Here is a 113,499-nt window from a genome sequence, read left to right on the forward strand (position 1 = left end):
GGTTTCCCCATGTGAGAGTAGGTCATCGTCAAGATTAAATTCCGAAACCCCAATTGCGAAAGCAATTGGGGTTTTGTTTTTGCGCGACAGAAAAGCTGCAGCGGTTTCTCTTCCGCTCTTTGCTCGGTCCGGCTGCCACCGTCCCGTGACAGTGCTAAGGTTCCGGCCTAGCTTTTTGTATTCTCCAAGGAAGCCCTTATGCCGGACGCCTCGTCCCTCACCCCAGGTTTTATGGTGGTTCACGGTAACCGCCTGGACGAGTTGCGCAGCCTGGTGGTCAGCTGGATGCGGCGCTACCCGCTGGCCCCTCTGGAAAATGAAATCGCCCTGGTGCAGAGCAATGGCATCGCGCAATGGCTGAAGTTGGCCCTGGCTGAAGATCCTGAAGAGGACGACTCCGGCGGTTGCGGCATTGCCGCCGCCATCGATGTGCAATTGCCTGGCAGCTTCATGTGGCAGCTTTATCGTCTGGTATTGGGACGCGATGAAATCCCGCCTAAATCCCTTTTGGACAAAGCCCCGCTGACCTGGCGTCTGATGCGCCTGCTGCCAGAACTGATCGATGAGCCCCACTTCGAACCCCTGCAGCGCTTCCTGACCCACGACAGTGATTTGCGTAAACGCTACCAACTGGCAGAGCGCCTTGCCGACCTGTTCGACCAGTACCAGGTCTATCGGGCCGATTGGCTGGAGGACTGGGCCGCTGGACGCCATTCACTGCGTAACGTTCGTGGCGAAGCCAAAGCCCTGACCCCGGCCAACTGCTGGCAAGCCGAACTGTGGCGAGCACTGCTTCTGGATGTGGGTACCGAGGGCATGGCCCAGAGCCGAGCCGGAGTCCACCAACGCTTTATCGAGCGGATCAATAACCTGGATCAAGCTCCCGCTGGCCTGCCGTCACGGGTGATCGTTTTCGGTATTTCTTCCTTGCCGGCCCAGGCCTTGGAGGCTTTGGCCGGATTGGCCCGTTTCAGCCAAGTCCTTCTCTGTGTGCACAACCCCTGTCGCCATCACTGGGCGGACATCGTTGCCGACAAGGATCTGCTGCGCCATCAGTACAAACGCCAGGCGCGCAAAGCCGGTATGCCACTGGCCCTGGACCCGCAAACCCTGCACCAGCATGCCCATCCGTTGCTGGCCGCCTGGGGCAAGCAGGGCCGTGACTACATCAACCTGCTGGACAGCTACGACGACCCCAACAGTTATCGCGCGGCTTTCCGCGATGGCCGCATCGACCTGTTCAGCGACAGCCAGCCACGCACCATGCTTCAGCAGCTGCAGGACGATATCCTCGAGCTGCGTCCCCTCAACGAGACTCGCGAACTGTGGCCCGAAGTCGATCTCCAGCAGGACCAGTCGATCCGTTTTCACATTGCCCATAGTGCCCAGCGCGAGGTGGAAATCCTCCACGACCAGCTCCTGGCACGCTTCAGCGCCGAGCCCGACCTGCGGCCTCGCGACGTCATCGTCATGGTCCCCGACATCGACAGCTACGCCCCGCATATCCGTGCGGTATTCGGCCAGTTGGAGCGTGATGACCGACGTTTCATTCCCTTTACCCTCACCGACCAGGGACAGCGCGGTCGCGACCCGTTGCTGATCGCCGTCGAACACCTGCTCAAACTCCCGGACAGCCGCTTCCCGGTCAGTGAGATTCTCGACCTGCTGGACGTCCCGGCATTGCGTGCGCGTTTTGGTGTCGATGAAGCCGACCTGCCTACCTTGCACCGCTGGATCGAAGGTGCCGGCATCCGTTGGGGCATGAACGCCGAACAACGTGCCGAATTGGGACTGCCCCAGGAGCTTGAGCAAAACAGCTGGCGTTTCGGCCTGCGCCGAATGCTCCTGGGATATGCGGTCGGCCGCTCCGATGCCTGCGACGGCATTGAGCCTTATGACGAAATCGGCGGCCTGGATGCCGCGCTGATCGGCCCCTTGGTCGCACTGCTGGATGCCCTGCAGATTGCCTACCAGCAACTCACTCAGCCTGCTGTGCCAGCCCAATGGGGCGAGCGCCTGCAGCACTTGCTGGAACAGTTCTTCCTGGCTAGCACCGAGCATGACGATTACCTGTTGGGCCAGCTCGAGGACCTTCGGGAAAACTGGCTGGAAACCTGCGACTCCGTCGGTCTGCAAGATCAATTGCCCCTGACCGTGGTGCGTGAAGCCTGGCTGGCGGGCCTTGATCAGGGCCGCTTGTCCCAGCGCTTCCTCGCCGGCGCCGTGAATTTCTGCACCCTGATGCCGATGCGTGCAATCCCCTTCAAGCTGGTGTGCCTGCTGGGCATGAATGACGGTGACTACCCACGGGCGCAACCGCCCCTGGACTTCGACCTGATGGGCAGCGACTACCGCCCCGGCGACCGTTCCCGACGCGAAGATGACCGCTATCTGCTGCTCGAAGCGTTGCTCTCAGCCCGGTACCAACTCTATGTCAGTTGGGTTGGCCGCAGCATTCGCGATAACAGCGAACGGCCTGCCTCGGTGCTGATCGGCCAGTTGCGCGATCATCTGGCCGGTGGCTGGCGATTGGCCGATGCGCAGCAGTCCCTGCTTGAGGCCCTGACCCAGGAGCACCCGCTGCAGCCCTTCAGTGCCCGCTACTTTCATGACAATGACGTCCTGTTCAGTTACGCCCGGGAGTGGCAGGTATTGCATCAGGCCCCGGCAAAAACCGGCACCACCGAACGCCTCGAGCCTTATGTACAGGATGAGCCCTTGAGCCTGGCCCAGTTGCAGGATTTTCTGCGCAACCCGGTACGGCACTTTTTCAGCCAACGGCTCAAGGTGTTTTTTGAAGCCATGGAAGCACCACTGGCTGACGAGGAGCCCTTTGTCCTCGACGCCCTGCAACGATACAGCCTGAGCGACAGCTTGCTGGAGGCCGCATTGAGTGATGCCGCACACCCGGATCAGGCCTTGCAGGCCCAGGCGCAAAGGCTGCAAGCCAGCGGCCTGTTGCCTATGGCCGGTTTCGGCGAGTGCCTGCAGCGCGAACTGATGGAGCCCCTGCCGGATTTGTTGCAGCGCTACCGGCAACTGCTGGATCTGTGGCCAACCCCGGTCACCAGTGCATTGCCTGTCAGCCTGGAATTGCAGGGTGTGCGCCTGGAAGGCTGGTTGAGCCACCTGCATCAACGGGCGGATGGCGGACTATTGGCCGTGACCACCATTCCCAACGGCATAGGTTCGCTCAAAACCCGCAAATGGCACCGCTTGATCAAGCCCTGGATCAACCATCTGCTGGCCTGCGCCAGCGGTTACTCCCTGACCACCGCGTTGGTGGCCAGCGATGACAGCCTGCTGTTGCCGCCGTTGGAACAGGATCAGGCTCGGGCGGTCCTCGGCAATCTGCTGCTGGCCTGGCAATCGGGCATGCGTCAGCCACTGCCGGTGGCTGTCAAGACTGCCTTCGCCTGGCTGGGCCAGACCGATCCTGACAAAGCCGCTGCCGCGGCCCGCAAGACCTACGATGGCGATGGTCAGAACAGTGAAGGCGAGCGTCGAGAAAGCCCGGCATTGGCTCGGCAATTCGCCGACTACAACGCCCTGATCGCTGATGAAACCTTCAGCGGCTGGGCCGAGACACTCTATCGCCCCCTGCTGGACGCCCCCTGGCGTTCAGCCCTCGGCGAGGAGGCCGGCGCATGACTCAACAAGTCCCTCTGGCCCTGGCCTTCCCCCTACGGGGCAGCCAACTGATTGAGGCCAGTGCCGGCACCGGCAAGACCTTCACCATCTCCGCGCTCTATCTGCGTCTGGTGCTGGGCCACGGTGGCGAGTCCGCAGGCTTTGGTCGCGAATTGCTGCCACCGCAGATCCTGGTGGTGACCTTCACCGATGCGGCCACCAAGGAATTGCGCGAACGCATCCGCACCCGTTTAGCGGAGGCCGCACGTTTCTTCCGTGACGAAACCAGCGCCCCCGACAGCCTGATCGTCGAGCTGCGGGAGCAGTACCCCGCCGAACAATGGGCCGCCTGCGCCAACCGCCTGGACATCGCCGCGCAGTGGATGGATGAGGCCGCCGTCTCCACCATTCACAGCTGGTGCCAACGCATGCTCCGCGAGCACGCTTTCGACAGCGGCAGCCTGTTTACCCAGACCCTGGAAACCGACCACAGCGATCTGCTGGGTCAGGTGCTGCGCGATTACTGGCGCTTGTTCTGCTATCCGATGCAGGGCGATGCGCTCAACTGGGTGCGCTCCAACTGGGTCGGCCCGGCCCAATTGCTGCCCCGGGTGCGGGCAATGTTCGGCAGCGAGCGTCGTGAGCCGTCGGAACAGACCCCCAGTGAATTGATCGAAGCCTGTTTGCAGGAGCGTCGGGAAGCGCTGGTGCAACTCAAGGCGCCCTGGCGGCAATGGGCGGTGGAGTTGCGGGAGATCTGTCTGCAAGGCGTTGCCAGCAAGAGTGTCGACGGCCGCAAGATGCAGGCCCGCTTCTTCGAGCCCTGGTTTGAAAAGATCATTGCCTGGGCCGAGGACGAATCCGTTGAGCAGTTGGATATTGGCACCGGCTTCACCCGCCTGACCCCAGACGGAATGAGCGAGGCCTGGAAAGGTGAAGCTCCGCAGCACCCGGGGCTCGATGCGATGGCTGGACTCAAGGCCAGCCTCGACGCCTTGCCCAGCCCGGACGCCGCAGTCTTGCAGCATGCAGCGCAGTGGGTCGGTGCGCGTTTTGAAGAAGAGAAGCGTCGCCGCGCCGAAATGGGCTTTGACGATATGTTGCTGCGTCTGGACAGCGCCCTGCAAAGCGACGGCGGCGAGCGCCTGGCGACTCTGATCCGCGAGCAGTTCCCGGTGGCCCTGATCGACGAGTTCCAGGACACCGATCCGGTGCAGTACCGGATCTTCGAAAGTATCTACCGCATCGAGGCCAACGATCCCGAAACCGGGCTGTTCCTGATTGGCGACCCCAAGCAAGCGATCTACGCCTTCCGTGGCGCCGACATCTACACCTACCTGCGGGCCCGCCAGGCCACAGCGGGACGCTTGCATACCCTGGGCACCAACTTTCGTTCCAGCCAGGCCATGGTCAGTGCGGTCAACCATGTGTTCCTGCAAGCCGAACAGCGCCAGCAAGGGCAGGGGGCCTTCCTGTTTCGCGAAGAGGATGGCGAGAACCCGGTGCCCTTCCTGGCGGTAGCCGCTCAGGGCCGCAAGGAACGCCTGCAGGTGGATGGCCAAGCGGTACCGGCGCTGAACTTCTGGCAACTGCCCTCGGAGCAGCCGCTGTCCGGGGCCCAGTATCGCCAGCAGCAGGCCGCGGCCTGTGCCAGTGCCATTGTCGATCTGCTCAATGGCGGTCAGCAGGGGCGCAGTGGTTTTGCCCGCGACCAGCAGGAACTCAAGGGCCTGTTGCCGGCGGATATCGCCATCCTGGTCCGCGACGGCAAGGAGGCCCAGGCGGTGCGCGGTGAACTGGCCGCCCGCGGGGTGCGCAGCGTGTACCTCTCGGACAAGGACTCGGTGTTCGCCGCCCAGGAAGCCCGGGACCTGCTGGTGTGGCTCAAGGCTTGCGCCGAACCGGATGTGGAGCGTCCGCTGCGGGCCGCCCTGGCCTCCCTGACCCTGAACCTGTCCCTGGTGGAACTGGAGCGGCTGAACCAGGACGAACTGGCCTGGGAAGCCCGAGTCATGCAGTTCCGCGGATACCGCACGATCTGGCGCAGCCAGGGCGTGCTGCCGATGCTCCGACGCTTGCTCCATGATTTCCAACTGCCCCAGGCGCTGATGGCCCGCAGCGACGGCGAGCGGGTGCTGACCAATCTCCTGCACCTGTCTGAGTTGTTGCAGCAAAACGCTGCGGAACTGGACGGTGAACAGGCGCTGATCCGCCATCTGGCCGAGCATCTGGCGTTGTCCGGGCAGGCCGGTGAAGAGCAGATCCTGCGCCTGGAAAGCGACGAGCAACTGGTCAAGGTGGTGACCATCCACAAGTCCAAGGGCCTGGAGTACCCCTTGGTGTTCCTGCCCTTCATCTGCTCCACCAAACCGGTGGATGGCAGTCGCCTGCCGCTGCATTACCACGATGCTGCCGGCAAGGCCCAGGTCAGTTTGCGACCGACGCCGGAGCTGATCGCCCAAGCCGATGAGGAGCGTCTGGCGGAAGATCTGCGTCTGCTCTACGTGGCCCTGACCCGGGCCCAGCATGCCTGCTGGCTGGGAGTGGCCGACCTCAAGCGCGGCAACCACAGCAGCTCGGTGTTGCACTTGTCGGCCCTGGGCTACCTGCTTGGCGGCGGTGCCCTGTTGGGCGAGTCCAAGGGATTGCTGCGCTGGCTCCTGGACTTGCAGCAAGGCTGTGAGGCCATCGGTGTCAGCGAGCTGCCTGCGGCCGATGACCAGCGCTTTTACCCACCGCGCAATGACGCCAGGCTGCTGGCCCCGTTGCAGCCGATTCGACGGGCGGCGGAGAACTGGTGGATCGCCTCCTACAGTGCCTTGCGCATCAGCGATACCTTGGGCAGCGGCAGCACCGAAGCACCGGAAAATCCCCAGGCACAGAAGCTCTTCGACGATGAGCGGCTGGACCCCGAGGCCCCTCGGGAAGTCGTCGCCAGTGGTGGCGATATTCACCGGTTTCCCCGGGGCCCGAACCCCGGCACTTTCCTCCACGGTCTGCTGGAATGGGCCGGGGAGGAGGGTTTTGCCGCCGCCCCCGCGGTGATCGAGGATGCCATCGCCCGCCGTTGCAATCGTCGCGGCTGGCAAGGCTGGATTTTGACCCTCAGCGATTGGCTGCAGCACTTGTTGCAGGCGTCCCTGCCTGTGGGGGATGGGCAACCGCCAGTGGTACTGGGGAGACTGACCCAGTACCGGGTCGAAATGGAGTTCTGGTTTGCCAGCCACAAGGTCGACGTGCTCAAGCTCGACGAGCTGGTGCGCCAGCAGACCCACCAGGGCGCGCCTCGGGTCACCGCCGAGCCGGTGCTGCTCAATGGCATGTTCAAGGGCTTCATCGACCTGACATTCGAACATCAGGGCCGCTATTACGTGGCCGACTACAAATCCAACTGGCTGGGCGTGGACGACGCGGCCTACACCGAGCAGGCCATGGAACAATCGATTCTCGACAACCGCTACGACCTGCAATACGTGCTCTACCTGCTGGCGCTGCACCGGCAGTTGAAGGCCCGGCTGGCGGACTACGATTACGATCGGCACATCGGCGGCGCCTTGTACCTGTTTTTGCGCGGTAGCCGCTCCGCGAGCCAGGGCGCGTACTTTGCCCGGCCGCCACGGCAGTTGATCGAACGCCTCGACCGCATGTTCCAGGGCCAGCCCGAGCCGCCCAAGGCCGAGCCCGCCTGGGAACAGGGAGTGCTGTTATGACCCAGGATCTGTTTGCCCAGTTGGCCGAGCCGCCAGCGCCCCAGTTAGAGCTGGCGCCCCTGGCTCGCGCCGAAGACCTGCTGTTGTTGTTAGAGCGCTGGGTCGAGCGCGGCTGGCTGCGGGCCCTGGACAAGGCTTTTGTCAGTTTCCTCCATGAGCTGGACCCCGGCTGCGATCCGTTGGTGCTCATGGCCGCGGCCCTGACCAGTCACCAGTTGGGTCATGGGCATGTCTGCCTGGACCTGTTCGAAACCCTCAAGGAGCCGGATTTCGCTCTGTCGCTGCCGCCTGAAGGGGATTCGCAAGGCGGTGCCACGGTGCTGCCTTCCCAGGTGTTGGCGAATCTGGAGGGGGCTCACTGGTGCAAGGTCCTGGCCGGCAGTCGGCTGGTGGCCCTGTCGGCTGATCACGGCGAGGCGTCCCAGCAGCGGCCGTTGGTGCTGTCCGGAAAGCGCCTGTACCTGCGGCGCTACTGGGCCTATGAACGGCGGATCGACAATGCCCTGCGCCAGCGCCTGGCGTCGACGGAAGCAACTCCGGAGAATCTGGCCCAGCGCCTGGACGGGCTGTTTGGCCCGGCCAAGGCTGCCGGGCCCATCGATTGGCAGAAACTCGCCTGCGCCCTGGCGACCCGAGGCGCCTTCAGCATCATCACCGGTGGCCCCGGCACGGGCAAAACCACCACCGTGGTGCGTCTGCTGGCATTGCTCCAGGCCCCGGCGGTGGAGGCGCGCAAACCCTTGCGCATTCGTCTGGCGGCGCCCACTGGCAAGGCCGCGGCCCGCCTTACCGAGTCCATCAGCCTGCAAGTGCGGTCCCTGGCAGTCGCCGACGAGGTACGGGAAAAGATCCCCAGCGAGGTGACCACGGTGCACCGCTTGCTGGGCAATCGCCCGGGCACCCGGCATTTCCGCCACCACGCTGGCAACCGTCTGCCCCTGGATGTGCTGGTGGTGGACGAAGCTTCGATGATCGACCTGGAAATGATGGCCAATCTGCTGGACGCCTTGCCCATTCATGCCCGCCTGGTGCTGCTGGGAGACAAGGATCAACTGGCGTCGGTGGAGGCGGGGGCGGTGCTCGGTGACCTGTGTCGCGATGCCGAGGCCGGCTGGTACAACCCGCAGACTCGCGCCTGGCTGGAAGCGGTCAGCGCTGAGAACCTGGGCGCCAGCGGCTTGCAGGAAGACACCGGGCACCAGCATCCCCTGGCGCAGCAGGTGGTGATGCTGCGCCACTCCCGGCGCTTCGGCGAAGGCAGTGGCATTGGCCAGCTGGCGCGCTGGGTCAATCAACAACAGGCCGAGGAGGCCCGGCGCCTGCTGGCGGCTCGCAGCCATGCGGACTTGTACAGCTTGAGTCTCAAGGGCGAGCAGGACCGAGCCCTTGAGCGCCTGTTGCTGGAAGGCCACGGCGAGGGGCCACAAGGCTATCGGCATTACCTGAATGTGCTGCGCAGTCAGCGTCCACCCGCGGACACCGCCCTGGAAGACCGCCGCTGGACTGATTGGGCGCGCAACGTCCTGCAGGCCTTCGATCGCTTCCAGTTGCTCTGTGCCGTGCGCAAGGGGCCGTGGGGCGTCGAAGGATTGAACCTGCGGATCACCCAGGCATTGTTCAAGGCTCGGCTGATCGACAGCGACCAGCAATGGTACGAAGGTCGCCCCGTGCTGATGACCCGTAACGACTATGGTCTGGGCCTGATGAACGGCGATATTGGCATCGCCCTCAAGCTGCCGGAACATGAGGGGCCGCAAGCCGGGCGTCAGGTGCTGCGGGTAGCTTTCCCGCGCAACGATGGCCAGGGCGGGGTACGCCTGGTACTGCCGAGCCGGCTCAATGATGTGGAAACGGTCTACGCCATGACCGTGCACAAGTCCCAGGGTTCAGAGTTCGCCCATACTGCGCTGATCCTGCCCGACGCCCTGAACCCGGTGCTGACCAAGGAATTGATCTATACAGGAATCACCCGGGCCAAGGATTGGTTCAGCCTGATCGAGCCTCGGGCCGGGGTGTTTGAAGAGGCGGTGCGGCGCAAGGTCAAGCGCCTTAGCGGGTTGATGCTGGAACTGGACTGAGCACTGCGTTGCTGTCCAGTGCCCAGCACCGTTTTGGGGCGCTGGGCTCGCTGCATTTTCCCGGGCTGTGCTATCGTTGCGGCATCATTTCCGTGAAATTCAAAGAGAATCCCTGCATGGACGTGGCTGTCTTCAGGACAGAGCGCATTTTGGGGTGGAGGCAGTGTGTACTGTCGACCATTCTTTGCCTGTTCAGTCTGCTTGCCATTGCGCAGCCAGAGCCGTCAGCCTCTACCAGCCTGGCGGAACAGCGGGCCAAGGCAGTGACGCAAGTGGTGCTGGGTATCCTCAGCTACGCTCGCTGGCCCGTGGAACCTGCAGAACTGCGCCTGTGCGTGGTAGGCCCGACCGAATACACCGACGATCTGCTCAAGGGCACTACTCAGGCTACCGGCCGTCCGGTGCTGGTGCGTCGCTTGTTGGCCAGCAGCCCGGCAATCGTCAGTGAGTGCGACTCGGTCTATGTCGGCAAACTGAGCAACGATGAACGGAGCCGCCTGTTCAATTCGCTGATCGGCCAACCCGTGCTGAGCATCAGCGAGGGGGGCGATCAGTGCACCGTTGGTAGCCTGTTCTGCCTGCGGGTCAGCGACAACCAAGTGTCGTTCGAGGTCAACCTGGATTCAGTGGCCCGCAGCGGGGTGAAGATCCATCCCAGCGTGCTGCAACTGTCGCGTCGTCGCCCGGCGGCGCCATGAAGCTGTTCAAGCCCAACGCCCGCCCGACCCTGCGGTCGTTATAGGTCGCGGTCACCTGATCGTCGCCCTGTTGGCGATCTCCATGGCCAGCCTGTCCCTGACCTTCCTCGGGGTCCTGGCATTGCGCGTCTATGCCGATCACAACCTGCACCTGATTGCCCGGTCCATCAGCTACACCGTGGAAGCGGCGGTGGTGTTCAACGACAGTGTGGTGGCCACCGAGGCCCTGGCCCTGATTGCCTCAACCGAAGAGGTGGCCGATGCCAAGGTCTATGACAACCAGGGCCGTCTGCTGGCCAGTTGGCAACGTCCAGAAAGCGGTCTGCTGACCCGTCTGGAAATGCACGTTGCCAGTGCGATCCTGGAAAAGCCCATCAGCTTGCCGATTCTTCATCAGAACCGAGAAGTGGGCAGCGTCAATGTCACCGGCCATGGCGGCAGTCTGCTGCGCTTTCTGCTCAGTGGTCTGGTGGGTATTGTGCTTTGTACCGCCTTGAGTGCCTGGGTGTCGCTGTACCTGGCACGCCGGCAACTGCGGGGGATCACCGGGCCCTTGCGCAGCCTGGCGGAAGTGGCCCACGCGGCGCGGCGCGAGCGGGCCTTTGATCAGCGGGTGCCGCCGGCGGAAATCGCTGAACTGGACAACCTCGGCAACGACTTCAATGCCCTGCTCGATGAGCTGGAAGCCTGGCAGACTCACCTGCAAAGCGAGAATGAGACCCTGGCTCACCAGGCCAGTCACGACAGCCTGACCGGCCTGCCCAACCGGGCGTTTTTCGAGGGCCGGCTGATTCGTGCACTGCGCAGCGCCAACAAGCTCAACGAGCGCATGGCGGTGCTGTTTCTCGACAGTGACCGGTTCAAGGAAATCAACGACAACTTCGGCCACGCCGCGGGTGATGCGGTGCTGGTGGCGGTTGCCACGCGAATTCGCGCGCAACTGCGTGAAGAGGATCTGGTGGCCCGGCTGGGCGGCGACGAATTCGCCGTGCTGCTCAGCCCGCTGCACCGGGTTGAAGATGCCCAGCGCATCGCAGACAAAATCATCCACAGCATGGACATGCCGATTCAATTGCCTGGCAACCTGTCGATCATGACGTCGCTGAGCATCGGCATTGCCGTGTACCCGGATCATGGCGTGACTCCCGGCAGCCTGTTGAACGCTGCCGATGAGGCCATGTACCACGCCAAGCGCGGCTCGCGAGGCGGGCAACACACAGTGGGGGCGGAGCTCCCTATCGTTCAGGTTCAAAACAGGAGCTAATTCCCTTGTTCTCAATGACGCAACGTACGGTTCGACTGTTCAGCACCCTGGTATTGATGGCCCTCTTGGCCCTGACCGGCTGCCAGAGCGTGCCGCCCAAAGGTCTGACTCCACAGCAGATCGCGGTACTGAAACAGGAGGGCTTCGAACTGACGGATGAAGGCTGGGCCTTCGGCCTGTCGGGCAAGGTGCTGTTTGGCAGCGATGTGGAGACCCTGAACCAGGCCAGCACCGAGATCGTCCAGCGTATCGGCAAGGCCCTGCTCAGTGTGGATATCCAGAAGGTCCGGGTCGATGGCCACACCGACGCTTCGGGCAAGGAGGCCTACAACGTGCAGCTTTCCGTGCGCCGGGCCAAGAGCGTGGTCAAGGTGCTGACCCAGGTCGGCATGCGTGAAGAGAACATCCAGCTGCGCGGTCTGGGCAGCAGCGAGCCGGTGGCTTCCAACAGCACCGCAGCCGGGCGCACCGAGAACCGCCGGGTGTCGATCGTGGTGATCGCCGACTGATCGGCGATCCACATTTTTGCGGCTTTAGCTTGGCGGTCGCTAAAGATCAGGGGGCGGCGAACAGCATGCTGCGACTGTCCCCCATGAGCAGCGGCCGATTCTGCTCGGTCACCTCGCGGATGTAATCCCACAACAGGGTAATCCGCTTCAGTTTGCGCAGGTCTTCGCGGCAGTACATCCAGAATTGCCGGGTCAGGTTGATCTCCTTGGGCAGCACCGGCAGCAGGCGCGGGTCCTGGGCCGCCAGGAAGCACGGCAGGATCGCCAGCGAGCGGCCCTGCTGCGCCGCCACGTACTGGGCAATGACGCTGGTGCTGCGCAGGTTGGCGCTGGCCCCGGGCACCACATTGGCCAGGTACAGCAGCTCGGAACTGAACGCCAGGTCGTCCACGTAGCTGATGAATTGATGCTCACTCAGGTCCCCGGGGCGGCGGATCGGCGGGTGGCGGTCGAGGTATTCCTGGGTGGCGTACAGCTGCAGGCGGTAGTCGCACAGCTTGCAGCACACGTAGGGGCCGTGCTCCGGGCGTTCCAGGGCAATGACGATGTCCGCCTCGCGCTTGGACAGGCTGATGAAGTGCGGCAGCGGCAGGATGTCCACTGAGATCGCCGGGTACTCATCGAGGAAGTGGCTCAACTGCGGGGTGATGAAGAAGCTGCCGAAGCCCTCGGTGCAGCCCATGCGTACGTGTCCGGACAGCGCCACGCCAGAACCCGAGACCTGCTCGCACGCCATGTGCAGGGTGCTTTCGATGGACTCGGCATACCCCAGCAGGCGCTGGCCCTCGGCGGTCAGAACAAAACCGTTGGTGCGGGACTTTTCGAACAACAGGGTGCCCAGGGCGGTTTCCAGCGAACCGATGCGTCGCGACACCGTGGTGTAGTCCACCGCCAGGCGCTTGGCCGCGCTGCTGGCCTTGCGGGTGCGCGCCACTTCGAGGAAAAACTTCAGGTCGTCCCAGTTCAGGGTGCTTAGCGAGGTGATGTTTTTTTGCATGATGGACCGGTTTTTATGTGCGTTCTTATTAGAAGTTTGCACATCTATACTCCAAAAACCGTCCGACACCAACTCGCGACAGCCCCTCTTTCAAGGCGCTTGCCCGCCTTGGTTCCCTGCATAAGAACTCAAGAAGTCAGGAGACCCCATGAACGCATCCCTCAAGCCCGACGGCACCACCCTGCAACAGGTCAAACTGCTGATCGACGGTGAATGGGTCCAGTCCCAGAGCCAGGAATGGCACGACATCGTCAACCCGGCGACCCAGGAAGTGCTGGCCAAGGTGCCCTTTGCCACGGCCGCTGAAGTCGATGCCGCGATCGCCGCCGCCCAGCGCGCTTTCCAGACCTGGAAACTGACTCCGATCGGCGCGCGGATGCGCATCATGCTCAAGCTCCAGGCCCTGATCCGCGAGCATTCCAAGCGCATTGCCGCAGTCCTCAGCGCCGAACAGGGCAAGACCCTCGCCGACGCTGAGGGTGACATCTTCCGCGGCCTGGAAGTGGTGGAGCATGCCTGCTCCATCGGCACTCTGCAGATGGGCGAGTTCGCCGAGAACGTCGCCGGCGGAGTGGACACCTATACCCTGCGCCAGCCGATCGGTGTGTGCGCCGGGATCACCCCGTTCAACTTCCCGGCGATGATCCCGCTGTGGATGTTCCCGATGGCCATCGCCTGCGGCAACACCTTCGTCCTCAAGCCTTCCGAGCAGGACCCGCTGTCCACCATGCTGCTGGTGGAGCTGGCGGTGGAAGCCGGGGTCCCGGCCGGCGTGCTCAACGTGGTGCACGGCGGCAAGGACGTGGTGGATGCGCTGTGCACTCACAAGGACATCAAAGCCGTGTCCTTCGTCGGTTCGACCGCGGTCGGCACTCACGTCTATGACCTGGCGGGCAAGCACGGCAAGCGCGTGCAATCGATGATGGGCGCCAAGAACCACGCCGTCGTGCTGCCCGACGCCAACCGCGAACAGACCCTCAATGCCCTGGTGGGCGCAGGCTTCGGCGCTGCTGGTCAGCGGTGCATGGCCACCTCGGTGGTGGTGCTGGTGGGCGCCGCTAAACAATGGCTGCCGGACCTCAAGGCCCTGGCACAGAAACTCAAGGTCAACGCCGGCAGCGAGCCGGGCACCGATGTTGGCCCGGTGGTGTCCAAGCGCGCCAAGGCGCGGATTCTGGAGCTGATCGAAAGCGGCGTGAAAGAAGGCGCCAAGCTGGAGCTCGATGGCCGCGGCATCCAGGTCCCGGGCTACGAGCAAGGCAACTTCATCGGCCCGACCCTGTTCTCCGGGGTGACCCCCTCTATGCAGATCTACACCCAGGAAATCTTCGGCCCGGTGCTGGTGGTGCTGGAGGTGGACACCCTGGATCAGGCCATCGCCCTGGTCAACGCCAACCCCTTCGGCAACGGCACCGGCCTGTTCACCCAGAGCGGTGCGGCGGCGCGCAAGTTCCAGAGCGAAATCGACGTCGGCCAAGTGGGTATCAACATCCCGATTCCGGTGCCGGTTCCGTTCTTCAGCTTCACCGGCTCCCGCGGCTCCAAGCTCGGTGACCTGGGCCCGTACGGCAAGCAAGTGGTGCAGTTCTACACTCAGACCAAGACCGTCACCGCCCGTTGGTTCGACGATGACAGCGTCAACGACGGTGTGAACACCACCATCAGCCTGCGTTGAGGAGCCTGACATGAACATTGCATTTATCGGCCTGGGTAACATGGGCGCACCCATGGCCCGTAACCTGATCAAGGCCGGGCATCAGCTGAACCTGTTCGACCTCAACCAGAGCGTGCTGGCGGAGTTGGCGCAACTGGGCGGGCGTGTTGCTGCCTCGCCCAAGGCGGCTGCCGAAGGCGCCGAACTGGTGATCACCATGCTCCCGGCCGCCGCCCATGTGCGCAGTGTGTGGCTGGGTGAAGACGGGGTGCTGGCGGGGATTGGTCGCGGCGTCCCTGCGGTGGACTGCAGTACCATCGACCCGCAGACCGCTCGTGAAGTGGCCGCTGTGGCTGCCAAGCAAGGTGTGGCCATGGCCGATGCGCCGGTGTCCGGCGGCACCGGTGGTGCCCAGGCCGGGACCCTGACCTTCATGGTCGGCGCCAGTACTGAGCTGTTCGCCACCTTGCAGCCAGTGCTGGCGCAGATGGGGCGCAACATCGTGCACTGCGGCGAAGTGGGCACCGGGCAGATCGCCAAGATCTGCAACAACCTGCTGCTGGGGATTTCGATGATCGGCGTCAGCGAAGCCATGGCCCTGGGGGATGCCCTGGGCATCGATACCCAGGTGCTGGCGGGGATTATCAACAGCTCCACCGGCCGTTGCTGGAGTTCCGATACCTACAACCCGTGGCCTGGAGTGATTGAAACCGCCCCTGCGTCCCGGGGCTACACCGGCGGCTTTGGTGCCGAGCTGATGCTCAAGGACCTGGGGCTGGCCACCGAGGCCGCCCGTCAGGCTCACCAGCCGGTGGTGCTCGGCGCCGTGGCCCAGCAGTTGTACCAGGCCATGAGCCAGCGTGGGGAAGGCGGCAAGGACTTCTCGGCCATCGTCAACAGCTACCGCAAACCGCAGTAAGGCAAAGATTGTGTAGCCGCCGCCGCAGGCTGCGAACGGCCCGAAGGGCCGCAGCGATTTCAAGCCTGGCGAAGATTGGTGTTGAACGCGGCCCCTTCAGCCGGGGCGTTTGCGGGAATCTGCGTCGGGCAGGTTCCCGCTTTTTTGTGGGTTCAGTTCGGGCGATTGGCAGCGGTGTGCGGGGGAGGGTTGAGACGGGTGTCGAGGCCGAAGCGTTCCTGGATCACCACCTGGTACAGCCCTTTGGCCAGCAATGGATTGATCAGAATGTTCCAGCTGTGCCGGGACACCGATGAGGGCACTAGCACGAATGGATGGTCGGCCAGCAACTGGTCGGCGAATTTCTGCTGGCCGGCACTGGGGATGCCCGGGATCAGCCAGTTGGGATTGGGCAGGCTGCGTTCATCCACGCGGTAGATGGCCGACGGGTCCTGGATCAGGGCGCCAGTGAGGACATGGGGCACGTTATCCAGTGCGGCAAAGCCCTTGTGCACCGCCACTTCCAGAATCGCCGTGGCCGGATCGGCGCTGCCATATACGGCCTTGACCCCTTTGGAGTTCCAGCGGCCGCCACACAGCTCGGCACCGATGCCACTGTCCCAGCTGTCGGCGTGCCGGGCGGCGTCCAGTCGCCAGAAATGAATCTCGCTGCTGCCCGGAATACTGATCACTGATAGACCCCGTATTCCAGGCGGGTGAGGAACTCGTCCACCAGTTCGAAGCCGATGGGGTTGGTCAGCAGATCCACCGGTTTATGGCCGTCGAGGCCCATCACCGGCTTGGCCATCCAGTCCTGTGCCTCTTCACTGCTGCCGAAGACGTCCTGGGCCTTGGCCAGCACCTGGGCGAAGCGTACCGCGCGGGCACTCTGCTCCGGGTTCAGGGGTTCGTCCGGGGTTTTCAGGCGCCGATGCAGGGTGCGTTCGGAGAGGCCGATGATCTTGGCCAGGACCTGTTCGTCCTTGAGCATGGGGACCGAGGAGACGAACTTGATGATCGCCGTCAGAGGGATGCCTTCCTCGGTCAAGCGATAGATCGAAATGCGGTCGTCAAACCGTGCCCGGCCACCCAGGAGGATGTCCGCAGACTGTTCTTTCAATACCAGTTTGCCCCGCCGCTTGGGGGCAATGCCGGTGCCTGTCAGCGCAACCATGAGTGCTACTCCTGCCTTTGCCATTTGGCAGTGATTATATAGACATTTGGCGGAGCACGTTGTGTTCAATGGCAATGCCGGAAGGGGAGCCCAGGTCGAAGGGGCCCCCCGGTGTGTTCTGACTCAGGCAAACACGAAGTATTTGCGCACGGTTTCCACCACTTCCCAGGTGCCTTTCATCCCGGGTTCCACCACGAAGATATCGCCGGCACGCAAGTGGATGGGATCGCGGCCATCCGGGGTGATCACGCAGTACCCTTCCTGGAAATGGCAGTACTCCCACTTCTCATAGGCCACTCGCCACTTGCCCGGGGTGCAGATCCAGGTGCCCATGATCTTGCTGCCGTCCTCGCTGGTGTAGGCGTTGAGGTTGACGGTGTGGGGATCGCCCTCGAGTTTTTCCCACTTGCAGGCGTCGAGGACGGGCAGTGGGTGGGTATCGCGCAGAACGGTAATAGGTTGCGACATGCTGTGCTCCTAGCGGGCAGAGAACTGAAGACGCACCCTATAGCGCCCGACGTTCAGGGGGATGTCTGTTCTCGACCTCGGGGTATCCAGAAGCGCAATGCGAGAGTTGCTGCCGGCTGGGGGGGAACGGGCGGCTGGCGCTTGAAACATTCCCTCGACAAAGGGCAGTTTTTTAGCAGGATTTGCGAAATATCTGACGATGCCCGAGTTATTTCGCAAGAATCTTTACTGGTATCGCTCGTATCATTCAGTCCGGAGTGACCGAGAGCCGCACGAATGGAAAATACACCACGCTGGTGGGATATCAGCCCGCCTTTGAGTACCGCGACCCCGACCTGGCCGGGGGACACGCCGTTCCAGGAGGAGCGCGTCTGGCAGTTCGGGCCCGAATGCCCGGTGAATGTCGGGCGCGTAACCCTGTCGCCCCACACTGGCGCCCATGTCGACGCACCCCTGCATTACCGGCCGGACGGCTTGCCCATCGGCGAAGTGTCGCTGGATGTCTACATGGGCCCGTGCCGGGTCCTGCATTGCCTGGACAGCGGCGCCCTGGTGCAGCCCGAAGCCGTGCTCGGACGCTTGGACAACTTGCCTGCGCGAGTCTTGCTACGCACTTATCCACAGGCGCCGCTGAGCACGTGGGACCCGGACTTTACCGCGGTAGCTCCAGCCACCATCGAACTGCTGGCCAGCCTCGGCGTGCGCCTGATCGGCATCGACACCCCGTCCCTCGATCCCCAGCAGTCCAAGACCATGGATGCTCATAACACCGTGGCCCGCCACGGCATGGCGATTCTTGAGGGGATAGTCCTGGATGAGGTTGCCGAAGGCGACTACGAACTGATTGCCCTGCCACTGCGCTTTGCCCACCTGGATGCCAGTCCGGTGCGGGCGATCCTGCGCCCCCTGGCCGATTGATTCCTACAATAAATACACAGCTGGCCGTCCGCGCCGTTGTGCATCCCGCCCCGGGTTGCACAGCCTGCGGGTGGTAACCGCTGCCTGAGGCGAGGAGCCCACGCCATGAGCCAATGTCCTTTTTCAAGCAACCCACCGGATGAATGGCATAACGCCGAGCTGAATTTCTCCGATTCCATGAGCTACGGCGACTACCTGGACCTGGGGCGTATTCTCAGCGCCCAGCATCCGCTGTCGCCGGACCACAACGAAATGCTCTTCATCATCCAGCACCAGACTTCGGAGCTGTGGATGAAGCTGATGCTTCATGAGCTCAAGGCCGCCCGCGAGCAGGTGCGCCAGGGCCAGTTGCCCCCGGCGTTCAAGATGCTGGCGCGGGTGTCGCGGATCTTCGACCAGCTGGTGCACGCCTGGGCCGTGCTGGCCACCATGACGCCGTCCGAGTACAAGTCGATCCGCCCGTACCTGGGCCAGTCCTCGGGCTTCCAGTCGTTCCAGTACCGGGAAATCGAATTCATCCTCGGTAACAAGAGCGCGGCCCTGCTGCGGCCTCACGCCCACCGTCCCGAGCTGCTGCAGTCCCTGGAAGAATCGATTGCCACGCCGTCCATGTATGACGAAGCGATTGCCCTGATGGCTCGCAGCGGCTTGAGCATCGACCCCGCGCGCCTGGCCCTGAACAGCACCACCACGACTCAGCATGACCCGTCGGTGGAGGCGGCCTGGCGCGAGGTATACGCCAACCCTTCGGCCTATTGGGACCTGTATCAGTTGGCGGAAAAGTTCATCGACCTGGAGGACTCCTTCCGCCAGTGGCGCTTCCGTCACGTGACCACCGTGGAGCGCATCATCGGCTTCCAGCCTGGCACCGGCGGCACCGAAGGCGTGGGCTACCTGCGCAAGATGCTCGACACCGTGCTGTTCCCCGAGTTGTGGCGAGTGCGATCCTCGCTCTGATCCGCAAAACGCTCCGCCTGCCGGGGCGTTTTCATTTGCCTGCCGGCGTCTGATTGCCTGAATCCCTAATGTCGCCGCAGCCGCAGGCTGCGATCGCCTGCGCAGCAGACGCGCTCTTGAGGTCTGGAAGGTCCTGCGGACCTTAGCGCAGCCTGCGGCAGCGGCTACAGAGGTCGTTGCAGAGCGGTAGGCATTGGCGACAGTTGCGCTCTGGAGATAAAGTGGCTGCCTTAAGTGCAGAATTTTTACTCTCCCAGGCAGACCACATGTCCCGGACCTTCGAGCTTGAAACCCTCAAGATGCGCCTCAGCGACCCTGAGTTCCGCCCTCTGGACCTGCACCAGCGCATCCAGCGTGCGTTGCGCGGGCTGATCCTCGATGGTGCCCTGGGGCCTGGGGTGAAGTTGCCGGCCAGTCGGGCCCTGGCCAAGTCGCTGGCGGTCTCCCGGGACACCGTGGAAAACGCCTATGTGCAGTTGCAGCGCGACGGTTTTATCCAGCGCCGCGAAGGTTCGGGGAGTTATGTCTGTGAAGCCATCGGTGCCCAGTTGCGCGGCTCGGTCCGCCGCCGCCAGCAGTTGCAGGGGCAGCCTGGGCACAGCCGAGAGCCTGGGGCGGGCCTGAGCCGGCGCGGCGCGCTGCTGTTGCAAAGGGGCGGCGTCAGCGATCAGCAGGCCGTCACCGCCTTTGCTACCGGGCTGCCGGAAACCCGCAGCTTCCCGCTGGATGTCTGGGAACGCCTGCAACGCCAGGCGCTGAAGGATTACCGCGCCAATGTACTGCTGCATGGTGATCCCCAGGGCGCGCTGCCCCTGCGCAAGGCCATTGCCGCCTACCTGAACCTGGAGCGCGGAGCCAAGGTGCAGCCCGAGCAGATCCTGGTGCTGAGCAGTACCCGCCAGGCGCTGTTTCTGTGCGCGCAACTGCTGGTGGACGCCGGCAAGCCGATCCTGTTGGAGAACCCGGGCTACTTCGGCGCACGCAAGGCATTCGAGGCCGCCGAGGCGCGCATCGTGCCCATCGATGTCGACAGCCAGGGCATTCGCACCGACCTGCTGCGGGCCGACCGCAGTGGCGCCCGCTGTGTCTATGTGACGCCGTCCCATCAGTACCCCACGGGCGTCACCCTGTCCCTGGAGCGCCGCCTGGAACTGACCCGCTGGGCCGCCGAGCAGGAGAAATGGATCATCGAGGACGACTACGACAGCGAGTTCCACTACGACGGTTTGCCCACCGCCTGTGTCCAGGGCCTGGACCCGTATCAGCGCACCCTTTACATCGGCACCTTCAGCAAGACCCTCTACCCGGGCCTGCGCATGGGCTACATGGCTCTGCCCAGCGAGCTGGTGAGCGCCTTCAGCGCGGCCCGCAGCATCATGGACGGGCACACGCCGCAGATCCTCCAGCTGACCCTGGCGCGGTTCATGGAGGAGGGGCACTACAACGCCCATGTGCGGGCCATGCGCAAGCTGTACGCCGAGCGTCGGCAAGCCATGCTCGATGCCATCGGGCGGCATTTGCAGGGCATTGCCGTGGCCTTGCCGCCACCGGGCGGGTTGCAGATTCCTTGCCTGCTGGAGCCCGGCTGGAGCGAAGCGTTGACCCAGCAACGAGCCGCCAGGGCCGGCATCCAGTTACCAGGGCTAGGCCGGCTGTATGCCGGGGAGCACAAGCAGCCAGGCTGGTTGCTGGGCTACGCCTCGCTGAGCGCCCATGAAATCGAAACGACCATGGCACGCCTGGCCCAGGCCCTGAAAAAGGCCTAGCCAGGCGCTGGCTTTCAGGGTTTGACGGTACGGGCGGTCAACAGAGTGGCCCGGCCATGGATCAGCAGGTGCGCGGTCAAGCCGGCCACCAGCCCCCAAAAGGCACCGCCGACCCCGAGCAGGGTGACGTTGGCCGCGGTGGCGAGGAAGGTGATCAGTGCGGTTTCCCGGGTGGCCGCGTCGGCCATGGCATTGGCCAGGCTGCCGCCGATGGCCCCCAATAGCGCCAGGCCCGCCAGGGCGCTGATAAAGGTCTTGGGCAGCACCATGAACAGGCTGGCCAGGGTCACGCCGAAGGTGCCCACCAGGATGTAGAACAGCCCGCAGGCGATACCGGCGATGTAGCGTTTTTTCGGGTCAGGATGGGCGTCCTTGCCGGTACAGATCGCCGCAGTAATCGCCGCCACGTTGAAGGCATGGGCGCCGAACGGTGCCATCAGCAGCGAACCCAGGCCGGTGACCGTGAGCACTGGGTTGGCGCTGGTGCTGTAGCCGTCATTGCGCAACACCAGCATGCCGGGCATGTACTGGCCGGTGAGGGTGATGACGAACAGCGGCAAGGCCACTCCGAGCAAGGCCTGCAGGGAGAACTGCGGCGCGGTGAATATCGGTACGGCCAGGCTCAAGTGCACTGCAGAAAAGTCGATCCGCTGCTGAGCGATGAGCAGCCCCAGGCCGATGACCAAGATGCCCACCACGGCAAAGCGCGAGGTGAAGCGCCGCAGCAGGGCGTAGGACACTAACAGCACTGTCACCAATAGCGGGTCGGCGCTGGCGCCGCCAAAGGCATTGATCCCGAACTGCAGCAGAATGCCCGCCAGCAGGCCGGCGGCGATGCCCTTGGGGATCATCCGCACCAGCCTGTCGAAGGCCCCGGAGCCGCCGAGGATGATGAACCCCAGGGCCGAGATCAGGTAGGCACCGATCACCTCGGCATAGGGCGTGAACGGCATCACCGTGGCCAGGAACGCCGCGCCGGGTGTGGACCAGGCAGTGATGATTGGCGCCTTGTAACGCAGGCTCAGCCACAGCCCGGTCAGGCCGACACCGACCGACACCGCCCAGACCCAGGACGCGGTCTGGGCCTCTGACAGCCGCGCCAGCTCGGCGGCCTGGAACACCAGGACAAAGGTTCCGCCGTAGTTCACCAGCACTGAAATCAGCGCCGCCACGGTGGGCGAGAAAACATCGGTCCAGCGCAGGCTTGTCGCCGTTCTGTTCATCAGCCGCTCTCCATCCAGAAACAGGCTCCCAGGCTCAGGTGCCGGGAGGGAGTCGATTCTAGAGAGAGGGCGGACTGTTGTTTCAGGCCACATTCACTCTAATTGGCAGACCGCTTTTACGCCGCCGACAAAAAAGCCCGGCCTTGATCCTGGCCGGGCTTTCGGGTGTTGCAATCGTGAGCTTAGTGCAGGGCGGGCTGTCCGGCCTTGCGTGCATGACTCAGGCGGTAGAAGCCCCAAATCACCAGGACCCACACCGGAATCGCATACACCGAGGCGCGGATGCCCGGGATCATCCACATCACGCCGATGATCATCACCATGAACGCCAGGCACAGGTAGTTGCTCAGTGGCGACCAGAACGCCCTGAACGACGGCACCACGCCTTGCTCGGCCATGGCCTTGCGAAAGCGCAGGTGGGTCAGGCTGATCAGCGCCCAGTTGATCATCAGTGCAGCCACCACCAGGGCGAACAACAGCTCCAGCGCTTCGTGGGGCGCCAGGTAGTTGACCAGTACGCAGAGCAGCGTGATCAGCGCGGAAATGCCCAGGGCCAGAATCGGCACGCCCTGCTTGTTGAGCTTCATCAGCGCTTTGGGCGCGTCGCCCTGTTCGGCCAGGCCATAGAGCATGCGGCTGTTGCAGTACACACCGCTGTTGTACACCGACAGTGCTGCGGTCAGGACCACGAAGTTGAGGATCTGCGCCGCCGCATCACTGCCGATCAGCGAGAAGATCTTCACGAAAGGGCTGCTGCTGTAGGCGTCGCCGCCGGCGTTGAGGCTCACCAGCAGTTCATCCCACGGATACAGCGACAGCAGCACGGCCAGGGCGCCGACGTAGAAGATCAGCACCCGGTACACCACCTGATTGATGGCCTTGGGAATCACTTTACGCGGCTCGGCGGCTTCGGCAGCGGTGATGCCCACCAGTTCCAGGCCGCCGAAAGAGAACATGATGAAGGCCATGGCCATCAGCAGGCCGGTGCCGCCGTTGGGGAAGAAACCGCCGTGGGACCAGAGGTTGCTCACCGACGCCTGGCTGCCGCCGCTGCCGCTGAACAGCATGTAGCAGCCGAGGACGATCATGCCGACGATGGCCACCACCTTGATGATGGCGAACCAGAACTCGGCCTCACCGAAGAACTTCACGTTCATCATGTTGATCAGGTTGACCAGCACGAAGAACACCGCCGCACTAACCCAGGTGGGGATTTCCGGCCACCAGAACTGCACGTACTTGCCCACCGCGGTGAGCTCGGCCATGCCCACCAGGACATACAGCACCCAGTAGTTCCAGCCGGCGAGAAAGCCGAAGTAGCCGCCCCAGTACTTGTGGGCGAAGTGGCTGAAGGAGCCGGCCACCGGCTCTTCGACGATCATTTCCCCCAACTGGCGCATGATCAGGAAGGCAATGAACCCGGCAATCGCATAGCCGAGGATCATCGAAGGTCCGGCGGACTTGAGCACCCCGGCCGAGCCGAGGAAGAGTCCGGTGCCGATCGCCCCGCCCAGGGCGATCAACTGAATATGGCGATTCTTCAAGCCACGCTTGAGTTCACCTTGTTGCAAGGTTTGATCCACTAATGTGCGCTCTCTTCTAGTTGTTATCAGGACCGATCCCGTGGTGAACGGGACCGATCGCGGCTCAATGCTGACGGGATCAGATATTACTCTCGGTAAACCGCTCGTAATACAGCTGAACGCGGTTAAGTTGCTGTTCTTGCAGCCAGGTTCGGATCGAATCGACCATCGGTGGCGGTCCGCAAACGTACAGGTCGCTGTCTTGGTCGCGCAGTTCGCTGCTGTCCAAGTGCTCGGTGATGTAGCCGCGCTTGCCCGACCAATCCGGGTCGGCGTCGCTGATCACCGGGGTGAAGCGAAACCCTTGCAGGCGCTCGCCCAGCGCCTGGATACGCTCCAGTTCGCACAGATCGGCACTCTGGCGCACGCCGTAGTACAGGTGCACCGGTTGCTGGCAGCCCTGCTCGACGATCTGTTCGAGCATCGCCAGCAGCGCCGACAGCCCGGTGCCGCCGGCCACCAGCAGCAGCGGCCGGCTGATCTGGCGCAGATAGAAAGCCCCCAGCGGCGCCTCCAGTTCGATGCTGTCACCCACCAGGCAACGCTCGCGGATGTAGTTGCTCATTACCCCGTCGGGCAGCAGGCGGATCAGGAACTGCAACTGGTTGTCCGCTCCTGGCCGGTTGGCGAAGGAGTAGGCCCGGCTGCTGTCGGTGCCGGGAACTTGCAGGCGTGCGTACTGGCCGGGGAGAAACTCCAGCGGTGCCTCGCTGCTACCCAGGTCCAGGTGCAGGATGGCGGTGCTGTCCGAGACTTGGCGCACGTCGATCACCGAGCCGGTGCGTCGCACCGGATCGGCGTTGTGGCACAGGCTGGAATCGAAGTCGAAATAGAACGCCGCATCGGACTGCACCCGGGTCTGGCAGGTGAGCATCTTGCGTTGCTCCAGGTCCTGGGGCGAGAGGGCTTCCTCGTCCACATAGTCCTGGCTGTACAGGCCCGACTCGCAACGGCCCTGGCAGGTGCCGCAGACGCCTTCGCGGCAGTCCAGGGGGATCTTGATGCCGTTGCGCAGGGCAGCGTCGAGCAGTATTTCATTGGCCTTGACCGGGAAGAACAGGGTCTTGCCGTCGGCAAAGCTGAACGCGACCTTGTGCGTCATGAAGAGATGTCCGTCGAGTCAGAGGTGGTAGAAGTCGAGCACCGAGTTGATCGTGTCGTTGAGCAGCAGCACGTGCTTGCGCTGGATCAGCCAGCTGTCGCCATGGGGCTTGAGGTCGTAGGTGGCGTGACCGTAGAAGTCCTCGGAGGTGGCCAGGCGATAGAACAGCGTGTGCCAGTTCAGGCGCACCTGCAGCAGCCCGTTGTCGCCCTCGGCGATGCGCAGGTTGCTGACCATGTGCAGGGTGCGCGGCATGGGAATGGTCGAGGCCGCCTTGCCGGTGCGCAGGCGGAACACCCGGTCTTCCAGGCCCGAACGGTTGGCGTAGTAGATCAGCGACATCTCGCGTTTCGGGTCCCGGGTGTAGACGTGTTCCGAGTCCCATTGCGGCAGGTGGAACTCGCTGTCCACGGCGAACAGCTGCAGGTAGGCGTCCCAGTCTTGGGCGTCGCACAGTTCGCACTTGCGATAGAAGAATTGCTCGATCTGGTACTGCAATTGCGCATTCATGTTCATACCTCACGCAGTTTCAGGGACTGGCGCTGCAGGCCGTCGAGGAGGAATTTCTGCCAGTTGCGGTGCTGGTTGACGTACAGCCCTTCATGGGTGATTTCGGTGCCGGTCATGGCCGGTTGGATGCCCAGGTTCTCGCTGTTGGCGGTGGGGCCGGTGGCCCAGCGGTGATGGCCGCGCGAGACATCGCTCCAGCGCTCCAGGCGCCCCTGGAAGCCGCGCTGGGCCTCGCGAAACTCCACCAGGTCGTCCGGCGTGCCCATGCCCGAGACGTTGAAGAAATCCTCGAACTGGCGGATGCGGTTTTCCCGGTCGGCGTCGCTCTCGCCCTTGACCCCGATGCACTGGCTGATGATCTCGGTCTTGTTCCAGGCGATGGGGCGGATGATCCGCAGCTGGGAGCTGATCTGGTCGAGGAAGAACAGGCTGGGGTAGATGTTCAGGTTGCGCAGGCGGTGCATCATCCACTCGGCCTTGGCCTGGCCGTGCTCCTCCACCAGGCGCGGCATGATGCTGGCGTAGCCGGAACGCACCGCCGGGTTGGGCATTTCGCTGAACAGCACGCTGTGGCCGTTGTTGAAGGCGAACCAGCCGTCGTCGGTGCTGGCGTCGCCGGCGCCGAGCTTGCTGTAGTCCAGGGTGGCGCTGCTGCCGGTGCCGTTGTCACGGTTGACCTGCTGACGGTGCTGCACCGTGGCCACGTAGTTGTAGTGCACGGTGCTGACGTGATAACCGTCCAGGCCGTTCTCGTTCTGCAGCTTCCAGTTACCGTCGTAGGTGTAGGCGGACTTGCCCGGCAGTACTTCCAGCTCACCGTTGGGGGACTGGGCGACCATCATGTCGAAGAAGATCCGCGCGTCGCCCAGGAAGTCTTCCAGGCTGTTGTCGGCGGCCACGTCCAGGCTGATGAAGACAAAGCCCTTGTAGCTGTCGATGCGAGCCTTCTTCAGGCCGCGGGTGGCCTTGTCGAAGCCTTCGTCGTATTCCCCCGGCGCCTTGACCTTCACCAGGCGCCCGTCGCTCTTGTAGCACCAGGCGTGGAATGGGCAGGTGAAGGTCGACTGGTTGCCCTTGCCGACCCGGGTCAGGGTGGTGCCGCGGTGTTGGCAGGCGTTGATCAGGGCATTGAGTCGGCCCTCGCCATCGCGGGTGATGATCATCGGCTGGCGCCCGGCGCGCATGGTGATGAAGTCGTGGTTGTTGGGCAGTTCGCTTTCGTGACAGGCGTAGATCCAGTTTTTCTCGAAGATCAGTTCCATCTCCAGATCGAACAGCTCGGGCTCGGTGAACATCTCCCGGGCGATACGGAACACTCCGTCCGCGGGGCGGAAGTCCAGGCAGCCGTGGATGAAGTCTTGCCACTGCTCGACGCTTCTTGCACCACTCATGAGTCGGTACCTTTTTTATTCAGGTCAATCGGGTGCATTCATTAGAGAGAGTGCGGGGCGCCGGTGGCTATCCGCTTAGTCGGCCAAGGCCATCCATAAAATTGCCTGGGTAGTTGTGACCCAGCTGCGACCCACCTTTGAGCGGATCGGCGATCGACAGCTGCACCACGGGGCGCCGATGGGCTACTGTGAGCCCGGCCAGAGAGGACGATGGGGGCGGGTTATCCACTTAGTGGGCGATTGCTATCCACTGGGTTGGCAGCGTTGCCGGCTGGCGCAAAACTTGCCCTGTCGCACAAGACGCGCCGTCAGAGCGCGCTGAATAATAATTGCCGTGGGTGCGCCGTGATGAATAGCAAGGCTGATGGGCTGTTTCGCGAGATTCGTATCGATCGCTATGACCTTGAAGGGGCCAGGAGCTGGATGGCGGGTATCTGTGGGCCGCACCGCCTGGAAACCGCTAACCCCGAACGCATTCGTTTCCACCACAGTGCCAACGTCCTCAGGTCCCGTGCCACGACCCTGGGCATCATCGAATACGGCACCGACGTGGTCGTCGATATCGAGGACACCGAGCGCTTCAGCAGCTACAGCCTGAGCCTGCCCCTGTGCGGCGAGCAGGAGCTGAGCAAGGACGGTCGCCTGCTGCGTTCGGACCCTGACCAGGGGGTGATCATTGCCCCCAACGAAAGCCAGGTGCTGGCCATCTCCGGCGACTGCCGCAAGTTGCAGGTGGTGATTTCCCGGCCGGCCATGAGCGAAGCCCTGGAGGCGTTGCTGCAACGCCCGGTCGAGCAGCCGCTGCGCTTCGAGCCTGCCATGGACGCACGGCAGGGCGCCGCCGCGGCCTGGTGGCGCATGGCGCATCACTTCATTGGCGAACTGGCCCAGGGCAACGAACTTTACGAGCAACTGGCCTTCACCCGGGAGATCGAGAGCTCCCTGATCAAGGGGCTGATCCTGGCCCAACCCAACAACTACTCCGCGGAGCTGCAGGCGATGCTCGGGGTCAAGCTGCCGCATTACCTGGTGCGGGCCCGCCAGTACCTGCACGAGCATGCCCGAGAGGCGGTACACCTGGAGGACCTGGAAGCCGCCGCCGGTGTTTCACGCTTCAAGCTGTTCGAGGCCTTTCGCAAGTACTTTGCCCTGTCGCCCATGGCCTACCTCAAGCGACATCGACTCAATGGCGTGCGCCAGGACATTCTCGAACACGGCGCCGCGCGCAATATTTCCGAGATTGCCCTGGCCTGGGGCTTTACCCACCTGGGGCGGTTTTCCGCGGAGTACCGCAAGCTGTTCGACGAGGCGCCGAGCGCCACAGTCCAGCGCCACCAGGCGCGGCGCCCGGTGGGGTTCTAGGACGGACTACTTGCGCAGCACCAGATCCAGCAGGCCGTCCTGTTCCTTGATCTTCTGCAGGACGATTTCCGAGCGGATGTCGGTAACCCCGGACGCGCGGTTCAGGTGATTGACGATGAAATCCGAGAAGTGCTTGAGGTTGCGCGCCCGGATGCGCAGCACGTAGTTGCTGGCGCCGGTGATCACGTAGGCGGCCACCACTTCCGGCCATTGCTGGACCTTGCTGATAAAGGTCTCGTGCCAGCCTTCCACGTCCTGGCGCAGGGACACGTGGACGATGGCTTCCAACTCGATCCCCAGACGCTCGGCGTTGAGCTGGGCGCGATAGCCGCTGATGATCCCGTCGCCTTCGAGCATGCGCAGGCGGCGCAGGCAGGCGGAGGGTGAAAGGGCGACTTTCTCTGCCAGTTCCTGATTGCTGATACGCCCATCCTGTTGCAGGAAGTGCAGGATGCGCAGGTCGGTGGAGTCGAGGGTCATGGCTGGCATAAATCCGCGTTTTTTATTGAAGGATTAGAATTTTATTCGAGATTAGTACGATAACGCGCTGCACTTTGCACGAAAATTCTAGCTGGCTTCGTCCATTATTTCCTGGGTTTGCGGGTCGCCCAGACCCCGTGCCCGGCCCGCGCCTGGCGTACATGACCTTGACCAAGACAGGACTTCCAATGATCGATAAAAACCACTGCCTGCGTCTCGATGAACAGGACCCACTGGCGCCGCTGCGCCAACAGTTCGCCTTGCCCGAGGGCGTGATCTACCTTGATGGCAACTCCCTGGGTGCTCGCCCTGTGGCCGCCCTGGAACGGGCCCGGCAAGTGATCGAGCAGGAGTGGGGCGATGGCCTGATCCGCAGCTGGAACAGCGCCGGCTGGCGTGACCTGTCCCAGCGCCTGGGGGACCGACTGGCCCCGTTGATCGGCGCCGGCAACGGCGAAGTGGTGATCACCGACACCACGACCATCAACCTGTTCAAGGTGCTCAGTGCGGCCTTGCGAGTGCAGGCCGAACGCGCCCCCGAACGGCGGGTGATCGTTTCCGAAAGCAGCAACTTCCCTTCCGACCTGTACATCGCCGAGGGCCTGACCCAGATGCTTGAGCAGGGCTATTCCCTGCGCCTGGTGGACAGCCCGGAACAACTGCCGGCGGCAATCGACCAGGACGTGGCGGTGGTGATGCTCACCCACGTCAACTACAAGACCGGCTACATGCACGACATGCAGGCCGTCACCGGACTGATCCACGAAGCCGGCGCCCTGAGCCTCTGGGACCTGGCCCACTCGGCCGGCGCAGTGCCGGTGGAGCTGAATCGCAGCGGCGCCGACTACGCCATCGGCTGCACCTACAAATACCTCAACGGCGGCCCGGGTTCGCAAGCCTTCGCCTGGGTTGCTCCTGCCCTGTGCAATCTGGTGACCCAGCCACTGTCCGGCTGGTTCGGCCATGCCCGGCAGTTCGACATGGCCACCCAGTACGAGCCCGCCAGCGGTATCGCCCGCTACCTGTGCGGCACCCAGCCGATCACTTCGCTGGCCATGGTCGAGTGCGGCCTGGAGGTCTTCGAACAGACCGACATGCAGAGCCTGCGGCGCAAGTCCCTGGCCCTGACCGACCTGTTCATCGAGCTGGTGGAACAGCGTTGCGCCGGCCATGACCTGAAGCTGGTGACTCCGCGGGATCACGCCAAGCGAGGCAGCCACGTGAGCTTCGAACACCCCGAAGGCTACGCGGTGATCCAGGCCCTGATTGCCCGTGGTGTGATCGGCGATTATCGCGAGCCACGGATCATGCGTTTCGGCTTCACCCCGCTCTACACCCGCTTCAGTGAGGTCTGGGAAGCGGTGCAGATTCTCGGTGAAATCCTCGATGAAAAAACCTGGGCCCAGGCGCAATTCCAGGTGCGTCACAGCGTGACCTGAGACGGTTTTATCCCTGGGTTGCCGCAGCCAGCGGCGACCCGGGCAAGCGGCACAAGGACGAGCTGCCCTATCGATTTATACGTGCACACAACAATAAAGAGGCACTCAAAGTGACCACCTCCAACAAGGGTTTCGAAGCGATTTCCAATCGCGAGCACGGCCTCAGGCGGCAGTTGACCGCCGGCCAGATGAGCATGATCGCCATCGGCGGGGCCATCGGCACCGGCCTGTTCATGGGCAGTGCCTATGCCATCGGCTATGCCGGCCCCAGCGTGCTGTTGAGCTATGCCATCGGCGCGCTGATCACCCTGATCCTCATGGGCTGCCTGGCGGAAATGACCGTGGCCCACTCCACCTCCGGTTCCTTCGGCGCCTATGCCGAGTTCTACATCAGTCCCCTGGCCGGGTTCCTGGTGCGCTATGCCTATTGGGCGGCCATCGTGCTGGCGGTGGGCGCCGAGGTCACGGCCATTGCGATGTACATGAAGTACTGGTTCGCCAACGTCCCGGAATGGGTGTGGATCGTCTCCTTCTCCAGCGTGCTGATTCTGCTTAACGCCATCAGCGTGAAGACCTTCGGCAACTTCGAATACTGGTTCTCCACCATCAAGATCGCCGCCATCGTCGGCTTCATCATCCTCGCGGTGTATGTGGTGTTCGGCTCCGGCAACCCCGATTACGGCGTGCACAACTACAGCGCCCACGGCGGCTTCTTTCCCAATGGCTTCGAGGGCATGTGGATCGCGGTGATCGTGTCGATCTTCAGTTACCTGAGCGTGGAAATGATCGCTGTAGCGGCGGGGGAGGCCAAGGACCCGCAACGTGCGGTGAAGCAGGCGTTTCGCGCCACCATCGTGCGCCTGGTGGTGTTCTACCTGCTGACCCTGGCCCTGATGCTGGCCATCGTGCCCTGGGTCCAGGCCGGCAAGGCCCAGAGCCCGTTCGTCACGGTGATGCAGACCATCGGCATTCCCGGGGCCACCGGGGTGATGAACTTCGTGATCCTGATCGCCGCGCTGTCGGCGATGAACAGCCAGCTCTACATCACCACGCGGATGATGTTCAGCCTGTCCCGCGCCGGTTACGCACCCAAGTCCATGGGCGCCCTGAGCAAGAGCGGGATTCCGCTCAACGCGCTGCTGCTGTCCAGCTCCGGCATCGCCCTGGCGACCCTGGTCAACGTGCTGTACCCGGAAAGCTCGTTCACCCTGATGATGGCGATCTCGATGTTTGGCGCGATCTTCACCTGGTTCATGATCTTCCTCACCCACTACTGCTTCCGCCGCTATCACCAGCGCCATGGCGAGCAGCAGCTGTCGTTCCGCATGCGCCTGTTTCCCTACAGCACCCTGTTGGGGCTGGTGCTGATGGGGGCGGTGATGATCACCACCTTCTTCACCGAGGCGTTCAAGATGACCCTGGTGTTCGGCGTGCCCTTCCTGCTGTTACTGACCCTGGTCTACTACCTGTGCTTCCGTAAGCCCAGGACGGTCGCCGGTTTGTCGGAAGTCTGAGGCAAGGCCTCCAGGGCCGCCTACGGGCTGCCCAGGGGGCACTCTTCGCGAGCCTGTTGCAGGCGGGTCTCGAAGACTTCGAGCCGGCGCTGCAACTGCTGCAAGTCATCGATCTGTTGTTGCAGCTCGCGCCTCTTTTGCGCCAGGGCGGCCTGGGCGCGGTCCCAGGGAAAGGCCTGGCCCTGGTGCGTGGCGAACACCTGCTGTAATTCCTTGAGCTTGAACCCCAACTGCTGCGCGCATTTGATGAACATCAGTTGCTCGACGCTCTGGGCGTCATAGAGGCGGTAGCGACCCTGACGCGGAGCTTCGGGCAACAGGCCGATGGCTTCGTAGTGACGGATGCTCTTGACGGTGGTCCCGGACAGTTGCGCGGCTTGGCCGATGTACATGAAAACTCCTTGTTCAGTACCGGTTTCGGGCGGTGGACAGCGTTGCGCATTATCCGGTGGATTCACTGCCTGGCAAGGTACTGCGCCTGCATCAGCCAATCCGCCTTGCGTTCTTCGCTGGCGTCCAGCACCGGGCCAAAGGTCAGGGTGCGCAACGGCTTGATGCCGCAGAAGGCCAGGGTGGTGCGGCGCATCTGCTGCAAGCCGGGCATGCGATAGAACCAGCGGAAATACCAGGGCGGTGTGTCCATGGTCACCATCAGGTGGGCGGTGCGGCCCTTGAGCAGTTGCTCGGGAAAGGCCTTGCCGGGGCGGTACTTGAAGGCGAAGCCCGGCAGCAGCACACGGTCGAGAAAGCCCTTCATCAGGGCTGGAATCCCACCCCACCAGATGGGGAAGACCCAGGTCAGGTGCTCGGCCCAGAGGATGTCGGCCTGGGCCCGTTGCAGGTCTTCCTCCAGAGGCTGGATCTGCCGGTAGCCTTCGCGCAGCACCGGATCGAAGCGCAGGTCGCCGAGCCTGAGCTGGCGCACGTCATGCCCGGCTTCCTGCGCCGCCTTCACATAGCGCTCGCTCAATGCCGCGCACAGGCTGTTGCGCGAGGGGTGGCCGAGAATCACCAGGATGCGTTTGCTCATTACCGTGGTCCTTGAGGGATAAACCCCAAGGCTAAAGTCTGCCCCTAAGGGGAGAGTCAAGGCGGCAGCAGTGCCGCGCACAAACCTTGGGCATACAGCGGCAGCGTTGCGAAGTCACGGGCGCACAACAGCAACCGGCGCCGGGCCCAGGCTTCGCTCAGAGGGCGGGACTGCAATGGCAGGTGACGGTTGCGCTCCAGGGCCGCCAGGGGCACCAGCGCCAGCCCAGCCCCACGGGCCACCATGCGCAGCAGGGCGTCGAAGCCTTCGGCGCGGATGCGCAATTGCATGCGTCGTCCCAGGTGCAGGGCCTGTTCCTCCAGATACACCGCCAGGGCGCTATGGCTGGCCAGGCCAACGTAGTCGTGGGCCAGGGTGTCGTTGAAGCTGAGGTTGGGCTGCAGGCTCAGCGGGTGATCCTGGGGCATCACCAGGACCAGCGGATCATCACGGAAAGGCCGGCTCATCAGTCCCTGAATGTCCACCGCGTCGGAGACGATACCCAGGTCTGCCGCACCCTGGCGCAGGGCGTGGGTGATGCGCTGGCTGGGCAATTCCTGCAGGTCGATATCCACCTGGGGCTGGTTGTGCAGGAAGTCCGCCAGCAACTCCGGCAGGTACTCGCTGAGGGCGGTGGTGTTGCACAGCAAGCGCACCTGGCCCTTGATTCCCTTGGCGTATTCGGCGAGGTCCTGTTGCAGGTGTTCGGCGTACAGCAACAGCGTACGGGCATGTTGGGCCAGGGCCTTGCCGGCGGGCGTCGGGCGAATGCCGCGGCGCCCGCGTTCGAGGAACTCGATGCCCAGGGAGGCTTCCATGGCACGGATTCGAGCGCTGGCGGCGGCCAGGGACAGATGGCTGCGAGCGGCCCCGGCGGTGATGTTGCCGGCGTCGAGAATGTTCAGGTACAGCCGCAGGTCGATCAGGTCGAAGTGCATGGGGCATTCCTCGGGGAACGGGGTCTCTTACGGAGGCCGTGCAGATGTTTTTGTAGGAGCCGGCTTGCCGGCGAAGAGGCCTTAGGATTTTGCATCGGGCTTGAGTGCGCCTTCGCTGGCAAGCCAGCTCCTACGGAGGTACGGGCAATAGGTTTTGGTATGTGCCTATTGCCTGACAAGAGGCTGGCTCAGTATATGGCAGATTTTCAGCTCGGCGGGTAGGGCGCAGGATAGGCCCATGAACAGCTCTCTCGCGTTTTATCAAAACCTCGGACTGGCCCTTTCTCTGCTAGTCATCGGCACCTTCGTACTGGCCGGCATGGTCAAGGGGGTGATCGGCCTCGGCCTGCCCACCATCGCCATGGGGCTGTTGGGGCTGGCTATGGCTCCGGCGCAGGCTGCAGCCTTGCTGATCATTCCGGCGACCCTGACCAATCTCTGGCAACTGGCCTTTGGCGGGCACCTGCCGGCCTTGCTCAAGCGCCTGTGGCCGATGTTGCTGGCGATCGTCGTCGGCACGGCCGCCGGTTCATTGTGGCTGGGCATCGAGGGCGGGCATTGGGTGGTGCGGGGGTTGGGCGCGGCGTTGCTGCTGTATGCCCTGAGCGGCCTGCTGTTGCCGACCCGGCGCGTGTCGCCGGCCCAGGAGCGCTGGCTGGCGCCGCTGTGCGGGCTGGTCACTGGGGTCATCACTTCGGCCACCGGTGTGTTCGTGATCCCGGCGGTGCCCTATCTGCAGGCTCTGGGCTTGAACAAGGATCAGTTGGTGCAGGCCCTGGGCCTGTCGTTCACGGTGTCGACCCTGGCCCTGGCCGCCGGCCTGCTGTGGCGCGGCGCCCTCGGTGGCGCCGAGCTGGGGGCTTCCTTGCTGACCCTGGCCCCGGCGCTGTTGGGCATGTGGCTGGGGCAATGGTTGCGCCAGCGCATCAGCACCTTGCTGTTCAAGCGGGTGTTCTTCATCGGCCTGGGGCTGTTGGGCGGGCATCTGTTGATCAGCGGCTAGACCTTTGGCTCAGCGGCCAGCCGCGGCCGGGCTGAGCATGTCGATGGCGCGGATCTCGAAGTCGCGCTCCAGGTAGTCCATGCGCGCGTCGAGAAACTGCTGCATGTGCGGCAGGCCAGAGTGGCTATCCAGCGCCTCCTGGGAAGCCCAGACCTCGTAGAAGATGAACAGGCTCGGGTCTTCCCGGTCCTGCAGCATGTGGTACTCGATGCAGCCAGCTTCAGCGCGGCTGGCGGCGACATGGCTCAGGAAGAACGCCTGGAAGGCGTCGGCGCGCTCGGGACGGGTCTTGGCGTGAAGGATAAAGGCCTGGGGCGTGGACATGCGCAAAGCACTCATTGACGGGGAAGGTGCTGAAAATCCTAAGGCAAAGATCGGCTGTCGATTCGTGCGTTTTAGTCAAATGTATTTTGAGCAACCCGGGCTTATTCTCCGCTCCCTGCCTGATTAACCTGCCGCCATCGTTTGCAACCTTCACAACCCGTCGCTGCCGATGCGCGATGGGCTGTCCCCGATGAGGCCGGATCATGAAAAAAGTACTGCTGCTCAATGGCGCCAAACAGTTCGCCCACTCCGATGGCCGTTACAACGCCACCCTGCACGACACCGCCCTGGCGGTGCTGGATCGCGGTGGCCTGGAGGTCAAGGTCACCCATATCGACGAGGGCTACGACATTCAGGAAGAAGTGGCGAAGTTTCTCTGGGCCGACGTGATCATCTACCAGATGCCCGGCTGGTGGATGGGCGCGCCGTGGATCGTCAAGAAGTACATCGACGAAGTCTTCACCGAAGGCCACGGCAGCCTCTACGCCAGCGATGGCCGGACCCGTTCCGACGCCTCGCAGAAATACGGCAGCGGCGGCCTGATCCAGGGCAAGCAGTACATGCTGTCGCTGACCTGGAACGCGCCGCAGCAGGCCTTTGACGATCCGACCGACTTCTTCGAAGCCAAGGGCGTGGACGCGGTGTACTTCCCGTTCCACAAGGCCAACCAGTTCCTCGGCATGCGCGGTTTGCCGACCTTCCTCTGTGTCGACGTGATGAAGCGCCCGAACATCGAAGCCGACGTGCAGCGCTACGCGGAGCACCTCAAGGCGGTGTTCAATCTCCAGGGCTGAATCCGGCTACTATTGAGCGCCTTGAAGCGGGCCTGCGGTTTATCCAGGGCCCACCCGCGCCGATAAAGGACTCCCGTGAAAGCCCGATCCGACGAGTTGCAAGTCTTGGTTTGCGTCATCGAGTGCGGTTCGATTTCCGCCGCCGCCGAGCAATTGGCCCAGACCCCTTCGGCGGTCAGTCGCACCTTGTCGCGGCTGGAGGCCAAGCTCGACACCACGCTGATCAATCGCACCACTCGACGCATGGACCTGACCGAAGAAGGGCGCTACTTCTTCGAGCAGGCCAAGCTGATTCTCGATCAGATGGACGAACTCGAAGAGCGCCTGTCCTCGCGCCAGCGCAATCCGTCCGGGCGTTTGCGGATCAACGCCGCGTCGCCTTTCATGCTGCACGCCATCGTTCCCCATGTGGCCGAGTTCCGTCGCCTGTACCCGGACATCCAGCTGGAACTCAACAGCAACGACCTGATCATCGACCTGCTGGAGCAGAGCACTGACATCGCCATCCGCATCGGCGTGCTGGCGGACTCGACCCTGCATGCCCGCTCCCTGGGCTGTAGCCCGCTGCATATCCTCGCCAGCCCCGATTACCTGGCCCGCCACGGCACGCCGCACAGCGTGGCCGAACTGGCCGAACACACCTTGCTCGGCTTCACCCAGACCGAAACCCTCAACCACTGGCCGTTGCGCCATGTGCACGGTGATCGCTGGCAGATCCAGCCGGACATCAGTGCCTCCAGCGGCGAGACCTTGCGCCACCTGGCGCTGGAGGGGCAGGGGATTGCCTGCCTGTCGCATTTCATGACCATCGACGACATCCGCGCCGGGCGCCTGCAACCGGTGCTGGCCTCGTTCAACAGCGGCTACCGCCAGCCGATCAACGCGGTGTACTACCGCAACTCGCAACTGGCCCTGCGCATCCAGTGCTTCCTGGATTTCATCCAGGGCAAGCTGGCCGATTACGCCCACCCCGAGTTCCAGGGCTGAAAGCCCCGTTCCCCGCCTATCACCCGTAGGTTATCCATGGCTGAGGCTTGGGACGTTCGTGCCACGATTGGCGATTGCTCAAACCCCCGTCTCGGGCCTAAGGTTCTTGCCGTTCAAAAACAAGAAAAGGAAGGACTTTATGCGCATCCTGTTGTTCAAGACCCTGGCCCTGACGGCCGCCATCGTCGCCAGCAGTTCGGCGTTCGCCGTGACCCTGGAAGGCGGCGCGGTGGCTGCGCCCAACCAGTACGGCGCCGATGTCGCGGCGCAGATCCTGAAGAAAGGCGGTAACGCGGTGGACGCCGCGGTGGCCACGGCCTTCGCCCTGGCAGTGACCTACCCCGAAGCCGGCAACATCGGCGGCGGCGGTTTCATGACGATGTTCGTCGACGGCAAACCCTACTTCCTCGACTACCGGGAAACCGCGCCCAAGGCCGCGACCCGGGACATGTACCTGAATGAAAAGGGCGAGGTGATCGAGAACCTGAGCCTGGTGGGCGCGCGCGCCGCCGGGGTGCCGGGCACCGTGATGGGCCTGTGGGAAGCTCACCAGAAGTTCGGCAAGTTGCCGTGGAGCGAGTTGATCACCCCGGCCGTGGGTTACGCGAAAAACGGTTTCAAGGTGGCGGACAAGCAGTACCAGTACCGCGAGGATGCGTTGAAGCTGTTCAACGGCAGCACCAACTTCGGCGATTACTTCGGCAGCATGAAACCCGGTGAAACCTTCCGTCAGCCGGAGCTGGCCGCGACCCTGGAACGCATCGCCGACCAGGGCGCCAAGGAGTTCTACAGCGGCAAGACCGCCGACTTGCTGGTGGCGCAGATGCAGGCCGACAAGGGCCTGATCACCAAGCAGGACCTGCAGGACTACAAGGTCCAGTGGCGCCAGCCGCTGCAGGTCAGCTTCCGTGGCAACACCCTGTACACCGCACCGCCACCCAGCTCCGGTGGGGTGGCCCTGGCGCAGCTGATCAGCATCAAGGAGGAGCGCGCCGCGGACTTCAAGGGCGTCGAGCTGAACTCGGCCAAGTACATCCACTTGCTGGCGGAAATTGAAAAGCGCGTGTTCGCCGACCGTGCCGACTACCTGGGCGACCCGGCGTTCTCCGACGTGCCGGTCAAGCAGCTGACCGACCCGGCCTATCTGAAAAAACGCGCCGCCGAGGTCAACCCGAATGCCATCTCGGCCACCGAGAAAGTGCGTCCCGGGCTTGAGCCGCACCAGACCACCCACTTCTCCATTGTCGATGCCCAGGGCAACGCGGTGAGCAACACCTACACCCTGAACTGGGATTACGGCAGTGGCGTGGTGGTCAAGGGGGCGGGCTTTTTGCTCAACGATGAGATGGATGACTTCAGCGCCAAGCCCGGCGTAGCCAACGCCTTCGGCGTGGTGGGTGGCGATGCCAACGCCATCGCCCCGGGCAAGCGCATGCTGTCGTCCATGAGCCCGAGCCTGGTGACCCGCGATGGCAAGGTCACCCTGGTGCTGGGCACCCCCGGTGGTTCGCGGATCTTCACCTCGATCTTCCAGGTGCTGAACAACCTCTACGACTACAACCTGCCCCTGGAAAAAGCCGTGGCCGCGCAGCGCGTGCATCACCAGTTGCTGCCCAAGGACACGATCTACTACGACGCCTATGCGCCGCTCACCGGCAAGGTCGCCGATGAGCTGAAAACCATGGGCTACACCCTGGAAGACCAGGGTTGGGAGATGGGCGACATCCAGGCGATCCGGGTCAACGGCACCCAGCTTGAAACCGCTTCCGACCCCCGCGGTCGTGGTGTCGGCAAGATCGTCAAATAACCACAACCCTCTGTCAGCGCCGGCTTGCCGGCGAAGGCGCGCTCAAGCCCGGCACTCGGTGTCGGGGCGCTTTCGTCGGTAAGCCGGCTCCGACCGCTCGCCTGTCTAGGCGCCGACCACGCAATTGCGTACCATTGCCCGCCTTTTTCTGCTCTCCCCCGGGCCGCGTCCGCCGGTCCGCCTATCAGGTCAACCATGAAAGCAAAACGTCTGCGCGCTGATGTCCTGGCCGGACTCACTACCTCCTTCGCCTTGCTCCCCGAATGCATCGCCTTCGCCCTGGTGGCCCATCTCAACCCGTTGATGGGCCTGTACGGCGCCTTCTTCATCTGCACCCTGACCGCGCTGTTCGGCGGTCGGCCGGGCATGGTGTCCGGCGCTGCCGGTTCCATGGCGGTGGTGATCGTCGCCCTGGTGGTGCAGCACGGCGTGCAGTACCTGCTGGCCACGGTGTTGCTGGGCGGGCTGGTCATGGTCGCCTTTGGCCTGCTGCGCCTGGGCAAGTTGGTGCGCATGGTGCCGCACCCGGTGATGCTGGGGTTCGTCAACGGCCTGGCGATCGTCATTGCCCTGGCCCAGTTGGAGCATTTCAAGAGCGGTGAGCACTGGCTCAGCGGCCAGGCGCTGTACCTGATGGCCGGGCTGGTGGCGCTGACCATGGCCATTGTCTACCTGCTGCCACGCCTGACTCGGGCGGTGCCACCGGCCCTGGTGGCGATCCTCGGCGTCGGCGCATTGGTGTACCTGCTGGGCCTGCCGACCCGCACCCTGGGGGACATGGCCCACATCGCCGGCGGCCTGCCGAGCCTGGCGCTGCCCCAGGTGCCGTGGAACCTGGACACCCTGGGCATCATCGCGCCCTACGCGTTCCTGATGGCCATGGTCGGCCTGCTGGAAACCCTGCTGACCCTGAATCTCACCGACGAAATCACCGAGAGCCGTGGCTACCCGGACCGCGAATGCGTGGCCCTGGGCGCGGCCAACATGGTCTCGGGGATGTTCGGCGGCATGGGCGGCTGCGCGATGATCGGCCAGACCGTGATCAACCTCAGTTCCGGTGGCCGCGGGCGCTTGTCCGGGGTTGTGGCCGGGGGGCTGATCCTGCTGTTCGTGCTGTTTCTGTCGCCGCTGATCGAGCGCATTCCCCTGGCGGCGCTGGTAGGGGTGATGTTCGTGGTGTCGCAGCAGACCTTTGCCTGGGCCTCGTTGCGAGTGATCAACAAGGTGCCGATGAACGATGTGCTGGTGATCATCGCGGTGACCGTGATCACAGTCTTCACCGACCTGGCCATGGCGGTGTTCTGCGGCATCGTGATCGCGGCCCTCAACTTCGCCTGGCAACAGGCCCGCGAGCTGTACGCCGACGCTCACCTGGAGGCCGACGGCAGCAAGCGCTATCAGTTGCACGGCACGTTGTTCTTTGCTTCCACCACGCCGTTTCTCAATCAGTTCGACCCGGCGGGTGACCCGCAGCACGTCACCGTCGACTGTCGCCACCTGAGCTTTGTCGACTACTCGGCCATCGCCGCCCTGAAAACCTTGCGCGAGCGCTATGCCAAGGCCGGCAAGCAACTGCGGGTGCTGCACCTGTCGGAGCGCTGCAAGAAGCTGCTGAAACGAGCCCGGGTGCAACACGACTGAAGCCCGGGGGCGAGTGGCAGTGCTCGCCCGTTTTTCAATGCGCGGGGATGAAAATAGCCACTACCGATTTTCATCGCTCGCGCTTTTGCATAGCTGTTCGCGACAAGGCCTGCCTCTTTACGAAAATTAGTTTCACTTGGTTTGAAACAAAACTCCTTAAGTGATTAAAGAGTTTCACAACCATTCGAAAGTGACGCTGTTTTCAAGGAGAACACCATGGCTCCCGCAACGGGTTATTGGCTGCTGGGCTACGCCGCAGTCGCCATCATTGCGTTGATCGTGTTGATCGCCCGCTACCGACTCAATCCCTTTATCGTCATCACCCTGGTGTCCGTCGGCCTAGCGCTGATGGCCGGCATGCCGCCGTCCGGTGTGGTGGGTGCCTATGAAGCCGGGGTCGGCAAGACCCTGGGCCATATCGCCCTGGTGGTGGCCCTGGGCACCATGCTCGGCAAGCTGATGGCCGAATCCGGCGGCGCCGAACAAGTGGCGCGGACCTTGATCGACCGCTTCGGCGAGCGCAACGCCCATTGGGCCATGGTCTGTATCGCCTTTCTGGTGGGGCTGCCGCTGTTTTTCGAAGTGGGTTTTGTACTGCTCATCCCCATTGCCTTCACCGTGGCACGGCGGGTGGGGGTGTCGCTGCTGATGGTGGGGCTGCCCATGGTCGCCGGGCTGTCGGTGGTCCACGCTCTGGTGCCGCCGCACCCGGGGGCGATGCTGGCGGTGCAGGCCTATCAGGCGTCGGTGGGGCAGACCCTGCTGTACGCGATCCTGATCGGCGTGCCCACGGCGATCATCGCCGGTCCGGTGTATGCCCGGTTTATCGTGCCGCACATCCATCTGCCGGCCGAGAACCCCCTGGAGCGTCAGTTCATTGCCCGCGAACCCCGGGCGCGCCTGCCCAGCTTTGGCCTGACCATGTTCACCATCCTGCTGCCGGTGGTGCTGATGCTGATCGGCGGTTGGGCCAACCTGCTGGCGGAGCCCGGCACCGGGCTCAATCAGTTCCTGCTGTTTATCGGCAACTCGGTGATCGCCCTGTTGGTGGCCACCCTGGTGAGTTTCTGGACCCTGGGGCTGGCCCAGGGCATCAACCGTGAATCGATCCTCAAGTTCACCAACGAGTGCCTGGCGCCCACCGCCAGCATCACCTTGCTGGTGGGGGCCGGTGGTGGCCTGAACCGGATTCTCATCGACTCCGGGGTCACCGAGCAGATCGTCGGCCTGGCCCATGAATTCCAGCTCTCGCCGCTGTGGATGGGCTGGCTGTTTGCGGTGTTGATGCGGGTCGCCACCGGTTCCGCCACCGTGGCCCTGACCACCGCTTCCGGGGTGGTGGCGCCGGTAGCCGTCGGCCTGGGGTATCCCCACCCGGAACTGCTGGTGATTGCCACCGGGGCCGGTTCGGTGATTCTGTCCCACGTCAACGACGGTGGCTTCTGGCTGGTGAAGGAATACTTCAATATGACCGTCATTCAAACCTTCAAGACCTGGACCGTGCTGGAGACGCTGATTTCGCTGATCGCCTTCGGCCTGACCCTGGGACTCGCGGAGCTGTTGTAGATGGACATTCTTTATCAGATCCGTTCGCGCCTGGATGACTTCAGCGCCGGGGAAGGGCGGATCGCCCGCTTGCTGCTCGACGACGTGGGCTTTGCCGCCTCCGCCAGCCTCGACGAACTGGCCCAGCGCGCCGAAGTCAGCGCCGCCACCCTGTCGCGCTTTGCCCGCAGCGTCGGTTGCCGCGACCTGCGCCAACTGCGCCTGCAACTGGCCCAGGCCAGCGGTGTCGGCAGCCGCTTTCTCGACCCGGCGGGGGCGCCCGAGCAGTCCGGTTTCTACCGGCAGATCCTGGGCGATATCGAGTCTGCGCTGCATCAGCACCTGGCCGGTTTCGAGGAAACGCAGTTTGCCGATGCGGTGCGCTTGCTGGGGCGCGCACGGATGATCCACGCCTTCGGCATGGGCGGCTGCTCGACGCTGTGCAGCGATGAACTGCAGGTGCGCCTGGTGCGCCTGGGCTACCCCATCGCCGCCTGCCACGACCCGGTGATGATGCGGGTGACCGCCGCCGCCCTGGGGCCGCAACACGCGGTGATCGCCTGTTCCCTGACCGGCATCACCCCCGAATTGCTGGACGCGGTGGCCCTGGCCCGCAACTACGGTGCCGGCATCCTCGCCATTACCCTGCCCGAGTCACCCCTGGCCCAACTGGCGGACGTGGTGCTGCCTCTGCACAGCGCCGAAACCTCATTCATCTACAAACCCACCGCGGCCCGCTACGGCATGCTGCTGGCCATTGATGTACTGGCCACCGAGCTGGCCCTGGCCCTGCCCGATGACAGCCAGGAACGCCTGCGGCGAATCAAGCTGGCCCTGGACCATTACCGGGGCGGCGACGACTGCCTGCCCCTGGGAGACTGACATGCGCTACGACACGCTGATCCGCAACGCCCTGATCATCGACGGCAGCGACCGCCCGGGCTATCCCGCCGACCTGGCGATCGGCGACGGTCGCATCCAGCGCATCGGCGACCTGTGCGCCGCCACCGCCGAGCACGAGATCGATGCCGGCGGCCGGGTCCTGGCCCCGGGTTTCATCGATGTGCACACCCACGACGACACCGTAGTGATCCGCCAGCCGCAGATGCTGCCCAAGCTCAGCCAGGGCGTGACCACAGTGATCGTCGGCAACTGCGGGATCAGCGCTGCGCCGGTGAGCCTCAAGGGCGATCCGCCGGACCCGATGAACTTGCTGGGCGAGCGCTCGATGTTTGTCTATCCGCACTTTCGCGACTATCGCGCGGCGGTGGATGAGGCGCGCCCGGCGGTGAACGTCGCGGCCCTGGTGGGGCACACGGCGCTGCGCAGCAACCACCTTTCGGACCTGCATCGCACCGCCAGCGCTGGCGAAATCGCGGCCATGCGCGAGCAACTGCGCGAAAGCCTGGAGGACGGCGCCCTCGGCCTGTCCAGCGGGCTGGCCTATGCCAGCGCGTTTTGCGCCGAGACCGATGAAGTGCTGCAACTGGCCCAGGAACTGACGGCGTTCGGGGCGGTGTACACCACCCACCTGCGCAGCGAGTTCGAGCCGGTGCTAGAGGCCATGGACGAAGCCTTCCTGATCGGTCGCGCGGCCCGGGCGCCGGTGATCGTCTCCCACCTCAAATGCGCCGGCGCCGGCAACTGGGGACGCAGCCCGCAACTGCTGGCGGCCCTGGAACAGGCGGCCCAGGATCATCCGGTGGGCTGCGATTGTTATCCCTACGCCGCCAGCTCCTCGACCCTGGATCTCAAGCAAGTCACCGATGCGTACCGCATCACCATCACCTGGTCCACGCCGCACCCCGAACAGGGCGGTCGTGATCTGAACGAGATTGCCGACGAGTGGGGCGTCAGCCTGTTGGCCGCCGCCGAGCGCCTGCAACCGGCGGGGGCGGTGTACTACGGCATGGATGAAAGCGACGTGCGGCGCATCCTCGCCCATCCGCTGTCGATGATCGGCTCCGATGGCCTGCCGGAAGATCCCTTCCCTCATCCACGGTTGTGGGGGGCCTTCCCTCGGGTCCTGGGCCACTTCAGCCGCGACCTGGGCCTGTTCCCGCTGCACACCGCGGTGCACAAGATGACCGGGCTTTCGGCGGCGCGTTTTGGCCTGCACCAGCGCGGCGAAATCCGCGAGGGGCATTGGGCCGACCTGGTGCTGTTCGATCCGGCGCGGGTGCGCGACGTGGCCGATTTCAAGCACCCGCAGCAAGCCGCGCAAGGGATCGACGGGGTCTGGGTCAATGGCGTGCGCAGCTACGCCGAGGGCCAGGCCAACGGTCAACGCTCGGGACGTTTCTTACCGCGAGAGGGGGATTTGCGCCGGGGCTTTACATCCGTAGTCTGATTCTTTGATCTTCATCACAGTGATGGCGCTGTGCCATTAAAGAATCCTTGCGCGGCGCCGAAGTGCTGGGAATCGCCACCTGTAGAGTCGGCCTATTTCAGTCAGGGAGTCATGCAATGAGCTTTGGCAAAACCACCCCCATCCTGCGGATTTTCGATGAAGCCAAGGCCCGGGAGTTTTACCTGGACTTCCTGGGCTTCAACCTCGATTGGCAGCACCGCTTCGAGGACAACTTCCCGCTGTACATGCAGGTGTCCCGGGGCGATTGCGTGCTGCACCTGTCCGAGCATCACGGCGATTGCACCCCGGGCGCGGCGCTGCGGATCGAGACCGATGAACTGGAAACCTTCCAGCAGCAATTGCTGGCCAAGCAGTACCGTTTTTCCCATCCGCAGATCCAGGCCATGCCCTGGGGCAGCCAGGACATGACCATCAGCGATCCGTTCGGCAATCGGCTGGTGTTCACCAACGCCATCAGCGTCTGAGCGGGCTCAGGCCTTGCCGGCGTTCAGCGCGGCCTGACGAAACTGTCCCGGGGTCAACCCGGTGCGGCTCTTGAAGCTGCGGTGAAATGAACGGGATTCGGTAAAGCCCAGGCAATCGGCGATCCCCTGGATCGACAGCTCGCTGTGGCGCAGATAGTGCTCGGCCAGCTCCTGGCGCAAGTCATCAAGAATCTGTTGGTAGGACGTGCCGGCCTGTTGCAGCTGGCGCTGCAGCGTGCGTTCGGACATCTGCAACTGTTCCGCCACCTGCTCCTTGCGCGGCAGACCGTCCTTGAGCAACTGGCGCAACACGTTTTGCACCTGCAACGCCAGGGGCGCATCGGCCAACGAGGCCATCATCGCCTGGGCGTGATCCTCCAGGGTCTTGAGCAGCCGCGCATCGGCCTGGCGCAAGGGCAACTGCAGGTAGTGCAGCGGTGCCACCAGGGCCGAGCAGGCTTGCCCGAACAGCACCGGGCAGCCGAACAGGGCCTCGTACTGCGCCACCTCGGCCGACTCCGGCAGCGAGTGCTCGAACCACACCGCAGTGGGGGAGAGCTGCGAGTCGGCGATCCAGCGCGCATACAGCAGCCAGGAGGCGAGCACGTTTTCCACCAGATGCCGGCGAATGTCCGGGCGCCGATGACGGCAGCTCCAGATCAACCGCACCTGACCGCCCGCCACCTCGGCCCGGCTGGTGCCCATGTCCCCCACCAGCTTTTCGAACGGCATGATGCGGCCCATGGCCTCGCCCAGGGTGGCGCAGTTCATGGTGATGTAGCCCAGCACATTCCAGGAATTGGGTTTGACGAAGCGCGCCGAATTGAGCCCGAACAGCGGGTCGCCGGAATGCTGGCAGAAGTAGTCGAGCAACCGCTCATGTACCTCCACTGGCAGGCGCAGACTGGTGTCGTTCAACTGCGCGGCCTCAAGCCCCGCCGCCACCAGCGCCGGCGCCGTGGCAATACCCAATTGTTCGGCATAGAGCAGATATTTGAGCAAGGGTGGGACCGAGGTAAAACCGAGGCTGGGCATCGAGATATTCCTGGTGACAGATCCTTCGGACAGCAGGACGCAGACCGGGAAAGGTAAGGGCAAACCCCAAGTGCTGTAAATGGCCGGCGACCCCGCTTCTTGTAGCCGCTGCCGCAGGCTGCGACCGGCCCCGAAGGGGACGCCGCCCTTGAGGGCCTCGGAAGGCCCTGCGGGCCTTGTCGCAGCCTGCGGCAGCGGCTACAGGGATGCGATAAAGTTTGCCTCTGATGGCGGATTTTCGCTTTGATTTGTAGGGCATTTCCGCGAGAATCCACCCGTTACATTTCAACTGTTTGCATGGCTTGTGCCTATCGAATGTCCAGGGCTAGTCTTCGGCCGTCGCTGCATTTCAGCGATCGGGTTTGGTAGCCCGCATCACTTCAGGCACAAGCGCCGCTGACTTTCGACAGGCCTTAATCTGTCGACGTGTTATGGCGGCTGTGCGCAGGGCACCTCGTGTGCGCTGGGTTTCCTGGAGTCCCGGTCTACCAACCTGCGTATGGCCGCCACCTTGATCGTTTGGTAGCGATGCGTGGCGGTTCAACTTCTCCAGGAGTTTTGCCGTGAAGAAAATCGTTCCCGATCCACCCGTTCTGCAACCCAGCCGTGAGTTGATCACTGCGCTGGAAGAATCCAACAAGACCTTGCTACAGGCGCTGCAAAACACCGCGCTTTCGCCCCCTTTGCATGAGCACTTCACTGCCACTGGCAGCACCCGCTTTGGTTGTCGGGATGGCGAGGGTCGCCCGCTGTTCGCGGTACGTGAAGGCTTTAATGCCGAAGAGGCGCTGCTGCACGTTTCATTGCTGCTCAAGTGCGCGGAAGAGACGGCCGACGAAATCACCAGTGCCAGCGGCATCGAGCGCGGGCTGATCTGGTCGATGATTCATTCGGTGGAGATGGCGCGGGCGGTGGTGGATGCGCTGTTGGATGGCGCTAGTAAACCGGCGGGGTAGGGCAGGACGTCGCCGGCAGGGACCGGGCTAACCTAAACCGGTAGTGGTACATCAAGCGTGTTTGCAATCACGCTTGTAGCCGTGTCAATTAATGGCGGTTGCGTGCTGGCGGATTTTCGGATCCACCAGGTTTGCTTCTTCCTGGCATTGCAGGCCTGCACGCAGCCGCCACCCTTGTTCAAGCTCTTGAGGGCCTAGGAAGGCCCTTCGGTCCTTGTCGCAGCCTGCGGCAGCGGTTACAGGACCGAAGGGGCGTGCCGCGAATCAGACGCGGAAGTGGCTGACCATCATCTGCAACTGGCCGCCCAGGCGCGCCAGTTCAACACTTGAGGCGGCGGTTTCGTCGCTGGCGGCGGCGGTCTGTTCGGACACGTCGCGCACGTTGATGATGCTGCGGCTGATCTCTTCGGCCACGGCGCTCTGTTGCTCGGCCGCGGCGGCGATCTGCTGGTTCATCGATTGGATGTTGGACACGGTGCGGGTGATGCTTTCCAGCGAGGCACCGGCCTTGCGGGTCAGCTCGACGCTGCTGTCGGTCAGGCTGCGGCTGTTGTTCATCACCGTGGCCACTTGCTGGGTGCCGTTCTGCAGGCCGGCCACCAGTTCTTCGATCTCTTCGGTGGACTTCTGGGTGCGCTGGGCCAGGGCCCGCACTTCGTCGGCGACCACGGCGAAACCACGACCGGCTTCACCGGCACGGGCGGCTTCGATGGCGGCGTTCAGCGCCAGCAGGTTGGTCTGTTCGGCCACGGCCTTGATCACGTCCATGACGCTGCCGATCTTGTCGCTTTCCTGTTGCAGCACGGTCATGGCATCGGTGGAGCGCACCACTTCGCTGGCCAGGCGCTCGATCTGCTCGATGGCCTGGGCCACCACTTTGTCGCCTTCGCGGGCTTCGCCGTCGGCGGCGGCTGCGGCCTGGGAAGCTTGTTCGGCATTGCGCGCGACTTCCTGCACGGTGGCGGTCATCTCGTGCATGGCGGTGGCCACCTGGTCGGTTTCGACTTTCTGGCTGTTGACCCCGGCGCTGGTTTCTTCGGTCACCGCGGACAGCTCTTCGGCGGCGCTGGCGATCTGGGTCACGCCGTCGCGGATGCCACCGATCAGTTCGCGCAGGGTCACGCCCATGCGCACGATGCCTTGTTGCAGCACGCCCAGTTCATCGCGACGGGTCACCCGCAGGTTTTCGGTGAGATCGCCCGAAGCGATGCGCTCTACCACGGCCAGGGTTTCCCGCAGCGGACGGGTAATCTGCCGGGTGATGATCACGGCAGCCAGTACGCCCACCAGCAGGGCCAGCAGGGTGCTGATCAATTGCAGGCTGCGGGCCTGGGCGCTTTCGATATCGCGGCGCTCCAGCTGGATCTGGTACAGGGCGTCGCTGCGGCTGACGATGTCGGCGCCCTGCTCGGTCATTTCCTTGCGCGCCTGCACGGCGTCGGTGAAGGCGACCTTGAAGGCCTGCAGCGAGCTGCGGTAGCCGCTCAGTGCGGTTTCCAGCTGTTGCAGGGCATCACGCTGGGTGCTGCTGAAATGGCTCTTGAGCTGATCCATTTCGGCAATGGCCGCGTTGAGCTGGGTGACGGCTTTCTGTTCGGTGTCCGGGTTGTTGGTGGTGACATAGCCGCGCACTTCATAGCGCGCCAGTTGGAAGGCTTCCTTGGCCTGGGTGATGGCCTGGAACTGCGTAAAGCGCTCGTCGCTCAGTGGCAGTTGCTTGACCCAGGTGTTGATGCCATTGATCAGGTCATTGGCGCGTTCGGCGTTCTGGTTCATCGCCAGGCGCGCAGCGTCGCCGGTGCGGTAGGCATTGCGCATCTTGTTCAGCGAGTCCTGATAAGCGCTGATGGTCGCGCCCAGGCCTTGCAGGAGCTTGATGTTTTCCGGGCTCTGGAACGTGGCCAGGAGTTTTTTCTGCTGGGCGCTGAAATCATCCAGGGTCTTCTGCACGCCCTGGGCGGCGGTTTCGTCGCCGTTGGCCAGCATGTACTGCAGACGGGTGACCCGCAGTTTGGTCAGGCCGCTGTTGAGCTGGGTGATGTCGCTCATCCAGTTACTGCGGTCGATCAGGTTGCCCAGACTGGTCCAGCCGGTCAGTGCCAGGATGCCGGTGAGGGCCAGGACCAGGCCGAAACCCAGGCCCAGCTTAAGGTTGACGCTGATGTTGGCAAACCAACTACTCATTGAATTCCTCCAGGAACATAGCTCTTCTTGATCTTGAGTTGGCTGGAAGATTGTTGTTGTTGGTGACCAGCAAGGTGTTTTGTAGGGGGTGTATCGGCGGGATGTGCCATAGCTGAAACGATTTCGTCCGCATTGTCCCAAGACAATGTTTTCGGCGATGGACGGTTATTTTGCGGGATGAACCACCCGTGCGTTGAGCTTTTTTTCACATTGATTTCACCGCTCCCCCACGGTGTGCGCCCTAGAGTCGGTCCGGTTGCTGCCAGCGTGCCCGGCAGCGCTCAATTGTCATCCGGGTTCTGTAGCCTCGCTACGCGCTGCTCAAAAAACCGGATCACCCTCAAAGGGCGGCAGGACTGTGGTTACAAGACTCGTGCTGGCGGTGGCCAATAGGCGTTCCCTGGTCCGTTACAAGAATGCACTGGCGCTGCTGGGCGTGTTGCTGCTGCTCCCCTTGAGTCTGTACCTGCTCAAGCCAGCGGCGGTGCCGGATCTGGCCCACGGCAACGTGGCCGCAATCTGGTGCTGGTGACCCACAGTGAATGCGTGGACCAACTGGAGCAGGAACTGAAACTGTCGACCCCGACCCTGGGTTACGGCGCCTCGCTGTTCGTGTCTACCGATACCCTCAACGGGGCGCCGAAGATGCTCGGGATGATCGAGGCCAGTGACTGGCGTTCGGTAAACCTCAAGCCCTGACGGCCCCCGGGGCCGGCCGTCGCGGCCGGTGATCAGGCTCAGGGGGCCAGCAGGTCCGGATCTGCGGGAGGGGTTGCCGCAGTAGCCAGCGCGCCGGGCGCAGGACCTTCATTGATCCGTTGTGGACTGATCAGATTGGTGAACTCCTCGATCAGGCGCTGGATCGCCTCCGGCGGCTCGCAGTCGCGAAACTCCATGCAGATCTGCACTTCGTCCGGGTCGCGCTCCTGGCCTTCGCGCTTGCCGCTGCCGAAGGTGACGAAAAACTTCTCGCTCTGCAGCTCGCCATTCTCCAGGTCGTGGCTGGCCTTCTGCAGTTCGGTGCCCTGCATGCGCACCGACAGGTCGACGGTCATCTTGTGCAGGGCCAGGCCCTTGGGCGAGACCAGGGCAATCAACGGGACGTTGATGATGTGCTGTTCGTTGAGGGCCACCTCGACCATCTTGGCCTTCATCGGCGTACCCAGGTCGTTGACGTTGTAGTCGAAGAACTGGTCGAACAACTTGATGTATTGCTGGGCGATCAGGTTGTGGGTCGCAGCGGCGGCCTGGTGCATGCCACGGGTGATGTGGCTCAGGTCGCTGGCGGACATGGGCTCCTTGCGACGGGAAAAAAACGCCATGGATCATGCTCCTTGTTCGATGGCTGAAGTGCCCCGCCGTGGCGGCGGGGCGGGTGGGTCAAGCGTGGTTGTCAGGGCTTGTTGCCGCTGTTTTCCGCCGGAGCATCGGGCATTTTCAGCGCGTTGGCGGTGGGCAGCTTGTCGGTGTCGGTGGCGGTGGCGCTCGGCAGCATCACCGGTTTGGTGGCGGCGTCGGTGAGGAAGTCGATCACCCGCATCAGGGCTTCCGGTGGGTCCTGGCGGACGATCTTGGTGCTGATGGCGTAGCGTGCCCGGGTGTCGGTCTTGCGGGTCTGCGTGGATTTGTGGCTCGCCGCACCCTTGACCGAAACACTGAACGGGCCCCAGCCCATCTTCGCCTCGAAACTGCCGGAGGCTTCAGTGGAACTGGTGTCCTCGGCCATCTGGCTGATGGTCAGCTCGAACTCGATGGAGCCTTCCTCGATGGTGATGTTGGGGTGACTGATGGCCGCCAGCAGCGGGATGCGCATCGACTTCTTCACCGTACCCTTGTAGACGCCCTGGTCATCCACCAGGGTTTCGTCGTAGTCGAACTGCACCGATACCGCCTGGCCGTTCTGGATACACACACCCATGAGGAAGTCCGCATAGGCTTTGCTCGCGGCGACCTGCGCCTGGATCATTGCCATCAACGGACCGGTGATCATCTTGTCCAGGGGCAGGGCGGCAATCACGCCGCCGATCAAGCCCTTGTCGATATCTGGCATGGTCAATCTCCTTATCGTTTATGCGCGAGTTGCGCCCTTGCACCTTAAGCAAGCCCGCGCCGCCGATTCAGCGGGAATCGATTACCGGTGAGTGTTGGCTTCCAGGCGGCGGATGTTGCCGATCTGCCGCAGGCTCAGGCCGTACTTGTCTGCCAGGACGCTGCGGGAGATGCCTCCCAGGCTTTCCAGCTGGATGTGCTGATTGCGGATCTGCCGGCAGAAGTGGTCGGCCTTGGGGATCTCCAGGGCCAGTCCGGCGAAGCGTTCGATCAGGGCGTTGAGAGCATCGGGAGGCAGGATCAGCGCCAGCGAAGTGCGTTCGGCGTGCTTGGGGATGTACTTAGGACGGCCGCCGTATTCACGTGTCAGGCGGTAGGCGTTTTCCAGGCCGATGCAGTCGATGAGGGCCTGGAGTGAATGGGGTAGCTGGCGAATATCGATAAGACTGAGGTCTTTCACGTCCATTTGGTACCTCCTTGGAATTATGAATACAGCTGGTTCGATCCTAAGGAGGTGTGTCGTCCTCTGTTCAGTGGGAAATTTCCCCCCTATTAAAGGGAACTATTACATTCTGATGTTGTATCGGTCGCTGGTGATGCACTGGATTTTCTTCAACTGGAGGAGGAAATATCCATGTCACGCTATGCGATTGATTTCAGTTTTATCGCCGCTCTGGAAGGCGGTGCCATGACCCGCGGTTATGTGCCTGATGCGGCCAACAGCAAGAGCGGGGTCACGGTGGGCACGGGCTTCGATCTGGGGCAGCGAGGGGTGAAGGATTTGCAGGCGCTCAATCTGCCGGCAGATCTGGTGCGGCGCTTGACGCCCTACCTGGGCCTGACGGGGCTCAAGGCCAAGGCGTTTCTCGATGGCCAGCCCTTGAGCATCGGCAGTGACGAGGCCGAGCTGATCGATGAGGCGTTCAAGGCGCCCTTTGTCGATCGCCTGGCGGCGAACTACGCCAAGGCCAGCGGGGTGGATTTCGCCCAACTGCCGGCACCGATGCAGACCGTGATCGCCTCGGTGGCCTTTCAGTACGGCGACCTGGCCAGCCGCACGCCGAAGTTTTGGGCCCAGGTGGTGGCCCGCGACTGGTCCAGTGCCCTGGCCAACCTGCGTAACTTTGGCGACAGCTACGGCACTCGTCGGCGCAAGGAGGCCGATCTGCTGAGCTCGCAGATCGCTTCATGAGCCTTGCCGCCCAGGCTAACGGCCTGGGCGGCTTGTCGGTTTCAGGGGCAGGGGATGATTTGCAGCAGGCTCGCACTGCCCATGTGGCTGGTGTCATCGGGCCGGGTGCCGGTGGGCAGCGAACGCCAATCCACCAACAGGCACAGCGCCTTGAGGGACTTGCCCTGGGCCTGGCCGATGGGCGTGGCAAACTCATGGCGGTACAGCGCCTGGGTGGTGTTTTGCGCGGTTACGCTGCTGGCATTGCTCAAGGTGGTGCGAGCCATGTCCGGCAGTTTGTCCTGGGTGATGGTGAAGCGCGGTTGTTCGCCCGCGGTATTGAAAGCGCCCTGGTCCCGGGCGCGTTTCCACAGCTGCTGCCATTGGCTGCTGCCGGCGGTGCTCCCCAGGGTGGCGGCGTAGGCCTTCAGGGTTTCGGCCGGGGTGCTGGTGGTTTCCAGGGCGTGGGCGGCGCTGGCCAACAGGCTCAGGCCGATGATCAGTGAACGCAGAATCAACATGGGGCAACTCCTTCTGCAGGCCGCTAGGGCCCGACACGAACACAGGGAGGACCCCGGCGACAGGGCATCGCCGGGGGACAAGGCTCAGCGGGCGTCGAGGTAGTCCCAGCGCAGGCCTTCCTTGTTGTTTTTCGCCGTCAGCTCCTTGGCCACGGTGTTCTCGATGGCGTTGACGTTGATGTTTTCCACTTCAAGGATGTTTTTGTCCGCCAGTTGCTTGCGGAACTCGGCCTTGTTGGTGAGGAACTGGCAGGCGTGCCCCAACTCATGCATCAGCACCAGGGCCGGGGACAGGCGCTCGACCCGGTCACTGGCGAACAGCGCGAGGAATTTCTGGAAGTTGCTCAGGTCCGGCTGTTTGTATTGTTTTTCGATGGCGTACACCTGGGACTTGAGGTTCCACACCACGCGTCCGGCGGACGTGGTGGAGTTGGCGGCCGGAGGAATCCAGCGGTCGGTCTTGTCCGCCGCCGAGGAGTTGGTGACTTCCACGGTCAGTTCCTCTTTGACGGCGATCAGCTCGTCGAGGAGGAAGTTGGCCAGATCGGATTGGCGCAGGTAGCGGCAGGCATCGTCGAAGCGCTTCTGGGCGACGGCCTGGTCCAGGGTGGAGGTGGTAACGGTGATGCTCATGACTGACTCCTTGGGTGGATTGCCCGTCGTTGGGCAGGAGTCATGGTTTCAAGGGCGGCGTGCGGGTATCAGCGGGAAAGGGTTCAAGGGGTATGGGCGGCGGGGATGGGCAAACGGCACCTGATTCAGGTGCCGTTTTTTTGCGCTTCAGCCGGCGGGCGCCAGGCTGACGAAGTAGTAGGCCTGGCGGCCGACCATGAGGGTCTGCTGGATCTGCAACGGCGGCTTGGGCGCCTCGGCGCCGCCCAGTACCGCCATGTGCTGCGGCGATTCGGCGAGAAAGGCCAGCAACTGCGCCTCGGTCTGCAGGTCCTTGAGCAGGCTCTGGGTGTAGAACACGCTGGCGCCGGCGATGCGTTCGTTGGCCTGGTACAGCGCCAGCTGGTGCCCGCTACCCTGCAACGCCATGATCCGGTCGGTCACCGGAACGAACGACAGCTTGCGGTCGGCCTTGGGCGCAGCCCATTGAGCGTTGGCCAGATAGCCGCCGATCACCAGGGCCATGAGCGTTATCAGCAAGCCCTTGCGCTGGCGCCCCACGGCACTCCAGAAACCCGTGCCCAGGGCCCGCGGGGCCAGGCGCTGGTAGAGCACCGCGGCATATTCCGCCGCCAGCACCGCCGCCGCCGGGGTCAGGGACATCAGGTACACCGTGCGTTTGCTGGAGGCCAGGCACAGCAGGGTGAATTGCGCCAGCAACCAGAGGCTGAAGAACAGCAGGTAGCGGTTCTGCACCAGGGTTTTACGAAAGTGCCACAACCCCAGGTAGACCAGGATGTTCCACGGCAGGAAGGCCTGGGGCAGCTTGGCCAGGTAGTAATAGAAGGGTTCGTAGTGCCCGGCCTCGACAAAGGAGCCGCCGAAGCGCCCGACGCTGTTGGTCCACAGCACTTCGCCCAGGGCTTGCAGGCCACCGCGCTGGTAGAGCAGGTACAGCCAGATCATCAGCGGCACCAGGCCCAGCAGGGTCAGCAACCCGGGGCGCAACCAGTGGCTGAGGGTGAAGCGTTTTTCGATCAGGCTGTCGGCCAGCAGGTAGGCGAAGATCACCACCCCCGGCATGGCCAGGCCCAGCACGCCCTTGCTCAGGGTGGCGATGGCAATGCCGACGGCGAACGCCAGCCAGGCCAGCAGCGCCGGTTGCTGCTCGGCCTGACGGCGCTGGGCCTGAAAGAACGCCAGCAGGGCCAGGGTCACCCCCAGGCTGAGCAGGGCATCTTCACCCACGCCGCGCACGTTGCTCCAGTAACTGGCCATGGTCGCCAGCATCAGCCCGGCCACCGCGGCCAGGGTGGCCGGCCGGCCGAAGCGGAGCAGCATGGCGTACAGCAGCATCACGCTGATCAGCCCGGCGAAGGCCGAGGCCAGGCGCACCGCCAGCGGCGTGCCGCCCAAGGCGCGGATGGCTCCGGCGTCGAGCCACAGGCTCAGGGGCGGTTTCTCCAGAAACGGCGTGCCGAACAGGCGCGGCGTGACCCAGTCATCATCCAGGTGCATTTCCATGGCGATCCCGGCGACCCGGGCTTCGGTGGAACCTTGCAACTGGTGGTTGCCCAGGGCGAAGAAGAACAGCAGGCAGGCCAGCAGGAACAACAGCGGAGCGGGTCGTGACATGAATTTTGCGCCGGCAGATCGAGGGGCGCAGCCGGAAGGCCGCGGGCAAGCGCAAAAGTATACGGAGGCAACTCTTAACAAATTGTGAACAAGTAGGGGGAAAAGGTGCGGTTCGGTCTTGAGGGCTCAGGCGGACCGGCTCGCGCGGTGTTGGGGAGTTGATCAGCGCAGATGACGGCCGCTGCGCCACCAGAAAACCAGCCCCAGAAAAGCCCCCGAGCAGCCGAACAATGGCGCCAGCGGCAGGTAGCGTGGCAAACCGTCGGGTAGCGGTTCATCCTCGTAGCGGTCGGTATAGAAGCTGGAGGGCACCAGGCTGGCTACCACGGGAATGGTCGGCATCGCCGCCAGTGCACCGCAGAACAGGTAGATCAGCACATTGCGCCAGGCAAACCGTTGGGCCAGCCAGAAGAACAGGGCGCAGGGCAGGGCCGTGATAATGCCGATCAGCACGCCACTGACCACCAGGGTCAGCAGGCCCACGAACAGCGTCTGGGTAATGATGTCTGCGTTCAACGAGCCGGCGCTGGCCAGCATCGCCAGCATGATCAGCAAGGCCAGGATCACGGCCATGGCCGTGACGCCGATGAAGTAGGCGGCGAACCAGTCTTCTGGCTGCACGCTGCGTTGGGGTGGAGTTGTTACGGACATGGAAAAGATCGCTATATGGGTGGCTGCTTTGGCCCTGCTCAAGGGGCGGGTTGCTTGGCGTCGGGCCGGTGGTGAATAAAGGCTCGGCTCAGCGCAAGTGACGCCCGCTGCGCCACCAGAACACTACCCCCAGAAACACCCCGCAGCCGCCGAACATCGATGCCAGCTGTAAATAGTGCAGCGCAGCGCTGACGCCGTGCGGGAGATTGAAGAGTTCGGGGAGCATCTGGGTCATCACGGGAATGGCGAACTGCGCCGCCAGGGCTCCACTCACCAGGTAGATCCACAGGCGGCGCCAGATAAAGCGCTGGGCCAGCCAGAAGAACAGGATGCACGGCAAGGCGGCGATCAGGGTAATCAGCACCAGGCTCACCATCAGCACCGCCACGCTGAACGACAGGGAGTTGAGCAGCGATTGCCACGGCGTCTGGCTGGTGCTCAGCAGGATCAGATTGACCACCAGCATCAGGGCCAAGGCCAGTCCCGCAACGCCGATGAAGTACGTGGCGATCCAGTGATAGGGGCTCAGGGTGCGAACGGAATTGGACGTTTGGGGCATGGTGGGCACGGGCTTCAGGCTGAGGATGACCGGACCCAGGCTATCGGCAAGCAGGCGGTTTGATTGTGGAGTTTGCGTGGTTTTTTCGCGGTCAATGTTCTCTGGTGGATGACGTCGGGGCAGAAAATCCCTTATACAGGCAGCGGCCCGTCGACTGTTCACGGGCCCGGCTTGCGTCACCCACCCAGAAGGAGATGGACATGTTCAAGTTCCTGACGATTACCGAGTTGCCCCGTACCCCTGCGCATCGAGATACAGGCTCCGTTAGCGGAGCGATCAATGCCTGGGAGCTGAAAAATCGGGCTCTCAATACCAAGGGGTTTGTTACATGTCCAAAGAATTACTCGGAGTTTCTGCTGTAGGGCTGATGGTGCTGGGCGAGTTTTGCGCCATCTACAGTGAAGTGGTGGTGGCGCGGCTGGCCCATTCCGGCAACACCTCCGGTGCCGAACTGGCGTTGCCGGTGCTGATCATGTGCCTGGGCGGTATCTGCCTGCTGGCGGCCTACTGGCTGGGTTACGTGGCGGTTGGCGACATCTGGATCATCACCGTGGTCTCGGTGACGTCGCTGCTGCTTCTGGAGCCGCTGGTGATCTGGGCGCTGTTCCAGCAGGCGCCCGGGCGCGGCGCCTTGATCGGCTTCTGCCTCGGTGCGCTGGGGATGTTGTCCGCCGTGTTCCTGTAGCACGGCCTCGCTCAGGCTCGGGTCCTTCAGGCCCGGGCCCGGGCAAAGTAACGACTGGGCGCCTCGCCCAGGACCTTGCGAAACACACTGCTGAAGGCACTCGGGCTGCTGTAGCCCAGGTCGCTGGCGACCCGGGTCACGGCCTCGCCCTGGCCCAGGCGCACCACGGCCGCCAACAGGCAGGCCTGCTGGCGCCATTCGACGAAACTGATGCCGGTGTGCTGGCGAAACAGTCGGGTGAAGGTACGACGGCTCATGCCGGCGCGCTCGGCTATGGCATCGATCCCCAACTCCAGCGATGGCTGTTCCAGCAGCTCGCGACAGACCCTGGCCAGCCGCGGTTCGTCCGGCAGCGGGGCGTTGAGGGTCAAGGCCGGCATGCTGGCGACTTCATGCAGCAGCAGGTTCATCAACTGCCCCGGCACACCGTCCCTGGCGTAGAGCGTGGGGAGGTGCATGGCCCGCAGCAGTAGCTGGCGCAGCAACTCGGACACTTCCCGCACCTCGCATTGCTCCGGTAAGCCCAGGCGCTTTGCTGCCCGGGGGCGCACATAGGTGTTGAGCATGGTCACCGGCCCGCTCATGTGCATGGCATGGGTCACCCCGGCCGGCACCCAAATGGCCCGCTGTGGCGGCACCACCCAGTTGCCCTGTTCGGTGTAGACGCTGATGACCCCGGTGGCGGCGTAGGCGAATTGCCCGCGTCGATGCTGGTGTTCGGCGAAGTACTGGCCGTCCGCATAGTCGATGGCCGTGACCAGCGCGTCTCGGGGGATGTTTTCGTAGGGATCGATATCGATAGGGTGCATGGCCCGAATCTACTGATAGTTGACCTGATACTGCAAGCGGGCCATGGCGTGCTCCGGCGATAGTTCGGCCCCGGCCGGGGATTTGCTCGCGGCCGCCTTTCCTGGACCGCGCGACATGCAGAAAAAACACCTGTTCCTGGCTTTGCTGGTGACGGCCTTGTGGGGCCTGAACTTCCCCATCACCAAGCTTGGGCTGGCGAGTATCGATCCATTGCTGCTCACCGCCCTGCGCTTCACCCTGGCGGCGTTGCCCTGGGTATGGCTGATACCTCGCCCGCCGGTGGCATTCGCCTGGTTGGCGGCCTACGGGCTGATTTTCGGCGTGGCCATGTGGGCGCTGATCAACCTGGGAATTGAGCAGGGCGTGGCTCCGGGCACGGCTTCGCTGTTGATCCAGTTCAGCGCCTTTTTTTCCCTGGGCTGGGGCGTGTTGCTGTTCGGCGAGCGCCTGCGCTGGCAGCAGGTTCTGGCCACGGCCATTGCTTTGTGGGGGCTGCTGCGGATCATCGGCGACAGCCCCGGGCACGCCACCAGCCTGGGTTACGCCTTGCTGCTGGTGAGCGCCTTCAGCTGGAGTGTGGGCAACGTCATCATCAAGCGTTGTGGGGTTCGCGAGGTGTTCGCCTTCGTGGTCTGGGCCAGCCTGTTTGCGCCGTTGCCGCTGCTGGCGTTGACCTGGATAAGCCATGGGAGTGCGCCGTTTCTGCAACTGGCCGGGCAGGTGTCTGTCAGTGCGGCCTTGTCCCTGATGTTCCAGGTCTATGCGGCAACGCACTTCTGTTACTGGGGCTGGAACCTGTTGCTGCGGGAGTATCCGGTCTCTCGGGTGGCGCCCTTGTCGTTGCTGATCCCGGTGTTCGGCATGGCCGGGTCGGTGTTGATCCTGGGGCAGCGGGTCGGGGTCGATGAGGCTGTATCCATGGGCCTGATCCTGCTGGCGCTGGCAGTGGGGCAGTTCGACTGGCGCCGGTTTTCGGCCCTGGGGCGCCGTTCCCTGTAGCCGCTGCCGCAGGCTGCGAACGCTCTGGGCGGCACTCCGTCGCAGGAGGCGCGCCATCACAGGTTTATGTGGAAAACGTCAGGCAAGGCCCTGTGGGCCTTTTCGCAGCCTCGCGGGCTCGGCAGCGGCTACAGTCGGTGGCGCAGGCGGGTTTCTTATCCTCGTTCAGTCACCGTTCAGGGGTATCGCGCGCACCATGTCCAGCCTTACGCCGAGCTTATGGCACGGCACTTTCTGGTGGGGCGAAGATGGTTCGAGAAACGCGTTTCGGGATTGAGTCCTGGGGTATCTACCTGGTGGCCCTGCTGCTGTTCACCTTTGGCATCTGGGACGAGCAGCCCCAGGGTTTCGACGGCCGTTGGGCGCTGTTTCTGCAGGAGATGTTCCGTCACGGGCCGAGCCTGTTCCCCACCACTTACGGCCAGCCCTATCCGGACTATCCGGCTACCGCGACCTTCTTCAGCTACCTGTTTGCCCAGGCCTTCGGCGCCCCCAATCACTTGGCCAATATCCTGCCCACTGCGCTGGCTTCGGCCGGGGTGCTGGCGTTGCTGTATCGCCTGCTGGCGCCTTCGGGGCGCACCTGGGCGCTGCTCGCGGTACTGCTGACGGCGCTGACCAGTCAGCTGTTGGACAAGTCCCGCTCGGTGTGCCTGGACCAGATGGTTTCACTGCTGTGCCTGGGGGCTTTCTACCTGCTGCACAGCGGCGAACAGCGCGGCTCGCGGCTGCGGCCACTGATGGTGCTGCCGCTGTTCGTGCTGGCCTTCGCCATTCGCGGGCCCTTGGGGCTGGTGGAAGTCTGCGGCGTGGTCTGCACCTATTGGCTGTTGGGCGAGAGCCGTACCCAGGAGGCGCGCCGTATCTTGTTCAAGCGCGTGCTCGGCTACGGCTTCAGCGGTCTGCTGTTGCTGGCAGCCTGTTGGTGGCTGCTGCTGAAGCTGGCTTATCTCAGCGGTGGCGAGGCCTTTGTGCAGCAGGTCTACCACATGCAGGTGGGCGGGCGTCTGGATGAGAGTGGCGAGCCGTTCTACTTCTACTTTCAGTTGGCGTTGTACCGCTACTTCCCTGTGGTGCCCCTGGCCCTGGCGACGCTGTGGATGCTGCGTCGCCAAGTGTTCCGGCGCCATGCCGACCCGCAGCTGCGCCTGGTACTGCGTCTTGGCGCCTGCGGCCTGATGATCCTGCTGGGCTTGTCGGTGCCGCATTTCAAACGCGCCTATTACATCTTGCCCATGGTGCCGATGTTCGCTGCGGTGGCCGCCTACGGCCTGCTCATGGTCCGGGGCAGAATGGGCAAGATGCGCAGCGCCTACCTTTGGTTGGTGGGTGCGCTGCCGGGGTTGTGCATCCTGGTGCTGCTCGTTCTTAAACACAGCTGGCACAAACACGGTTACTGGCCGCCGGTGTCCATGCCGTTGCTGATCGCGATCTTTGTCCTGTTGCAACTGCTGGCTCTGTACTGCTGGCGCAAGACCCTGGGCAGTTTCGGCCGGCGCCTGGTACTGCTCAGTGCCCTGGCCCTGGCGGCGCAATGGACGCTGCTGGTGGCAGTGCTGGACCCGGCCAAGGACCTGCAATTCGACACCCAGGTTTTTGTTTCCCAGGTGGAGCAACGGCGCGCAGCCGAACACGGCCCCCTGGTGTTCTTCAATCTGGGCCAGGACACCTGGGCCGTGCGCTACATGATGAACCTGGACCACGACGAACAGCCGCTGTTTGTCAGCGGCGATGCCCCCGGACAACTGGACACATTGCCCCACGGCTCCTGGGTGATCGTGGCGCGCAAGGATCGAGAGAAGCTCCAGGGCACCTCGCTGGAAAACCAGCAGCCGGTGTACGAGGGGCGCTTGAATGACAATCCCTGTTTGGTGTTTCAGTTGCAGTAAGTCCTTGGCAGCGAGTGGTGCGGGTCGTATTTTTGGCCACTGCGATCCGCGTTGAAACCAGGGAGTGGTCATGGAATGCCAGGTTCGTCCGGCCCTAGAGGCCGATGCCGCGAGAGTCAGCCAAGTGATCCTGGCGGCCCTGCTCACCAGCAATGCCCAGGACTATCCCGCCAGTGTGATCGAGCGGGTCAAGGCCAGCTTCACCACCGATTCCGTGCGCCAACTGATGCAGCGCCGGCAGATGTTCGTCGCCCTGGTGGACGGGGAATTGCTGGGCACCGCCAGCCTCGACGGGCGCGCGGTGCGTTCGGTGTTTGTCGATCCGGCGTACCACGGCCATGGCCTGGGCCGGCAACTGATGGCCGCGGTCGAGCAGGCGGCACTGGACTCGGGTTTGACCTCGCTGGTGGTGCCCTCGTCGGTCACCGCCGAAGGCTTTTATGCCCGCCTGGGTTTTGTCCGGGTACGCGAGCATTACGAGGGCGAGGAGCTGACGTTGATCATGGAGCGGGCCCTGAGCCCTTGAGGAAGAACACGCGGGGCGGGCTTCTTCGGTGCTGATGCCGCTGCGAATTGAGCCCGCAGACTGGCGACCGCCGAGTGCGCTGGCGCCAGGTGATGAGCGCCACTGAGGTCTTGCAAATAGACATAACTTGCAACTCTTGCATTGTTGCGAAACCCCATGCGGCTATTTAGTTTTTTCCTCACAACGCCGGGCCCCTCTGACAGCTAATCGCTGCCATGTCGGAGTTGCAGTTTGTACAACTTCGACACTGGGAGGCGCACTCATGACAGCCCTTGAATCCTTCTTTTTTGCTGAGTTTCTCGGCACCGCTACGTGGCTTTGGTTCGCGTTTATCAGCATCGTTGTCGGCCTGCTGGTCTTCGACCTTGGGGTGTTACACCGTGAGCATCGAGAAATCGGCGTTCGTGAAAGTCTGCTGCTGTCTGCGGGCTACATCGCGGCGGGCTTGCTGTTCGGCCTTTGGGTCTGGCAGGTCAAGGGCGGTGACGCGGGGATGGATTTCTACACCGGCTTTTTGATCGAGAAATCGTTGTCGATGGACAACGTGTTCCTGATGGCGATGATCTTCAGCTTTCTGTCCATTCCGCGGCAGTATCAGCATGAGGTGCTGTTCTGGGGAATTCTCGGCGTGATAGTGCTACGCGCCATCATGATTGGCCTCGGTGCGGCGCTGATCGCCGAGTTCAGTTGGATTCTCTATGGGTTCGGCGTCTTCCTGCTGCTGACTGGGGTAAAGATGCTGTTCAGCAAGCTCGATGATCACCCCGACCTCAGCGAAAACCTGCTGGTGAAGTTCCTGCGCAAGCACATGCGGGTGACCGATCGCCTGCATGAAGGGCGCTTCTTCGTCCGCCAGGCCGATGCCAGTGGTACGTCCGTGGTCTGGGCCACGCCGTTGTTCCTGGCCCTGGTGCTGATCGAGTGCGCCGACCTGGTGTTCGCGGTGGACAGCGTCCCGGCGATCTTTGCCATCACCCAGGACCCGTTCATCGTCTACACCTCGAACATCTTCGCCATCCTCGGTCTGCGGGCGTTGTATTTCGCCCTGGCAGCGATGATTCACCGCTTCGCCTATCTCAAGTACGCCCTGGCGCTGGTGCTGGTGTTTATCGGCGGCAAGATCTTCATGGTCGGCATCATCGGCAAGATTCCAGCGGTCATTTCCTTGAGTGTGACCCTGGCTTTGCTGCTGGGCGGCGTGCTGGTATCGCTGTGGAAAACCCGCGGGCAGGTGTCTGCTGGTCCGCAGGTTTAGATCCCGATGGACAGCAGCCTTGTTGGGGCATCAGACACCTGGACCGGGCGCGCATTCCCGACTGAGTGCGTGTCCGGCTTCATTCGAGCGCTACAAAACAGCGCGGTAGGTCGTGCTGCCGCGCTGTGCTTTTGCGAGGCCTGCTACCTCTAGGGCCTGTGGCGACTGCCATCGAGCAAGGCATCTACCACCGCTCGCGCCATCTCCACCGAGTGCACCAGGGACCAGATCAGACCGCGCTCGATGCCACTGCCGCGCTCGGTGATTTCATCGGAGACTTCTTCGGCGCTTTTGAGCAGCAGGGAGACGTGGAGCAGGGCTTCTTCGGCGTTGATGCCGCCGCGTACTGAGAACAGAGAGTCGCGACTTACTGGGGTGCTGATGGTTTTTTTCAGTGACTGGATCAGAGGTACATCGGCAGGCTGAAGTGACAGTTTCTGCCGGATCTGCTGATTGGCCAGATCGTGCTCGGGGTTTCTGCCGCGATGGGCTGCAGTGTGGGGAGGATCGGGGACGAGCTTTTTCATGGCGTAACTCCTAGTACAGAGATAGGAGCCTTCACCGTCGCTGCTAAACGATAGGGTGGCGGCCGTTCGCAGGTTAGCAGACCGGTGTACTAGGAACCCGGCGCACCCGAAGGTGCCCTGCGCACGGCCGCCATAAAGCGGAGCCAAAAAAAGCGCCACGTAATGGGGGCGCCATGCGCCTAGTTACACGTCGAGCTGCTAAACCCGGTCACTGAATGTGCAGTGACGGATCGAGGCTAGCCAGGGTGAGGGGGTAGGCGCAAGCGGCTAGGAGTTTCTAGGAAAGTTCTCACAATAGAAAGAGACTTAACGCTGCTTTGGGGCAACCAATGCTCGGTCCGTGAGAGTGGGGAGGGGCGGTTGGCGATGGTGGCTGAACGTTAAGGCCAGCATCAACAAAACCCGCGCAAGGCGCGCTTTGTTGGTGCTTCGTTTGGTTGGCTACCAGGAACCCCGATATCGTCTAGCGCTTGCGCCACGGCGAGAAGTGCGTCCCCGGCGGTGTAGAGGATGGTCACATGCTCATCGTCGAAGTACAGCGTCGGGAAAAGCTTGCATGGCGTAGGGCTTTCGGAATGAAAAGCGATTGGAGTTGAAGGTAATTAGAACGTTTGTGCAAAGCTCGGATTGTATTTGGCGAAGTTCAAATCCTGATCCTCGCCAGCATATCTTCGCCGTCTGCATCCATACCAACCTCGACAAACCCGAAGCTGGAGTAAAACCCTTTAGCTACGATGTTCTTGGGGTTGTAGCAAATTTCAATTTCTTTCAAATCTGCGATCTGTTTTATTTCATGGAGGGCGAGACCCAGCGCTACTCTGCCGATGGATTTCTGCTGATGTTCTTTGTCCACCATAAAGCGCCAGATAGAGACTTTGCCTTTTGATTCCTGCACCCACATAAAAAAGCCTACAGGCTCTCCATCCGCGATTATGGCGCGTGTGAAGTAGCCTGGGTTGTACGCAGCCTCAACGAGCGACCAGGTATTACTTGCCACGTAGTCTTCCTGTTCTTCAGTGACCTCCAGTTCACAAATCGCCTCATAGTTTTGTTGCGTTATTTGGGTAAGTGAGATTTTCATAGAGTCTCCTGAGTTGGGGTGTTGATGAGGCTCAATTAACTTTCATGGGTATTTAGTTCATCCTGCGCCTTCACCAGCAGCGCGGCGAACAGGTCGGCGCTGTCCTGCGGCAAGGCTTCGCATTCTTGCTGTTGCTGTTCGCAGCAGTGCTGCGGCGGCGGGGGGGATTCCGGTTAGCTCTCCGTGCAGTTCCAAGTAAGGTTTGAATTCCTCTCCGGCGTTCGTGCGGTTTACGTCGTCACCAGGCTGCGTTCGTCGGTTGTGGCCGCCGTACATCGGTGCCTTTGGTTTGTGTCCTTACTCTTTCGTATGGTCCAGCCATTCTTGGTAGGTGATACGGCTAATGTGTTCTGTCCGATAGTCTTGGAGGAACTGGTTGTATTTGTTTTCTTCCGTGTGATGAAAGCGAAAGCCACACTTCGATTGAGCAGCATAGGACTGGATGTTGTTGGCGAAGTAACCACACCAAAGTGCTTTGAGGTTCAGGTTTTCAAAGGCGTGTCGCATCACTTCACGTACTGCTTCCGGAATCAGGCCTTTACCCCAGTACGGCACGCCGATCCAGTAGGCGATTTCCCCTTCCTGCTCACTGATTTCAAAATTGCTGTTGCTGCCTATGAGAATGCCCACACAACCAACAGCACGGCGATTTTCCTTCAATTCGACCGCGTACACCTCGGGGTGATTGAAGACCGTACGGATGATGTCGGCACTGTTCTCCACACTGGTGTGGGGGGGCCAGCCAGCGATAGGGCCGACTCGGGCGTCTTTGGCATATTCGTATAGATCATCGGCGTCTGTGTCCTGCCAGGGGCGCAGCAAGAGTCGTTCTGTTTTAAGTGTCATGTCCTGTACTCGTAATGGATTGATTCGTTCAGGACAGAGTATTGGGAGGCATATCATCGGTACACGTCAGTACCTCGGCTTTTTCGGTACTTTTAGAAACAGCTGTGCCAAGCGGTGATAGGATTTTGGCTCTTGTTTGTTGTAGCGCTGGGTCACTATGCATCACATTCCGAAACTTTCCGTTCCTGGCGACTTGATGCGGATGGGAGAAACCACGCTAGCGGAAGGGCTAGGTTTACCGCTTTCCTTCGGTCACGCATATTTGACGCTGCTGGTGTGCCTCTCCGGTAGTGCCCACTTCACACTTAACTTCAAAGAGCATGCGGTTAGGCGCGGTGCTGTGATGCTGCTGGCTGAGGACACTATTGCCTTGCTCAAACGTCGCTCGCGCGGCTTCAAGGTGTTTTTCTGCCTTATGCCGAAAAGTTTTGCCGCGGAGGTTGCCTACCCACTGCCAAATACGTTGTTCGTATTTCTGCATGACCATCCTCATTGCGTTCCATCCAGGGACGACATGCCGTTGATAGAGGGCTGGGTGACGCAGATGCGGAACATTGCGCAGACCTGCCCCACCTACCAACGCATCATGTTGCGCAATCAGTTGCAGAACCTCTTTTTGAAAATAGCCGAGCAACTTCCAGCCAGCCAAATAGAAAACAGGGGATTCAGCCGGAGGGAAATGCTCAGTTGGCGCTTCTGGGAATTGATAGGAAAACATTGTGTGCGCCACAGAGATGTGAAGTTCTACGCCGACGCACTGAATATCACGCCGTTCTACCTGTCGCAGTTGACCAAAGCGTTTTTCAATGACACACCCAAGGGCCTGATTGATCGGCAGGTAACCTTGGAAATCAAGGCGCTTCTTTCATACAGTGACTTGGCTATTGGCCGTGTGGCCGACGAACTGAACTTCGCCGACGCATCTTACTTGTGTCGCTACTTCAAGCGCCAAACGGGGATTTCGCTGTCCCGTTATCGTAAGCACAAGAGGGAGGATGGGGGATAGGACTGACCTGCGGTCGAAATAGAGGAGCGAAGGTGCACTACATTTTGATTACATATAGAGCGTTCGCTTTAGGTCGGCTACCGCATTTCACAGCAAGCAGCATTCTGCAGATTCTGTTGAGAATCGGACTGCCTAAACGGATTGAATCGTGACTGGTTAAAACGCCTTTTTTGCAAACGACTAACTGAAATCTGAGTTCGGAAGCCTTTGCCGAAGTAAAGAACTCAACTTCGGACGCATTATTTTCTTCTGCAGAAACCATGGCCGACTTTTTCAACGGAGTCAGCCAAATGCAATCACTCGAATACGTCTACTAAATCAAGGCGGTTCAGCACTCTATGACATCATTCGGTATTCCAAAAACTACCCCTGAAGGGCTTGGAATACCTTGTGGAATACAAGAAGGTGGGGATTTTGTCGGACGTCTGTGGACGCTATTAGGCGCCCAGGCCCTGTATTTTCTGGATCTCAGGCACAAAAAAAGACGTCCAAGGACGTCTTTTCTTGTTGAGTTGGTGGAGCCGGGGGGATTTGAACCCCCGTCCGCCAGTACTCCGCTGTCGGTACTACATGCTTAGCCGTGTCTATTGAGTTAACCCTCAGCGACCCGACGGGCAGGGTGCTTTGGGCGAGTTGTGTAAGTTTTAGCCGCTTCGTCCACAACGTACTGCACGGCGATTCTGTTCTATATGACAATCATTTTGGGTTTACAGACATCCCCTGATGATTGCTGGACCCGAAGGTACCAGGGGGGAAGGGCTAAGGCTGCTTACGCAGCGAGAGCGTAATCCCCGTAGGTTTCGTCATTGGCAACTATAGGAAGTTGCAACAGTGGATTTACGAGTTCTGTTACCAACTCGGCATGCACCTAAAGTTTCGCAACCGGCGTCGAATCCTAAACGGCCCCGAACCTGTTGTGCATTACCAACAGGTGGGCGGATTCTACGCTAAGCGAGCGCAGAAGGCCAACCCGAAGGTTGGCCTATGTATCGGCCTATTGACCGCCCTTGGTGTTGTTCTGCAATTGCTGGATCGCCTGGGTGGTCAGGGAGATGCAGTTCTTGGTGCCTTCCTCGGTGCCTTTGGCCTGTTCGGCGGTGGCTTGCTGGACCTTGGCGTCGATGTTGCTGCTCAAGTCCGAGCTCATGGCCTCGGTGCTGACCTTGGCATCCTTGATCTTTTGCAGGTTGATCTGGCACAGGTCCTCTTGCCCGGCGGCAAACACCGGGGAGGCCAGCATCGCGGCGGTGATGAACAGTCCAGCCAGTGCGGAACGCTTCATGGTTATCTCCTTGATCGCAGGGGCTCGGCGTTGCCGGTCAACAGGACGGGCGGCCGAGTGGGGCTAAGCCCTTTTTGTGCGGGCCTGGAAAATGGACTACAGCGGTGCGCCGGGGTTCTGTTTTTTTTGCGATGAACTGGAACAGCCGTTATCGCGTTTAAGCAGGCACAAAAAAGGGGCGAAGCCGCCCCTTGTTGTCCTGCCCCTGAAGTCAGACCGCTTTGGCCCGGGTGACCCGGTCCACCAGGTAGACCAGCCCGTGATAGTCGATCCCGCCGTGCTGGCTGAGGCCGATTTCACAGGTGCGGCTGGTGGAGATGCCTTCGCTGCAATACTGCACCGCGTCCTTGAGGCTGCGCAGGGAGTGGGCATTGAGCTCGGGGGTGGTGAAGCCCTTGTCGCCGGCGAAACCACAGCAGTGGATGCCTTCGGGGATCACCACGTTGTTGCTGCAACGCCGGGCCAGTTCGATCAGCGCCTGGCTCTCGCCCAGGTGCTGGGTGCTGCAGGTGACGTGCACCGCGATTGGCGCTTCCTGGGGGGTGAACTCCAGGCGCTCCAGCAGGTGGGTGCGGATGAAGCGCACCGGGTCGTAGAGGTCCAGGCGCACATCCCCCAGGTCCTGCACCAGACGCAGGGTGCAGGGACTGGTGTCGCAGTAGATCGGGTCAAGGCCGCCACGGCTGGCGTGGAGCAGGGCGCCGATCAGTTCCTGGCGTTTGTCTTCGGCCTGGGTGGCGTAGCCCTTGGAGGCGAAGGGCTGGCCGCAGCAGAGGTTGTCCAGGTTGTCCGGCAGCACCACTTGATAGCCGGCCTTTTCCAGCAGACCGCGGGTTTTTTCGTAGAGCGACGATTGTTCCTTGTCGCCTGCTGCTGGCCCCATCACTCGGGACACGCAGGCCGCCAGGTACACCACCCGCGGGCGCGCGTCGCTGACGCTCGGGCTGAAGCGAATGGCCTTTTCCGGCTGGGGCATGGCGTTGTTCCACTGCGGCACCCGGCCTTTGGACAGGCGCGTCAGGCTCGCCGACAGCTTGCTCAGGCGCGGCGCTCCCAGGAGCATGCGCGCACCGTTGGCCACGTGCAGGGTGAAGCGCGCGCCCTGCAAGGTGCTGGCGAAATGCGAGCCGAGCCAGTCGGCGGTGCCGGTGTGAGTGGCGTGCTCGCTGCGCAGTTTCTTCACCAGCTCGCCGGTGTTGATGCCCACCGGGCAGCGCTGGGCGCACAGGCCGGTGGCGGCGCAGGAGTCGATGCCCTGGTACTGATAGGCCGCTTCCAGCTCGGAGGTGTCGATGCCGGCGCGTTTACGTGCCTGGATATCACGCCAGATGACGATGCGCTGGCGCGGGCTCAGGGTCAGGCCCTTGGATGGGCACACCGGCTCGCAGAAACCGCACTCGATGCACTTATCCACAATTTCGTCGGCCGCCGGCAGCGGCTTGAGATGCTTCAGGTGGATCTGCGGATCTTCGCTGAGCACCACGTCCGGGTTGAGGATGCCGTTGGGGTCCAGCAGGCGCTTGAGTTGCCACATCAGCTGGTAGGCATCGCTGCCCCATTCCAGCTCGACGAAGGGCGCCATGTTGCGTCCGGTGCCGTGCTCGGCCTTCAGCGAACCGCCGAATTCCACCGCCACCAGTTGCGCCACGTCGTCCATGAACGCCTGGTAGCGGTTCACTTCCTCGCTGCTGTTGAAGCCCTGGGTGAAGACGAAGTGCAGGTTGCCCTCCAGGGCATGGCCGAACAGGATCGCTTCGTCGTAGTGGTGCTTGTCGAACAGCTCGATCAGGCGGTTGACGCCGATGGCCAGCTGTTCCACCGGGAAGGTTACGTCTTCGATGATCACCGTGGTGCCGGTCTTGCGCACCGCGCCCACCGCCGGGAAGGTGTCCTTGCGGATCGCCCAGAGCTTGGCGTTTTCCTGTGGGTCTTCGGTGAAGTCCACCTGTTTTTCCACCGGGAAGGCGGCCAGGGAATTCATGATCTGCGCCAGTTGCTCGTGCAGTAGCGATGAGGACGCGGCGCGGGACTCGATCAGCAGCGCGCAGGCGTTGGCCGAGAGTTGCTGGACGAAAGCCGGCATGCCGGGCTTGTCCTGCACCGAGCGCAGGCTGCGGCGGTCCAGCAGTTCCACCGCCGACACCGGCTGGCTCTTGAGCACGGTCACCGCGTTGCAGCAGGTTTCCACGTCGGGAAAGACGATCAGCGCCGACGCCTTGTTCGGGTGGTCGATCACCGTGTCGTAGGTCACCGCGCTGATAAAGCCCAGTGTGCCCTCGGAGCCCACCAGCAGGTGGCTGAGGATGTCCAGCGGTTCGTCGAAATCCACCAGGGCATTGAGGGACAGGCCAGTGGTGTTTTTCAGCCGGTATTTGTGGCGGATCTTCGCTGCCAGCTCGCTGTTGGCGCGGGTGCTGCGGCCTAGTTCGGCTAGGCGCTCCAGCAACGGACCATGGCTGGCGCGGAAGGCGCTAACGCTGGCCTCATCCTCGGTGTCCAGGCGCGTGCCATCGGCCAGTACCAGGCGAATGCCGGCCAGGGTGTGATAGGTGTTCTGCGCGGTGCCGCAGCACATGCCGCTGGCGTTGTTGGCGACGATGCCGCCGATCTTGCAGGCGTTGATCGAGGCGGGGTCGGGGCCGATCTTGCGCCCGAACGGCGCCAGCCAGGCATTGGCCTGGGCGCCGATCACACCAGGCTGCAGACGAATCTGCGTACCCTGATGGCGAATCTCCTTGCCGTTCCAGTTATCCCCCAGAACGATCAGCACCGAGTCGCTGATGGCCTGCCCGGAAAGGCTGGTGCCGGCGGCGCGGAAGGTCACCGGCACGCGGTCGCGCTGGGCCAGCTGGAGCAGGGCGACCACTTCATCTTCGGATTCGACGCGGATCACCAGCTTGGGGATCAGCCGGTAGAAGCTGGCATCGGTGCCGAAGGCCAGGGTCGAGAGCGGGTCGTCGAAACGCCGCTCCTGGGGAATCAGTTGCTGGGCATCACGTAGAAAAGCGGCCGGTAGGCTCATTGGTCCTCCAGGATCAGCACCACCAGGTCTTTCGGGCCGTGGGCGCCGTAAGCCAGGACTTGTTCGATATCAGCGGTCTTCGACGGGCCGGACACAAGAAGCGCGTTGGTCGGCATGCCGGCGGCCCAGTTCATCTGTTGCTGCACCTGATAGAAGTTGTCGCGGATTTCGCTGGCCTTGAGCAGGGCGAAATGCACCGGCGGCACCAGGCTCATCAGCCGCGGTTCTTCCCGGGTTGGCCAGAGGATCAGGCTGCCGGTGGCAGCGATCGCGCCCAGGGTGCCGGTGAGGCTGGCCGGGGTGTCGTTGAACAGCTCGGCTTTCCACTCTTCCACCGGGCGGTCGTAGGCCTTGAGCGCCGGCAGTTGCGGGTGCTCGGCCCAGTGCTGGGTGACCCGCTGGCCGTGGGGCGTGCTCGGGGCGATCAGCAGGCTGGGCAGTTGGCGCTCCTGCAACAGCCGGCCCAGCAGTTCAGGCCAGTCGGCGCCGGTGCTCAGGTGGATCTCGGTGTGCACCGCTTCCATCTGTTTGCGCAGTTGCGGAATGCGTTGTTCCGCCGTGTAGCTGTAAGGCTCGGTGACCAGCGCCTCGTCGAAGTTATCCACAATCGGCGTGGTGCCGGCGAGGCTGTTGCGCAGCTTGGCGAGGATATTGTGTTTCGCGCTCATCAGCGGTCTCCCTGCTTGTCCAGGTGCTCACGGGCCAGGTCATGCAGCGACCGGGCGGCGGGTTTTGGCGCGCTGTGGTTCTGCGTCCAGGGGCCGACCTTGCTCGGGGTGAGGGCGCGCAGGCGGGTGGCGGCCAGGGTGAACAGGCGATACAGGGGCGGCGAGCTGTTGAGGCGGGCCCAGGCGTTCCAGATGAAACGCTCCTTGCGCGAGTACTTGCTGCCCTGACCGCGCATCACTTGATGGGGGCTGTCCGGGGCCTTGACGTTCTCTTCCCGCAGGCGTCGCAGCAGCGCCGGGATCGGGATCTTTACCGGGCAGACTTCGCCACAGGCGCCGCACAGCGACGAGGCGCTGGGGTGATCGGGAACCTTGGCCAGGCCGACCATGTGCGGGGTGATGATCTTGCCGATCGGCCCCGGGTAGACCTCGCCGTAGGTGTGGCCGCCGACCCGGGTGTAGACCGGGCAGTGGTTCATGCAGGCGCCGCAGCGGATGCAGTTCAGGGTCTGGCGCAGTTCGCTGTCGGCAAAGGCCTGGCTGCGGCCGTTGTCCAGCAGCACCAGGTGCACCTCCTGGGGGCCGTCCAGCTCATGCTCTTTGCGCGGGCCGGAGATCATGTTGACGTATGTGGTGATGGGCTGGCCGAGGGCCGAGCGGGTCAGCAGTGAAAGAAGGGGAACCACATCGCGCAGGTTCTCGACGACTTTCTCGATCCCGGTGACGGCGATGTGCACCGGCGGCACGGTGGTGGACATGCGCCCGTTGCCTTCGTTTTCCACCAGCAGCAGGGTGCCGGTCTCGGCCACGGCGAAGTTGACGCCGGAGACGCCGATATCGGCTTCGAAGAATTTCTGTCGCAAGACCTTGCGACCGATCTGAATGAGTTGGTCAACGTCCTTGGTGTACTCCACGCCGAGTTTGTCGTGGAACAAGGACGCGACCTGACCGGCATTCTTGTGGATCGCCGGCATAATGATGTGTGAAGGCTTCTCGTGGTCGAGCTGGACGATGAACTCGCCCATGTCCGACTCAAGGCATTCAATGCCTTGTTCAGCGAGGACATGGTTCATTTCCATCTCTTCGCTGACCATCGATTTGCCCTTGATCACTTGCCGCGCCTCGTGAGCGCGGATGATCGAGAGGACGATGCCATTGGCTTCGTCCACCGTTTCCGCCCAGTGCACTGTCACACCGTTGCGGGTCAGGTTCTGTTCCAGGCGCTCGAGCAGGTCGGGCAGCTTGGATAACGCCCGGGCGCGAATAGCGTTGCCCAGGGCGCGTAGGTGTTCTCTTTCGTGGGCATCGCTGAACGAGGCCGCACGCTTGGCCATGAGTGAGTCCATGGCGCTGCGAAAGTTGTTTCGCAGTTGTTTGTCCCCCAGGGCTTCGTGGGCCCGGGTTCGGAAATCGTCCGCCACGTTGGTGGTCGGAATCAGCTCGGGGGTGCTCATTGTGCACCTCCGGTACGTTGCCAGAGGAAGCTCGCCAGGTGCTGGCCGCGCAATGCCTCTTGCTGTTTCTCCAGCGCGCCGTTGATGTTCATCAAGCAGCCGCAATCGGCACTCAGTACCTGATGCGCGCCGGATTCCTTCAGCGCCCGGGTCTTGTCCGCCACCATGGCGCCGGAGATGTCCGGCATTCGGACGCTGAAAGTCCCGCCAAAGCCACAGCATTCGCTTTCGTGGCTGTGTTCTACCCGTTCCACGTTGCTCAGCTGTGACAGCAACTCACGGCCGTGCAGGTGGGTGTTCATTTCCCGTCGAGCCGAGCAGGAGGTGTGCAGCGCCACCTTGACCGGGGCGCCGCTGTCCTTGAACTGCACCTTGCACACGTGCAGGAGAAACTCGGCCAGCTCGTAGGTGCGGGCGGCCAGGGCCTGCACCTGTTTCAGGGTTTCGGGCTCGTCCTGGAACAAGTCCGCGTAATGCTCGCGCAGCATGCCCGCGCAGGAACCCGACGGCACCACCACCGGATAGTCGCCGGCAAACAGCGCCAGTTGCGAGCGAGCCACGGTGCGCGCCTGCTCGGTGTAACCCGAGGTGTAGGCGGGTTGGCCGCAGCAGCTTTGCCCTTGCGGGTACTCCACGCGAATCCCTTCGCGCTCCAGCAGGTGAATCGCGTCCATCCCGGCTTCGGGATAGAACAGATCGACCACGCAGGTGCCGAACAGGTAAACCCGCGACGGCTTCGCGCTGGGGTACTGCCGGGGGGCGGCCAGCGGTGGCGCGACACGAGTCGCATTGGGCACGGCGTTGTAGAAAAGCTCGCTCATCAGGCGTGTCTCCGGGTGGTCCCGGTTATTCGTCCGTCGCGGCGGCTGAAAGATAAACCAGCAAGCTTTCAGCAGCCTTGCAGACCGGGTGGTGAATGCGGACGCCGCGGGTAAGGGCGGCGTCGGTTCTTTCGGTGTTGCTTAGTGCACTAGCATGCCGGTGAACCAGTAGGCCTGGGCCAGGGTGATCAGGCCGACAATAGTGGCAAAGAACAGGCTGTGCTTGAGGGTGAAGCGGAATAGATCCGACTCCTTGCCCACCAGGCCGGTGGCGGCGCAGGCCACGGCGATCGATTGCGGCGAGATCATCTTGCCGGTCACGCCGCCGCTGGTGTTGGCCGCGACCATGAGGGTGTCGTTGACCCCGATCTGGTGCGCGGTGGTGGCCTGCAGCGAGCTGAACAGGGCGTTGGACGAGGTATCGGAACCGGTGAGGAACACCCCGAGCCAGCCCAGGAACGGCGAGAAGAACGGGAACGCCGCGCCGGTGCCCGCCAGGACCAGGGCCATGGTCGAAGACATGCCCGAGTAGTTGGTGACGAAGGCGAACGCCAGCACCATGCCGATGGACAGGATCGGCCAGCGCAGCTCGTAGAAGGTCTCTTTTAAAGTGGTCAGACCAGTTTTAACGTTGATCTTCAGCACCAGCATGGAGATCAGCGCGGAAAAGAAAATCGCCGTGCCGGTGGCGGAGATCGGGTCGAGCTTGAACACCGCCGGGATGGCGGTGGGTGTGGTCACAATCGGCGCCATCTTGATCACCAACTGATCCAGATGCGGGATGGCGAAGTTGAACACCCAGCTGTACATCGAGCCGCCGGCGGCGAACATCGCCTTGAAGGGCTTGAGGGTCCAGATGGTCACCAGCACGGTGAGGATCAGGAACGGCGACCAGGCCTTGAAGATCTGCCCCAGGCTGTAGGGCGAAGCGACGGTGTTGCGTGGCTGACCGAAGCCGCCGACGCAGGCGATGACGGCCGCGCTGGAGGTGGCACCGGCGATCTGCGCACCGGCGGTGCGCTTGGGCTGCCAGATTTTCAGGAACAGGGTCAGGGAGATCAGGCTGGCCAGGGCCGAAGTGATGTCCGGCAGTTCCGGGCCGATGAAGTTCGAGGTGAAGTACTGAGTGATGGCAAAGCTCAGACCGGCCACCAGCGCGGCGGGCCAGGTCTCTTTGACGCCACGCATGCCGTCCATCATGAACACCAGCCAGAACGGCACGAACAGCGACAGCAGCGGCAGTTGGCGGCCGGTCATGGCGCCGATCTTGAAGGCGTCGATGCCCGTCACCTGGCCGGCAACGATGATCGGAATCCCCAGGGCGCCGAAGGCCACGGGCGCGGTGTTGGCGATCAGGCACAGGCCGGCGGCGTACAGCGGGTTGAAGCCCAGGCCCACCAGCAGGGCGGCGGTGATCGCCACTGGTGCGCCGAAGCCGGCCGCACCTTCGAGGAAGGCGCCGAAGCAGAAGCCGATCAGTAGCACCTGCAGGCGCTGGTCATCGGTGATCGACAGTACCGAACTGCGGATGATTTCAAACTGGCCGCTTTTCACCGTCAGTTTGTAGAGGAACACGGCGGCGACAATGATCCAGGCGATGGGCCACAGACCGTAGGCAAATCCATAGCCAGCGGCAGCGAAGGCCATGTCGGCGGGCATCTTGAAGGCGAAGATCGCCACCAGGATCGACAAGGCCAGGGTGATACTCCCGGCGACGTGTCCTTTGAGACGGAACACGGCCAGAGCCAGGAAGAAGAACACGATCGGGATAACGGCGGCGAGGGCGGACAGGCCGAGGCTGCCAAGCGGGCTATAGAGCTGTTGCCAGGTTTGCATAATGGGGTGGCCCCTAATTGTTGTTGGTCAGGCACTGCTAGCGTCTTGGTTAATTGGTAAGACCAATTTACAATCGCTGTTGGCTAGGGTAAAAGCCTTGTGCGCGGTGTGTCAATTTGCCGCCCTAAAACTTTTGTCGAATGCGCTACGGCGCGGGCATCTGATCGGTGCAAAAGGCTTCCTTCTGCTAGGTGTTGGCGCGCCGTGAATAGGCCAGAATAGAGCCCCCCGGCGAAGGGTCGGGAGGGTGGAGAGTGAGTTATGGGGTTTGATCAGATACGCCAGCGCCGTTTGTCCGACGATATTGTCGAGCGTCTGGAAGGGATGATTCTTGAAGGCACCTTGAAGGCTGGCGAGCGGCTGCCGGCCGAGCGCGCCCTGGCCGAGCAGTTCGGTGTCTCCCGGCCCTCACTGCGCGAGGCGATCCAGAAACTGACGGCCAAGGGCTTGCTGATCAGCCGTCAGGGCGGCGGCAACTACGTGGTGGAATCCCTGGGCTCGACCTTCAGCGATCCTTTGCTGCACCTGTTGGAAAACAACACGGATGCCCAGCGCGATCTGTTGGAGTTCCGCCATACCCTGGAGGCGTCTTGCGCTTATTACGCGGCGTTGCGCGCGACGGCGGTGGATCGTGAGCGGCTGACTCAAGCTTTCGAGGAGCTGCAGGATTGTTATTCTCGCTCCGACGATGTCAGTCGTATCGAGGAGGGGGCGGCGGATGCCAAGTTCCACCTGGCGATTGCCGAGGCCAGCCATAACGCGGTGTTGCTGCACACCATTCGCGGCCTGTTCGACCTGCTCAAGCGCAACGTGGTGACCAACATCGGCGGCATGTACAAGCAGCGCACGGAAACTCGCGACATGCTGATCAGTCAGCACCGCGATCTGTACTTGGCGATTATTGAAGGGCGTGCGGAGGAGGCTCGGGAAGTTTCCAGTCGGCACATTCTTTATGTGCAAGAGGTGCTTGAGGAAGTGCGTCAGGAAGTGCAGCGAGTAGCCCGGGCCGAACGGCGCAAGGGCATGTAATGCAAATCGCCGGCAAGCTGGCTCCTACCTGGGTGTTGTAGGAGCCGGCTTGCCGGCGAAAGCGACCTCAAGGCAGGAAGGTCAGTCTTCCTTGCCCTTGGTCCGCACCGCACGTTGCAGCTCGCGATCGGAATCGCGCTCGCGTTCGGTATGACGCTTGTCGTATTCCTTCTTGCCCTTGCCCAGTGCAATTTCACACTTGACCAGGTGCTTGCTCCAGTAGAGCGAAAGGCACACACAGGCGTAACCCTTTTGCTGCACGGCGGCGAACAGCTTTTCCAGCTCGCGCTGGTTGAGCAGCAGCTTGCGCGAGCGCGTCGGGTCGGCAATGACGTGGGTACTTGCAGTGGTCAGCGGGGTGAAATGGCTGCCGAACAGCCAGGCCTCGCCATCCTTGAGCAGCACGTAACTGTCCACCAGTTGCGCCTTGCCCGCCCGCAGACTCTTTACTTCCCAGCCGGCCAGGACCAGTCCAGCCTCGAACCGATGTTCGATGAAGTAATCGTGACGCGCCTTTTTATTTTGCGCGATGGTCCCTGTTGGGTGTTTCTTCTGTTTAGCCATAGGGGCGGCATTATAGGGAGTTGCGCGCGCGTCGGCTACGGTGACGCAGCGTGCTTGAGCAGGTTGATTGAATCCCGGACAATGCGGCCTCTTTTTTTCGGTTGGGCGCGTTAACGATGTCGACAGACAGGGTCTCTGTCCACGGCGGCTGGGCAAGCCGCTGGGTCTTTATACTCGCTGCAACTGGTTCGGCCGTGGGCCTGGGGAGCATCTGGAAATTCCCCTACATGGTCGGCGTCTATGGTGGTGGTGCTTTTGTCCTGGTGTTTCTGGCGTGTATTGCGCTGATCGGCTTGCCGGTGATGCTGGCGGAAACCTTGATTGGCCGTCGGGCACGGCAGAGTCCGGCCAATGCCCTGAAGGTGCTGGCTCTGGAGGCGGGGCATTCGGCCAGGTGGTCCTGGGGCGCCTTCGCCGGAATGATCACGGCACTGCTGATTCTCTCCTTCTATAGCGTGGTGGGTGGTTGGTCCCTGGACTACATCATCGATATGGGGCGCGGCGACTTTCAGGGTGTCACGGCGGATCAGGTCAGTGTGTACTTCTCCGCAGTGACGGCCGACCCGTGGCGACTGACGCTTTGGCACACGCTGTTCATGCTGCTGTCGGCATTGGTGATTGCCAAGGGAGTGGTCGCTGGGCTTGAACGCAGTTTGCGGATCATGATGCCGCTGCTGTTCGTGATGCTGTTGGTACTGCTGGGCTACAGCATGACCACTGGGCATTTCATGCAGGGCCTGCATTTCATGTTCGACTTCAGCCTGGACCGCTTGTTGGACGGGCTGCTGCCGGCCATGGGGCATGCGTTCTTTTCCCTCAGCGTGGGGGTTGGTTCGATCATGATCTACGGTGCCTACATGCCCAAGCATTCGTCCCTGGCTGGCACCGTGGTCGGTGTGGCGCTGCTGGATACCTTCGTTTCGCTGGTGGCGGGGATGGCTCTGTTCCCCATCGTATTCGCTGCCGGGCTGAATCCCAGCGAGGGGCCGGGCCTGATGTTCATCAGCCTGCCGTTTGCCTTCGGCAATGTGGCGTTCGGCCAGCTTATGGGCGTAGTGTTCTTTATCCTGGTGGCGATTGCTGCCTGGAGTTCGGCGATTTCCTTGTTGGAACCGATGGTGGCTTATCTCGTCGAGAGGACTAAAATCCGCCGCGGCTGGGTGACATTCTGGCTGGCGTTCAGTTGCTGGTTCGTGGGATTGGGAACGGTGTTCTCTTTCAACATCTGGCAGCAGGCCAAATTCTTCGTGAACGAAGGCGGTGTTTTTCATCTCTATCGATGGGGCGCGGCCGGCGGTCTGGATTTCTTTGGCGTAATCGACTTTTTCACCTCGCGGATCATGTTGCCTCTTGGCGGTTTGTGCTTCGTGGTGTTTGCAGGTTGGGTGATGGGCCGTGAGGCTGTTCGTGATGAGTTGTCGTTGCGTAGTCCGTTGTTGTTCACCCTGGCCTTGTTTTTGATGCGCTATGTGGCGCCCGTCGGCATTCTTGTGGTGTTTGCCGCCCAGTTGTGGAAATGAAGCTCACATGACGACCCATATTCAACGTTCGGCCCTTTTGCCCTATCCGGCGCAGTTTCTGTATGACCTGGTCAATGATGTGGCCCGTTACCCGGAGTTTCTGCCCTGGTGCTCTTCGGCCGAGGTGCTGGAAAACAGCGAGGAACGGATGCGTGCCAGCCTGGCGGTGGCCAAGGGCGGCATGAGCCAGCGTTTCGTGACCTGCAATACCCTGGTGCCGGGACAGTCGATCGAGATGAACCTGGAAGAGGGGCCGTTCAACCAACTGCATGGGTTATGGGTGTTCAAACCGTTGGGGGAGAAGGCCTGCAAGATCAGCCTCGATCTGTCGTTCGACTACGCCGGGCCGTTGGTGCGTGCCACTCTGGGGCCTCTGTTCAATCAGGCGGCCAATACTCTGGTGGACGCATTCTGTCAGCGGGCCAAGCAACTGCATGGTTGAGCCTCTGATTGTCATAGAGGTGGTTCACGCTGCCGTCGACCGCCAGGTGTTGCTGAGTGTGCAAGTGCCCCAGGGTTCGACTCTGCTTGCAGCGTTGGAGGCTTCTTCTATAAAGGAGCATTTTGCGGGGCTGGATCTGGCGGCGTGTCCGCTGGGAATCTTCGGAAAGCAGGTATCCGATCCTGGGCAATATGTAGTTCAGGCCGGAGATCGAATTGAAATCTATCGTCCGCTGTTGGCCGATCCGAAAGAGGTGCGGCGTCTGCGTGCCGCTAAGGCGGCCGAGTCTCGTAAGCGTGAACAGTGATCGTTAGTGACAGCCAATAAAAAGCCCGGGCATGCCCGGGCTTTTTTATTCGCCACAAATTATTGCGGAGAAGTGTCCAGTGGTTCAGGAGTAGGCACTGGTACGGTTTCGACGCCATCCACATCCTTCTGGATCTGGTCCAGCAGCGAACCCGGTTTGACCGGTTTCTCGGCTTTTGGCTTCTCGGCGTTCTCGGCAGGGGCGGTAACGGTGTTGCCGCTCTCCTTGCCCAACAGGGCTTCGTCGCGGCTTACGCCTGGCATGAAGTCGCCGGCCAAGCTGACCAGTTGGTCGTTGCCGTTGAAGATCAGGCTGACGCGTTCCTGTTGGCGTTCACCGCCACCAGGTTGCAGGCTGTAGAGATAATCCCAGCGATCGGCATGGAACGTGTCGGTCAACAGAGGGTTGCCCATGATAAACCTTACTTGCCGTCGGGTCATTCCCGGGCGCAACTGGTCTATCATGTCCTGCGTCACGACATTGCCCTGCTGGATGTCGATTTTGTAAACCCCGGGGAATGAACAACCGGCGAGTGCGAGCAGTCCCACGAAGGTGAAACTGGTTAGCAAGAGCTTGGTGTTTTGCATCGGTGGGCGACTTCCACTATCTTGGCTGGGACAACGTAAACCCCGATCATACCCGCATTAAGAGAAGCTGCGAAGCAGCATCGGCGAGAAAGCTGACCATGGTTGAAAATAGCGAACTACGTAAAGCCGGCCTTAAAGTGACTCTGCCACGGGTCAAAATTCTACAAATGCTCGACTCCACCGAGCAGCGGCACATGAGCGCTGAAGATGTCTACAAGGCGCTGATGGAAGCTGGTGAGGATGTGGGTCTGGCCACGGTTTACCGTGTACTGACTCAATTCGAAGCAGCCGGACTGGTGGTGCGCCATAATTTTGATGGCGGTCACGCTGTATTCGAGCTGGCGGATGGCGGTCACCACGACCATATGGTCAACGTGGAGTCTGGCGAAGTGATCGAGTTCTTCGACGAAGAAATCGAAAAGCTTCAGAAGGCGATTGTCGAAAAGCACGGTTTCGAGTTGGTGGATCACAATCTTGTGCTGTATGTGCGCAAGAAGAAGTAAGCCCCTCACGCGACTTTTAAAGTCGTGAAACGATCGAAGGCGACCTAAGGGTCGCCTTCGTGCTTTCTGTCTATATAAAAGAAGCGCTGAGGCTTCAGGCTTTGGCGGTGACCACCATCTTTTTGGCGTGGGCCAGGGACTCTTTGGTCAGGTCGATGCCGCCGAGCATCCGCGCAACTTCCTCGATCCTTTCGCTCTTGCCCAGCTTGGATACTGCTGTATGTGTCGCATCGCTGCCTCGTACCTTGTGCACGAACAGGTGCTGGTGCCCTTGGGCGGCGACCTGAGGCAAGTGAGTCACAGTCAGCACCTGGCCGCGTTCGCCGAGACGGCGCAGCAACTGGCCGACGATCTCCGCTGTCGGTCCGCCAATCCCCACGTCGACTTCATCGAACACCAGAGTGGGAACCCGCGAGGTCTGCGCGGTAATGACCTGGATCGCCAGGCTGATACGGGACAGCTCGCCGCCGGAGGCAACTTTTGCCAGGGCCTTGAGCGGCTGACCGGGGTTGGCGCTGACCAACAGTTCAACCTGCTCCAGGCCATTGGGTAGCAGCTCATCGCTGGTGTTGGCGCGAAGCTCGATGGTGAAACGCCCTCCAGGCATACCCAGGCGCTGAATTTCCATCTCTACTGCACTGGCCAGGCCGGTCGCAGCTTGCTGGCGCAGTTGGCTGAGCTCCAAGGCTTTTTCATGGTAATGCCTGGCGAAGGACTGCAGCTCTTCGCCGAGCTGCTCGATGGACTCATCGTTTGCGTCAAGGGTCTCGATCTCATCTAGCAGGGTTTGCTGCATGGCTGCGAGTTCGAAGGGCTGGATGCGGTGCTTGCGTGCCAAGGTATAGATGGCGTCGAGGCGTTCTTCGAGTTGTTGCAAGCGTGCCGGGTCTGCGTCGAAGTGATCGAGGAAGCGGTTTAGTTCGCCCACGGCCTCTTCAACCTGGATTTGTGCGCTGGCCAGCAGATTGGTGGCCTCACCCAGCGAGCCCGATGAATTGCCAATACTGGACAGACGGTTGAGGCTGACGGTCAGCGCGTTGAGGACATTGCCGGAATCACTTTCGCTGCATTGCTCCACCACCTGTCGGCAAATACCCAGCAGGGTTTCAGCGTTGGTCAGGTTCTTGTGTTCCTGCTCCAGTTCCTCGAGTTCGTTCTCCCCCAGGCCGAGGTTCTCCAGCTCCTCGAGCTGATAGCTGAGCAGTTGGTGACGAGCTCGTTGTTCATCGCCGGAGTTGGACAGGCGTTCCAGTTCCTGGCGTGTCTGGCGCCAGCGCTGGGCGGCCAGCTGCACCTGGCGGGCGAGATCGGTGGCGCCGGCGTATTCATCCAGCAGGCGCCGATGGGTATCGGTCTTGAGCAGTGACTGGTGCTCGTGCTGGCTGTGGATGTCGATCAGCAGTTCGCCTAGGGCCTTGAGGTCTCCGAGCGGGCAGGGCGTACCGTTGATATAGCCGCGGGAGCGTCCTTCGGCGGTGATCACCCGGCGTAGTATGCACGGCCCGTCGTTATCCAGATCGCGCTCGGCCAGCCAACTGTGGGCCTCGGGAATGTCCGACAGGTCGAAGGTGGCAAGGATGTCGGCCTTGTCGGCGCCGGGTCGTACCACGCCACTGTCGGCGCGATCGCCCAGGGTCAGGCCGAGCGCGTCGAGCATGATCGACTTGCCGGCGCCGGTTTCGCCGGTAATGACGCTCATTCCGCGATCCAGTTCCAGATCCAGGTGTTCGACGATGGCGTAATTGTGTACGGACAGGTGCACCAGCATTAAGGCCGCTCCCAAACTAGATGTCTGGTTATTTATACAGTGTTTTGTTTCGGGCTGACAATGCTTTCCCTTAGCTCGATTTGCTTGGTCATTCTGGCTTTTTAGTGCCTCGGGAGTGCCCGCGTACAGGATTTATCCGGTCGGAACAACTTTTGCTGTGGCTGCGGGCTTGAACCCTGAAAATGCGACCCCATATAGCTGTGCAGAAGAGTGAGCCTGGCTCACAGACGATATTGAAAGGAGAATTTCATGGCTGACGAACAGACGCTGGATACGCAAAATCTAGACGCCAATCAGGCCCCCGAGGCTTCGGGTGAAGACCTGGTGGCTCGTGTACAAGTGCTCGAAGAGCAACTGGCTGGTGCGCAGGATCAGGCTTTGCGTGTTGCGGCCGATCTGCAAAACGTCCGCCGCCGCGCCGAGCAGGATGTGGAAAAGGCTCACAAATTTGCTCTCGAGAAGTTCGCCGGTGACCTGTTGCCGGTGATCGATAGCCTGGAGCGTGGCCTGGAACTGTCCAATCCGGACGACGAAAGCATTCGCCCAATGCGTGAAGGTATCGAACTGACCTTGAAGATGTTCCACGACACCCTCAAGCGTTATCAGTTGGAAGCCATCGATCCTCACGGCGAACCGTTCAACGCTGAACAGCATCAGGCCATGGCCATGCAGGAAAGCGCGGATGTAGAACCCAATAGTGTTCTCAAAGTGTTCCAGAAGGGGTACCAGCTCAATGGTCGCCTGCTGCGCCCGGCTATGGTCGTGGTCAGCAAGGCGCCTGCACCGGTTTCGCCTTCGATTGACGAAAAGGCTTGAAAACGGCTGTAGAGCCCCCATCTAACAGTCAAGCGTTTAAGTGCTACCGCAGTTTGCCACCACAACTGCGGCATCCAAATCCAAAGTTTCGGGAGAGTTAACATGGGCAAAATTATCGGTATTGACTTGGGGACCACCAACTCGTGCGTCTCCATTCTTGAAAACGGCAACGTAAAAGTTATCGAAAACGCTGAAGGCGCGCGTACCACGCCGTCGATCATCGCTTATGCCAACGATGGCGAGATTCTGGTAGGTCAGTCGGCCAAGCGTCAGGCTGTTACCAACCCGCACAACACCCTGTACGCAGTTAAGCGTCTGATCGGTCGTCGTTTCGACGAAGAAGTTGTGCAGAAAGACATTCAGATGGTCCCTTACAAGATCGTCAAGGCTGACAACAACGACGCCTGGGTTGAAGTGAACGGCCAGAAAATGGCTCCGCCACAGATTTCGGCTGAAATCCTTAAAAAGATGAAGAAGACCGCCGAAGACTACCTCGGCGAAGCAGTGACCGAAGCGGTCATTACTGTTCCGGCCTACTTCAACGACAGCCAGCGTCAGGCCACCAAGGACGCCGGTCGTATCGCTGGTCTGGACGTCAAGCGCATCATCAACGAACCAACCGCAGCCGCTCTGGCTTATGGCATGGACAAGGCCAAGGGCGATCACACCGTGATCGTTTATGACCTGGGTGGCGGTACGTTTGACGTTTCCGTGATCGAGATCGCTGAAGTCGACGGTGAGCATCAGTTCGAAGTACTGGCCACCAACGGTGACACCTTCCTGGGTGGTGAGGACTTCGATATCCGTCTGATCGACTACCTGGTTGATGAGTTCAAGAAAGAAAGCGGCATGAACCTCAAGGGTGACCCGCTGGCCATGCAGCGTCTGAAAGAAGCTGCCGAAAAAGCCAAGATCGAGCTGTCCTCGAGCCAGCAGACCGACGTCAACCTGCCGTACATCACAGCAGATGCCACTGGTCCTAAGCACCTGAACGTGAAGATCTCCCGCGCCAAGCTGGAATCTCTGGTTGAAGACCTGGTTCAGCGCACCATCGAGCCATGCCGCATCGCTCTGAAGGACGCCGGTATCGACGTTGGCGCGATCAACGACGTGATCCTGGTCGGCGGCCAGACTCGTATGCCGCTGGTACAGAAAGCCGTAACCGACTTCTTCGGTAAAGAAGCTCGTAAGGACGTCAACCCGGACGAAGCGGTTGCCATGGGTGCGGCGATCCAGGGTGCGGTTCTGGCCGGTGACGTGAAAGACGTACTGCTGCTGGACGTTAGCCCGCTGACCCTGGGTATCGAAACCATGGGTGGCGTGATGACCGCGCTGATCGAGAAAAACACCACGATTCCTACCAAGAAATCCCAGGTGTTCTCGACTGCCGATGACAACCAGGGCGCCGTGACCATTCACGTACTGCAGGGCGAGCGTAAGCAAGCCGCGCAGAACAAGTCCCTGGGCAAGTTCGACCTGACCGACATTCCACCTGCTCCACGTGGCGTGCCGCAGATCGAAGTGACCTTCGACATCGACGCCAACGGCATCCTGCACGTAGGTGCGAAGGACAAGGCTACTGGTAAGACTCAGTCGATCGTGATCAAGGCCAACTCCGGCCTGTCGGATGAAGAAATCCAGCAGATGATCCGTGACGCTGAAGCCAACTCGGAAGAGGATCGCAAGTTCGAAGAGCTGGCCACTGCCCGTAACCAGGGTGACGCGCTGGTGCACTCGACTCGCAAGATGGTGGCTGACGCCGGCGACAAAGTGACTGCGGAAGAGAAGACCGCGATTGAAGCTGCCGTGGTTGCTCTGGAAGCCGCTGTCAAAGGCGACGACAAGGCTGCCATCGACGCCAAGGTCGAAGAGCTGTCGAAAGTCTCGGCCCCGGTTGCCCAGAAGATGTACGCCGAACAGGCTCAGCCTGCTGAGGGTGCAGCACCGCACGCTGAGTCTGCTGAAAAAGCCGACGACGTCGTCGATGCCGAGTTCGAAGAAGTAAAAGACCACAAGTAATGGCTTGTTGGTCGGCCGGTTGACTGCCTTTGGGCGGTGACTGGTAGGATGTCGCCGCGCGGGAGCTTGCTCCCGCGTTGGCGTGTCTGGAGTCAGCGAATTTTGATGGTGTGCAACTTCCGTTTGTGCGCTGGCGGTCGGGTCGGAGAAGCTCCTGCTTTCCGGCTGCGATGACCGCAATGATCGACCTGCAACCAGGTCGTCTATCCAAGACCAGGATCGTTGAATTGACGTGAGTTGGGTCCGGGCCTGTATTGGGGCTCAGCGAGTTTGGCAGAGCTCAGGAGGGTTTGCCGGGCGTCCTTAAGAGTGCAAAGACTTATGGCAAAGCGTGACTATTACGAAGTATTGGGTGTGGAGCGTGGCTCCAGCGAAGCGGAGCTGAAAAAGGCTTACCGTCGCCTGGCGATGAAGCATCACCCGGATCGTAATCCCGGCGACAAAGCGTCGGAAGACATGTTCAAGGAGGCCAACGAGGCCTACGAAGTGCTGTCCGACTCCAGTAAGCGCGCAGCTTATGACCAGTATGGTCATGCCGGTGTCGATCCGAGCATGGGTGGTGGTGGCGCCGGTTTTGGTGGTCAGAACTTCTCCGATATCTTCGGTGATGTGTTCAGTGATTTCTTCGGTGGCGGTCGCGGCGGTTCTCGCGGTGGCGCGCAGCGCGGTAGCGATCTGCGTTACACCCTGGAGCTGAATCTGGAAGAGGCGGTGCGGGGCACCACGGTTAACATCCGTGTGCCAACACTGGTCAATTGCAAGCCGTGCGATGGTTCGGGTGCCAAGAAGGGCTCGTCGCCTGTCACTTGCCCGACTTGCGGTGGTATTGGTCAGGTGCGCATGCAGCAGGGCTTCTTCTCGGTGCAGCAGACCTGCCCGCGTTGCCATGGTCAGGGCAAGATCATTTCCGATCCGTGCGATTCGTGCCACGGCGAAGGCCGCGTCGAAGAGTACAAGACGCTGTCGGTAAAAGTGCCGGCAGGTGTCGATACGGGTGACCGTATCCGTCTGTCCGGTGAGGGTGAGGCGGGAACCCAGGGTGGTCCGACTGGTGACTTGTATGTGGTGATCAATGTGCGCGAGCACTCGATCTTCCAGCGTGACGGCAAGCACCTGTTCTGCGAAGTGCCTATCAGCTTTGTTGATGCGGCCTTGGGCGGCGAGCTGGAGATTCCGACTCTGGATGGTCGGGTCAAGCTGAAGATTCCTGAGGGGACTCAGACCGGCAAGCAGTTCCGGATTCGTGGCAAGGGCGTTGCTCCGGTGCGTGGCGGCGGTGCTGGCGATCTGATGTGTCGGGTTGCGGTGGAAACGCCAGTGAACCTGAGTCGTCGTCAGCGCGAGCTGCTGGAAGAGTTGCGCGGTTCGCTGGATGGCGACAATTCGCACTCGCCGAAAACCACGGGTTGGTTCGAGGGCGTCAAGCGCTTCTTCGGCGATCTGTAAGGAGTAATGCATGCGACGTATAGCAGTGATGGGCGCCGCGGGGCGCATGGGCAAGACTTTGGTCGAGGCTGTGCAGCTGCGCTCGCCGCTCTCTGGGTTGACGGCGGCGATCGTTCGTCCTGGCAGTTCGCTGGTGGGTGCGGATGCAGGTGAGCTGGCGTCCCTGGGGCGTCTTGGCGTGTCGATGTCCGATAGCCTGGAGAAGGTTGTCGATGAGTTTGATGTGCTGATCGATTTCACCTTGCCGGAAGTGATGCTCAAGAACCTGGCCTTCTGCCGTAAGGCGGGCAAGGCCATGGTGATTGGTACTACGGGTTTGGGCGCCAAGGAAAAGCAATTGCTGGCCGAGGCGGGCAAGGATATTCCCATCGTCTTCGCTGCCAACTTCAGTGTCGGGGTGAACCTTTCGCTGAAGCTGCTGGATATGGCGGCTCGGGTGCTGGGTGATGATGCGGACATCGAAATCATCGAGGCTCATCACCGTCACAAGATCGATGCGCCTTCGGGTACTGCCCTGCGCATGGGTGAGGTGATTGCCAATGCCTTGGGGCGCGACCTGCAACAGGTTGCGGTCTATGGTCGCGAGGGGCATACCGGTGCGCGTGAGCGCGAAACTATCGGTTTCGCCACTGTGCGTGGTGGTGATGTGGTGGGGGATCACACTGTGCTGTTTGCCACTGAGGGCGAGCGCCTGGAAATCACCCACAAGGCCTCCAGTCGCATGACCTTCGCCAAGGGGGCGGTACGTGCTGCCCTGTGGCTGGATGGTCGCGAGGCCGGTCTTTACGACATGCAGGATGTGCTGGATTTGCGTTGAGATGCATCTGAAGTGGGGTTGAGGCTGTCCTTCAGCCCCGCTTCGCACCGCTAGGCGATGTTCTGTCGCATTCCTCTGCCTTTAGGGCTCATTAGCGGTGGACCGAAAAAGCCTTTTTCTGTAAGCTACAGCTTTAGTGTGTCCACTAAAAGCGCGCAGATAATTCGACGAAGAAGCGGGGTGACGTGTCTATACGTCATTCCGCTTTTTTGCAACCTGCGATCGCCCTTTCAGGCTCTATTTACGGGAGGTCTTCTTGACTAAGCCAGCCATACTCGCCCTTGCTGATGGCAGCATTTTTCGCGGCGAAGCCATTGGAGCCGACGGTCAAACCGTTGGTGAGGTGGTGTTCAACACCGCAATGACCGGCTATCAGGAAATCCTTACCGATCCTTCCTACGCCCAACAGATCGTTACCCTGACCTATCCCCACATCGGCAACACCGGCACCACGCCGGAAGACGCCGAGTCCGACCGCGTCTGGTCGGCTGGCCTGGTTATCCGTGACTTGCCGCTGGTGGCCAGCAACTGGCGTAACACCCTGTCCCTGTCCGATTACCTGAAAGCCAACAACGTCGTGGCGATCGCCGGTATCGACACCCGTCGCCTGACCCGCATCCTGCGTGAAAAAGGTGCTCAGAACGGCTGCATCATGGCCGGCGACAACATCTCCGAAGAAGCGGCGATTGCAGCAGCGCGCGGCTTCCCGGGCCTGAAAGGCATGGACCTGGCGAAAGTCGTCAGCACCAAGCAAAGCTACGAATGGCGTTCGACTGTCTGGGATCTGAAAACCGACAGCCACGCCACCATCGAAGCCGCCGATCTGCCGTACCACGTGGTTGCCTATGACTTCGGGGTCAAGCTGAACATCCTGCGCATGCTGGTGGAGCGCGGCTGCCGCGTGACCGTTGTGCCTGCTCAGACCCCGGCGAGCGACGTCCTGGCCCTCAAGCCGGATGGCGTGTTCCTGTCCAACGGTCCTGGCGACCCCGAGCCTTGCGACTACGCGATCAAGGCCATCAAGGAAATCCTCGAGACCGAGATTCCGGTGTTCGGCATCTGCCTGGGTCACCAATTGCTGGCCCTGGCTTCCGGCGCCAAGACCCTGAAAATGGGCCACGGCCACCACGGTGCCAACCACCCGGTCCAGGACCTGGACACCGGCGTGGTCATGATCACCAGCCAGAACCACGGTTTTGCGGTGGATGAAGCCACGCTGCCGGGTAACGTCCGGGCGATCCACAAGTCGCTGTTCGACGGCACCCTGCAGGGTATCGAGCGTACCGACAAGAGCGCGTTCAGCTTCCAGGGCCACCCTGAAGCCAGCCCGGGCCCGAACGATGTGGCGCCGCTGTTCGACCGCTTCATCAACGAGATGGCCAAGCGACGCTAAGCGCTCGCCTTGAAAATGTAGCGAGCAGCGCTTGAGGGCGGCCCCGGCGAGTCCGGCGGAATCCCCTCAGGCGCCTCAGAGAATGTTCAAGACGGCTTGCCGACTGACCTGCGGATTTGAGTGACAACCCATGCCAAAACGTACAGACATTAAAAGCATCCTGATTCTTGGCGCTGGCCCGATCGTGATCGGCCAGGCCTGCGAATTCGACTACTCCGGCGCCCAGGCCTGCAAGGCCCTGCGCGAAGAGGGTTACCGGGTCATCCTGGTGAACTCCAACCCGGCCACCATCATGACCGACCCGGCCATGGCCGACGCCACCTACATCGAGCCGATCAAGTGGCAGACCGTTGCCAAGATCATCGAGAAAGAGCGTCCGGATGCGCTGCTGCCAACCATGGGCGGCCAGACGGCTCTGAACTGCGCTCTGGACCTGGAGCGCGAAGGCGTTCTGGAGAAGTTCGGCGTAGAGATGATCGGTGCCAATGCCGACACCATCGACAAGGCTGAAGACCGTTCGCGCTTCGACGCCGCCATGAAGTCCATCGGCCTGGCGTGCCCACGTTCCGGTATCGCTCACAGCATGGAAGAGGCCAATGCAGTCCTCGACAAGCTGGGCTTCCCTTGCATCATCCGTCCGTCCTTCACCATGGGCGGCACCGGTGGCGGTATTGCTTACAACCGGGAAGAGTTCGAAGAGATCTGCGCCCGCGGTCTGGACCTGTCGCCGACCAAGGAACTGTTGATCGACGAATCGCTGATCGGCTGGAAAGAGTACGAGATGGAGGTGGTCCGCGATAAGAAGGACAACTGCATCATCGTCTGCTCCATCGAAAACTTCGACCCGATGGGTGTGCACACCGGTGACTCGATCACCGTGGCTCCGGCACAAACCCTGACCGACAAGGAATACCAGATCCTGCGTAACGCCTCCCTGGCGGTACTGCGTGAGATCGGCGTGGAAACCGGCGGTTCCAACGTGCAGTTCGGCATCTGCCCGAACACTGGCCGCATGGTCGTGATCGAGATGAACCCGCGGGTGTCCCGTTCCTCGGCACTGGCGTCGAAAGCCACGGGTTTCCCAATCGCCAAGGTCGCGGCCAAGCTGGCGGTGGGTTACACCCTGGACGAGCTGTCCAACGACATCACCGGCGGCAAGACTCCAGCCTCCTTCGAGCCGTCCATCGACTACGTCGTGACCAAGCTGCCACGTTTCGCCTTCGAAAAATTCTCCAAGGCTGACGCGCGCCTGACCACCCAGATGAAGTCTGTGGGTGAAGTCATGGCCATCGGCCGGACCTTCCAGGAATCCCTGCAGAAAGCTTTGCGTGGCCTGGAAGTTGGCGTTTGCGGGCTGGATCCGAAGCTCGACCTGAGCAATCCGGAAAGCATGAACGTGCTCAAGCGCGAGCTGACCGTGCCAGGCGCCGAGCGTATCTGGTACGTGGCTGACGCCTTCCGTGCCGGCATGACCGTCGAGCAGATCTTCGGCATGAACATGATCGATCCTTGGTTCCTGGTGCAGATCGAAGATCTGATCAAGGAAGAAGAGAAGGTCAAGACATTGGGTCTGTCGGCTATCGGTCGCGACCTGATGTTCCGCTTGAAGCGCAAAGGCTTCTCCGACCAGCGTCTGGCCAAGCTGCTGGGTGTGACCGAGAAGAACCTGCGCACTCACCGTCATAAGCTGGAAGTGTTCCCGGTCTACAAGCGCGTCGACACCTGCGCCGCCGAATTCGCTACCGACACCGCGTACTTGTACTCGACTTATGAAGAAGAGTGCGAAGCCGCGCCATCGACCCGCGACAAGATCATGATCCTGGGCGGCGGTCCAAACCGTATCGGCCAAGGTATCGAGTTCGACTACTGCTGCGTACACGCTGCACTGGCGCTGCGCGATGATGGTTACGAAACCATCATGGTCAACTGCAACCCGGAAACCGTTTCCACCGACTACGACACCTCTGATCGCCTGTACTTCGAGCCAGTAACCCTGGAAGACGTGCTGGAAATAGTCCGCGTTGAGAAGCCAAAAGGCGTGATCGTTCAGTACGGCGGCCAGACGCCTCTGAAACTGGCTCGCGCCCTGGAAGCGGCCGGCGTGCCAATCATCGGCACCAGCCCAGACGCTATCGACCGTGCAGAAGACCGTGAGCGCTTCCAGCAAATGGTTGAGCGCCTGAACCTGCGTCAGCCGCCAAACGCCACCGTGCGCAGCGAAGACGAAGCGATTCGTGCCGCGACCAAGATCGGTTATCCGCTGGTGGTGCGTCCGTCCTATGTTCTGGGCGGCCGTGCGATGGAAATCGTCTACGAGGAAGAAGAGCTCAAGCGCTACCTGCGTGAAGCGGTGCAAGTGTCCAACGACAGCCCGGTGCTGCTGGACCACTTCCTCAACTGCGCCATCGAGATGGACGTGGATGCGGTCTGCGACGGTACCGACGTGGTGATCGGCGCGATCATGCAGCACATCGAGCAGGCCGGCGTTCACTCCGGTGACTCCGCGTGCTCCCTGCCGCCGTACTCGCTGCCGGCGCACATCCAGGATGAGATGCGTGAGCAGGTCAAGAAAATGGCCCTGGAGTTGGGCGTGGTTGGCTTGATGAACGTACAGTTGGCCCTGCAGGGCAATGAGATCTACGTCATTGAAGTGAACCCGCGTGCTTCCCGCACCGTGCCTTTCGTGTCCAAGTGCATTGGCGTCTCCCTGGCGATGATCGCGGCTCGTGTGATGGCTGGTAAGACCCTGAAAGAGCTGGGCTTTACCAAGGAAATCATCCCGAACTTCTACAGCGTCAAGGAAGCGGTGTTCCCGTTCGCCAAGTTCCCGGGTGTTGACCCGATCCTCGGCCCAGAGATGAAGTCCACCGGTGAAGTCATGGGTGTGGGCGATACTTTCGGTGAGGCTTTCGCCAAGGCCCAGATGGGCGCCAGCGAAGTGCTGCCGACTGGTGGTACTGCATTTATCAGTGTTCGTGACGATGACAAACCTCTGGTTGCAGGCGTGGCCCGTGATCTGATCAACTTGGGCTTCGAAGTGGTCGCTACTGCGGGCACCGCCAAGCTGATCGAGGCGGCCGGCCTGAAAGTGCGTCGTGTGAACAAGGTGACTGAAGGTCGTCCTCATGTGGTCGATATGATCAAGAACGACGAAGTCACCCTGATCATCAACACCACTGAAGGTCGTCAGTCGATTGCTGACTCTTACTCCATTCGTCGTAACGCCTTGCAGCACAAGATCTACTGCACCACCACCATTGCTGCTGGCGAAGCTATCTGCGAAGCGTTGAAGTTCGGTCCAGAAAAAACCGTGCGTCGCTTGCAGGATCTACACGCAGGATTGAAGGCATGAATAAATACCCAATGACCGTCCAGGGCGCTCGCGCCCTGGAAGAAGAGCATGCTCACCTGACCAAGGTCGTGCGTCCTAAGCTCAGCCAGGACATCGGTACGGCCCGCGAGTTGGGTGACTTGAAGGAAAACGCTGAATACCATGCTGCGCGTGAACAGCAAGGCATGGTCGAGGCTCGGATCCGTGATATCGAGGGCCGTCTGCAGAACTCGGTGGTCATCGATGTCACGACCATTCCTCATACCGGCAAGGTGATCTTTGGCACCACGGTCGAGATCGCCAACGTCGAGACTGACGAAAGCGTGACCTACCAGATCGTTGGTGAGGACGAGGCTGATATCAAACTCGGTAAAATCTCCGTCGGCTCGCCGATTGCTCGTGCCTTGATTGCCAAGGAAGAGGGTGATGTGGTAGCGGTCAAAACGCCTGGCGGTGTAATCGAGTATGAGATTGTCGAAGTCCGTCACATCTGAAAGAAGGCGCCCGCTGCATGCGGGCGCCATGCTTTGGCAACTGACCCAGATGCTGTGGGTCGGCGGCTTATGGCTGTTGCATCTCGGTTTGTTTCCCGTCCTGGGCCAGATTGGCCTTGCTCCCTTGCTGATCGAAGAGATTTCTACCCTGCTCAGTGCTTTGTTGGTGGGCTTTTCGGGGGCGTGCCTGGTTCTACAGACGCTGGTGCTGATTCAGTCCGAAGGATTGAGAAGTCTTTGGCGGGATATTCGGGGGCAACTGCTGTTGATGGCAATGTATGCGTGCGGCATGTATTTCGCCGTGCGTATTCTGTTGCCGGAAGCTCAACGCTGGCAGTTGTTCAGCTATCTGGTTCTGGGATTTTCCGGCTTGGTACTGGTATTGCAGCCGGTGCCAGGATGGGGTGGAAGGGTGCGCCAGGCACACCCTTGACCCGAGTCGACGTCAGTTGAAACGATGGACGTTCGACAATTGCTTGTTTACCTTGGCGTTCTTGCGGTAGATCAGCGCCATCTTGCCGATGACCTGCACCAGATCCGCTTTGCCGGCCTTGCACAGTTCGGCAATGGCTTCCAGGCGCGATTCGCGCTCGAGGATGTTGAGCTTGATCTTGATCAACTCGTGATCGCTCAAGGCGCGTTCAAGTTCGGCTAGCACACCTTCGGTCAAACCGTTGTCAGCCACAGTCAATACTGGTTTCAGATGGTGGCCAATGGATTTGTACTGTTTCTTCTGCTCTTGAGTGAGCGGCATAATCTGACCCCTGCGTCTGATCTTGTAAAAAGCGGCGGCCAGTTTACCCGAGCGAGTCCGGGACCGCCCAGTTAATCACGACCCGTTTTATTTTGAGGTGGCCCGTGGCCCGTTCCAAAACTAGCCATAACTGGCTGAAAGAGCACTTCAACGACCCATTCGTCAAAATGGCGCAAAAAGATGGGTACCGTTCCCGTGCCAGCTACAAACTGCTGGAGATCCAGGAAAAGGACCGCCTTATCCGTCCTGGCATGAGTGTTATCGACCTGGGGGCTGCCCCGGGGGGCTGGTCGCAGGTGACCAGTCGTCTGATTGGTGGTCAGGGGCGATTGATCGCCTCGGATATCCTGGAAATGGACAGCATCCCCGATGTGACCTTCATTCAAGGTGACTTCACCGAGGATGCGGTGCTGGCGCAGATTCTCGAAGCTGTCGGAAATTCAGAGGTTGACCTTGTGATTTCCGATATGGCCCCCAATATGAGTGGGTTAGCAGCCGTGGACATGCCTCGGGCGATGTTCCTGTGCGAATTGGCGCTGGATCTTGCGGGTAGGGTACTACGGCCAGGTGGTGATTTTCTGATCAAGATTTTCCAAGGTGAAGGTTTTGATGAGTACCACAAGAGCGTTCGGCAGATGTTCGAGAAAGTGCAGATGCGCAAACCGACATCTTCCCGTGACCGTTCTCGGGAGCAATATCTGCTGGGGCGGGGCTTTCGTGGTCGCAGCGAGTAAGTAAGGTTTTTGACTGGGGTGATAGGATTTTCGTATTTCGCCCCGTCAGATTAAACGCATATTGTGTAGTCTAAGTTTCACATAGGGTTACAGACAGCGCCTGCCAGAGCTGTAGGTAATGTAGTAAGTTAGGCCGGTGAATATCATGCGAAGCGCGCGCCAGTAGCGGCGCTTGCTTCAGAGGGTAGTTAATTGAACGACATGGCAAAGAATCTGATCCTTTGGTTGATCATCGCTGCCGTCCTTGTGACGGTGATGAACAACTTCTCCAGCCCTAACGAGCCGCAAACCCTCAACTACTCCGACTTCATCCAGCAAGTTAAGGATGGCAAGGTCGAGCGCGTAGCTGTTGATGGCTACGTTATTACCGGCAAGCGCAGCGATGGCGATACCTTCAAAACCATCCGTCCTGCCATTCAGGACAATGGTCTGATCGGCGATTTGGTGGACAACCATGTCGTGGTCGAGGGCAAGCAGCCCGAGCAACAAAGTATCTGGACCCAACTGCTGGTAGCCAGTTTCCCGATCCTGGTGATCATTGCCGTCTTCATGTTCTTCATGCGGCAAATGCAGGGTGGGGCAGGTGGCAAGGGCGGGCCGATGAGCTTTGGCAAGAGCAAGGCGCGTCTGCTCTCTGAAGATCAGGTGAAAACCACTCTGGCTGACGTTGCTGGTTGTGACGAGGCCAAAGAGGAAGTTGGCGAGCTGGTTGAATTCCTGCGTGATCCAGGCAAGTTCCAGCGCCTGGGCGGCCGTATTCCTCGCGGCGTGCTGATGGTGGGGCCACCGGGCACCGGTAAGACCTTGCTGGCCAAGGCCATTGCGGGCGAAGCCAAGGTACCGTTCTTCACTATCTCCGGTTCCGATTTCGTCGAGATGTTCGTTGGTGTTGGTGCCAGCCGTGTTCGCGACATGTTCGAACAGGCCAAGAAACATGCTCCATGCATCATTTTCATCGATGAGATCGACGCTGTCGGTCGTCACCGTGGTGCCGGCATGGGCGGCGGTCATGATGAGCGTGAGCAGACCCTCAACCAATTGCTGGTTGAGATGGACGGCTTTGAAATGAACGACGGCATCATTGTTATCGCCGCCACCAACCGTCCTGATGTGCTTGACCCAGCGCTGCTGCGGCCCGGTCGTTTCGACCGCCAGGTGGTGGTTGGTCTGCCGGATATTCGCGGCCGTGAGCAGATTCTCAAGGTCCACATGCGCAAAGTGCCAATGGGCGAAGATGTTGCTCCGGCGGTGATTGCGCGTGGTACGCCGGGCTTCTCCGGTGCCGACTTGGCAAACCTGGTGAACGAGGCCTCGCTGTTCGCGGCTCGTACCGGTAAGCGCATTGTCGAAATGAAGGAATTTGAACTGGCCAAGGACAAGATCATGATGGGCGCAGAGCGCAAATCCATGGTCATGTCCGAGAAAGAGAAGCAGAACACCGCTTATCACGAAGCTGGCCACGCCATTGTTGGTCGAGTTGTGCCTGAGCATGACCCAGTCTACAAAGTCTCGATCATTCCTCGCGGCCGGGCATTGGGCGTCACCATGTTCTTGCCGGAAGAGGATCGCTACAGCCTGTCCAAGCGAGCCCTGATCAGCCAGATCTGCTCGCTCTATGGCGGTCGTATTGCAGAAGAGATGACGCTGGGTTTTGACGGTGTGACCACCGGTGCATCCAACGACATCATGCGCGCCAGCCAGATTGCTCGGAACATGGTCACCAAGTGGGGGCTCTCCGAAAAACTCGGCCCGCTGATGTATGCGGAAGAAGAGGGCGAAGTGTTCCTGGGTCGCAGTGCAGGCAGTCAGCATGCAAGTTTGTCCGCTGAAACAGCGAAACTGATCGACTCCGAAGTGCGCAGCATCATTGATCAGTGCTATGGCACCGCCAAGCAGATCCTCACTGATAACCGCGACAAACTGGACGCCATGGCAGATGCCTTGATGAAGTACGAAACCATCGATGCTGATCAGATTGACGACATCATGGCCGGGCGTACTCCGCGTGAACCTCGTGATTGGGAGGGCGGTTCGGGTACTACTCCTCCAGTAGTGCAAAACGAACGTCCGGAAACACCCATCGGCGGCCCTGCTGCCGACCACTAAGGTTTTAAATGACTTCTGTTCCTTCCTCCACCCGGTTGCCTTGCGGCAACCGGGTTCTTGATTTGGCCCGTGCGCATGTCATGGGCATTCTCAATGTAACCCCCGATTCCTTCTCCGATGGCGGTCGCTTCAGTCAACTGGATGTCGCCTTGCGGCATGCCGAGGCCATGGTTCTTGCTGGTGCTACGCTGATCGATATCGGTGGCGAGTCGACGCGGCCGGGTGCTCGTGCGGTATCGCCCCTGGAAGAGTTGGAGCGTGTGGCTCCGGTCGTGGAGCGAATTAATCGCGAGCTGGATGTGGTTATTTCCGTTGATACCTCGACGCCGGCCGTCATGCGTGAAACTGCTCGCCTGGGAGCGGGGTTGATCAATGATGTGCGCGCACTGCGCCGTGATGGTGCCCTGGATGCGGCGGCCGCTACTGGTTTGCCTGTATGTCTGATGCATATGCTCGGTGAGCCTGGCGATATGCAAGACAACCCGCATTACCAGGATGTCACTCGGGAAGTGAGTGAGTTTTTGGTTGAGCGGATGGCGGCGTGTGCGTCGGTGGGGATCGAGGCTGGGCGGATTGTTCTTGATCCGGGCTTTGGTTTTGCCAAGACCCTGCAGCACAACTTGAGTCTGTTCAAGCATATGGAGGCCTTGCATGCCCTTGGGCGTCCCCTGCTGGTCGGGGTGTCGCGCAAAAGCATGATTGGCCAGTCCCTGAATCGGCCTGTAGCCGAGCGATTGCACGGTAGCCTGGCACTGGCGGCACTGGCGGTGACCAAGGGCGCGAAGATTATCCGCGTCCATGATGTCGCCGAAACGGTGGATGTGGTGCGAATGATTGCGGCAGTGGAATCCGCTGAATAAGAACGATGGAGTACTTATGACTAAGAAATATTTTGGCACCGACGGCATTCGTGGTCGTGTGGGCGAATACCCTATTACTCCAGACTTCATGCTCAAGCTCGGCTGGGCGGCGGGCATGGCTTTCCGCAGCATGGGGGCTTGCCGTGTGCTGGTAGGTAAGGACACGCGTATCTCTGGCTACATGTTCGAATCGGCTCTCGAGGCAGGGCTATCTGCTGCCGGTGCAGATGTCATGCTGTTGGGGCCGATGCCAACTCCGGCTATCGCCTATCTGACGCGCACCTTCCATGCGGAGGCCGGGATTGTCATCAGTGCTTCGCACAATCCCCATGATGACAACGGCATCAAGTTCTTCTCGGGTGAGGGCACCAAGTTGCCTGACGAGGTGGAGTTGATGATCGAGGAGTTACTGGATGCGCCCATGACCGTGGTGGAGTCGAGCAAGCTCGGCAAGGTGTCGCGGATCAACGATGCATCGGGGCGCTATATCGAGTTCTGCAAGAGCAGCGTGCCATCAAGCACCAGTTTTGCAGGCTTGAAGATCGTCCTGGACTGCGCTCATGGCGCCACCTACAAGGTCGCGCCGAGTGTATTCCGCGAGTTGGGTGCGCAAGTCACGGTTCTATCTGCGCAGCCTAATGGCTTGAACATCAACGAGAACTGCGGTTCGACTCATATGTCGCAACTGCAGGCGGCGGTCCTGGCTGAGCACGCGGATCTGGGTATTGCCTTTGATGGCGACGGTGACCGGGTGCTGATGGTCGACCAGACCGGTGCAATTGTTGACGGTGATGAGCTGCTGTTCATCATCGCCCGGGACCTGCATGAGCGTGACAAGTTGCAAGGCGGTGTAGTCGGGACGCTTATGAGCAATCTGGGGCTGGAGCTGGCTCTGGCGGATCTGGGTATTCCTTTTGTCCGGGCCAACGTAGGTGATCGTTATGTGATTGCTGAGCTGCTTGAGCGCAACTGGTTGGTGGGTGGAGAGAATTCCGGCCATATCGTGTGCTTCCGCCACGCGACCACCGGTGATGCGATCATCGCTGCGCTACAGGTGCTGATGGCGCTCAAGGCGCGTGGTGAAAGTCTGGCGCAATCACGCCAAGGGCTGCGCAAATGCCCTCAAGTGCTGGTCAATGTCCGTTTTGGTGGTGGCGAGAGCCCGGTTGAGCATCCTGCTGTGAAAGAGGCTTGCGAGCGCGTTACGACCGCTATGGCGGGGCGTGGTCGGGTTCTGCTGCGCAAGTCCGGTACTGAGCCGCTGGTGCGTGTCATGGTCGAAGGTGACGATGAAGCACAGGTTCGCGCTTATGCTGATGAGCTGGCAAAACTGGTTGCTGAAGTTTCTGCCTGATTTCGGCTTGCCAGTGTTGTTTTGGTTGGGTAACATCTGCGCCCACTTTGACCGACGAGGTACAGCATGCGTCGCCCTATGGTAGCTGGTAACTGGAAGATGCACGGTACCCGCGCCAGCGTCGCTGAGCTGATCAACGGCCTTCGTCATCTGGCCTTGCCAAGCGGTGTTGATGTCGCGGTATTCCCGCCTTGCTTGTATATCAATCAAGTGATTGATGGCTTGAAAGGCAAGTCGATTCAGGTCGGCGCGCAGAACTCTGCGGTGGAGTCCATGCAAGGTGCGTTGACGGGCGAAATCGCCCCGAGTCAATTGGTGGACGCAGGTTGTTCCTTGGTGCTGGTTGGGCACTCTGAGCGCCGCATGATAATGGGCGAGCGGGACGCGACGCTTAACCGCAAGTTCGCGGCAGCACAGGCTTGTGGCCTGAAGCCGATTCTGTGTGTGGGGGAGACCCTCGAGCAGCGCGAAGCGGGGAAGACTCTGGAAGTTGTCGGGCGTCAGCTGGGCAGCATCATTGAAGAGTTGGGTGTTGGCGCATTCGCCAGTGCTGTTATCGCTTACGAGCCGGTCTGGGCCATTGGTACCGGGCTGACTGCAACACCGCAACAGGCGCAGGATGTGCACGCAGCCATTCGCGCGCAGTTGGCGGCAGAGAATTCTGAGGTGGCACGAGGAGTGCGGCTTCTATACGGCGGCAGCGTGAAGGCGGCCAATGCGGTCGAACTGTTCGGCATGCCGGATATCGATGGGGGGCTCATTGGTGGAGCTTCCCTGAATGCAGATGAGTTCGGTGCGATCTGTCGCGCCGCGGGAAACTGAAAAAATGCTGGAAACAGTCGTAGTCGTTTTTCATCTGCTGGGTGCCCTGGGCGTAGTTGCTCTGGTTTTGCTGCAGCAGGGTAAAGGTGCGGATGCTGGCGCGTCTTTCGGTGCAGGTGCTTCAAATACTGTGTTCGGAAGCCAAGGTTCCTCTACCTTTCTTAGTAAGTTTACTGCTATACTTGCCGCCGGTTTCTTCATAACCAGCTTGGGGTTAGGTTACTTTGCTAAAGAGAAAGCTCATCAGCTGACTCAAGTAGGTTTGCCAGATCCAGCAGTACTTGAAGTACCAAAGCAAAAACCGGCTTCTGATGATGTCCCGGTGCTCCAAGAGCAAAAGTCGGCCAATAGTGCGACTGACGTACCTCCAGCTCCAGAGCAGAAGTAAGAAGAGTTTCACGCAGTAACGTAGTCTATGCCGAGGTGGTGGAATTGGTAGACACGCAACCTTGAGGTGGTTGTGCCCATAGGGTGTAGGGGTTCGAGTCCCCTTCTCGGTACCAATTGTCAGGAGAGCCCGCGGTTGCGGGCTTTCTTGTAGGTGGAAGGTTACATTGACCCAAAAAGGGATCAGTCGTATACTTCCGCCCCAGCTTTGTCGCGGGGTGGAGCAGTCTGGTAGCTCGTCGGGCTCATAACCCGAAGGTCGTCGGTTCAAATCCGGCCCCCGCAACCAGTTTTAGCGGAGCCCCTTTTCAGGGGCTTTTTGTTAGCTGGACACTTTATAACGCCGCTATTCAACGGCGTTTCCGGGATGGGCGCTTCGCCCATTTTTTATTTGCACAAGCATGCACGAGGGGGTTCAGGTGTCGAGCAAGCTAGAACAGTTGCAGGCCTTGTTGGCCCCGGTGGTCGTGGCCCTTGGCTATGAATGCTGGGGTATTGAGTTTTCGGCTCAGGGTCGCCACTCATTGTTGCGCGTTTATATCGATAAAGAAGGCGGCGTGCTGGTGGACGATTGCGCCATCGTCAGCCGTCAGATCAGCGGTGTTCTCGACGTAGAAGATCCGATTTCCGTTGAATACACCCTTGAGGTTTCCTCTCCTGGCATGGAACGCCCACTGTTCACCCTTGAACAGTTCGCCAAGTATGTCGGTGAGCAAGTGAAGATCAAGCTGCGCTCGCCTTTCGAAGGTCGGCGTAATTTTCAGGGCCTTCTCCGCGGGGTGGAGGAGCAGGACGTCGTGGTGCAGGTGGATGATCACGAGTTTCTGTTGCCGATCGATATGATCGACAAGGCCAACATTATTCCCAGTTTTGACTGAGACGCGGATCCCGCGGATCCAATGGCTTGCGAAAGGCGAGGCGTACGATGAGCAAAGAAGTACTGCTGGTTGTTGAGTCGGTATCCAATGAAAAGGGTGTACCGGCAAGCGTGATTTTTGAAGCGCTGGAGCTGGCCCTGGCCACTGCTACCAAAAAGCGTTTTGAAGACGAAGTGGACCTGCGTGTGGAAATCAATCGCCACACCGGTTCCTATGAAACTTTCCGTCGCTGGACGGTGGTTGAAGAAGCCGATCTGGATGATCCAGCGGTCGAGACCTGGTTGAGCAAGGCTCGTGAAACCCATCCCGACGCCAAAGTCGGTGATGTGATCGAAGAGAAAATCGAATCCATCGAGTTCGGCCGCATCGCTGCCCAGACAGCCAAGCAGGTCATTGTGCAGAAAGTTCGCGAAGCCGAGCGCGCACAGGTGGTTGATGCATATCGCGAGCGCCTGGGAGAAATCATCTCCGGCACCGTGAAAAAAGTGACACGTGACAACGTGATCGTTGACCTGGGTAACAACGCTGAAGCGTTGCTGGCCCGTGAAGACATCATCTCCCGTGAGACTTTCCGGGTTGGCGTGCGCCTGCGTGCGCTGCTCAAGGAAATCCGCACCGAGAATCGCGGCCCGCAGCTGATCCTGTCGCGTACCGCACCGGAAATGCTGATCGAGCTGTTCCGTATCGAAGTGCCGGAAATTGCCGAAGGCCTGATCGAAGTCATGGCCGCCTCCCGTGATCCGGGTTCGCGCGCCAAGATCGCAGTCCGCTCCAAAGACAAACGCATCGACCCGCAGGGCGCGTGCATTGGTATGCGCGGTTCGCGCGTCCAGGCCGTATCCGGTGAGTTGGGCGGCGAGCGCGTGGACATCGTCCTGTGGGACGAGAACCCGGCGCAGTTCGTGATCAATGCCATGTCGCCGGCTGAGGTCGCGGCAATTATCGTTGACGAAGATGCCCATGCCATGGACATCGCCGTTGGCGCAGACAATCTGGCTCAGGCCATCGGTCGCGGTGGTCAGAACGTGCGTCTGGCCAGCCAATTGACTGGCTGGACCCTGAACGTGATGACCGAATCGGACATCCAGGCCAAGCAGCAAGCAGAAACCGGCGACATCCTGCGCAACTTCATCGACGAGCTGGAAGTTGATGAAGAACTGGCACAGGTTCTGGTTGATGAAGGCTTCACCAGCCTGGAAGAGATTGCCTACGTACCGTTGGAAGAAATGCTCAACATCGACGGCTTTGACGAAGACATCGTCAACGAGCTTCGCGCTCGGGCCAAGGATCGCTTGTTGACTAAAGCCATCGCTACTGAGGAAAAGCTGGCAGACGCCCATCCGGCCGAAGACCTGCTCTCGCTTGAGGGTATGGACAAGGATTTGGCGATGGAACTGGCGGTGCGCGGCGTAATTACCCGCGAAGACCTGGCCGAGCAGTCTATTGACGACCTGCTCGACATCGACGGCATTGACGATGATCGTGCCGGCAAGTTGATCATGGCCGCCCGAGCCCACTGGTTCGAGTAATTAGGCGCGGCCTGAGGAGAGAAGTGCATGACGCAAGTCACGGTGAAACAACTGGCCGATGAGGTCAAAACACCGGTAGAGCGCCTGCTGCAGCAGATGCGTGAGGCAGGTCTGCCGCACACCGCCGCCGAGGAACATGTGAGCGACAGTGAGAAGCAGTCGTTGCTGACTCATCTGAAAAGCAGCCACAAGGCGAAAGTGGAAGAACCACGCAAGATCACTTTGCAGCGCAAGACCACCAGCACCCTGCGTGTTGCTGGTAGCAAAAGCATCAGCGTGGAAGTGCGCAAGAAGAAAGTCTTCGTGCAGCGCAGCCCGGAAGAAATCGAAGCCGAGCGTCAACGCGAACTGGAAGAACGCCGCGCAGTAGAAAATGCTGCTCGTCAAAAGGCTGAAGAAGAAGCCAAGCGTCGCGCCGAAGAAGAAACGCGTCGCCAGCCTGCTCCGGTTGCCGAGCCTGTTGCCGCGCAAGCTGCTGCAGCCCCTGCACCTGCGCCTGTGGTCGAAGCTGTGCAAGAAGCACCAGTGGCCGCTCCGGCGCCGGTTGCCGAGCGCAAGAAAGACGAGCAGCGCCGTCCGGACAAGTCTCGCAACGACGACAACCGTCGCAGCGGCGATGGCGAGCGCAAAAACGCTCCTCATCGTGCTTCGGTCAAGGAAAAGGCGCCAGCGCCGCGCGTTGCTCCACGTACCACCGACGAAGAAAGCGATGGCTTCCGTCGTGGTGGTCGCGGCAAGGCCAAGCTGAAGAAGCGCAACGCTCACGGTTTCCAGAGCCCAACCGGGCCAGTGGTACGTGACGTGCAGATCGGCGAGACCATCACTGTGGGCGAACTGGCCCAGCAGATGTCGGTCAAGGCTGCCGAAGTCATCAAGTTCATGTTCAAGCTGGGCACTCCAGCCACCATCAACCAGGTTCTGGATCAGGAAACTGCCCAGCTGGTTGCTGAAGAACTGGGCCACAAAGTGACCCTGGTCAGCGACACTGCCCTGGAAGATTCCCTGGCCGAGTCCCTGAAGTTCGAAGGTGAAGCGGTTGCCCGTGCGCCGGTCGTGACCGTAATGGGCCACGTTGACCACGGTAAGACCTCGTTGCTGGACTACATCCGTCGCGCCAAAGTGGCCGCGGGCGAAGCCGGTGGTATTACCCAGCACATCGGTGCCTACCACGTAGAAACCGAGCGCGGCATGGTCACCTTCCTCGACACCCCAGGTCACGCCGCGTTTACCGCCATGCGTGCCCGTGGTGCCAAGGCTACCGACATCGTGATCCTGGTGGTTGCAGCGGACGACGGCGTGATGCCGCAGACCATTGAAGCCGTTCAGCACGCACAGGCTGCCGGCGTGCCGCTGGTGGTTGCGGTGAACAAGATCGATAAGCCAGGCGCTGATCTGGACCGTATCCGCAGTGAGCTCTCGGTTCACGGCGTGACGTCGGAAGATTGGGGTGGCGATACGCCGTTCGTACCGGTCTCCGCGAAAATGGGTACCGGTGTCGACGACCTGCTCGAAGCCGTTCTGCTGCAGGCCGAAGTACTGGAACTCAAGGCGACTCCTTCGGCCCCAGGCCGTGGTGTCGTGGTGGAATCCCGTCTCGACAAGGGCCGTGGCCCGGTAGCCACCGTGCTGGTTCAGGACGGTACTCTGCGTCAAGGCGACATGGTGCTGGTCGGTTCGAACTACGGCCGCGTGCGCGCCATGCTCGACGAGAACGGCAAGCCAATCAAGGAAGCCGGTCCTTCCATCCCGGTCGAGATCCTCGGCCTGGACGGTACCCCGGACGCTGGCGACGAGATGAGCGTAGTGGCCGACGAGAAGAAAGCCCGTGAAGTGGCTCTGTTCCGTCAAGGCAAGTTCCGCGAAGTCAAACTGGCTCGTGCTCACGCCGGCAAGCTGGAAAACATCTTCGAAAGCATGGGCCAGGAAGAGAAGAAGACGCTCAACATCGTCCTCAAATCCGACGTCCGTGGTTCGTTGGAAGCTCTGCAAGGCGCTCTGAACGGCCTGGGCAACGACGAAGTGCAAGTGCGCGTAGTGGGCGGCGGCGTCGGTGGTATCACCGAGAGCGACGCCAACCTGGCACTGGCCTCCAACGCTGTACTGTTCGGCTTCAACGTGCGTGCCGATGCCGGTGCCCGGAAGATCGTCGAGCAGGAAGGTCTGGATATGCGTTACTACAACGTGATCTACGACATCATCGAAGACGTCAAGAAAGCCCTGACCGGTATGTTGGGCAGCGACGTTCGGGAGAACATCCTGGGTGTTGCCGAAGTTCGCGACGTGTTCCGCTCGCCGAAGTTTGGCGCGATTGCCGGTTGCATGGTCATCGAAGGTGTCGTGCACCGTAACCGTCCAATCCGTGTACTGCGTGAAGACATCGTTATCTTCGAAGGCGAGTTGGAATCCCTGCGCCGCTTTAAGGATGACGCGTCCGAAGTACGTGCCGGCATGGAATGCGGTATCGGCGTGAAGAGCTACAACGACGTCAAAGTCGGTGACAAGATCGAAGTCTTCGAGAAGGTCCAGGTTGCTCGCAGCCTCTAACTCGCGCACTTCAAGAGCCCTGGTGGCCCGTAGCATGTCCATGCACGGCACCGCCAGCGGCCTCTAAACGCAACGCCCGGTCTGGCTCCTGCCAGGCCGGGCGTTTGCCGCTTTCAGACCACACGGGTTTCACCGTGAGGCAGTAACAGGTAACAAGACATGGCAAAAGAATACAGCCGTACCCAACGCATCGGTGATCAGATGCAGCGCGAACTGGCGCAACTGATCCGTCGCGAAGTCAAGGATCCACGCGTCGGCCTGGTGACCATCACCGCCGTGGAAGTCAGCCGCGATGTCGGTCACGCGAAGATTTTCATCACCGTGATGGGCCAGGAAAACGCCGAAGAGATCGCCCAGAGCATCAAGGTGCTGAACTCGGCGGCAGGTTTCCTGCGCATGCAACTGGCCAAGGAAATGAAGCTGCGCAGCGTGCCGCAACTGCACTTCCATTACGACGAAAGCGTCGCCCGCGGGGCGCACCTGTCGGCCCTGATCGAGCGTGCCGTGGCTGAAGACAGCCAGCATGGCGACGCGCCTGCCCCTGAAGACGCCAAGGAGTAAGCGGTGGCTCAGGTCAAGCGTATCCGTCGTAACGTCAGCGGCATCATCCTTCTGGACAAGCCGCTGGGCTTCACCTCCAACGCGGCCCTGCAGAAGGTCCGCTGGTTGCTCAATGCCGAGAAGGCTGGTCACACCGGCAGCCTCGATCCCTTGGCCACCGGTGTGCTGCCGCTGTGCTTCGGCGAGGCCACCAAGTTCTCGCAATACCTGCTCGACTCCGACAAGGGTTACGAAACCCTGGCGCAGTTGGGCAAGACCACCACCACTGCGGACGCTGAAGGCGAAGTTTTGCAGACCCGTGAAGTGACCGTTGGTCGTGCCGATATCGAAGCGGTATTGCCGGAATTTCGCGGCGAAATCAAACAGATACCGCCGATGTACTCGGCCCTCAAGCGTGATGGCCAGCCACTCTACAAACTGGCTCGTGCAGGGGAAGTGGTGGAGCGCGAACCGCGTTCTGTTACTATTGCGCGCTTGGAATTACTCGCCTTTGAAGGCGACACTGCGCGCCTGGCGGTGGACTGCAGCAAAGGCACCTATATCCGCACCCTGGTGGAAGATATTGGTGAAAAGCTCGGCTGCGGTGCTTACGTTGCAGAACTGCGACGGACCCAGGCCGGACCTTTCAGCTTGGCCCAGACGGTCACCCTGGAAGAGCTTGAAGCCGTGCACGCCGAAGGCGGCAATGAAGCGGTAGATCGCTTCCTGATGCCATCGGACAGCGGCCTGCTGGATTGGCCACTGCTGCAGTTCTCGGAGCACAGCGCGTTCTACTGGCTCAATGGCCAGCCGGTACGTGCCCCGGATGCACCGAAGTTCGGCATGGTGCGGGTACAGGATCACAACGGTCGCTTCATCGGTATCGGTGAAGTGAGCGAAGACGGGCGCATCGCGCCGCGTCGACTGATTCGGTCAGAATGACCGGACGAGGGTGGCTGTTAACAGGCACGGTCACTACTCATTTATAGATACAGGGATTTGTCCCTGGCCTGTTGAAACTGTTCTTGAACAGTTTCCTGATATAAGGATTGCCCACATGGCACTCAGCGTTGAAGAAAAAGCTCAGATCGTAACCGACTACCAGCAAGCTGTTGGTGACACTGGTTCGCCAGAAGTGCAAGTTGCACTGCTGACCGCCAACATCAACAAACTGCAAGGTCACTTCAAAGCCAACGGTAAAGACCACCACTCCCGTCGTGGCCTGATCCGCATGGTAAACCAGCGTCGTAAGCTGCTGGACTACCTGAAAGGCAAAGACCTGAGCCGTTACAGCACCCTGATCGGTCGTCTGGGTCTGCGTCGCTAATCAGCGATTGCGCTATGAGGTTGGTTGTTTGCCATGCGTCAGCGGTTTTTCCGCCGGCGTATGGCAGGCTCCCAGCCTCAAGTTTTATCTGCTGCACCGTTTTACCTGGACAATAAAGGCTGGGCCGATTCCCCGCATTGCCCAAGAATTTCGCAAGAATCAAGTTTCCCCAAGAGCCACAAAGAAGGTAGGACACCGTGAACCCGGTAATCAAAAAATTCCAGTTCGGTCAGTCGACCGTAACCCTCGAGACTGGCCGTATCGCCCGTCAAGCTTCCGGCGCAGTATTGGTCACCGTTGACGACGACGTCAGCGTATTGGTGACCGTGGTTGGCGCCAAGCAAGCCGATCCAGGCAAGGGCTTCTTCCCTCTGTCTGTTCACTACCAGGAAAAGACTTACGCTGCCGGTAAGATCCCTGGCGGTTTCTTCAAGCGTGAAGGCCGTCCTTCCGAGAAAGAAACCCTGACCTCGCGTCTGATCGACCGTCCGATCCGCCCTCTGTTCCCAGAAGGCTTCATGAACGAAGTGCAGGTTGTCTGCACCGTGGTTTCCACCAGCAAGAAGACCGATCCGGACATCGCTGCGATGATCGGTACCTCGGCTGCCCTGGCGATTTCCGGCATTCCTTTCGACGGCCCGATCGGCGCCGCTCGCGTGGCTTTCCACGAAAGCACCGGCTACCTGCTGAACCCAACCTACGAGCAACTGGCTGCTTCGAGCCTGGACATGGTTGTGGCCGGTACCGAAGAAGCCGTACTGATGGTTGAATCGGAAGCCAAAGAGCTGACCGAAGACCAGATGCTGGGCGCTGTACTGTTCGCCCACGACGAATTCCAGTCGGTGATCAAGGCTGTCAAAGAGCTGGCTGCCGAAGCTGCCAAACCTACCTGGGACTGGGCTGCTGCCCCAGAAGCCACCGAACTGCTGGGCGCTATCCGTGCCGAGTTCGGCGAAGCCATCTCCCAGGCTTACACCATCACCGTCAAGGCCGACCGTTACGCTCGCCTGGGCGAGCTGAAAGACCAGGTGGTCGCCAAGCTCTCCGGTGAAGAAGGCCAGCCTTCGGCTGCCGACGTCAAAGCTGCTTTCGGCGAGATCGAATACCGCACCGTTCGCGAAAACATCGTTAACGGCAAGCCACGTATCGACGGCCGCGACACCCGCACTGTACGTCCGCTGAACATCGAAGTCGGCGTCCTGCCGAAGACTCACGGTTCGGCCCTGTTCACCCGTGGCGAAACCCAGGCCCTGGTGGTTGCGACCCTGGGTACTGCCCGTGACGCACAGCTGCTGGACACCCTGGAAGGCGAGAAAAAAGACCCCTTCATGCTGCACTACAACTTCCCTCCGTTCTCGGTGGGCGAGTGTGGTCGCATGGGCGGCGCTGGTCGTCGTGAAATCGGTCACGGCCGTCTGGCCCGTCGTTCGGTCCAGGCCATGCTACCAGCCGCTGACGTGTTCCCTTACACCATCCGCGTAGTATCGGAAATCACCGAATCCAACGGTTCCAGCTCCATGGCTTCCGTGTGCGGTGCTTCCCTGGCGCTGATGGACGCTGGTGTACCGATGAAGGCGCCGGTTGCCGGTATCGCCATGGGCCTGGTTAAAGAAGGCGAGAAGTTCGCCGTCCTGACCGACATCCTGGGTGACGAAGACCACCTGGGCGACATGGACTTCAAGGTAGCCGGTACCGCCAAAGGCGTCACCGCGCTGCAGATGGACATCAAGATCAAGGGCATCACCGAAGAAATCATGGAGATCGCCCTGGGCCAGGCCCTGGAAGCTCGCCTGAACATCCTCGGCCAGATGAACCAGATCATCGGTCAGTCCCGTACCGAGCTGTCGGCCAACGCACCGACCATGATCGCGATGAAGATCGACACCGACAAGATCCGTGACGTCATCGGTAAAGGTGGCGCCACCATCCGTGCGATCTGCGAAGAAACCAAGGCTTCGATCGACATCGAAGACGACGGTTCGATCAAGATCTTCGGCGAAACCAAGGAAGCTGCAGAGGCCGCGCGTCAGCGCGTTCTGGGCATCACCGCGGAAGCCGAGATCGGCAAGATCTACGTCGGCAAGGTTGAGCGCATCGTCGACTTCGGCGCCTTCGTCAACATCCTGCCGGGTAAGGACGGTCTGGTGCACATCTCCATGCTGAGCGACGCTCGCGTTGAGAAAGTCACCGACATCCTGAAAGAAGGTCAGGAAGTGGAAGTGCTGGTACTGGACGTGGACAACCGCGGTCGTATCAAGCTGTCCATCAAAGACGTGGCAGCAGCCAAGGCTTCGGGCGTTTAATCGTCCCCTAGCCATACGCTGAACAAGCAAACGCCCCGACTGGTTCGGGGCGTTTTGCTATGTGCGCAAAGGCTCCTGGTTGCCGGCCTTGGGCGCCGGTGCTAGGTTTTAACCCACGCCGGTGTAGCTCAGTCGGTAGAGCAGCGCACTCGTAACGCGAAGGTCGCAGGTTCGATTCCTGTCTCCGGCACCAGTCACTTCAACATCGGCATGCCAGTAGGTCTCATCTAGGCTGCCCGACAATCATCCCCTCGAAACCTAGCGCTACCAACGACATGTATTCGTGCCAACTAATGGCGCGACTGCCGCACCAGTGACAGGCTGTTGGCGAACATTGAAAGGCCGCTGGGATTCATCTTCATTCCCTGTGGCCACGTTGTTATCCTCCAGGCGCATCTCGCGGCTTCTCATGAAATCGTTACGGCATCCTCAAATCCCAGCGGGGGAACTGAGCATTTTTTCTAGAGCGCAATGACACGCCCTGAGGTGGAGGTAACTTCAGCTTCAAATGAGGCTGGTGGTCGGTATGAAGCAGTTTTGGGTCACAGTTGTGTATGCCGGCGTTGGTTTTTGGCTAGGGGCTCACCGCTTGGTTCCCCTATGGTTGATCGTCGTTCTGGCAGTGTTAGGCGCGGGGTTATGTGGAGTCGCCGAGTGGGTCGAGCGTCGAGAAACGCATGGCGAGCGCAAACCATGATGCGAGCCGATCTTCATGAGCTTCTGGTGCTCTCTGCAATGTTTCCCTCCTGGTCGTGGAGGCATGCGGCAGCGCGTCACGTCATTGTGGCCACGGAGGGCTCCGTCATCCGCTTGTACTGGATGTTATGTCTGTAAGAATTTCGCTGCCAACTGTTTGTGCAGCGACTCAATGCTGTGGGTGTATGACGTAGCTTTGGCGGGACGTAAATGGAACAATGGCACATTGTCATCAAGGAGCGTGCAGGGTGAAGAAATGGAAATTGGCGCTACTGGCTATGGTATTTGTGTCTGTAGCTGGTTGTTGGCAGGGCGATTATGCGTTCGAGGGAAAGTATTTCGCCACTGAAGGTGAGGACTGCACGACGCCGTCCAGCGTCACGGATCGGGAGCAATACTTTTTAGATATAACCAAGCAGGTACACAACGGCACAGCACTTTACTCGGCTAAATTTCCAATCGCGGCGCGGGCAGGAGCCCCTATTGTCGCCGCTCAAAGCGTCTCGGCAACAGACGATGATGAGCTTACCTTCAACTTCACCAAGCCAGAGGTGTCGGGGACGTTTTCAGGTAGCCCGGCAGTCGATATTGTCATCACCGTCATTCCTAACAAGAGTAAGGATGGTCATCTTTGGCTCAAAAAGGCAGAGCTCACAAGCGTGAGGAATGGAAAGGTCAACGAAGCTGATCTTCTTGCGAACCTGAGAAGAGCCACAACTATTGGCGAGACAGGTGCCTGTTTGAGGAAAGACAACGACTGACAATGGGCACGGTGGGGCATGTTTCTTTCAAGGGTGAGTATTTGGTGGGTGCTTACCCAATAGCAGGGCACATAGATCATTGCGGGTTATCTTCGAGTCTCCACGCATTGCCATCACTAGAGATATCAATCGATCTTGCCCCTGTTCGCTGGATGTTACGGCGCCCGACAACTCAAATGCTTTCAAAGCCTGAATGACCTTGTCTGATCCGTGGATCACTATCTTGCATTTCGTAAGCGCTGCATCAGCCAGCACCTTTTGCCTATCTGGTGGATTTGCTGAGACCGAGCGCGCCACTGCCGACAAGTATTCTGCATACGCTTCATTCCGCAGCGAATGCCTACGTTTGCTGCGCTCGATCAGAGTGCCAGATGCGAATGCCAAAGCAGCGGCCAGAATGGCGACCAGCAAAGGAATCCAAATGGTCCAGGCCATCGTGCCATGCTCCTAAATAATCAGCGGCTCCAACTGCCGCTCAAGACGGTCAGCCAGTGAGGCGGTTTCTGCTCGATAGCTGGCCAGGCTGTGATGGGCGGCCGTGTCGAAAGGCATCGTGCCGGTGGCCCACTCAAGAAGCCCCCTGGGCTCTGTGCCCGTATGGTTTTGGAAGTCACTGAACCAGATGCCTTGCTGATACCGATGAGAATCGAGGCAATTCTTGCACCGGACGCGCTTTACGTCCGATGTACCAGCGAGGTTGTGGTTGTTCCGACCGCAGGCAGATTTGCCACTTTCATACATGTAGTGCGTGATCATGGTAAACCCTTCAGCTAGGCTTGCTGGCGTTGAGATGCACGTTCAACGCATTCCGCATGTACTGGATGGAGTCTGGCATAGGGTGGCTCTGGCCAGGTTTGGTTTTGCGCTCATGCCTGGAACATTCCCACTTTACTTTCTCTCCCGATTCTTTGGGTGCTGTAGTGGGTGGTTCGACAGTCGCGGTTGAGGCCGCCTCCTGTTTCGATTTGGTTCGAAACAGATCAGGCGCGGCCGTCCGATGTCAATCCGAAGCGTACGGCCGCGCAGCGACTGCTGCCTGTAAGGCTTGTTAGCAGTGGCAGAGGTCAGGCGACTAGCTTGAGCAGATTCTCCAACAGGTCCTTGAGTTCAGCGCGATCTACCCCATTGTCATGATATGTAGAGCGATCAATGATCTGCGTAGCTGTCATTAGCGGCCAGAACTTGTCAATCACATCGTCTGGCTTCATGCCAACTGCCTTGCCGATGATTTTCTTGGCGTCGCAAGTGTCTGTGAACGTAACCCTTTTTCCGCTTTGGGCATCGATCATGTCGGGGCACAAGTAGTTTTCGATTTCACGTTTACGCGTCGAGTAGAACGCTCGTCCCTGTCCCTCGACTTCCTGCTTACGTTTCAAGATGGCTGCAACCTGCTCCGGGCTTCCGCCAACATCGGAGTCCAAAAACACACACCAAGGCAGTCCAAGGTCGTCCGCAAGATTGAGGGTTACCCAATGCTTAACGCTGCCACAGCCACCAATTAGGATCGGGACGATTCCCGCGTCTTCCAAGCTGGATGGGAGGTGTCCCCCTGCTTTGAGGGTATTTGAAGTGTGACGGAGGAAGGTGACGTCGGACTTGCCCTCCACCAGGACGACCCCTTTTGCTCGTTCCATTCCTGTCTCGGGTAGTACGCCTAGACTCTCTGCGGCTTCCGTAAGTACTTCCTTGGTTGGCATTTTTACAATGGGGACGCCTTGTTCGTCTTTGGTTACGTAACGGATGCCGTTGATGGGCATCAGGCCAGCTAACGCAGGGACGTGGGTGGTGACGATGATCTGCCTATTGGTTTGATTGGATAGCTCCAGAAGGGCCTTCATCAACATCATCTGATAGTTGGGGTGCTGTGAGGTTTCCGGCTCTTCGATTGCGTAGATCACGTTGCGTGGGCTACCAGCCACTGCATTTTTTTCGGCCTCAGCTCGGAAGAAGTTCAGCAAAATGAGCCTACGTACCCCGCTGCCGCGTTTATTTATGGGGATGCCATTCTCGCCCTCAAGAGTAAAGCTGAAGCTCCACTTGGGCTTTTCTTTGAAACGGGGAGTCAATTCATTAGCCAACTCTGGAGCCATTTCTCGAAGTTTGTCGAGGGTGCGTCCAGCAACGTCCAACACACTGCTCTCGATCTGCCGCTCTAGCTCACTGATCTGCTCCTGTAGCGCTGCTTGGGCTTCCTTGACCGCCTGCTGTAGAGGGTTCTTGGCCTCGGCATCACCGTCGCTGCTCTCCCTGTCCGCCTTGAAAAGCGCGAATGTTGGCAGCATCGCCTCGATCTTATCCCAAACAGATTTGCCTTCTGTGGACAGTCCCTTACCTACATCAAGAAGTGTCTCTTGGCAGGCAACATCTCCGGCCGCATCGCGAATGGCTTTCCGCCATTGGGATGCCACCCGCTGATCTGCTACTCGATCAGCGATCTCAAACTGTGCGCCGAGCTTTTTCAGTTCGACCATTTTCAGACTGAGTAGGCTAGCGAGCGCTTTATCAGCCGGATGCTCACAGCGGATGGCTGTACTGTCCAGTTTGCCGGTGCTCGCTTTGAACGTTTTGACCACCTCAAGGACGCCAGCCGCATTCAGCAGGTATTCCTGCGATAGCGAGGTGTGTACATTTTCATCCAGCACCAAAGCCTCAGGAAGGTCGTCAAACTCGCAGGCAATCTCGAACTGAGTGTGACCCTCGGCTAGACTGAAGCAGTTCATATCACTCTTGTCGGGTTTGATGTCTGCGCTGTCGAAGAAGATGGCCAGTGCTTCCAGGATGGTCGACTTCCCAAAGTCGTTTCGACCCACAATGCCGGTCATAGATGAATCGATAGGAATGACGGTGGGTGTTCTATAGCCGCGAAAATGACTGAGCTTGACGGTCTTAAGGCGCATCGTGAGATCCCTGATCTGTGTATGTCTTCGTTTCCTTACCAACCGCTGTCAGCCCTCAACGGCAAAAAGTCACGTCCATTCTGCCGGAAGGAAATTTCATCAAGAGGCCTCAGGCATCGATGTGAACCCGAGGCTCCACTGAGCCAGTGGATCTTCGAATCACGACCTGTAGGTAGCTGCGGTGTGGTTAGTCGCTCGGGTGCGTATTGACTATAGGTAGAGGATGGCAAAGCGCCAGGATGAGTACCTTCATGGGAGTCTGAACGGTGGATAGCCTTTGTTTATTTGGCTTGTGTTGTCCGAATTCGACTCCTGTCTCCGGCACCAGTTTTCAACATTCGAATCGTTTGCCGTTGTCCATGATGAGCATGTAACCAAGCCTTCTTGGCGCTGAATGCTTGCCCCTCTAAATGAGCTAATGATCCAGCTGCGCTGAGCTCACTCTTTGCACTGTTAGCTTGTATTAAGTGTTCGGTTAAGTTTGTTCTAGGTTTCTTGTGCTATTTGGTTCGGAAGTTCTTACTGTTTGACGATGTGTATATTAATTTTATTAGGGTGTGCTAGAGGCGTGGTCAAACTATGGTCGTGCTCGCCTGGATTCAATTCGCAGTAATTTATTTTTGGTTGGTTTAAGGTTTTCTGATGAGTTTGAGACTTCTGCTCTGCTAGGTATGCCATCGCTTCATGTTGCGTATACATCGATGGTGTCTGGGAAAAGTAATGCTCATAATGATCTCCTGGAATCATGGAGTGTCCGGTGTGAGCAAGTTGAAATTGGTGTTGGTCGGTGCGGTGTCGCTATCCCTTGCGGCCTGTGAGAAAGCCCCTTCGTATGAGTTCGAGGGAAAGTACTTTGCAATGGAGGGCGAAGCGTGTGCGACTCCAGACAATGCGAAGGATCGTGAGCAATATTATTTGGAAATAACCAAGCAGATACAGGGCGCAAGCGTTTTGTACTCCGCTCATTTTCCCACTGCTGCAACAGCCGGGCTGCCTGTTGTCAGTGCGCAAAACGTCTCTCCCAATAAGGATAATGAACTGACTTTCAATTTTTATGAGCCTAAGTCAAACGTTACGCCTCCGGGGATGACGAAATTTAATATGGTCATTTCTGTTATTCCGAATCAAAGCAAGGAAGGTCATTTGTGGATGACCCGAGCTGAGATGAATATGGCCAAGGATGGGACAGTGAAGAAGTACGATATCTTGGAAAATCTCAGAAGGTTTCTGGACCTTGGCAAGGTAGGGGCCTGCTTGAGAAAAGAATCAATCGCGGGCTGAGTGGGAGCAAGCGTTGGGGGCGGTCGAGTTTGTTCATGGTACGTTTGAGTTCTTCGATCATTTGCGTCTGATCACTGAGGGTTTTCTGTCATTTTCCCGGTAAGGTTGGGATTCTTTTCAGGCGCTCCTGCGTTCTGCGCAGAGTCTTGTTCCTTCAAGGACTCAGCCAGCCGGTGCCTGAGGGTGGCCTGGAAAACCGCGGTTTTTCTGCAATGGGTGCATCAGGTCATATAAATCGTCGCCCAAAGGTCCTATATTCGGTTGCTGTCTGAGTACCAGCATGCTGTTTTCAGATGATCCCGAATGGTTCTGAAGGCCAGATAAATCGACGGTTGTAACGGTTTTTTGCGGCAGAGAGATCCCAACGATCCAGATCCATCT

The 113,499-nt window shown here is 60.9% G+C and carries 100 protein-coding genes, 3 tRNA genes, 1 other RNA gene and 3 pseudogenes; 64 read left to right on the forward strand and 43 right to left on the reverse strand.

Annotated elements, in window-relative coordinates; all coding sequences use genetic code 11:
- Positions 1–198 precede the first annotated feature (198 nt).
- The 6 genes and pseudogenes from recC to PQT43_RS00030 all read left to right on the forward strand — a co-directional run bounded on the left by recC (position 199) and on the right by PQT43_RS00030 (position 11,889).
- Complete coding sequence (gene recC, locus PQT43_RS00005; protein WP_272753364.1) at positions 199–3,651, forward strand: exodeoxyribonuclease V subunit gamma; 3,453 nt, start codon at positions 199–201, stop codon at positions 3,649–3,651.
- A complete protein-coding gene (gene recB, locus PQT43_RS00010) occupies positions 3,648–7,340 on the forward strand; it encodes an exodeoxyribonuclease V subunit beta (RefSeq protein WP_272753365.1) in 3,693 nt (1,230 codons plus the stop codon). The genes recC and recB overlap by 4 nt, the downstream gene beginning before the upstream one ends.
- Positions 7,337–9,418, forward strand: a complete 2,082-nt coding sequence (recD, locus tag PQT43_RS00015; protein WP_272753366.1) for an exodeoxyribonuclease V subunit alpha — start codon at positions 7,337–7,339, stop codon at positions 9,416–9,418. Before recB ends, recD begins: the two co-directional genes overlap by 4 nt.
- Before the next feature lie 116 nt (positions 9,419–9,534).
- Positions 9,535–10,116, forward strand: a complete 582-nt coding sequence (locus PQT43_RS00020; protein ID WP_102861706.1) for a YfiR family protein — start codon at positions 9,535–9,537, stop codon at positions 10,114–10,116.
- A pseudogene (locus PQT43_RS00025) lies at positions 10,113–11,380 on the forward strand (diguanylate cyclase domain-containing protein). The gene PQT43_RS00020 and the pseudogene PQT43_RS00025 overlap by 4 nt, the downstream one beginning before the upstream one ends.
- A gap of 14 nt (positions 11,381–11,394) precedes the next feature.
- Entirely contained in the window at positions 11,395–11,889 is a 495-nt protein-coding gene (locus tag PQT43_RS00030) for an OmpA family protein (RefSeq protein ID WP_102878270.1), read from the forward strand.
- A 46-nt stretch (positions 11,890–11,935) separates the two neighbouring features.
- Here the strand turns inward: PQT43_RS00030 and PQT43_RS00035 are convergent, their stop codons facing one another.
- The gene (locus PQT43_RS00035; RefSeq protein ID WP_110595943.1) at positions 11,936–12,886 is read right to left on the reverse strand and encodes a LysR family transcriptional regulator; all 951 of its coding nucleotides are present in this window, start codon (positions 12,884–12,886) and stop codon (positions 11,936–11,938) included.
- Between the two features lie 148 nt (positions 12,887–13,034).
- On the opposite strand from PQT43_RS00035, the gene PQT43_RS00040 reads away from it, so the two are divergent.
- Together PQT43_RS00040 and mmsB are read left to right on the forward strand one after the other, a co-directional pair.
- Positions 13,035–14,561, forward strand: coding sequence for a CoA-acylating methylmalonate-semialdehyde dehydrogenase (locus PQT43_RS00040; protein WP_267269339.1), 1,527 nt, complete (start codon positions 13,035–13,037; stop codon positions 14,559–14,561).
- A gap of 10 nt (positions 14,562–14,571) precedes the next feature.
- Positions 14,572–15,459: a 3-hydroxyisobutyrate dehydrogenase gene (gene mmsB, locus PQT43_RS00045; RefSeq protein ID WP_102878273.1), complete on the forward strand. Its 888-nt coding sequence runs from the start codon at positions 14,572–14,574 to the stop codon at positions 15,457–15,459.
- 152 nt (positions 15,460–15,611) lie between these two features.
- Here mmsB and PQT43_RS00050 read toward each other — a convergent pair whose 3' ends face one another.
- The 3 genes from PQT43_RS00050 to PQT43_RS00060 all read right to left on the reverse strand — a co-directional run bounded on the left by PQT43_RS00050 (position 15,612) and on the right by PQT43_RS00060 (position 17,080).
- Entirely contained in the window at positions 15,612–16,130 is a 519-nt protein-coding gene (locus tag PQT43_RS00050; RefSeq protein ID WP_102861019.1) for an RES family NAD+ phosphorylase, read from the reverse strand.
- Positions 16,127–16,612, reverse strand: a complete 486-nt coding sequence (gene parS, locus PQT43_RS00055) for a type II RES/Xre toxin-antitoxin system antitoxin (RefSeq protein ID WP_102861020.1) — start codon at positions 16,610–16,612, stop codon at positions 16,127–16,129. Before parS ends, PQT43_RS00050 begins: the two co-directional genes overlap by 4 nt.
- A 123-nt stretch (positions 16,613–16,735) precedes the next feature.
- A complete protein-coding gene (locus tag PQT43_RS00060) occupies positions 16,736–17,080 on the reverse strand; it encodes a cupin domain-containing protein (protein ID WP_102861021.1) in 345 nt (114 codons plus the stop codon).
- A gap of 276 nt (positions 17,081–17,356) precedes the next feature.
- Between PQT43_RS00060 and kynB the strand changes: the two genes are divergently transcribed.
- The 3 genes from kynB (at position 17,357) to pdxR (ending at position 20,721) form a co-directional block, all read left to right on the forward strand.
- Entirely contained in the window at positions 17,357–17,998 is a 642-nt protein-coding gene (kynB, locus tag PQT43_RS00065) for an arylformamidase (protein ID WP_102861022.1), read from the forward strand.
- A 105-nt stretch (positions 17,999–18,103) separates the two neighbouring features.
- Positions 18,104–18,955 carry a tryptophan 2,3-dioxygenase gene (kynA, locus tag PQT43_RS00070; protein ID WP_102861023.1) on the forward strand — a complete coding sequence of 284 codons (852 nt, stop codon included), beginning with the start codon at positions 18,104–18,106 and terminating at the stop codon, positions 18,953–18,955.
- Between the two features lie 266 nt (positions 18,956–19,221).
- Positions 19,222–20,721 (forward strand): MocR-like pyridoxine biosynthesis transcription factor PdxR, encoded by a 1,500-nt coding sequence (gene pdxR / locus PQT43_RS00075; RefSeq protein ID WP_123393805.1) that lies wholly within the window; start codon positions 19,222–19,224, stop codon positions 20,719–20,721.
- A gap of 14 nt (positions 20,722–20,735) precedes the next feature.
- Here pdxR and PQT43_RS00080 read toward each other — a convergent pair whose 3' ends face one another.
- The 5 genes from PQT43_RS00080 to antA form a co-directional block, all read right to left on the reverse strand.
- On the reverse strand, positions 20,736–21,944 hold the full coding sequence (locus PQT43_RS00080) for a benzoate/H(+) symporter BenE family transporter (protein ID WP_272753367.1): 1,209 nt from the start codon (positions 21,942–21,944) through the stop codon (positions 20,736–20,738).
- 182 nt (positions 21,945–22,126) lie between these two features.
- Positions 22,127–23,527 carry an amino acid permease gene (locus tag PQT43_RS00085; protein ID WP_110595947.1) on the reverse strand — a complete coding sequence of 467 codons (1,401 nt, stop codon included), beginning with the start codon at positions 23,525–23,527 and terminating at the stop codon, positions 22,127–22,129.
- Positions 23,528–23,606: 79 nt separating this feature from the next.
- Positions 23,607–24,629, reverse strand: a complete 1,023-nt coding sequence (antC, locus tag PQT43_RS00090) for an anthranilate 1,2-dioxygenase electron transfer component AntC (protein ID WP_272753368.1) — start codon at positions 24,627–24,629, stop codon at positions 23,607–23,609.
- Between the two features lie 18 nt (positions 24,630–24,647).
- Entirely contained in the window at positions 24,648–25,139 is a 492-nt protein-coding gene (gene antB, locus PQT43_RS00095) for an anthranilate 1,2-dioxygenase small subunit (protein WP_047301590.1), read from the reverse strand.
- A gap of 2 nt (positions 25,140–25,141) precedes the next feature.
- Positions 25,142–26,530 (reverse strand): anthranilate 1,2-dioxygenase large subunit, encoded by a 1,389-nt coding sequence (gene antA / locus PQT43_RS00100; RefSeq protein ID WP_123393801.1) that lies wholly within the window; start codon positions 26,528–26,530, stop codon positions 25,142–25,144.
- A 348-nt stretch (positions 26,531–26,878) separates the two neighbouring features.
- On the opposite strand from antA, the gene PQT43_RS00105 reads away from it, so the two are divergent.
- Positions 26,879–27,892, forward strand: coding sequence for an AraC family transcriptional regulator (locus PQT43_RS00105; protein WP_123393800.1), 1,014 nt, complete (start codon positions 26,879–26,881; stop codon positions 27,890–27,892).
- Positions 27,893–27,898: 6 nt separating this feature from the next.
- On the opposite strand, the gene PQT43_RS00110 is transcribed toward PQT43_RS00105, so the two are convergent.
- Positions 27,899–28,372, reverse strand: coding sequence for an Lrp/AsnC family transcriptional regulator (locus PQT43_RS00110; protein ID WP_102878281.1), 474 nt, complete (start codon positions 28,370–28,372; stop codon positions 27,899–27,901).
- A gap of 188 nt (positions 28,373–28,560) precedes the next feature.
- Here PQT43_RS00110 and kynU point away from each other — a divergent pair, with 188 nt between their 5' ends.
- Positions 28,561–29,811, forward strand: a complete 1,251-nt coding sequence (gene kynU, locus PQT43_RS00115; RefSeq protein WP_272753369.1) for a kynureninase — start codon at positions 28,561–28,563, stop codon at positions 29,809–29,811.
- A gap of 110 nt (positions 29,812–29,921) precedes the next feature.
- Positions 29,922–31,325, forward strand: coding sequence for an amino acid permease (locus tag PQT43_RS00120; protein WP_110653101.1), 1,404 nt, complete (start codon positions 29,922–29,924; stop codon positions 31,323–31,325).
- 20 nt (positions 31,326–31,345) lie between these two features.
- On the opposite strand, the gene PQT43_RS00125 is transcribed toward PQT43_RS00120, so the two are convergent.
- The 3 genes from PQT43_RS00125 to PQT43_RS00135 all read right to left on the reverse strand — a co-directional run bounded on the left by PQT43_RS00125 (position 31,346) and on the right by PQT43_RS00135 (position 33,293).
- Positions 31,346–31,717, reverse strand: a complete 372-nt coding sequence (locus PQT43_RS00125; RefSeq protein ID WP_267269342.1) for a MerR family transcriptional regulator — start codon at positions 31,715–31,717, stop codon at positions 31,346–31,348.
- Between the two features lie 62 nt (positions 31,718–31,779).
- Positions 31,780–32,355 carry an NAD(P)H-dependent oxidoreductase gene (locus PQT43_RS00130; protein ID WP_102878286.1) on the reverse strand — a complete coding sequence of 192 codons (576 nt, stop codon included), beginning with the start codon at positions 32,353–32,355 and terminating at the stop codon, positions 31,780–31,782.
- 56 nt (positions 32,356–32,411) lie between these two features.
- Positions 32,412–33,293, reverse strand: coding sequence for a LysR substrate-binding domain-containing protein (locus PQT43_RS00135; protein ID WP_110653100.1), 882 nt, complete (start codon positions 33,291–33,293; stop codon positions 32,412–32,414).
- Positions 33,294–33,531: 238 nt separating this feature from the next.
- Between PQT43_RS00135 and PQT43_RS00140 the strand changes: the two genes are divergently transcribed.
- The gene (locus PQT43_RS00140) at positions 33,532–34,296 is read left to right on the forward strand and encodes a sulfite exporter TauE/SafE family protein (protein ID WP_272753370.1); all 765 of its coding nucleotides are present in this window, start codon (positions 33,532–33,534) and stop codon (positions 34,294–34,296) included.
- A gap of 9 nt (positions 34,297–34,305) precedes the next feature.
- Here PQT43_RS00140 and PQT43_RS00145 read toward each other — a convergent pair whose 3' ends face one another.
- Positions 34,306–34,620, reverse strand: coding sequence for a putative quinol monooxygenase (locus tag PQT43_RS00145; RefSeq protein WP_102878289.1), 315 nt, complete (start codon positions 34,618–34,620; stop codon positions 34,306–34,308).
- Between the two features lie 203 nt (positions 34,621–34,823).
- Here PQT43_RS00145 and PQT43_RS00150 point away from each other — a divergent pair, with 203 nt between their 5' ends.
- The 8 genes from PQT43_RS00150 to PQT43_RS00185 all read left to right on the forward strand — a co-directional run bounded on the left by PQT43_RS00150 (position 34,824) and on the right by PQT43_RS00185 (position 44,229).
- Positions 34,824–35,414 carry an NAD(P)H-dependent oxidoreductase gene (locus PQT43_RS00150; RefSeq protein ID WP_102861039.1) on the forward strand — a complete coding sequence of 197 codons (591 nt, stop codon included), beginning with the start codon at positions 34,824–34,826 and terminating at the stop codon, positions 35,412–35,414.
- A gap of 75 nt (positions 35,415–35,489) precedes the next feature.
- Positions 35,490–36,401 carry a LysR family transcriptional regulator gene (locus tag PQT43_RS00155; RefSeq protein ID WP_170004350.1) on the forward strand — a complete coding sequence of 304 codons (912 nt, stop codon included), beginning with the start codon at positions 35,490–35,492 and terminating at the stop codon, positions 36,399–36,401.
- A 139-nt stretch (positions 36,402–36,540) separates the two neighbouring features.
- Complete coding sequence (ggt, locus tag PQT43_RS00160) at positions 36,541–38,208, forward strand: gamma-glutamyltransferase (RefSeq protein WP_272753371.1); 1,668 nt, start codon at positions 36,541–36,543, stop codon at positions 38,206–38,208.
- Between the two features lie 195 nt (positions 38,209–38,403).
- Positions 38,404–39,849, forward strand: coding sequence for a SulP family inorganic anion transporter (locus PQT43_RS00165; protein ID WP_267269344.1), 1,446 nt, complete (start codon positions 38,404–38,406; stop codon positions 39,847–39,849).
- 216 nt (positions 39,850–40,065) lie between these two features.
- The gene (locus PQT43_RS00170; RefSeq protein ID WP_102861043.1) at positions 40,066–41,415 is read left to right on the forward strand and encodes a GntT/GntP/DsdX family permease; all 1,350 of its coding nucleotides are present in this window, start codon (positions 40,066–40,068) and stop codon (positions 41,413–41,415) included.
- Complete coding sequence (locus PQT43_RS00175) at positions 41,416–42,276, forward strand: MurR/RpiR family transcriptional regulator (RefSeq protein ID WP_102861044.1); 861 nt, start codon at positions 41,416–41,418, stop codon at positions 42,274–42,276. It begins immediately after the preceding gene.
- A 1-nt stretch (position 42,277) separates the two neighbouring features.
- On the forward strand, positions 42,278–43,744 hold the full coding sequence (locus PQT43_RS00180; RefSeq protein WP_272753372.1) for an N-acyl-D-amino-acid deacylase family protein: 1,467 nt from the start codon (positions 42,278–42,280) through the stop codon (positions 43,742–43,744).
- Between the two features lie 116 nt (positions 43,745–43,860).
- Complete coding sequence (locus PQT43_RS00185) at positions 43,861–44,229, forward strand: glyoxalase superfamily protein (RefSeq protein WP_110595960.1); 369 nt, start codon at positions 43,861–43,863, stop codon at positions 44,227–44,229.
- Between the two features lie 6 nt (positions 44,230–44,235).
- On the opposite strand, the gene gliR is transcribed toward PQT43_RS00185, so the two are convergent.
- Positions 44,236–45,264: an AraC family transcriptional regulator GliR gene (gene gliR, locus PQT43_RS00190; RefSeq protein ID WP_272753373.1), complete on the reverse strand. Its 1,029-nt coding sequence runs from the start codon at positions 45,262–45,264 to the stop codon at positions 44,236–44,238.
- Between the two features lie 563 nt (positions 45,265–45,827).
- On the opposite strand from gliR, the gene PQT43_RS00195 reads away from it, so the two are divergent.
- The gene (locus PQT43_RS00195) at positions 45,828–46,220 is read left to right on the forward strand and encodes a DUF3077 domain-containing protein (RefSeq protein WP_253085860.1); all 393 of its coding nucleotides are present in this window, start codon (positions 45,828–45,830) and stop codon (positions 46,218–46,220) included.
- A 264-nt stretch (positions 46,221–46,484) separates the two neighbouring features.
- Here the strand turns inward: PQT43_RS00195 and PQT43_RS31245 are convergent, their stop codons facing one another.
- On the reverse strand, positions 46,485–47,348 hold the full coding sequence (locus PQT43_RS31245) for a methyl-accepting chemotaxis protein (RefSeq protein ID WP_442962462.1): 864 nt from the start codon (positions 47,346–47,348) through the stop codon (positions 46,485–46,487).
- Positions 47,349–47,390: 42 nt separating this feature from the next.
- Positions 47,391–48,269 (reverse strand): annotated as a pseudogene (locus PQT43_RS31250) (methyl-accepting chemotaxis protein); the annotation flags it as partial.
- 493 nt (positions 48,270–48,762) lie between these two features.
- Here PQT43_RS31250 and PQT43_RS00205 point away from each other — a divergent pair.
- Both PQT43_RS00205 and PQT43_RS00210 read left to right on the forward strand, forming a co-directional pair.
- Positions 48,763–48,936: a hypothetical protein gene (locus tag PQT43_RS00205; RefSeq protein WP_272753375.1), complete on the forward strand. Its 174-nt coding sequence runs from the start codon at positions 48,763–48,765 to the stop codon at positions 48,934–48,936.
- Positions 48,915–49,103, forward strand: a pseudogene (locus PQT43_RS00210) (histidine phosphatase family protein); the annotation flags it as partial. The gene PQT43_RS00205 and the pseudogene PQT43_RS00210, both read left to right, overlap by 22 nt.
- Before the next feature lie 38 nt (positions 49,104–49,141).
- Here the strand turns inward: PQT43_RS00210 and PQT43_RS00215 are convergent.
- The 3 genes from PQT43_RS00215 to PQT43_RS00225 form a co-directional block, all read right to left on the reverse strand.
- Positions 49,142–49,726 carry a DUF2589 domain-containing protein gene (locus PQT43_RS00215; protein ID WP_102878300.1) on the reverse strand — a complete coding sequence of 195 codons (585 nt, stop codon included), beginning with the start codon at positions 49,724–49,726 and terminating at the stop codon, positions 49,142–49,144.
- 71 nt (positions 49,727–49,797) lie between these two features.
- Complete coding sequence (locus PQT43_RS00220; RefSeq protein WP_102878301.1) at positions 49,798–50,454, reverse strand: DUF2589 domain-containing protein; 657 nt, start codon at positions 50,452–50,454, stop codon at positions 49,798–49,800.
- A gap of 81 nt (positions 50,455–50,535) precedes the next feature.
- Complete coding sequence (locus tag PQT43_RS00225) at positions 50,536–50,919, reverse strand: transcriptional regulator (RefSeq protein WP_102861053.1); 384 nt, start codon at positions 50,917–50,919, stop codon at positions 50,536–50,538.
- Positions 50,920–51,087: 168 nt separating this feature from the next.
- Here PQT43_RS00225 and PQT43_RS00230 point away from each other — a divergent pair, with 168 nt between their 5' ends.
- Positions 51,088–51,645 carry a pesticin C-terminus-like muramidase gene (locus PQT43_RS00230; RefSeq protein WP_102878302.1) on the forward strand — a complete coding sequence of 186 codons (558 nt, stop codon included), beginning with the start codon at positions 51,088–51,090 and terminating at the stop codon, positions 51,643–51,645.
- A gap of 41 nt (positions 51,646–51,686) precedes the next feature.
- Here PQT43_RS00230 and PQT43_RS00235 read toward each other — a convergent pair whose 3' ends face one another.
- The 5 genes from PQT43_RS00235 to PQT43_RS00255 all read right to left on the reverse strand — a co-directional run bounded on the left by PQT43_RS00235 (position 51,687) and on the right by PQT43_RS00255 (position 55,602).
- The gene (locus PQT43_RS00235) at positions 51,687–52,145 is read right to left on the reverse strand and encodes a hypothetical protein (protein ID WP_102878303.1); all 459 of its coding nucleotides are present in this window, start codon (positions 52,143–52,145) and stop codon (positions 51,687–51,689) included.
- A gap of 84 nt (positions 52,146–52,229) precedes the next feature.
- On the reverse strand, positions 52,230–52,778 hold the full coding sequence (locus PQT43_RS00240; RefSeq protein ID WP_249735472.1) for a hypothetical protein: 549 nt from the start codon (positions 52,776–52,778) through the stop codon (positions 52,230–52,232).
- Between the two features lie 147 nt (positions 52,779–52,925).
- The gene (locus PQT43_RS00245; RefSeq protein ID WP_272753376.1) at positions 52,926–54,392 is read right to left on the reverse strand and encodes an ArnT family glycosyltransferase; all 1,467 of its coding nucleotides are present in this window, start codon (positions 54,390–54,392) and stop codon (positions 52,926–52,928) included.
- A gap of 162 nt (positions 54,393–54,554) precedes the next feature.
- Positions 54,555–55,043 carry a hypothetical protein gene (locus PQT43_RS00250; protein ID WP_170001227.1) on the reverse strand — a complete coding sequence of 163 codons (489 nt, stop codon included), beginning with the start codon at positions 55,041–55,043 and terminating at the stop codon, positions 54,555–54,557.
- Positions 55,044–55,131: 88 nt separating this feature from the next.
- Entirely contained in the window at positions 55,132–55,602 is a 471-nt protein-coding gene (locus PQT43_RS00255; protein ID WP_272753377.1) for a hypothetical protein, read from the reverse strand.
- A gap of 367 nt (positions 55,603–55,969) precedes the next feature.
- On the opposite strand from PQT43_RS00255, the gene PQT43_RS00260 reads away from it, so the two are divergent.
- A complete protein-coding gene (locus PQT43_RS00260) occupies positions 55,970–56,287 on the forward strand; it encodes a hypothetical protein (protein WP_011059155.1) in 318 nt (105 codons plus the stop codon).
- Between the two features lie 26 nt (positions 56,288–56,313).
- Here PQT43_RS00260 and PQT43_RS00265 read toward each other — a convergent pair whose 3' ends face one another.
- Positions 56,314–57,096 carry an AraC family transcriptional regulator gene (locus tag PQT43_RS00265; protein WP_110595969.1) on the reverse strand — a complete coding sequence of 261 codons (783 nt, stop codon included), beginning with the start codon at positions 57,094–57,096 and terminating at the stop codon, positions 56,314–56,316.
- A gap of 115 nt (positions 57,097–57,211) precedes the next feature.
- On the opposite strand from PQT43_RS00265, the gene PQT43_RS00270 reads away from it, so the two are divergent.
- The 4 genes from PQT43_RS00270 to PQT43_RS00285 all read left to right on the forward strand — a co-directional run bounded on the left by PQT43_RS00270 (position 57,212) and on the right by PQT43_RS00285 (position 61,766).
- Positions 57,212–58,096: an EamA family transporter gene (locus PQT43_RS00270; protein WP_253165145.1), complete on the forward strand. Its 885-nt coding sequence runs from the start codon at positions 57,212–57,214 to the stop codon at positions 58,094–58,096.
- 248 nt (positions 58,097–58,344) lie between these two features.
- Positions 58,345–59,985, forward strand: a complete 1,641-nt coding sequence (locus PQT43_RS00275; RefSeq protein WP_272753379.1) for an ArnT family glycosyltransferase — start codon at positions 58,345–58,347, stop codon at positions 59,983–59,985.
- A 70-nt stretch (positions 59,986–60,055) separates the two neighbouring features.
- Complete coding sequence (locus PQT43_RS00280; protein WP_102878310.1) at positions 60,056–60,511, forward strand: GNAT family N-acetyltransferase; 456 nt, start codon at positions 60,056–60,058, stop codon at positions 60,509–60,511.
- A gap of 262 nt (positions 60,512–60,773) precedes the next feature.
- Positions 60,774–61,766, forward strand: a complete 993-nt coding sequence (locus tag PQT43_RS00285; RefSeq protein WP_102878311.1) for a TerC family protein — start codon at positions 60,774–60,776, stop codon at positions 61,764–61,766.
- 149 nt (positions 61,767–61,915) lie between these two features.
- Here the strand turns inward: PQT43_RS00285 and PQT43_RS00290 are convergent, their stop codons facing one another.
- The 3 genes from PQT43_RS00290 to PQT43_RS00300 form a co-directional block, all read right to left on the reverse strand.
- Positions 61,916–62,293 (reverse strand): DUF3077 domain-containing protein, encoded by a 378-nt coding sequence (locus PQT43_RS00290; protein ID WP_213664714.1) that lies wholly within the window; start codon positions 62,291–62,293, stop codon positions 61,916–61,918.
- A 643-nt stretch (positions 62,294–62,936) separates the two neighbouring features.
- The gene (locus tag PQT43_RS00295) at positions 62,937–63,374 is read right to left on the reverse strand and encodes a GNAT family N-acetyltransferase (RefSeq protein ID WP_102878313.1); all 438 of its coding nucleotides are present in this window, start codon (positions 63,372–63,374) and stop codon (positions 62,937–62,939) included.
- Positions 63,375–63,671: 297 nt separating this feature from the next.
- Complete coding sequence (locus tag PQT43_RS00300; protein WP_102878314.1) at positions 63,672–64,220, reverse strand: GNAT family N-acetyltransferase; 549 nt, start codon at positions 64,218–64,220, stop codon at positions 63,672–63,674.
- A 157-nt stretch (positions 64,221–64,377) separates the two neighbouring features.
- Between PQT43_RS00300 and PQT43_RS00305 the strand changes: the two genes are divergently transcribed.
- On the forward strand, positions 64,378–65,226 hold the full coding sequence (locus PQT43_RS00305) for a helix-turn-helix domain-containing protein (RefSeq protein WP_253085852.1): 849 nt from the start codon (positions 64,378–64,380) through the stop codon (positions 65,224–65,226).
- Positions 65,227–65,739: 513 nt separating this feature from the next.
- On the opposite strand, the gene ssrA is transcribed toward PQT43_RS00305, so the two are convergent.
- The 7 genes from ssrA to PQT43_RS00340 form a co-directional block, all read right to left on the reverse strand.
- Positions 65,740–66,133, reverse strand: a transfer-messenger RNA (tmRNA) gene (gene ssrA / locus PQT43_RS00310).
- 87 nt (positions 66,134–66,220) lie between these two features.
- Entirely contained in the window at positions 66,221–66,508 is a 288-nt protein-coding gene (locus PQT43_RS00315; protein WP_102878316.1) for a hypothetical protein, read from the reverse strand.
- A 211-nt stretch (positions 66,509–66,719) separates the two neighbouring features.
- Entirely contained in the window at positions 66,720–69,530 is a 2,811-nt protein-coding gene (locus PQT43_RS00320) for an FAD-binding and (Fe-S)-binding domain-containing protein (protein ID WP_267269358.1), read from the reverse strand.
- The gene (locus tag PQT43_RS00325; protein ID WP_267269359.1) at positions 69,527–70,198 is read right to left on the reverse strand and encodes a LutC/YkgG family protein; all 672 of its coding nucleotides are present in this window, start codon (positions 70,196–70,198) and stop codon (positions 69,527–69,529) included. The genes PQT43_RS00320 and PQT43_RS00325 overlap by 4 nt, the downstream gene beginning before the upstream one ends.
- Complete coding sequence (locus PQT43_RS00330) at positions 70,198–71,652, reverse strand: LutB/LldF family L-lactate oxidation iron-sulfur protein (protein ID WP_272753380.1); 1,455 nt, start codon at positions 71,650–71,652, stop codon at positions 70,198–70,200. Before PQT43_RS00330 ends, PQT43_RS00325 begins: the two co-directional genes overlap by 1 nt.
- A complete protein-coding gene (locus tag PQT43_RS00335) occupies positions 71,649–72,473 on the reverse strand; it encodes a (Fe-S)-binding protein (RefSeq protein ID WP_267269360.1) in 825 nt (274 codons plus the stop codon). The genes PQT43_RS00330 and PQT43_RS00335 overlap by 4 nt, the downstream gene beginning before the upstream one ends.
- 141 nt (positions 72,474–72,614) lie before the next feature.
- Positions 72,615–74,309: a lactate permease LctP family transporter gene (locus PQT43_RS00340; protein ID WP_267269361.1), complete on the reverse strand. Its 1,695-nt coding sequence runs from the start codon at positions 74,307–74,309 to the stop codon at positions 72,615–72,617.
- A 261-nt stretch (positions 74,310–74,570) separates the two neighbouring features.
- Here PQT43_RS00340 and PQT43_RS00345 point away from each other — a divergent pair, with 261 nt between their 5' ends.
- Positions 74,571–75,338, forward strand: coding sequence for a GntR family transcriptional regulator (locus PQT43_RS00345; RefSeq protein WP_102861070.1), 768 nt, complete (start codon positions 74,571–74,573; stop codon positions 75,336–75,338).
- Between the two features lie 81 nt (positions 75,339–75,419).
- On the opposite strand, the gene smpB is transcribed toward PQT43_RS00345, so the two are convergent.
- The gene (gene smpB / locus PQT43_RS00350) at positions 75,420–75,902 is read right to left on the reverse strand and encodes an SsrA-binding protein SmpB (RefSeq protein ID WP_047283878.1); all 483 of its coding nucleotides are present in this window, start codon (positions 75,900–75,902) and stop codon (positions 75,420–75,422) included.
- A gap of 116 nt (positions 75,903–76,018) precedes the next feature.
- Between smpB and PQT43_RS00355 the strand changes: the two genes are divergently transcribed.
- Genes PQT43_RS00355 through PQT43_RS00365 form a run of 3 tightly spaced genes read left to right on the forward strand, consistent with a single transcriptional unit; the run spans position 76,019 to position 78,171 of the window.
- Complete coding sequence (locus tag PQT43_RS00355) at positions 76,019–77,422, forward strand: sodium-dependent transporter (RefSeq protein WP_102861071.1); 1,404 nt, start codon at positions 76,019–76,021, stop codon at positions 77,420–77,422.
- Between the two features lie 7 nt (positions 77,423–77,429).
- Entirely contained in the window at positions 77,430–77,864 is a 435-nt protein-coding gene (locus PQT43_RS00360; protein ID WP_016967218.1) for a type II toxin-antitoxin system RatA family toxin, read from the forward strand.
- Positions 77,857–78,171, forward strand: coding sequence for an RnfH family protein (locus PQT43_RS00365; RefSeq protein ID WP_170001173.1), 315 nt, complete (start codon positions 77,857–77,859; stop codon positions 78,169–78,171). The genes PQT43_RS00360 and PQT43_RS00365 overlap by 8 nt, the downstream gene beginning before the upstream one ends.
- Before the next feature lie 59 nt (positions 78,172–78,230).
- Here the strand turns inward: PQT43_RS00365 and PQT43_RS00370 are convergent, their stop codons facing one another.
- On the reverse strand, positions 78,231–78,758 hold the full coding sequence (locus PQT43_RS00370) for an outer membrane protein assembly factor BamE (protein ID WP_102861073.1): 528 nt from the start codon (positions 78,756–78,758) through the stop codon (positions 78,231–78,233).
- Between the two features lie 98 nt (positions 78,759–78,856).
- On the opposite strand from PQT43_RS00370, the gene fur reads away from it, so the two are divergent.
- Positions 78,857–79,261 (forward strand): ferric iron uptake transcriptional regulator, encoded by a 405-nt coding sequence (gene fur / locus PQT43_RS00375; protein WP_011059185.1) that lies wholly within the window; start codon positions 78,857–78,859, stop codon positions 79,259–79,261.
- A gap of 94 nt (positions 79,262–79,355) precedes the next feature.
- Here fur and recN read toward each other — a convergent pair whose 3' ends face one another.
- A complete protein-coding gene (recN, locus tag PQT43_RS00380; RefSeq protein ID WP_272753381.1) occupies positions 79,356–81,029 on the reverse strand; it encodes a DNA repair protein RecN in 1,674 nt (557 codons plus the stop codon).
- Positions 81,030–81,278: 249 nt separating this feature from the next.
- Here recN and grpE point away from each other — a divergent pair, with 249 nt between their 5' ends.
- The 8 genes from grpE (at position 81,279) to PQT43_RS00420 (ending at position 91,778) form a co-directional block, all read left to right on the forward strand.
- Positions 81,279–81,845, forward strand: a complete 567-nt coding sequence (gene grpE / locus PQT43_RS00385; RefSeq protein WP_170001172.1) for a nucleotide exchange factor GrpE — start codon at positions 81,279–81,281, stop codon at positions 81,843–81,845.
- A 102-nt stretch (positions 81,846–81,947) separates the two neighbouring features.
- Positions 81,948–83,864, forward strand: coding sequence for a molecular chaperone DnaK (dnaK, locus tag PQT43_RS00390; protein ID WP_102861076.1), 1,917 nt, complete (start codon positions 81,948–81,950; stop codon positions 83,862–83,864).
- A 321-nt stretch (positions 83,865–84,185) separates the two neighbouring features.
- Entirely contained in the window at positions 84,186–85,310 is a 1,125-nt protein-coding gene (gene dnaJ / locus PQT43_RS00395) for a molecular chaperone DnaJ (RefSeq protein WP_102861077.1), read from the forward strand.
- 10 nt (positions 85,311–85,320) lie between these two features.
- A complete protein-coding gene (dapB, locus tag PQT43_RS00400) occupies positions 85,321–86,127 on the forward strand; it encodes a 4-hydroxy-tetrahydrodipicolinate reductase (protein WP_102878327.1) in 807 nt (268 codons plus the stop codon).
- Positions 86,128–86,383: 256 nt separating this feature from the next.
- Entirely contained in the window at positions 86,384–87,520 is a 1,137-nt protein-coding gene (gene carA / locus PQT43_RS00405; protein WP_110595985.1) for a glutamine-hydrolyzing carbamoyl-phosphate synthase small subunit, read from the forward strand.
- Between the two features lie 130 nt (positions 87,521–87,650).
- Complete coding sequence (carB, locus tag PQT43_RS00410; protein ID WP_102878329.1) at positions 87,651–90,872, forward strand: carbamoyl-phosphate synthase large subunit; 3,222 nt, start codon at positions 87,651–87,653, stop codon at positions 90,870–90,872.
- Complete coding sequence (greA, locus tag PQT43_RS00415) at positions 90,869–91,345, forward strand: transcription elongation factor GreA (RefSeq protein ID WP_011059193.1); 477 nt, start codon at positions 90,869–90,871, stop codon at positions 91,343–91,345. Before carB ends, greA begins: the two co-directional genes overlap by 4 nt.
- Before the next feature lie 28 nt (positions 91,346–91,373).
- On the forward strand, positions 91,374–91,778 hold the full coding sequence (locus PQT43_RS00420) for an MFS transporter (protein WP_102878330.1): 405 nt from the start codon (positions 91,374–91,376) through the stop codon (positions 91,776–91,778).
- A 12-nt stretch (positions 91,779–91,790) separates the two neighbouring features.
- Here the strand turns inward: PQT43_RS00420 and PQT43_RS00425 are convergent, their stop codons facing one another.
- Positions 91,791–92,099: a YhbY family RNA-binding protein gene (locus PQT43_RS00425; protein ID WP_102861082.1), complete on the reverse strand. Its 309-nt coding sequence runs from the start codon at positions 92,097–92,099 to the stop codon at positions 91,791–91,793.
- Positions 92,100–92,203: 104 nt separating this feature from the next.
- On the opposite strand from PQT43_RS00425, the gene rlmE reads away from it, so the two are divergent.
- The 17 genes from rlmE to PQT43_RS00510 all read left to right on the forward strand — a co-directional run bounded on the left by rlmE (position 92,204) and on the right by PQT43_RS00510 (position 108,940).
- On the forward strand, positions 92,204–92,833 hold the full coding sequence (rlmE, locus tag PQT43_RS00430) for a 23S rRNA (uridine(2552)-2'-O)-methyltransferase RlmE (RefSeq protein WP_047283886.1): 630 nt from the start codon (positions 92,204–92,206) through the stop codon (positions 92,831–92,833).
- A 201-nt stretch (positions 92,834–93,034) separates the two neighbouring features.
- Complete coding sequence (ftsH, locus tag PQT43_RS00435; RefSeq protein ID WP_102861083.1) at positions 93,035–94,939, forward strand: ATP-dependent zinc metalloprotease FtsH; 1,905 nt, start codon at positions 93,035–93,037, stop codon at positions 94,937–94,939.
- A gap of 8 nt (positions 94,940–94,947) precedes the next feature.
- Complete coding sequence (gene folP / locus PQT43_RS00440) at positions 94,948–95,799, forward strand: dihydropteroate synthase (protein WP_110653077.1); 852 nt, start codon at positions 94,948–94,950, stop codon at positions 95,797–95,799.
- 16 nt (positions 95,800–95,815) lie between these two features.
- Positions 95,816–97,153: a phosphoglucosamine mutase gene (glmM, locus tag PQT43_RS00445; RefSeq protein ID WP_102861085.1), complete on the forward strand. Its 1,338-nt coding sequence runs from the start codon at positions 95,816–95,818 to the stop codon at positions 97,151–97,153.
- A gap of 66 nt (positions 97,154–97,219) precedes the next feature.
- On the forward strand, positions 97,220–97,975 hold the full coding sequence (gene tpiA / locus PQT43_RS00450; protein WP_102861086.1) for a triose-phosphate isomerase: 756 nt from the start codon (positions 97,220–97,222) through the stop codon (positions 97,973–97,975).
- A 4-nt stretch (positions 97,976–97,979) separates the two neighbouring features.
- On the forward strand, positions 97,980–98,363 hold the full coding sequence (secG, locus tag PQT43_RS00455) for a preprotein translocase subunit SecG (RefSeq protein ID WP_015634120.1): 384 nt from the start codon (positions 97,980–97,982) through the stop codon (positions 98,361–98,363).
- A gap of 29 nt (positions 98,364–98,392) precedes the next feature.
- Positions 98,393–98,478: transfer RNA gene (locus PQT43_RS00460), tRNA-Leu, on the forward strand.
- A 96-nt stretch (positions 98,479–98,574) separates the two neighbouring features.
- Positions 98,575–98,651: transfer RNA gene (locus PQT43_RS00465), tRNA-Met, on the forward strand.
- 130 nt (positions 98,652–98,781) lie between these two features.
- Complete coding sequence (gene rimP, locus PQT43_RS00470; RefSeq protein ID WP_041120545.1) at positions 98,782–99,240, forward strand: ribosome maturation factor RimP; 459 nt, start codon at positions 98,782–98,784, stop codon at positions 99,238–99,240.
- A 47-nt stretch (positions 99,241–99,287) separates the two neighbouring features.
- Positions 99,288–100,769: a transcription termination factor NusA gene (gene nusA, locus PQT43_RS00475; RefSeq protein WP_011059201.1), complete on the forward strand. Its 1,482-nt coding sequence runs from the start codon at positions 99,288–99,290 to the stop codon at positions 100,767–100,769.
- Positions 100,770–100,796: 27 nt separating this feature from the next.
- Positions 100,797–103,313 carry a translation initiation factor IF-2 gene (gene infB, locus PQT43_RS00480; RefSeq protein WP_267269362.1) on the forward strand — a complete coding sequence of 839 codons (2,517 nt, stop codon included), beginning with the start codon at positions 100,797–100,799 and terminating at the stop codon, positions 103,311–103,313.
- Positions 103,314–103,472: 159 nt separating this feature from the next.
- Positions 103,473–103,874, forward strand: coding sequence for a 30S ribosome-binding factor RbfA (rbfA, locus tag PQT43_RS00485; RefSeq protein ID WP_016967778.1), 402 nt, complete (start codon positions 103,473–103,475; stop codon positions 103,872–103,874).
- 3 nt (positions 103,875–103,877) lie between these two features.
- Positions 103,878–104,795 carry a tRNA pseudouridine(55) synthase TruB gene (gene truB / locus PQT43_RS00490; protein ID WP_011059204.1) on the forward strand — a complete coding sequence of 306 codons (918 nt, stop codon included), beginning with the start codon at positions 103,878–103,880 and terminating at the stop codon, positions 104,793–104,795.
- 115 nt (positions 104,796–104,910) lie between these two features.
- Positions 104,911–105,180 (forward strand): 30S ribosomal protein S15, encoded by a 270-nt coding sequence (gene rpsO, locus PQT43_RS00495; RefSeq protein WP_011059205.1) that lies wholly within the window; start codon positions 104,911–104,913, stop codon positions 105,178–105,180.
- A gap of 197 nt (positions 105,181–105,377) precedes the next feature.
- Complete coding sequence (pnp, locus tag PQT43_RS00500; RefSeq protein ID WP_041115943.1) at positions 105,378–107,483, forward strand: polyribonucleotide nucleotidyltransferase; 2,106 nt, start codon at positions 105,378–105,380, stop codon at positions 107,481–107,483.
- Positions 107,484–107,600: 117 nt separating this feature from the next.
- Positions 107,601–107,676, forward strand: a tRNA-Thr gene (locus PQT43_RS00505).
- Between the two features lie 751 nt (positions 107,677–108,427).
- Positions 108,428–108,940: a hypothetical protein gene (locus PQT43_RS00510; protein ID WP_272753383.1), complete on the forward strand. Its 513-nt coding sequence runs from the start codon at positions 108,428–108,430 to the stop codon at positions 108,938–108,940.
- A 27-nt stretch (positions 108,941–108,967) separates the two neighbouring features.
- On the opposite strand, the gene PQT43_RS00515 is transcribed toward PQT43_RS00510, so the two are convergent.
- The 3 genes from PQT43_RS00515 to PQT43_RS00525 all read right to left on the reverse strand — a co-directional run bounded on the left by PQT43_RS00515 (position 108,968) and on the right by PQT43_RS00525 (position 111,837).
- On the reverse strand, positions 108,968–109,375 hold the full coding sequence (locus PQT43_RS00515; RefSeq protein WP_272753384.1) for a hypothetical protein: 408 nt from the start codon (positions 109,373–109,375) through the stop codon (positions 108,968–108,970).
- A 12-nt stretch (positions 109,376–109,387) separates the two neighbouring features.
- Positions 109,388–109,696, reverse strand: coding sequence for a hypothetical protein (locus PQT43_RS00520; RefSeq protein ID WP_272753385.1), 309 nt, complete (start codon positions 109,694–109,696; stop codon positions 109,388–109,390).
- 308 nt (positions 109,697–110,004) lie between these two features.
- Complete coding sequence (locus PQT43_RS00525; protein ID WP_272753386.1) at positions 110,005–111,837, reverse strand: AAA family ATPase; 1,833 nt, start codon at positions 111,835–111,837, stop codon at positions 110,005–110,007.
- Between the two features lie 759 nt (positions 111,838–112,596).
- Between PQT43_RS00525 and PQT43_RS00530 the strand changes: the two genes are divergently transcribed.
- Complete coding sequence (locus PQT43_RS00530; protein WP_272753387.1) at positions 112,597–113,118, forward strand: hypothetical protein; 522 nt, start codon at positions 112,597–112,599, stop codon at positions 113,116–113,118.
- The last annotated feature ends 381 nt before the right edge of the window (positions 113,119–113,499 follow it).

The organism is Pseudomonas sp. BLCC-B112, assembly GCF_028550695.1.
In the GTDB taxonomy this organism is placed as follows: Bacteria; Pseudomonadota; Gammaproteobacteria; order Pseudomonadales; family Pseudomonadaceae; genus Aquipseudomonas; species Aquipseudomonas danubii.

Coding starts and splice junctions, on each gene's coding strand:
- PQT43_RS00150 (WP_102861039.1), top strand. CDS start 34,824: ATGAAAAAAGTACTGCTGCTCAATGGCGCCAAACAGTTCGCCCACTCC.
- pdxR (WP_123393805.1), top strand. CDS start 19,222: ATGTCCCGGACCTTCGAGCTTGAAACCCTCAAGATGCGCCTCAGCGAC.
- PQT43_RS00140 (WP_272753370.1), top strand. CDS start 33,532: ATGAACAGCTCTCTCGCGTTTTATCAAAACCTCGGACTGGCCCTTTCT.
- carB (WP_102878329.1), top strand. CDS start 87,651: ATGCCAAAACGTACAGACATTAAAAGCATCCTGATTCTTGGCGCTGGC.
- grpE (WP_170001172.1), top strand. CDS start 81,279: ATGGCTGACGAACAGACGCTGGATACGCAAAATCTAGACGCCAATCAG.
- PQT43_RS00030 (WP_102878270.1), top strand. CDS start 11,395: ATGACGCAACGTACGGTTCGACTGTTCAGCACCCTGGTATTGATGGCC.
- folP (WP_110653077.1), top strand. CDS start 94,948: ATGACTTCTGTTCCTTCCTCCACCCGGTTGCCTTGCGGCAACCGGGTT.
- PQT43_RS00020 (WP_102861706.1), top strand. CDS start 9,535: ATGGACGTGGCTGTCTTCAGGACAGAGCGCATTTTGGGGTGGAGGCAG.
- PQT43_RS00225 (WP_102861053.1), bottom strand. CDS start 50,919: ATGGACGTGAAAGACCTCAGTCTTATCGATATTCGCCAGCTACCCCAT.
- PQT43_RS00425 (WP_102861082.1), bottom strand. CDS start 92,099: ATGCCGCTCACTCAAGAGCAGAAGAAACAGTACAAATCCATTGGCCAC.
- greA (WP_011059193.1), top strand. CDS start 90,869: ATGAATAAATACCCAATGACCGTCCAGGGCGCTCGCGCCCTGGAAGAA.
- PQT43_RS00060 (WP_102861021.1), bottom strand. CDS start 17,080: ATGTCGCAACCTATTACCGTTCTGCGCGATACCCACCCACTGCCCGTC.
- ftsH (WP_102861083.1), top strand. CDS start 93,035: ATGGCAAAGAATCTGATCCTTTGGTTGATCATCGCTGCCGTCCTTGTG.
- dnaJ (WP_102861077.1), top strand. CDS start 84,186: ATGGCAAAGCGTGACTATTACGAAGTATTGGGTGTGGAGCGTGGCTCC.
- PQT43_RS00355 (WP_102861071.1), top strand. CDS start 76,019: ATGTCGACAGACAGGGTCTCTGTCCACGGCGGCTGGGCAAGCCGCTGG.
- PQT43_RS00165 (WP_267269344.1), top strand. CDS start 38,404: ATGAAAGCAAAACGTCTGCGCGCTGATGTCCTGGCCGGACTCACTACC.
- PQT43_RS00125 (WP_267269342.1), bottom strand. CDS start 31,717: ATGTACATCGGCCAAGCCGCGCAACTGTCCGGGACCACCGTCAAGAGC.
- PQT43_RS00305 (WP_253085852.1), top strand. CDS start 64,378: ATGCATCACATTCCGAAACTTTCCGTTCCTGGCGACTTGATGCGGATG.
- PQT43_RS00260 (WP_011059155.1), top strand. CDS start 55,970: ATGGTGCTGGGCGAGTTTTGCGCCATCTACAGTGAAGTGGTGGTGGCG.
- recN (WP_272753381.1), bottom strand. CDS start 81,029: ATGCTGGTGCACCTGTCCGTACACAATTACGCCATCGTCGAACACCTG.
- PQT43_RS00245 (WP_272753376.1), bottom strand. CDS start 54,392: ATGTCACGACCCGCTCCGCTGTTGTTCCTGCTGGCCTGCCTGCTGTTC.
- PQT43_RS00325 (WP_267269359.1), bottom strand. CDS start 70,198: ATGAGCGCGAAACACAATATCCTCGCCAAGCTGCGCAACAGCCTCGCC.
- PQT43_RS00330 (WP_272753380.1), bottom strand. CDS start 71,652: ATGAGCACCCCCGAGCTGATTCCGACCACCAACGTGGCGGACGATTTC.
- antA (WP_123393801.1), bottom strand. CDS start 26,530: ATGAGTGGTGCAAGAAGCGTCGAGCAGTGGCAAGACTTCATCCACGGC.
- PQT43_RS00300 (WP_102878314.1), bottom strand. CDS start 64,220: ATGACACTTAAAACAGAACGACTCTTGCTGCGCCCCTGGCAGGACACA.
- PQT43_RS00285 (WP_102878311.1), top strand. CDS start 60,774: ATGACAGCCCTTGAATCCTTCTTTTTTGCTGAGTTTCTCGGCACCGCT.
- recC (WP_272753364.1), top strand. CDS start 199: ATGCCGGACGCCTCGTCCCTCACCCCAGGTTTTATGGTGGTTCACGGT.
- PQT43_RS00170 (WP_102861043.1), top strand. CDS start 40,066: ATGGCTCCCGCAACGGGTTATTGGCTGCTGGGCTACGCCGCAGTCGCC.
- rbfA (WP_016967778.1), top strand. CDS start 103,473: ATGGCAAAAGAATACAGCCGTACCCAACGCATCGGTGATCAGATGCAG.
- infB (WP_267269362.1), top strand. CDS start 100,797: ATGACGCAAGTCACGGTGAAACAACTGGCCGATGAGGTCAAAACACCG.
- recD (WP_272753366.1), top strand. CDS start 7,337: ATGACCCAGGATCTGTTTGCCCAGTTGGCCGAGCCGCCAGCGCCCCAG.
- kynB (WP_102861022.1), top strand. CDS start 17,357: ATGGAAAATACACCACGCTGGTGGGATATCAGCCCGCCTTTGAGTACC.
- PQT43_RS00040 (WP_267269339.1), top strand. CDS start 13,035: ATGAACGCATCCCTCAAGCCCGACGGCACCACCCTGCAACAGGTCAAA.
- PQT43_RS31245 (WP_442962462.1), bottom strand. CDS start 47,348: ATGGGCGTGACCCTGCGCGAACTGATCGGTGGCATCCGCGACGGCGTG.
- antB (WP_047301590.1), bottom strand. CDS start 25,139: ATGAATGCGCAATTGCAGTACCAGATCGAGCAATTCTTCTATCGCAAG.
- PQT43_RS00175 (WP_102861044.1), top strand. CDS start 41,416: ATGGACATTCTTTATCAGATCCGTTCGCGCCTGGATGACTTCAGCGCC.
- fur (WP_011059185.1), top strand. CDS start 78,857: ATGGTTGAAAATAGCGAACTACGTAAAGCCGGCCTTAAAGTGACTCTG.
- PQT43_RS00340 (WP_267269361.1), bottom strand. CDS start 74,309: ATGCAAACCTGGCAACAGCTCTATAGCCCGCTTGGCAGCCTCGGCCTG.
- PQT43_RS00255 (WP_272753377.1), bottom strand. CDS start 55,602: ATGCCCCAAACGTCCAATTCCGTTCGCACCCTGAGCCCCTATCACTGG.
- PQT43_RS00145 (WP_102878289.1), bottom strand. CDS start 34,620: ATGTCCACGCCCCAGGCCTTTATCCTTCACGCCAAGACCCGTCCCGAG.
- PQT43_RS00345 (WP_102861070.1), top strand. CDS start 74,571: ATGGGGTTTGATCAGATACGCCAGCGCCGTTTGTCCGACGATATTGTC.
- PQT43_RS00135 (WP_110653100.1), bottom strand. CDS start 33,293: ATGCACTTCGACCTGATCGACCTGCGGCTGTACCTGAACATTCTCGAC.
- PQT43_RS00280 (WP_102878310.1), top strand. CDS start 60,056: ATGGAATGCCAGGTTCGTCCGGCCCTAGAGGCCGATGCCGCGAGAGTC.
- PQT43_RS00525 (WP_272753386.1), bottom strand. CDS start 111,837: ATGCGCCTTAAGACCGTCAAGCTCAGTCATTTTCGCGGCTATAGAACA.
- PQT43_RS00080 (WP_272753367.1), bottom strand. CDS start 21,944: ATGAACAGAACGGCGACAAGCCTGCGCTGGACCGATGTTTTCTCGCCC.
- PQT43_RS00360 (WP_016967218.1), top strand. CDS start 77,430: ATGACGACCCATATTCAACGTTCGGCCCTTTTGCCCTATCCGGCGCAG.
- PQT43_RS00265 (WP_110595969.1), bottom strand. CDS start 57,096: ATGCACCCTATCGATATCGATCCCTACGAAAACATCCCCCGAGACGCG.
- PQT43_RS00220 (WP_102878301.1), bottom strand. CDS start 50,454: ATGCCAGATATCGACAAGGGCTTGATCGGCGGCGTGATTGCCGCCCTG.
- PQT43_RS00520 (WP_272753385.1), bottom strand. CDS start 109,696: ATGATCACGCACTACATGTATGAAAGTGGCAAATCTGCCTGCGGTCGG.
- kynA (WP_102861023.1), top strand. CDS start 18,104: ATGAGCCAATGTCCTTTTTCAAGCAACCCACCGGATGAATGGCATAAC.
- PQT43_RS00270 (WP_253165145.1), top strand. CDS start 57,212: ATGCAGAAAAAACACCTGTTCCTGGCTTTGCTGGTGACGGCCTTGTGG.
- PQT43_RS00235 (WP_102878303.1), bottom strand. CDS start 52,145: ATGTTGATTCTGCGTTCACTGATCATCGGCCTGAGCCTGTTGGCCAGC.
- dapB (WP_102878327.1), top strand. CDS start 85,321: ATGCGACGTATAGCAGTGATGGGCGCCGCGGGGCGCATGGGCAAGACT.
- nusA (WP_011059201.1), top strand. CDS start 99,288: ATGAGCAAAGAAGTACTGCTGGTTGTTGAGTCGGTATCCAATGAAAAG.
- PQT43_RS00420 (WP_102878330.1), top strand. CDS start 91,374: ATGCTTTGGCAACTGACCCAGATGCTGTGGGTCGGCGGCTTATGGCTG.
- PQT43_RS00215 (WP_102878300.1), bottom strand. CDS start 49,726: ATGGCGTTTTTTTCCCGTCGCAAGGAGCCCATGTCCGCCAGCGACCTG.
- PQT43_RS00230 (WP_102878302.1), top strand. CDS start 51,088: ATGTCACGCTATGCGATTGATTTCAGTTTTATCGCCGCTCTGGAAGGC.
- PQT43_RS00180 (WP_272753372.1), top strand. CDS start 42,278: ATGCGCTACGACACGCTGATCCGCAACGCCCTGATCATCGACGGCAGC.
- secG (WP_015634120.1), top strand. CDS start 97,980: ATGCTGGAAACAGTCGTAGTCGTTTTTCATCTGCTGGGTGCCCTGGGC.
- PQT43_RS00110 (WP_102878281.1), bottom strand. CDS start 28,372: ATGACCCTCGACTCCACCGACCTGCGCATCCTGCACTTCCTGCAACAG.
- kynU (WP_272753369.1), top strand. CDS start 28,561: ATGATCGATAAAAACCACTGCCTGCGTCTCGATGAACAGGACCCACTG.
- PQT43_RS00295 (WP_102878313.1), bottom strand. CDS start 63,374: ATGAAAATCTCACTTACCCAAATAACGCAACAAAACTATGAGGCGATT.
- ggt (WP_272753371.1), top strand. CDS start 36,541: ATGCGCATCCTGTTGTTCAAGACCCTGGCCCTGACGGCCGCCATCGTC.
- PQT43_RS00365 (WP_170001173.1), top strand. CDS start 77,857: ATGGTTGAGCCTCTGATTGTCATAGAGGTGGTTCACGCTGCCGTCGAC.
- PQT43_RS00250 (WP_170001227.1), bottom strand. CDS start 55,043: ATGTCCGTAACAACTCCACCCCAACGCAGCGTGCAGCCAGAAGACTGG.
- PQT43_RS00515 (WP_272753384.1), bottom strand. CDS start 109,375: ATGGCCTGGACCATTTGGATTCCTTTGCTGGTCGCCATTCTGGCCGCT.
- PQT43_RS00370 (WP_102861073.1), bottom strand. CDS start 78,758: ATGCAAAACACCAAGCTCTTGCTAACCAGTTTCACCTTCGTGGGACTG.
- gliR (WP_272753373.1), bottom strand. CDS start 45,264: ATGCCCAGCCTCGGTTTTACCTCGGTCCCACCCTTGCTCAAATATCTG.
- rpsO (WP_011059205.1), top strand. CDS start 104,911: ATGGCACTCAGCGTTGAAGAAAAAGCTCAGATCGTAACCGACTACCAG.
- smpB (WP_047283878.1), bottom strand. CDS start 75,902: ATGGCTAAACAGAAGAAACACCCAACAGGGACCATCGCGCAAAATAAA.
- PQT43_RS00275 (WP_272753379.1), top strand. CDS start 58,345: ATGGTTCGAGAAACGCGTTTCGGGATTGAGTCCTGGGGTATCTACCTG.
- PQT43_RS00240 (WP_249735472.1), bottom strand. CDS start 52,778: ATGAGCATCACCGTTACCACCTCCACCCTGGACCAGGCCGTCGCCCAG.
- PQT43_RS00335 (WP_267269360.1), bottom strand. CDS start 72,473: ATGAGCGAGCTTTTCTACAACGCCGTGCCCAATGCGACTCGTGTCGCG.
- PQT43_RS00185 (WP_110595960.1), top strand. CDS start 43,861: ATGAGCTTTGGCAAAACCACCCCCATCCTGCGGATTTTCGATGAAGCC.
- tpiA (WP_102861086.1), top strand. CDS start 97,220: ATGCGTCGCCCTATGGTAGCTGGTAACTGGAAGATGCACGGTACCCGC.
- glmM (WP_102861085.1), top strand. CDS start 95,816: ATGACTAAGAAATATTTTGGCACCGACGGCATTCGTGGTCGTGTGGGC.
- PQT43_RS00290 (WP_213664714.1), bottom strand. CDS start 62,293: ATGAAAAAGCTCGTCCCCGATCCTCCCCACACTGCAGCCCATCGCGGC.
- parS (WP_102861020.1), bottom strand. CDS start 16,612: ATGGTTGCGCTGACAGGCACCGGCATTGCCCCCAAGCGGCGGGGCAAA.
- PQT43_RS00315 (WP_102878316.1), bottom strand. CDS start 66,508: ATGAAGCGTTCCGCACTGGCTGGACTGTTCATCACCGCCGCGATGCTG.
- recB (WP_272753365.1), top strand. CDS start 3,648: ATGACTCAACAAGTCCCTCTGGCCCTGGCCTTCCCCCTACGGGGCAGC.
- mmsB (WP_102878273.1), top strand. CDS start 14,572: ATGAACATTGCATTTATCGGCCTGGGTAACATGGGCGCACCCATGGCC.
- PQT43_RS00035 (WP_110595943.1), bottom strand. CDS start 12,886: ATGCAAAAAAACATCACCTCGCTAAGCACCCTGAACTGGGACGACCTG.
- PQT43_RS00105 (WP_123393800.1), top strand. CDS start 26,879: ATGAATAGCAAGGCTGATGGGCTGTTTCGCGAGATTCGTATCGATCGC.
- dnaK (WP_102861076.1), top strand. CDS start 81,948: ATGGGCAAAATTATCGGTATTGACTTGGGGACCACCAACTCGTGCGTC.
- PQT43_RS00320 (WP_267269358.1), bottom strand. CDS start 69,530: ATGAGCCTACCGGCCGCTTTTCTACGTGATGCCCAGCAACTGATTCCC.
- antC (WP_272753368.1), bottom strand. CDS start 24,629: ATGACGCACAAGGTCGCGTTCAGCTTTGCCGACGGCAAGACCCTGTTC.
- PQT43_RS00130 (WP_102878286.1), bottom strand. CDS start 32,355: ATGAGCAAACGCATCCTGGTGATTCTCGGCCACCCCTCGCGCAACAGC.